The sequence below is a fragment of the Ignavibacteriota bacterium genome, from assembly GCA_016708125.1.
Classification (GTDB): Bacteria; Bacteroidota; Ignavibacteria; order Ignavibacteriales; family Melioribacteraceae.
On record JADJGF010000001.1, the window covers coordinates 1,387,401 to 1,502,743 of the forward strand.

Annotated in this window: 99 protein-coding genes (2 of these 99 cut by a window edge); 52 read left to right on the plus strand and 47 right to left on the minus strand. The window is 30.7% G+C overall.

Annotated elements, in window-relative coordinates:
* On the plus strand, positions 1-73 hold the 3' portion of the coding sequence (locus IPH62_06265) for a PAS domain S-box protein (GenBank protein ID MBK7104869.1). The gene continues 1,676 nt to the left of window position 1, outside the view; only the last 73 of its 1,749 coding nucleotides appear in the window; its start codon lies off the left edge, out of view; its stop codon occupies positions 71-73.
* A gap of 39 nt (positions 74-112) precedes the next feature.
* On the opposite strand, the gene IPH62_06270 is transcribed toward IPH62_06265, so the two are convergent.
* Positions 113-769: an HAD family hydrolase gene (locus IPH62_06270; protein MBK7104870.1), complete on the minus strand. Its 657-nt coding sequence runs from the start codon at positions 767-769 to the stop codon at positions 113-115.
* A gap of 187 nt (positions 770-956) precedes the next feature.
* On the opposite strand from IPH62_06270, the gene IPH62_06275 reads away from it, so the two are divergent.
* The 7 genes from IPH62_06275 (at position 957) to IPH62_06305 (ending at position 11,528) form a co-directional block, all read left to right on the plus strand.
* Positions 957-3,566, plus strand: a complete 2,610-nt coding sequence (locus IPH62_06275) for a PAS domain S-box protein (protein ID MBK7104871.1) — start codon at positions 957-959, stop codon at positions 3,564-3,566.
* Positions 3,567-3,664: 98 nt separating this feature from the next.
* Entirely contained in the window at positions 3,665-5,062 is a 1,398-nt protein-coding gene (locus tag IPH62_06280) for a TolC family protein (protein ID MBK7104872.1), read from the plus strand.
* Between the two features lie 5 nt (positions 5,063-5,067).
* Complete coding sequence (locus tag IPH62_06285) at positions 5,068-5,973, plus strand: PhnD/SsuA/transferrin family substrate-binding protein (protein ID MBK7104873.1); 906 nt, start codon at positions 5,068-5,070, stop codon at positions 5,971-5,973.
* Positions 5,974-5,997: 24 nt separating this feature from the next.
* Positions 5,998-6,906 (plus strand): PhnD/SsuA/transferrin family substrate-binding protein, encoded by a 909-nt coding sequence (locus IPH62_06290; GenBank protein MBK7104874.1) that lies wholly within the window; start codon positions 5,998-6,000, stop codon positions 6,904-6,906.
* Between the two features lies 1 nt (position 6,907).
* On the plus strand, positions 6,908-7,819 hold the full coding sequence (locus IPH62_06295; GenBank protein MBK7104875.1) for a PhnD/SsuA/transferrin family substrate-binding protein: 912 nt from the start codon (positions 6,908-6,910) through the stop codon (positions 7,817-7,819).
* Positions 7,816-9,297 carry a HAMP domain-containing protein gene (locus tag IPH62_06300; GenBank protein MBK7104876.1) on the plus strand — a complete coding sequence of 494 codons (1,482 nt, stop codon included), beginning with the start codon at positions 7,816-7,818 and terminating at the stop codon, positions 9,295-9,297. Before IPH62_06295 ends, IPH62_06300 begins: the two co-directional genes overlap by 4 nt.
* Complete coding sequence (locus IPH62_06305) at positions 9,294-11,528, plus strand: PAS domain S-box protein (protein MBK7104877.1); 2,235 nt, start codon at positions 9,294-9,296, stop codon at positions 11,526-11,528. The genes IPH62_06300 and IPH62_06305 overlap by 4 nt, the downstream gene beginning before the upstream one ends.
* Here IPH62_06305 and IPH62_06310 read toward each other — a convergent pair.
* Entirely contained in the window at positions 11,525-12,493 is a 969-nt protein-coding gene (locus tag IPH62_06310; protein MBK7104878.1) for a DUF1684 domain-containing protein, read from the minus strand. The genes IPH62_06305 and IPH62_06310 overlap by 4 nt on opposite strands.
* 220 nt (positions 12,494-12,713) lie before the next feature.
* Between IPH62_06310 and IPH62_06315 the strand changes: the two genes are divergently transcribed.
* The gene (locus tag IPH62_06315) at positions 12,714-13,652 is read left to right on the plus strand and encodes a glycoside hydrolase family 5 protein (GenBank protein ID MBK7104879.1); all 939 of its coding nucleotides are present in this window, start codon (positions 12,714-12,716) and stop codon (positions 13,650-13,652) included.
* A 14-nt stretch (positions 13,653-13,666) separates the two neighbouring features.
* Here the strand turns inward: IPH62_06315 and IPH62_06320 are convergent, their stop codons facing one another.
* From IPH62_06320 to IPH62_06360, 9 genes are all read right to left on the minus strand, one after another.
* Positions 13,667-14,500: an aldo/keto reductase gene (locus IPH62_06320; GenBank protein MBK7104880.1), complete on the minus strand. Its 834-nt coding sequence runs from the start codon at positions 14,498-14,500 to the stop codon at positions 13,667-13,669.
* 2 nt (positions 14,501-14,502) lie between these two features.
* Positions 14,503-14,946, minus strand: coding sequence for a hypothetical protein (locus tag IPH62_06325; protein ID MBK7104881.1), 444 nt, complete (start codon positions 14,944-14,946; stop codon positions 14,503-14,505).
* A 4-nt stretch (positions 14,947-14,950) separates the two neighbouring features.
* Positions 14,951-15,139, minus strand: coding sequence for a CDGSH iron-sulfur domain-containing protein (locus IPH62_06330; GenBank protein MBK7104882.1), 189 nt, complete (start codon positions 15,137-15,139; stop codon positions 14,951-14,953).
* 1 nt (position 15,140) lies between these two features.
* On the minus strand, positions 15,141-15,590 hold the full coding sequence (locus IPH62_06335) for a MarR family transcriptional regulator (protein ID MBK7104883.1): 450 nt from the start codon (positions 15,588-15,590) through the stop codon (positions 15,141-15,143).
* 6 nt (positions 15,591-15,596) lie between these two features.
* Entirely contained in the window at positions 15,597-16,178 is a 582-nt protein-coding gene (locus tag IPH62_06340; GenBank protein MBK7104884.1) for a YceI family protein, read from the minus strand.
* Between the two features lie 426 nt (positions 16,179-16,604).
* Entirely contained in the window at positions 16,605-17,237 is a 633-nt protein-coding gene (locus IPH62_06345; GenBank protein MBK7104885.1) for a cation transporter, read from the minus strand.
* Positions 17,238-18,527 carry a TolC family protein gene (locus IPH62_06350; protein MBK7104886.1) on the minus strand — a complete coding sequence of 430 codons (1,290 nt, stop codon included), beginning with the start codon at positions 18,525-18,527 and terminating at the stop codon, positions 17,238-17,240. It abuts the gene before it with no gap.
* Positions 18,528-18,545: 18 nt separating this feature from the next.
* Complete coding sequence (locus tag IPH62_06355) at positions 18,546-21,701, minus strand: efflux RND transporter permease subunit (protein ID MBK7104887.1); 3,156 nt, start codon at positions 21,699-21,701, stop codon at positions 18,546-18,548.
* 34 nt (positions 21,702-21,735) lie between these two features.
* Positions 21,736-22,860: an efflux RND transporter periplasmic adaptor subunit gene (locus IPH62_06360; protein ID MBK7104888.1), complete on the minus strand. Its 1,125-nt coding sequence runs from the start codon at positions 22,858-22,860 to the stop codon at positions 21,736-21,738.
* Positions 22,861-23,290: 430 nt separating this feature from the next.
* Between IPH62_06360 and IPH62_06365 the strand changes: the two genes are divergently transcribed.
* Entirely contained in the window at positions 23,291-24,040 is a 750-nt protein-coding gene (locus IPH62_06365) for a hypothetical protein (GenBank protein ID MBK7104889.1), read from the plus strand.
* Positions 24,037-26,445, plus strand: a complete 2,409-nt coding sequence (locus tag IPH62_06370) for a glycoside hydrolase family 95 protein (protein MBK7104890.1) — start codon at positions 24,037-24,039, stop codon at positions 26,443-26,445. The genes IPH62_06365 and IPH62_06370 overlap by 4 nt, the downstream gene beginning before the upstream one ends.
* A gap of 31 nt (positions 26,446-26,476) precedes the next feature.
* On the opposite strand, the gene trxB is transcribed toward IPH62_06370, so the two are convergent.
* The 4 genes from trxB to IPH62_06390 all read right to left on the minus strand — a co-directional run bounded on the left by trxB (position 26,477) and on the right by IPH62_06390 (position 29,531).
* Positions 26,477-27,418: a thioredoxin-disulfide reductase gene (gene trxB, locus IPH62_06375; protein ID MBK7104891.1), complete on the minus strand. Its 942-nt coding sequence runs from the start codon at positions 27,416-27,418 to the stop codon at positions 26,477-26,479.
* Positions 27,419-27,766: a thioredoxin gene (locus tag IPH62_06380; protein ID MBK7104892.1), complete on the minus strand. Its 348-nt coding sequence runs from the start codon at positions 27,764-27,766 to the stop codon at positions 27,419-27,421.
* Between the two features lie 230 nt (positions 27,767-27,996).
* Positions 27,997-28,242, minus strand: coding sequence for a hypothetical protein (locus tag IPH62_06385; protein ID MBK7104893.1), 246 nt, complete (start codon positions 28,240-28,242; stop codon positions 27,997-27,999).
* 185 nt (positions 28,243-28,427) lie between these two features.
* Complete coding sequence (locus tag IPH62_06390) at positions 28,428-29,531, minus strand: aminopeptidase (GenBank protein MBK7104894.1); 1,104 nt, start codon at positions 29,529-29,531, stop codon at positions 28,428-28,430.
* A gap of 96 nt (positions 29,532-29,627) precedes the next feature.
* Between IPH62_06390 and IPH62_06395 the strand changes: the two genes are divergently transcribed.
* A complete protein-coding gene (locus tag IPH62_06395; protein MBK7104895.1) occupies positions 29,628-30,626 on the plus strand; it encodes an isoaspartyl peptidase/L-asparaginase in 999 nt (332 codons plus the stop codon).
* A 355-nt stretch (positions 30,627-30,981) separates the two neighbouring features.
* Positions 30,982-32,124: a CoA transferase gene (locus IPH62_06400; GenBank protein ID MBK7104896.1), complete on the plus strand. Its 1,143-nt coding sequence runs from the start codon at positions 30,982-30,984 to the stop codon at positions 32,122-32,124.
* Between the two features lie 103 nt (positions 32,125-32,227).
* Here the strand turns inward: IPH62_06400 and clpB are convergent, their stop codons facing one another.
* Positions 32,228-34,849, minus strand: coding sequence for an ATP-dependent chaperone ClpB (gene clpB, locus IPH62_06405; protein ID MBK7104897.1), 2,622 nt, complete (start codon positions 34,847-34,849; stop codon positions 32,228-32,230).
* 224 nt (positions 34,850-35,073) lie between these two features.
* On the opposite strand from clpB, the gene mnmE reads away from it, so the two are divergent.
* The 4 genes from mnmE (at position 35,074) to murQ (ending at position 40,070) form a co-directional block, all read left to right on the plus strand.
* On the plus strand, positions 35,074-36,432 hold the full coding sequence (gene mnmE, locus IPH62_06410) for a tRNA uridine-5-carboxymethylaminomethyl(34) synthesis GTPase MnmE (GenBank protein ID MBK7104898.1): 1,359 nt from the start codon (positions 35,074-35,076) through the stop codon (positions 36,430-36,432).
* Between the two features lie 139 nt (positions 36,433-36,571).
* Positions 36,572-38,449 (plus strand): tRNA uridine-5-carboxymethylaminomethyl(34) synthesis enzyme MnmG, encoded by a 1,878-nt coding sequence (gene mnmG / locus IPH62_06415; GenBank protein ID MBK7104899.1) that lies wholly within the window; start codon positions 36,572-36,574, stop codon positions 38,447-38,449.
* A gap of 14 nt (positions 38,450-38,463) precedes the next feature.
* Entirely contained in the window at positions 38,464-39,144 is a 681-nt protein-coding gene (rsmG, locus tag IPH62_06420) for a 16S rRNA (guanine(527)-N(7))-methyltransferase RsmG (protein ID MBK7104900.1), read from the plus strand.
* Positions 39,141-40,070, plus strand: a complete 930-nt coding sequence (murQ, locus tag IPH62_06425; protein MBK7104901.1) for an N-acetylmuramic acid 6-phosphate etherase — start codon at positions 39,141-39,143, stop codon at positions 40,068-40,070. The genes rsmG and murQ overlap by 4 nt, the downstream gene beginning before the upstream one ends.
* Positions 40,071-40,104: 34 nt before the next feature.
* On the opposite strand, the gene IPH62_06430 is transcribed toward murQ, so the two are convergent.
* Positions 40,105-41,520 carry a T9SS type A sorting domain-containing protein gene (locus tag IPH62_06430; GenBank protein MBK7104902.1) on the minus strand — a complete coding sequence of 472 codons (1,416 nt, stop codon included), beginning with the start codon at positions 41,518-41,520 and terminating at the stop codon, positions 40,105-40,107.
* A gap of 165 nt (positions 41,521-41,685) precedes the next feature.
* On the opposite strand from IPH62_06430, the gene IPH62_06435 reads away from it, so the two are divergent.
* Entirely contained in the window at positions 41,686-44,940 is a 3,255-nt protein-coding gene (locus tag IPH62_06435) for a glycosyl hydrolase (GenBank protein MBK7104903.1), read from the plus strand.
* 52 nt (positions 44,941-44,992) lie between these two features.
* Here IPH62_06435 and IPH62_06440 read toward each other — a convergent pair whose 3' ends face one another.
* The 3 genes from IPH62_06440 to IPH62_06450 form a co-directional block, all read right to left on the minus strand.
* Entirely contained in the window at positions 44,993-45,451 is a 459-nt protein-coding gene (locus IPH62_06440) for a DUF1569 domain-containing protein (GenBank protein ID MBK7104904.1), read from the minus strand.
* 76 nt (positions 45,452-45,527) lie between these two features.
* Positions 45,528-45,692, minus strand: coding sequence for an Arc family DNA binding domain-containing protein (locus IPH62_06445; GenBank protein ID MBK7104905.1), 165 nt, complete (start codon positions 45,690-45,692; stop codon positions 45,528-45,530).
* 63 nt (positions 45,693-45,755) lie between these two features.
* Positions 45,756-46,643 (minus strand): SPFH domain-containing protein, encoded by an 888-nt coding sequence (locus IPH62_06450; protein MBK7104906.1) that lies wholly within the window; start codon positions 46,641-46,643, stop codon positions 45,756-45,758.
* Between the two features lie 191 nt (positions 46,644-46,834).
* Between IPH62_06450 and IPH62_06455 the strand changes: the two genes are divergently transcribed.
* The 10 genes from IPH62_06455 to IPH62_06500 all read left to right on the plus strand — a co-directional run bounded on the left by IPH62_06455 (position 46,835) and on the right by IPH62_06500 (position 58,000).
* Positions 46,835-47,812: a 6-bladed beta-propeller gene (locus IPH62_06455; GenBank protein MBK7104907.1), complete on the plus strand. Its 978-nt coding sequence runs from the start codon at positions 46,835-46,837 to the stop codon at positions 47,810-47,812.
* A 2-nt stretch (positions 47,813-47,814) separates the two neighbouring features.
* Positions 47,815-49,497: a hypothetical protein gene (locus IPH62_06460; GenBank protein MBK7104908.1), complete on the plus strand. Its 1,683-nt coding sequence runs from the start codon at positions 47,815-47,817 to the stop codon at positions 49,495-49,497.
* A complete protein-coding gene (locus IPH62_06465) occupies positions 49,478-50,821 on the plus strand; it encodes a sensor histidine kinase (protein ID MBK7104909.1) in 1,344 nt (447 codons plus the stop codon). Before IPH62_06460 ends, IPH62_06465 begins: the two co-directional genes overlap by 20 nt.
* A complete protein-coding gene (locus IPH62_06470) occupies positions 50,808-51,458 on the plus strand; it encodes a response regulator transcription factor (GenBank protein ID MBK7104910.1) in 651 nt (216 codons plus the stop codon). Before IPH62_06465 ends, IPH62_06470 begins: the two co-directional genes overlap by 14 nt.
* A 172-nt stretch (positions 51,459-51,630) precedes the next feature.
* Positions 51,631-52,239 carry a cytochrome c3 family protein gene (locus IPH62_06475; protein MBK7104911.1) on the plus strand — a complete coding sequence of 203 codons (609 nt, stop codon included), beginning with the start codon at positions 51,631-51,633 and terminating at the stop codon, positions 52,237-52,239.
* Positions 52,240-52,335: 96 nt separating this feature from the next.
* Entirely contained in the window at positions 52,336-53,403 is a 1,068-nt protein-coding gene (locus tag IPH62_06480; protein ID MBK7104912.1) for a hypothetical protein, read from the plus strand.
* Between the two features lie 23 nt (positions 53,404-53,426).
* Complete coding sequence (locus IPH62_06485) at positions 53,427-54,002, plus strand: hypothetical protein (protein ID MBK7104913.1); 576 nt, start codon at positions 53,427-53,429, stop codon at positions 54,000-54,002.
* 3 nt (positions 54,003-54,005) lie between these two features.
* Positions 54,006-55,970 carry a hypothetical protein gene (locus tag IPH62_06490; protein ID MBK7104914.1) on the plus strand — a complete coding sequence of 655 codons (1,965 nt, stop codon included), beginning with the start codon at positions 54,006-54,008 and terminating at the stop codon, positions 55,968-55,970.
* An 11-nt stretch (positions 55,971-55,981) separates the two neighbouring features.
* A complete protein-coding gene (locus IPH62_06495; protein ID MBK7104915.1) occupies positions 55,982-57,286 on the plus strand; it encodes a hypothetical protein in 1,305 nt (434 codons plus the stop codon).
* Positions 57,287-57,424: 138 nt separating this feature from the next.
* Positions 57,425-58,000: a cytochrome c3 family protein gene (locus IPH62_06500; protein MBK7104916.1), complete on the plus strand. Its 576-nt coding sequence runs from the start codon at positions 57,425-57,427 to the stop codon at positions 57,998-58,000.
* A gap of 39 nt (positions 58,001-58,039) precedes the next feature.
* Here IPH62_06500 and IPH62_06505 read toward each other — a convergent pair whose 3' ends face one another.
* From IPH62_06505 to IPH62_06530, 6 genes are all read right to left on the minus strand, one after another.
* The gene (locus tag IPH62_06505; GenBank protein MBK7104917.1) at positions 58,040-59,347 is read right to left on the minus strand and encodes a metallophosphoesterase family protein; all 1,308 of its coding nucleotides are present in this window, start codon (positions 59,345-59,347) and stop codon (positions 58,040-58,042) included.
* Positions 59,348-59,467: 120 nt separating this feature from the next.
* On the minus strand, positions 59,468-60,241 hold the full coding sequence (locus IPH62_06510; GenBank protein MBK7104918.1) for a creatininase family protein: 774 nt from the start codon (positions 60,239-60,241) through the stop codon (positions 59,468-59,470).
* A gap of 21 nt (positions 60,242-60,262) precedes the next feature.
* Positions 60,263-61,762, minus strand: coding sequence for a TolB family protein (locus tag IPH62_06515; GenBank protein MBK7104919.1), 1,500 nt, complete (start codon positions 61,760-61,762; stop codon positions 60,263-60,265).
* A 48-nt stretch (positions 61,763-61,810) separates the two neighbouring features.
* Positions 61,811-62,317 carry a PaaI family thioesterase gene (locus tag IPH62_06520; protein MBK7104920.1) on the minus strand — a complete coding sequence of 169 codons (507 nt, stop codon included), beginning with the start codon at positions 62,315-62,317 and terminating at the stop codon, positions 61,811-61,813.
* A 94-nt stretch (positions 62,318-62,411) separates the two neighbouring features.
* Positions 62,412-62,639 (minus strand): ferredoxin, encoded by a 228-nt coding sequence (locus IPH62_06525; protein MBK7104921.1) that lies wholly within the window; start codon positions 62,637-62,639, stop codon positions 62,412-62,414.
* A gap of 123 nt (positions 62,640-62,762) precedes the next feature.
* On the minus strand, positions 62,763-64,004 hold the full coding sequence (locus IPH62_06530; protein MBK7104922.1) for a U32 family peptidase: 1,242 nt from the start codon (positions 64,002-64,004) through the stop codon (positions 62,763-62,765).
* A gap of 213 nt (positions 64,005-64,217) precedes the next feature.
* Here IPH62_06530 and IPH62_06535 point away from each other — a divergent pair, with 213 nt between their 5' ends.
* The 3 genes from IPH62_06535 (at position 64,218) to IPH62_06545 (ending at position 66,348) form a co-directional block, all read left to right on the plus strand.
* Positions 64,218-64,394 carry a hypothetical protein gene (locus IPH62_06535; protein MBK7104923.1) on the plus strand — a complete coding sequence of 59 codons (177 nt, stop codon included), beginning with the start codon at positions 64,218-64,220 and terminating at the stop codon, positions 64,392-64,394.
* Between the two features lie 61 nt (positions 64,395-64,455).
* Positions 64,456-65,175, plus strand: a complete 720-nt coding sequence (locus tag IPH62_06540; protein ID MBK7104924.1) for a MerR family transcriptional regulator — start codon at positions 64,456-64,458, stop codon at positions 65,173-65,175.
* Positions 65,176-66,348, plus strand: a complete 1,173-nt coding sequence (locus tag IPH62_06545; GenBank protein ID MBK7104925.1) for a hypothetical protein — start codon at positions 65,176-65,178, stop codon at positions 66,346-66,348. It begins immediately after the preceding gene.
* A 7-nt stretch (positions 66,349-66,355) separates the two neighbouring features.
* On the opposite strand, the gene xth is transcribed toward IPH62_06545, so the two are convergent.
* From xth to IPH62_06575, 6 genes are all read right to left on the minus strand, one after another.
* Positions 66,356-67,129, minus strand: coding sequence for an exodeoxyribonuclease III (gene xth, locus IPH62_06550; protein MBK7104926.1), 774 nt, complete (start codon positions 67,127-67,129; stop codon positions 66,356-66,358).
* A 74-nt stretch (positions 67,130-67,203) separates the two neighbouring features.
* A complete protein-coding gene (locus IPH62_06555; protein MBK7104927.1) occupies positions 67,204-68,160 on the minus strand; it encodes a prolyl oligopeptidase family serine peptidase in 957 nt (318 codons plus the stop codon).
* A 28-nt stretch (positions 68,161-68,188) separates the two neighbouring features.
* Entirely contained in the window at positions 68,189-69,226 is a 1,038-nt protein-coding gene (locus tag IPH62_06560) for an alcohol dehydrogenase catalytic domain-containing protein (protein MBK7104928.1), read from the minus strand.
* A 166-nt stretch (positions 69,227-69,392) separates the two neighbouring features.
* On the minus strand, positions 69,393-69,746 hold the full coding sequence (locus IPH62_06565) for a hypothetical protein (protein ID MBK7104929.1): 354 nt from the start codon (positions 69,744-69,746) through the stop codon (positions 69,393-69,395).
* Between the two features lie 101 nt (positions 69,747-69,847).
* Complete coding sequence (locus IPH62_06570) at positions 69,848-71,554, minus strand: DUF2326 domain-containing protein (GenBank protein MBK7104930.1); 1,707 nt, start codon at positions 71,552-71,554, stop codon at positions 69,848-69,850.
* Between the two features lie 204 nt (positions 71,555-71,758).
* On the minus strand, positions 71,759-72,727 hold the full coding sequence (locus IPH62_06575; protein ID MBK7104931.1) for an SMEK domain-containing protein: 969 nt from the start codon (positions 72,725-72,727) through the stop codon (positions 71,759-71,761).
* Between the two features lie 876 nt (positions 72,728-73,603).
* Here IPH62_06575 and IPH62_06580 point away from each other — a divergent pair.
* Positions 73,604-75,235 (plus strand): ATP-binding cassette domain-containing protein, encoded by a 1,632-nt coding sequence (locus tag IPH62_06580; GenBank protein MBK7104932.1) that lies wholly within the window; start codon positions 73,604-73,606, stop codon positions 75,233-75,235.
* 14 nt (positions 75,236-75,249) lie between these two features.
* Here the strand turns inward: IPH62_06580 and IPH62_06585 are convergent, their stop codons facing one another.
* Positions 75,250-75,444, minus strand: a complete 195-nt coding sequence (locus IPH62_06585; GenBank protein ID MBK7104933.1) for a YwbE family protein — start codon at positions 75,442-75,444, stop codon at positions 75,250-75,252.
* A gap of 3 nt (positions 75,445-75,447) precedes the next feature.
* Positions 75,448-76,734, minus strand: a complete 1,287-nt coding sequence (locus IPH62_06590; protein MBK7104934.1) for a DEAD/DEAH box helicase — start codon at positions 76,732-76,734, stop codon at positions 75,448-75,450.
* A 270-nt stretch (positions 76,735-77,004) separates the two neighbouring features.
* On the opposite strand from IPH62_06590, the gene IPH62_06595 reads away from it, so the two are divergent.
* Together IPH62_06595 and IPH62_06600 are read left to right on the plus strand one after the other, a co-directional pair.
* Positions 77,005-78,114: a helix-turn-helix transcriptional regulator gene (locus IPH62_06595; protein ID MBK7104935.1), complete on the plus strand. Its 1,110-nt coding sequence runs from the start codon at positions 77,005-77,007 to the stop codon at positions 78,112-78,114.
* Between the two features lie 160 nt (positions 78,115-78,274).
* Complete coding sequence (locus IPH62_06600) at positions 78,275-79,282, plus strand: AraC family transcriptional regulator (protein MBK7104936.1); 1,008 nt, start codon at positions 78,275-78,277, stop codon at positions 79,280-79,282.
* Between the two features lie 31 nt (positions 79,283-79,313).
* Here the strand turns inward: IPH62_06600 and IPH62_06605 are convergent, their stop codons facing one another.
* From IPH62_06605 to IPH62_06620, 4 genes are all read right to left on the minus strand, one after another.
* Entirely contained in the window at positions 79,314-81,596 is a 2,283-nt protein-coding gene (locus tag IPH62_06605; GenBank protein MBK7104937.1) for a TonB-dependent receptor, read from the minus strand.
* 131 nt (positions 81,597-81,727) lie between these two features.
* Entirely contained in the window at positions 81,728-82,258 is a 531-nt protein-coding gene (locus IPH62_06610; protein MBK7104938.1) for a transposase, read from the minus strand.
* 14 nt (positions 82,259-82,272) lie between these two features.
* The gene (locus IPH62_06615; protein MBK7104939.1) at positions 82,273-82,764 is read right to left on the minus strand and encodes a hypothetical protein; all 492 of its coding nucleotides are present in this window, start codon (positions 82,762-82,764) and stop codon (positions 82,273-82,275) included.
* Positions 82,754-83,620 carry an SMP-30/gluconolactonase/LRE family protein gene (locus IPH62_06620; GenBank protein MBK7104940.1) on the minus strand — a complete coding sequence of 289 codons (867 nt, stop codon included), beginning with the start codon at positions 83,618-83,620 and terminating at the stop codon, positions 82,754-82,756. The genes IPH62_06615 and IPH62_06620 overlap by 11 nt, the downstream gene beginning before the upstream one ends.
* Before the next feature lie 115 nt (positions 83,621-83,735).
* Between IPH62_06620 and IPH62_06625 the strand changes: the two genes are divergently transcribed.
* Positions 83,736-84,086, plus strand: a complete 351-nt coding sequence (locus IPH62_06625; GenBank protein MBK7104941.1) for a hypothetical protein — start codon at positions 83,736-83,738, stop codon at positions 84,084-84,086.
* A 40-nt stretch (positions 84,087-84,126) separates the two neighbouring features.
* On the opposite strand, the gene IPH62_06630 is transcribed toward IPH62_06625, so the two are convergent.
* The 4 genes from IPH62_06630 to IPH62_06645 all read right to left on the minus strand — a co-directional run bounded on the left by IPH62_06630 (position 84,127) and on the right by IPH62_06645 (position 89,653).
* Complete coding sequence (locus tag IPH62_06630) at positions 84,127-86,478, minus strand: carboxypeptidase-like regulatory domain-containing protein (GenBank protein MBK7104942.1); 2,352 nt, start codon at positions 86,476-86,478, stop codon at positions 84,127-84,129.
* Positions 86,479-86,567: 89 nt separating this feature from the next.
* Positions 86,568-87,533 (minus strand): hypothetical protein, encoded by a 966-nt coding sequence (locus IPH62_06635; GenBank protein MBK7104943.1) that lies wholly within the window; start codon positions 87,531-87,533, stop codon positions 86,568-86,570.
* 161 nt (positions 87,534-87,694) lie between these two features.
* On the minus strand, positions 87,695-88,768 hold the full coding sequence (locus tag IPH62_06640; protein ID MBK7104944.1) for a DUF1611 domain-containing protein: 1,074 nt from the start codon (positions 88,766-88,768) through the stop codon (positions 87,695-87,697).
* 141 nt (positions 88,769-88,909) lie between these two features.
* The gene (locus IPH62_06645; protein MBK7104945.1) at positions 88,910-89,653 is read right to left on the minus strand and encodes a glycerophosphodiester phosphodiesterase; all 744 of its coding nucleotides are present in this window, start codon (positions 89,651-89,653) and stop codon (positions 88,910-88,912) included.
* A 136-nt stretch (positions 89,654-89,789) separates the two neighbouring features.
* Between IPH62_06645 and IPH62_06650 the strand changes: the two genes are divergently transcribed.
* The 3 genes from IPH62_06650 to IPH62_06660 all read left to right on the plus strand — a co-directional run bounded on the left by IPH62_06650 (position 89,790) and on the right by IPH62_06660 (position 93,502).
* Complete coding sequence (locus IPH62_06650; GenBank protein MBK7104946.1) at positions 89,790-91,574, plus strand: VCBS repeat-containing protein; 1,785 nt, start codon at positions 89,790-89,792, stop codon at positions 91,572-91,574.
* A 141-nt stretch (positions 91,575-91,715) separates the two neighbouring features.
* Positions 91,716-92,837, plus strand: coding sequence for an SIR2 family protein (locus IPH62_06655; protein MBK7104947.1), 1,122 nt, complete (start codon positions 91,716-91,718; stop codon positions 92,835-92,837).
* A gap of 86 nt (positions 92,838-92,923) precedes the next feature.
* On the plus strand, positions 92,924-93,502 hold the full coding sequence (locus tag IPH62_06660; GenBank protein MBK7104948.1) for a PadR family transcriptional regulator: 579 nt from the start codon (positions 92,924-92,926) through the stop codon (positions 93,500-93,502).
* Positions 93,503-93,674: 172 nt separating this feature from the next.
* Here IPH62_06660 and IPH62_06665 read toward each other — a convergent pair whose 3' ends face one another.
* A complete protein-coding gene (locus IPH62_06665) occupies positions 93,675-94,343 on the minus strand; it encodes a DUF4395 domain-containing protein (protein ID MBK7104949.1) in 669 nt (222 codons plus the stop codon).
* Positions 94,344-94,466: 123 nt separating this feature from the next.
* The gene (fbaA, locus tag IPH62_06670; GenBank protein ID MBK7104950.1) at positions 94,467-95,498 is read right to left on the minus strand and encodes a class II fructose-bisphosphate aldolase; all 1,032 of its coding nucleotides are present in this window, start codon (positions 95,496-95,498) and stop codon (positions 94,467-94,469) included.
* Between the two features lie 142 nt (positions 95,499-95,640).
* Here fbaA and IPH62_06675 point away from each other — a divergent pair, with 142 nt between their 5' ends.
* The 14 genes from IPH62_06675 to IPH62_06740 all read left to right on the plus strand — a co-directional run bounded on the left by IPH62_06675 (position 95,641) and on the right by IPH62_06740 (position 109,974).
* Positions 95,641-96,405: an SDR family oxidoreductase gene (locus IPH62_06675; GenBank protein ID MBK7104951.1), complete on the plus strand. Its 765-nt coding sequence runs from the start codon at positions 95,641-95,643 to the stop codon at positions 96,403-96,405.
* 348 nt (positions 96,406-96,753) lie between these two features.
* A complete protein-coding gene (locus IPH62_06680; GenBank protein ID MBK7104952.1) occupies positions 96,754-97,389 on the plus strand; it encodes an HAD family hydrolase in 636 nt (211 codons plus the stop codon).
* Between the two features lie 88 nt (positions 97,390-97,477).
* Complete coding sequence (locus IPH62_06685) at positions 97,478-98,242, plus strand: enoyl-CoA hydratase/isomerase family protein (GenBank protein ID MBK7104953.1); 765 nt, start codon at positions 97,478-97,480, stop codon at positions 98,240-98,242.
* A gap of 8 nt (positions 98,243-98,250) precedes the next feature.
* Positions 98,251-99,489 carry a metallophosphoesterase gene (locus IPH62_06690; GenBank protein ID MBK7104954.1) on the plus strand — a complete coding sequence of 413 codons (1,239 nt, stop codon included), beginning with the start codon at positions 98,251-98,253 and terminating at the stop codon, positions 99,487-99,489.
* A 100-nt stretch (positions 99,490-99,589) separates the two neighbouring features.
* A complete protein-coding gene (locus tag IPH62_06695; protein MBK7104955.1) occupies positions 99,590-100,522 on the plus strand; it encodes a T9SS type A sorting domain-containing protein in 933 nt (310 codons plus the stop codon).
* Positions 100,523-100,608: 86 nt separating this feature from the next.
* On the plus strand, positions 100,609-102,957 hold the full coding sequence (locus tag IPH62_06700; GenBank protein MBK7104956.1) for a hypothetical protein: 2,349 nt from the start codon (positions 100,609-100,611) through the stop codon (positions 102,955-102,957).
* 84 nt (positions 102,958-103,041) lie between these two features.
* Positions 103,042-103,497, plus strand: coding sequence for a DUF2147 domain-containing protein (locus IPH62_06705; GenBank protein ID MBK7104957.1), 456 nt, complete (start codon positions 103,042-103,044; stop codon positions 103,495-103,497).
* 76 nt (positions 103,498-103,573) lie between these two features.
* Positions 103,574-104,020 (plus strand): DinB family protein, encoded by a 447-nt coding sequence (locus IPH62_06710; protein MBK7104958.1) that lies wholly within the window; start codon positions 103,574-103,576, stop codon positions 104,018-104,020.
* Positions 104,021-104,176: 156 nt separating this feature from the next.
* Positions 104,177-104,980 carry an MOSC domain-containing protein gene (locus tag IPH62_06715; GenBank protein MBK7104959.1) on the plus strand — a complete coding sequence of 268 codons (804 nt, stop codon included), beginning with the start codon at positions 104,177-104,179 and terminating at the stop codon, positions 104,978-104,980.
* Between the two features lie 175 nt (positions 104,981-105,155).
* Entirely contained in the window at positions 105,156-106,523 is a 1,368-nt protein-coding gene (locus IPH62_06720; GenBank protein ID MBK7104960.1) for a TrpB-like pyridoxal phosphate-dependent enzyme, read from the plus strand.
* Between the two features lie 15 nt (positions 106,524-106,538).
* Entirely contained in the window at positions 106,539-107,069 is a 531-nt protein-coding gene (locus tag IPH62_06725) for an SRPBCC family protein (GenBank protein MBK7104961.1), read from the plus strand.
* 263 nt (positions 107,070-107,332) lie between these two features.
* Entirely contained in the window at positions 107,333-108,466 is a 1,134-nt protein-coding gene (locus IPH62_06730; GenBank protein MBK7104962.1) for a beta-lactamase family protein, read from the plus strand.
* A gap of 4 nt (positions 108,467-108,470) precedes the next feature.
* Entirely contained in the window at positions 108,471-109,043 is a 573-nt protein-coding gene (locus IPH62_06735) for a DUF4126 domain-containing protein (protein ID MBK7104963.1), read from the plus strand.
* A gap of 43 nt (positions 109,044-109,086) precedes the next feature.
* A complete protein-coding gene (locus tag IPH62_06740) occupies positions 109,087-109,974 on the plus strand; it encodes a hypothetical protein (GenBank protein ID MBK7104964.1) in 888 nt (295 codons plus the stop codon).
* Between the two features lie 69 nt (positions 109,975-110,043).
* On the opposite strand, the gene IPH62_06745 is transcribed toward IPH62_06740, so the two are convergent.
* The 3 genes from IPH62_06745 to IPH62_06755 form a co-directional block, all read right to left on the minus strand.
* Positions 110,044-111,780 carry a hypothetical protein gene (locus IPH62_06745; GenBank protein ID MBK7104965.1) on the minus strand — a complete coding sequence of 579 codons (1,737 nt, stop codon included), beginning with the start codon at positions 111,778-111,780 and terminating at the stop codon, positions 110,044-110,046.
* Positions 111,781-111,973: 193 nt separating this feature from the next.
* Positions 111,974-114,226 carry an NADP-dependent malic enzyme gene (locus IPH62_06750; GenBank protein ID MBK7104966.1) on the minus strand — a complete coding sequence of 751 codons (2,253 nt, stop codon included), beginning with the start codon at positions 114,224-114,226 and terminating at the stop codon, positions 111,974-111,976.
* Positions 114,227-114,837: 611 nt separating this feature from the next.
* Positions 114,838-115,343 carry the 3' portion of a PAS domain S-box protein gene (locus IPH62_06755; GenBank protein ID MBK7104967.1) on the minus strand. It continues 2,473 nt past the right edge of the window, so the window shows 506 of its 2,979 coding nt (coding positions 2,474-2,979); its start codon lies beyond the right edge, outside the window; it ends in the stop codon at positions 114,838-114,840.

A 115,343-nucleotide genomic window follows, 5' to 3' on the forward strand; every position in this document is an offset into this window, starting at 1 on the left:
CATTATTATTTCTGTTGAGAGTAAAAAGGGATTAGGAACTACATTTATTCTTGATTTTAATAAAGTCTGTTAATTATTTTCTTGTGATTACAATTATAATAACTTGCACTATTCAATAATTTTGAAATGAAATATTTTCCAATAATTTTTCTAGGTTTTCAAATATTATTGTTCCGGTTTTTTTTAATATTTCTACATTTTGGTGCCCGTTAGCAATTAAAATACAATCGGCGCCAATTTCCTGCGAAACTTCAAAATCATGAATTGTATCTCCAATCATCAAAGTTTCACCGTGACCGTTTCCAATAATTTTCATTAAATTAATTCCGAGTTCCAACTTTCCGGCTGCGTAAATATTATCTAATCCAACAATATGTGAAAAATATTTCTTTAAGTTAAATTTTTCTGTCATTTCAACTAATTTATCTTGTTTATATGCAGAAAGTAAAGACTGCTCAATTCCTAAACTTTTAATTTTTTCTATTGTTTCAATCAATCCATCGTGAAGTGAACATTCATATTTTCTCTCTTCATATTCATCCATCCATTCTTTTCCCACAATTTCATAAGATTCCTTTTCAAAATCAAAACCGGCAGCTATATAGTAATTTATAACAGGAATTGTAAAAATAGATTTATACTTTTCCACCGTTAATGTTGGAAGATTTTTTTTCCTAAATAAATTATTTCCAACATCTACGCAAAGATTTAGATCATTTAAAATTGTTCCGTTCCAATCCCAAATTATATGTTTATATTTTTTTATCATCTTGTTTTTTTTTGTTTAAAAATTACAGTTCAAAGTTAATCAATTTATCAATTTGATTTACGCATCTGTAAAAACTTTTTAAGCTTAAAATCAATTTGCTCTAATTAACAAATTTTCTTACTCGCCGATTATTTAAAATGTTAGCTAAACAATTGTGCATTTTTCATTTTTTTAAAATTTAGAATTCTTGAATATTATAATTAAAATATTAGATAAACTTTTTAATTGGGGAACAATTACTTTTTACGATAAAGATTCAGATAGAAATAATGAGCTTAGTGTTCGACTTAACCCAATAAAATTAAGCTTTCCAGCAGTATTAGAAAAAGAATATTTAAACTACTTCCATAAAAATGCCGAATTACAAATTAAAATTTCTTCAATTATAGGTTCCGTTTTCTTCATTGCTTTTTTCCCTTTTGATTTGTATTTGGTTCCGCAATTATTCAATGAATTTTTTACGCTTCGGCTGGTTGTTTCAATATTTATTGTTGGAATTGCATTTACAGCAAGCAATCTAAAAAATTCAACTCTTGCGCAAATTCTTTTAAGTACAGCATCAATTATAGTTGGCGCTGTTGATATTTCATTTATTGTAATCGCATTTCCAAAACTCAACGATTCATATTATGTTGGCATAATACTAATTTATTTTTGGAGTTACGTTTTTTTAAAACTCAAATATTTTTGGGCAGCAGTTGCTGGTTTTTCAATATTTTTTATTTACGAAATTGTTATAAACTTTATCATAAATCTTGAGCCGCAAATTTATTTTATAAGCACATTTTATTTGTTTGCGGCAAATATTGCCGGAATTGGAATTGCATATGCATTAGAATATTATTCGCGACGTGAATACTTTCAACAATTAATGATTAAAAATACTCATGAATTGAATTTTGATTTAAGTGAAAAAATTAGCGAAAGTAAAAAAGTAATATATCAAGCGCAAGAAAAATTAATGCTGCAAAGTAAAGCAATTGAATCTGCCGCAAACAGTATTTTGATTATAAATAGAGCTGGAAATATTATTTTTTGTAATTCTGCAACTTCCGATGTAACCGGTTTTCACCACGACGAAATAATTGGAAAAAATCCGAGAATTCTTAAATCCGGAAAACACGATGATTTGTTTTATAGAAACATGTGGAATACGGTTTTAAGCGGCAAAGTTTGGTCTGGTGAAATTATAAACAAAAAGAAAAATGGTGAATTTTATTACGAAGAAATGGTGATAACTCCGGTAAACGGAAACGGTTCAAATAAAACAACTCACTTTATAGCAATAAAACAAGATATAACATTGCGAAAAAATATGGAGAAAGATTTGTTTGAAAGTGAGAAACGGTTCAGAGGATTATTTGAAAATGCAACCTTGGGTCTTTATAGAACCACAGAAAGTGGAAAAGTTTTAATGATGAACAATGCATTATTTAAAATGCTTGGATATAGTTCAATTGAAGAAATGCAAAATGCAGATTTAAATTCAAACGGTTATGTAAATCCCAAAAGAAGAAAAGAGTTTATTGAAAATGTAAAATCTAACGGAATTATAATTGGATTTGAATCTGAGTGGCTTAAAAAAAATGGATCAAAAATATATATTTCAGAAAGTGCAAGAAAGGATTTTGACGAAAACGGAAATCTATTTTTTGAAGGAACTGTAGAAGATATTACAAAAAGAAAATTAGCGGAATTGGAATTGCAACAATCGAAAGAATTGCTTCAAAAAGTTTTTGATAATGTGTATAATGCAATTTTTATTCATGATGTTGATGGAAAAGTTTTGAACGTAAACAACAAGGTTTTAAGTCTATACGGGGTCTCTTTATCACAAGCGTTGGAATTAAGTATTCCGGATTTTTCAGATATCAATAATCCATTTGAAAAAGTTAAAGAAATGTGGAGTAATGTTATAAAGGGAGAAAAATTCTTGTTTGAATGGAAGGCAAAAAGACCTTTTGAAAATTTTACTTTTGATGTTGAAGTGTTTCTCTCAAAAATTTCAATAAATCAAAATGATTATATTCTTGCAAATGTTAGAGATATAACAAATCAGAAAAATTCTGAAATTGCGCTGATTTTAGCTAAGGAAAAAGCCGAAAAATCAGAGAAAATTAAATCCGATTTTCTTGCCGGAATGTCTCACGAAATCAGAACTCCAATAAATACTATTCTAAACTTCATTTCTCTTATTAAATCTGATTTGGGCGAAAACGTAAACGAAGACATCGTCTCTTCTTTTGAAATGATAGACAGCGGAAGCAGAAGATTAATTAGAACAATAGATTCAATAATTAATATGTCGCAATTACAAGCCGGGTCTTATGATTTGAAAATTGAATTAATTTCTCTTGAGGAAATTATCAAACCTCTTTATCAAGAGTTTACACATGTTGCAGAGTTGAAAAATTTAAATTTCGAGTTAATTTTAAATTCGGAAAACACAAAAGTTTACGCCGATTCATACACTTTAACTCAACTTTTCATAAATCTGATTGATAATTCTATAAAATATACGAAAAAAGGAAAAATACAAATTACAATTTATGATGAAGGTGAATACGTAACTACAAAAATTTCCGATACGGGAATCGGCATTTCTGAGGAATTTTTACCAACACTTTTTGAACCTTTTTTTCAGGAAGAAATGGGTTATACCAGAACTTTTGAAGGAAACGGATTGGGTCTTGCTTTGGTAAAAAAATATTTGGAATTGAATAACGGAATAATTTCCGTTGAAAGTAAAAAAGGTGTTGGAAGTACGTTTATCGTAAAACTGGCACGGGCAAAATAAAACTTTTCTAATCTGACTTTTCTTAACAAAATTCTATTTTTCAATTTTCTATTAATTCTTTCGATAGTCGGGTATTATTTAAATTACTCGGAAAAGCTATGAAAAGGGTTATCAATAAATTAAAAGTTACCGTTCTGTTTGTTTTAGTTTTTGTAGGTTGTTTAACTGCTCAAGAAAATATTTTTGATAAAGAATTAGATTTAGAAACTTGCATTTCTCACGCATTAAAAAATCATCCTATGAATTCTGTAAACAAAAATTCAATCGGAATTTCTGAATCTCAACTTAACCAAGCAAACTCGGCATACTTTCCGCAAATAAATTTAACGGCTTCAATTTCCACAATGGATGAATCTCCCAATTTTATTTTTCCAGCATCAACTTTTGATATTCCTTTAGAAATTCCCGGTTTAGAATTTGGCGGAATTGAAATTCCCGAACAAAACATTAAACTGTTTGATAAAACAATGATTATGGGTTCTCTTGATTTGGTATATCCGCTTTATACCGGCGGATATGTTTCTTCGTTAATAGGACAAGCGGAAAGTGCTTTGCTGCTTGCTCAAGAAGAAGCAAGAAAAAATGAGCTTCAAATAATTTCCGATGTTAAGAAAAGATTTTATGCGGTTTACCTCCTTCAGCAGTTAACTGAAATTGGTGAAGAATCTTTAGCCAGATTAGAAACTACTTTAGAATTAACCGAAAATTTATATTTGAATGGTTCCGGCACAGTATCAAAAACAGACTTTCTTAAAAATAAAATTTTAGTTGATAATGTTAGATCAATAAATTTTTCCTTTAAACACAATTTGGAACTGGCAAAATCTGCGCTGTTAAATTCAATGGGAGAAAATTTAAAATATAATGTTTCCGTTACAAAAGATTCACTTCAAAATAAAAATATGATTTTAGATTTTGATGAATTGTTAAGTACGGCATATCAAAATAATCCAACTTGGAAAACTTTGGAAATTGCACAATTAATTTTTGAGAATAAAGTTGATGAAGCTTACAGCGGACATTTGCCAAAAGTTGGTTTAATGGGTTCGTTAAGTGTAATAGAAAATTCATATAAATACGGATTGGTTAGCAACAGAAATAAATTTAATTGGACGGTTGGAGTTGGAGTTCAGCTTCCTATCTTCAATGGATTTAGAACTTCTTCCGAAGTTGATGAAGCAAATTATAAATTGGAAAAAATAAAGAGTCAAAAAAAATTATTGGAAAACGGTTTGGAAATTTTGGTTAAGAAAAATTTAGTTGAATTTACATCGGCTTCGGATCAATTATTATCATTAAAATCTGCAATGATTTCTGCAACGGAAAATTGTGAATTAAATGATAGAGCTTATCAAAGTGAACTTGTGGAATTAAAAGATTTATTAGAAGCGCAGTTGTTTGAAGCAATAATGAAAGTGCAATTTTATAAAGCTCAATTTACATATTATGAATCTTTGGCAGAATTAGAGTTTACAATTGGAAAAAATATAAATTAATTCTTATGGAAAATTCAATATTGAAACTTTTGATTGCTTTTTTACTTTTTGCAGAAATAATTTTTTCTCAGCCTAAAAAAGAAAATAAAAATTTTAAACCAATTTTCGTGGGTTTTTCAATTTCACTTTTTAATGATGTTGATATAAGAGATGCAGAAGCAGCAATAAAAATGTGGGGAAATGAATTATTAAAAAACATGCATTCAACAATTACACCGGAAACTCAAATTTTTGAAAATAGTGCTGATCTGGTTTCTGCAATTAATAAAAATCAAGTTGATTTAATTGCTTTGCCAACACTTGATTTTTTAGAAATTAGAAACAAGGCTAATATTGAACCAAATTTAATTACTTCTATAAACGGAAAACATGGTTACGATTTTATAGTAGTTGTAAGAAAAGATAAAAATATTAAGAAACTTCAAGATTTGAAAAATGCCATAGTAAATATCCCAACTAAAATAACCGGCAATTTAACAAAAATGTGGCTTACGGTTTTTCTACATGAAAAGAAAATTAACATTGATAATTTTTTTAAAGAAATAAAAGAATATGATAAACCATCGCAAGCTTTGCTACCGGTGTTTTTCAATCAAGCGGATGTTTGCGTAATTCCATCAATGTCATATAACACAATGCTGGAACTGAATCCACAGCTAAAAAAAGAACTTGTGATAATTGAAACAAGTCCCATTTTAGTAAATGGATTAATGTGTTTGAATAAAAGTATTGAACCGGATTTGAAAAAATCTCTGCTCCAAGCAGCCTCAAAACTTGGGAAAACTCCATCCGGAAAACAAATTTTAAATTTATTTAAATCTGAAGACGTAATAATTTTTGAAGAAAAGCATATTAAAGAAATTCAAATATTAAATGAAAAATATTCTAAAATAATAAAGGCGAAAAAGTAATTTATAATAGTATGATTTAGTTTTATGGAAAAATTTTTTTCTAAAAATATTTTAGCAATAACCTTAACGTTTTTCATAAATAATAGTTTACTTTTTACACAGGTTGTTGAATTAAAACCCGAATCAAATATGGGGATTACAAAGGAAATGTTTTCCGATGTTAATATTAGAGATGCAAAAGCAATAATAGAAATTTGGACCAAAATGATTCACGAAAAAATTTCAAATGATGTAAAGACAACTACGTTCATTTATGATGATATTCAAAAATTAATCAAAGATATTAATGACGAAAAAGTTGACTATGTTTTTCTAAATGTTCCCCAATATTTAAAATATAAATCGTCTCTAAAACTAAAACCTTACTATGGAACTTTGGTTAATAAGAAAAAATATTTCGACCTTTACTTAATAATTGGGATAGATAAAAACATTAAAAGTTTTAGTGAATTAAAAAATTCCACAATTGCAATCCAATGTGGAAGATTTGAAACGATGGGGAATTTATTCCTTGATTATTTATGCTTGAAAAATGGTGTGCAAGAAAAAGAAAAATTCTTTAAGAAAATTCTGTATGAAGATAATGCATCAAAAACAATTTTAGGTACATTTTTTGGAAAAACCGATGCGTGCATAGTTACAAGCAGCACTTTTGAGATTACGTCCGAAATGAATCCACAAGTGAAAAATTCACTAAGAATTTTAAATAAAAAAGAAAATTTAACCAATGATCTATTTTGTTTCCGAAATAATCTGCCCGAAAACGAAAAGGAAAAAGCGGTTGGTTTTGGAAATCAAGTAGATGCAGATCCAAAAACTTCTCAAGTTTACAAAATATTTAAAATTGATGGATCATATCTAATAAATAAGTCTGATCTTGCGCCAACCGTAGAACTTTGGGAAAGTTACAATAATCTAAAAAATAAAAAGTAAGATGAACAATTTTTTCAAAATATTACAAAATAGATTTCTTTTATTGTTTTTTATATCAATTATTCCTCTGAAGGATAGCTTAACTCAATTAAAGAAACATTATACTTTGGGAATGTCTAAAGAATTGCTGGAAGGTGTAAATGTTAAGGATGCACGTGCTGTTTTAGAAATTTGGACAGAAATGTTGAGACAAAATTTTAAAGACGTTGAAAAAATTGATGTAATGCTGTTTAGCAAATCTTCTGATTTGGTTGATGCAATTGCGAAAAAAGATGTAGATATTATTTATACAAGCAGCGTGGTTTTTAAAGCAAATAATTTGGACGAAAAATATGGATTGGAGCCTCTTGTAATTTTAAATACCGGTAGCAACAAAAATTTTGATTTATATTTATTTACTAACTCTAAAAATAAATTTACAAATTTTAAAAACTTTAAAGACAAAATCATAATGGTTCAGGGTGGAAAATTCAAAGTAATTAATGAACTTTGGCTTGATTTGTTATGTTTGCAAAACGGAGAAATGGATAAATATAAGTTTTTCAAAAAGGTTGAGTTTACTGAAAAACCAATGCAGGGTGTCCTACCTGTTTTTTTTGGTAAAGCGGATGTTTGTGTTATTAGCAGTGGTTCTTATGCTTCTATTCAAGAAATGAATCCGCAGATTTCCAAATCGTTAACAAAAATTTACGAAAGGAAAAACTTAGTTAATGAAATGATTTGTCTTCCAAAAGATTTCTCTAAATCAGAAAAAGAAATAATTCTTAATGCTTCAATAAACTACGAGAAATTACCAAACATAAATCAGTTAGGAAAAATTCTTAAATCGCTTGGCTCATATACTTACAGCGATTCTGCATTTGCCGGAATAAATAATCTTTTTAATGATTATCAAAAATTGAAAGGTAAATGAAAACAAGAAAAACCATATTTTTTAGAATTGCTCTTCTTTCTTGGTTACTAATTATTGTAACTCTTGCAATTTTTATTTTCTCTACAATTCCGTTTCAAAAGCAAATGCTAATTGAACGAATGAATTCCGAAGCGCGCGATATTGCTTCTTCGATTAGTCAAGTTACAGCTACGGCTATTATTTCAGAGGATTACAGTTTTGCTTTGGAACATTGTTTAAATGTTGTACAAGAAAGTAAATCAATTAAGTTTACGATAATTACAAAGAGAGATGGCTTTTCTCTCATAATTCTTGATAACGGCTGGAGTCTTGATACTTTAAACGGAAAATGGATTGAGCAGAATGTAGATAGCTTAAAAGGATTATTTATTTTTGAACCGTTAATAAATGAAGAAATATTTTATTACAAATATCCGTTTAGTTATTCGGGAATTGATTGGGGCTGGATACATATTGGTTTGAGTTTAAAAAACTATAATGATGGAATCAAACAAATTTATTTAAGAACTTTAACTTCGTCTATTGTGTCTATTTTAATTGGTTTAATTGCTTCTATTTTAATTGCGCGAAAAATTAGTAAACCGATTCATCATCTTAATGAAGTTACAAAAAAAGTTACGCAAGGAAATTTATCCGTTCGTTCTGAAATAAAATCCGGCGATGAACTTGAGGGTCTTTCCGAATCCTTTAACACAATGACGGAAGCTTTGGGCGAGGCGCAAATCAATTTGGAAAAAAAGGTTCTTGAACGAACAGCGGAGCTTGCAGAATCCAACACTGCACTTGAAAAAGAAATCTCCGTAAGAAAAAAGGGGGAGCAGCTTTTACAATCTTCACTAAGCGAAAAAGAAGTTTTGCTTAAAGAAATTCATCACAGAGTAAAAAATAATTTGCAGATTATTTCCAGCCTGCTTTATCTTCAAAGTAAAAAATTTAACAATGAAGAAATTCAAAATATATTTAAAGACAGTCAAACCCGCGTAAAATCAATGTCGTTGGTTCACGAAAAGCTTTATCAATCAAAAACCCTTTCCCACATTGACTTTCGGGAATATATTCAAAACTTAACAAATTATATTTTCAATTCTTATAAAAACAATGCGCATATAAGAACTGTTGTGGATTCTGAAGATGTTAAGTTAAATATTGATACGGCTATTCCCTGCGGATTAATTATTAACGAGGTTGTATCAAACTCAATGAAATATGCTTTTCCGGAAAATCACAATATTGAAAAACCAAAAATATGCGTTGTGCTTAAAAAACTTGATGAGTTGAAATATAATTTAATAATATCCGATAATGGAATTGGGCTGCCTGCTGATTTTGAAAAACGCACTTCAAAATCGTTGGGCTTTCAACTTATAAATAGTTTGGTAAATCAAATTGAAGGTTCAATTCAGATAAATAACAAAGTGGGAACCGAATATGTTATTAATTTTATTGATAGAAATAAAGTAAGAACAAAAGAAACATGAGTCAGCCAAAAATATTAATTGTCGAAGATGAAAGTATTGTTTCGTTGGAAATCCAAAGCCGGCTTGAGGATTTGGGATATTCTGTTTCCGATGCTGTTTATAGCGGGGAAGAAGCTCTTCTTTCGGTTGAAAAATCTTTTCCGGATTTGATTTTAATGGACATAAATTTGCGCGGTGAAATTGATGGAATTGACGCCGCTAATCAAATTAGAGAAAAATTTAATATTCCAATTATTTATATGACGGCTTATGCCGATGACGAAACTCTGCAACGGGCTAAAGTTTCCTCACCTTACGCATATATAATTAAACCAATTGAAGTAAGAGAATTACACACTTCTTTAGAAATTGCGCTGTTTAAATCTTCAATGGAAAAAAAATTAATTGAAAGTGAAAAAAGATTTAGAAGTTTGTTTGAAAATGCAACGCTTGGGCTTTACAGATCTTCGCTTTCCGGCGCAATTTTATTGGCAAACAATGCTCTAATAAAAATGCTTGGATTTGATTCTTTTGAAGATTTGTTATCGAGAAATATAGCTGTCTCGGGTTATGTAAGTCCAAAAAGACGAGATGATTTTATTGAATTGTTGAATGCTAACGGAAATATTGTAGGATTTGAATCAGAGTGGAGGAAAAAAGACGGATCAATAATTTACATATCGGAAAGTGCAAGAAAGGATTTTGATGAAAACGGAAATCTAATTTTTGAGGGAACTGTTGAAGATATTACAAAACGAAAATTGGCTGAAATTAATTTGAAGGATTCCGAGGAAATTTTGAGAACCGTTTTTAACAGCGGTTATAATGGAATTATAATTCATGATATTAACGGAAAAATTATAAAAATTAATCAGCGTGTTTTAAGTTTTCATAATATTACCAGCGAATATGCGCTTACGCTAAATATTTCTGATATTGTGAAAGATCCAAATAATTTAAAAAAATTAAAATCCGAATGGAAAGATGTTTTAAACGGTGCAAATAAAGTAATAGAAATTAAAACAAATTCTTTAAATGATAACCAGCTTTATGATATTGAAATTTACTTAACAAAATTAACAATCAAGGAAAGTGATTTCATTCTTGCAAATCTTAGAGATATTACCGAGCAAAAAAGATCAAACAATACTTTAATACGAACTAAGGAAATTTTAAGAAAAGTTTTTGATAATGTATACAACCCAATTTTTATTCATGATGTTAATGGAGACATAATTGATGTAAATGATAAAGTTTTAAGTATGTATAAACTCAGCAAGAATGAGGCTTTATCAATGAACATAAGTCAAATCTCAAGTGATGATAGTCCGATGGATAAGGCTTTAGAATATTGGAAAAGTGTTGTTGCCGGAGAAAATCAATTGTTTGAATGGAAAGCGAAAAGACCAAAAGATAACTTTGTTTTTCCGGTTGAAGTTTTTCTAACAAAAATTTCTATTGATAAAAGTGATTTTATTCTTGCGAATGTTAGAGACATAACTGAGCAAAAGAATTTTAAAGAAGATTTAATAAACGCAAAAGAAAACGCAGAAAAATCAAACCGGTTAAAAACAGAATTTCTTGCAAGCATGTCGCACGAAATTAGAACACCTGTTAATACAATTTTAAGTTACAGCTCGTTGCTGAAAGATGAGTTGTATGATTTAAAGTTATTTCAGTTTGAAGACATTTTCCGTTCAATTTCAATTGGCGGACAAAGATTAATTAGAACCGTTGATTCAATCTTAAATATGTCGCAAATTCAAACCGGAACTTATGAAGTTATAATTCAAGAATTAAATTTGGTAGAAGACATTTTATCAAAACTTTTTGATGAATTTAAAATTGATGCGGCAAATAAAGGTTTACAATTTCAATTGGAAAAAAATTGTTCTAATCCGTATGTTCTTGGCGATTCGTATTCTATTGGGCAATTGTTTACCAACTTAATTGATAATGCAATTAAATACACACAAAGCGGAAGTATAATTATAAAATCATATAATATTGAAAAAGCTAAATTATGCATTGATGTTACTGATACGGGAATTGGAATTTCCGATGAATTTTTGACACAAATTTTTAACCCTTTTACCCAAGAAACACAAGGTTATTCAAGAAAGTTTGAGGGAAACGGACTTGGTCTTGCTCTTGTTAAAAAATACTGTTCAATGAACAACGCAGAAATATTTATTAAAAGTAAAAAGGGAAGCGGAAGTACTTTTACCGTTAAATTTAATAATATTTCTTAATGAGTCTTGCCATAATTTTTTTCGCCCGCGGTAATTCTCACTCTTAATTTATTTTCATCCGTTGGCAAAGGACAAGTAGCATATTTTGTAAACGCACACGGCGGATTATATGATTTGTTAAAATCTATAATTACATTATTATTTGAATCGGGTTTATCAACGTATAAAAATCTTCCGGCACCGTAAGTTTCTTCGCCGCTTGTTAAATCTGCAAAAACTAAAAATAATTTTTCTCCGGCTGAAGTTGGCTCAAGGGCAAATTCTTTATTATCAATTTTAAATATTAATTTGCCGGGTGAAAATTCTTTTTCAATTGTTCCAATAATTGTAGGAATTTCAACTACTTTTTGTTTTTCGTAAGGAATAAACTTTGTATTAACTTTCCAATTTTCATCAATCGGAAATCTTTCTATTCCTATAAAATTTTTTACTAATTCCGATTCTAAATCACGTAATCTAATTCCATATTTTTCATCGCGCTTAATTATAAACCATTTTAAAGAACCAACTTCTAATATTGTTGGATTTCCGGTTAAGTCAATTTTCATTTCAATATTATTGATTTTAATTCCATTTGAAAAAACATTTACATTCGGATTGCTTTCAAATAAAATTATTGAATCGTTTTTAATAAATTTTCCAATTTCATCCGGAGCATTTTCCGGAAAAATTATTTTGTTTTTTTCACTTGAGCCAAAAGTGTTTTCTCCATCTTCCAGCCAGAAAAGTCCAACTAAATTAAGCCAGCCGTTTTCTTTCTTTAAACTCTCAATTCTTTTTTTGTGCCATTCTTCAACTTCTTTTTTATATTCCGGCGAAGCTGGTTTAATGTTGTTTTCCGTTTTACACGCGCAAAATAAAATTATTGAAAGAAAAATTGTCGTTATAACTGATTTCACAAAATCCTCAATTTTATATGTTGAATAATAATAAAGAAATTTTTGCAAAAGTAAAATTATTGTCATGCTGTCTGTTAGCTAACGGATTATATCAGTATCAAAATATGAGATTTCGTACTATTACTTCGTATTTTTCGGAATGACAAACTTTTATGTTTGCGTTTCTTCTTCTTCACGTTGCTACGTTTTTCGTCTTTACGTTTCTCGTTTCACATGTACACTATTTAACATTTTCTCAAGTTTCAAAAACTTAATTTGTAATTTTAGCGAGTTGGAAAAATAAATTATGCAAAAATCTTTCGAAATAAATAAAAAAATTGGGCGCGGCGTAAGTTTGGGAAATGCGCTTGAAGCTCCCAACGAAGGCGAATGGGGCTTAAAAATTCTTCCGGAATATTTTAAAATTATTAAGGATGCCGGCTTTTCTTCGGTACGAATTCCGATTCGCTGGTCTTCGCATATTTCCAATAAAAATAATTTTACAATTGATGAAAATTTTTTCTTACGAATTGATTCTATCGTTCAGCAAGCTCTTGAAAATGATTTAATTGTAATTATTAATGTTCATCATTTTAGGGAGCTTTATTTTCATCCATACAAATATGAAAGAATGTTTTATGTTTTGTGGGAGCAAATAAGTAATCGATACAAAAATTATTCGCAGTATTTACTTTTTGAAGTTTTAAATGAACCGCATTATTTTCTTTCAAAAAAAATTTGGAATCGCATTTTAAAAAATGTAATTCCTTTAATTAGATTAGACAACAAAGAGCGTGTGCTGTTGGTTGGTCCCGCAAAATGGAATAATATTGAAGGACTTAATAAATTAGAAATTCCAAAAGAGTTTGAAAATATTATTATCACTTTTCATTATTACAAGCCTTTTATATTTACGCATCAAGGCGCCGAGTGGGTTAAGTTTAGTAATTTATTTTTGGGAAGAACTTGGAGTGGCTCGAATTCCGAAATACAAAAAATTGAAAAACACTTTTCCAAAGTAAAAGAGTGGGGAATTAAAAATAATTTACCAATAAATTTGGGTGAGTTTGGCGCATATTATAAAGCTGATTTTAATTCAAGAATTCTGTGGACGAAAGCCGTTTCTGAAATTGCAATAAAAAATGAGTTTGGCTTAATTTATTGGGAGTTTGGCGCCGGTTTTGGAATTTATGATATTCTAAAAAACGAATGGAAAAAAGATTTGTTAAGTTCAATTATTCATTAAAAAAAATTTGTTTTCTAAAAATCAATTTCATTTGGATCGGGACCCAATCTATAATTTTTATTTAAAGAATCTAAAATCTTAATATCTTCGGGCAATAATTCAAAATCAAAAATTTGCGCGTTTTCAAAAATCCGTTCTTTTCTTGATGATTTTGGAATTGATACAATTTCTTTTTGAAGATTCCATCTTAAAACAATTTGCGCCGGCGTTTTATTATATTTTTCAGAAAGTTTTTTTACCTCAGAAATATCGTTAACTTTTCCTTTCATAATCGGAGCCCAAGCTTCAACAACAATTTTATTTTCATTACAAAATTTAACAAGTTCCGGCTGCGTTAAATATGGATGATATTCAAATTGGTTGATTGCGGGAATTGTATTAGAAACTTTAAATAATTCTTTAAGATGATTAATTGCAAAATTGCTTACTCCGATTGCCTTAACTAATTTTTCATCATAAAGTTTCTCAAGAGCTTTCCACGTTGATTGTAATTTTTCGGCAATTGGCCAATGAATTAAGTACAGATCTACATAATCGGTTTGTAATTTTTTCATACTTTCCGAAAATGCTTTTAACGTTTTGTCATATCCTTGGTCCGAGTTCCATACTTTTGTCGTAATGAAAATATCGTCTCTTTTTATCCCACTTGATATTACTGCATTTCCCACGCCTTTTTCATTTCCATAAAGTGCGGCGGTATCTATACTTCTGTAGCCAATTTCTAAAGCATAACGAACGGAGTTTTCAACTTCTTTTCCATCGTTCATTTGCCAAACACCTAAACCGAAAATTGGCATTTTAACGTTGTTATTTAAAATTACGTGTTTTTCCGATATATCATTTTTCATAATTAAATTAAACCAAATTGCGTAAAGTGATGTGTAAAATGTTTTGTATGAAATATTTTCCACTCATCAAAATTTAACGGACCAAATGTTGCGTTCATCGGTTGTGCGCTTGGGTTTTCTTTGAAGTAATTATAAAACTCTTCGATTTGTAATTTCAATTCATCTTTGGCAGAATCTAAATCACTATAAATTAACGGCTGTAATCCTTCGCCCAAAACCGGATTTACAAAATCTTTTGGTAACGGTTTAGAACTTTGTAGAAATCTTTTTAAAATTGGATATTTATCGGGAGGACTTAAACATTTATCTATCGAAAATTTTCCATTACTTGTTTTAACTGCAAGAATAAGATGCTCAATCATATGCTGCGCAGTCATTATTCCCCAATTGGGTTTTGTTTCAGTTGTTAGTTTTTCTAAAAGCGAAAAATCTATTTCAATATCCATTTTACTACTCTGCTATAAAAACTATTTTTTTATGTGTTCCGTCACAAAATGGTTTGTTTGATGATTGTCCGCATCGGCAAAGAAAAATCTTCTCTGCTTCCTTTATTGTTTCGCCGGTACTTTTATTTACGCTTAAATTTCCCTCGATCATTACTGGACCGTTTGGCATAATTGTAATTTTAGTTTTTTCCAATTTATCCTCTCATTTTATCTAACAATGTATTTAAAGTATCAATTTCGTTTTCTGATAAAGTATTGAAAAGTTTAATAAATTCATCATCAATTGTATCAAGTTCGCTTAAAACTTGCAATCCTTTTTCGGTAATATTTATATCTGATTTTCTTCTATCATTCTTGCAAATATTTCGAATTAATAATTTTTTAATTCGTAATCTTTCAACAAGTCTTGATGCATCAGACATTTTATCGAGCATTCTATCTCTTAAAATATTTACCGAAACTGGTTTCGGATGCTGTCCCCGAAGAATTCTTAAAATATTAAATTGATTTCCGGTGATATCATATTTATCAAAAAATTTTTTCTGATAATTCATTAACCAGCCGTGAGTAAAAATAATATTCACGGCTAGCTTTTGATAATCTGATTTAAACTTTTTCTGCTTAATTTCTTCTTCTAATTTCATTATAAATTATAGTTTGTTAAGTTCTAGATTTATGTTTAAAGTTACGTCTTCGCTAACAACAAGACCGCCGGTTTCTAAAGCTGCGTTCCACTTTAAGCCAAAATCAAATCTGTTAATTTCCCCGGAAACTTTAAATCCGGCTTTTGTATTTCCCCAAGGATCTTTTACTGTTCCGTTATATTTAACATCTAAAGTAACTTCTTTGGTTACGTCTCTGATTGTTAAATTACCAACTAACTTATAATTTTTATCGCTTACTTTCTTAAATGATTTTCCGACAAAAGTCATTTTGGGAAATTTTTCTGCGCTGAAAAAATCATCACCTTTTAAATGTGCATCTCTTTTTTCATTGTCCGTATCAATACTGTTTACGTCTGCAGAAAAATCGATTTGCGCATCTTCAAAATTATCATTTTTTGAAACGACTTTTACGTCAAAAGAATTAAACTGTCCTTCGGTTTCGGTAATTATCATGTGCGTTACGCTAAAACCAATTTTTGAGTGAGATTTATCTAATCCCCAATTTGTTTGTGCAAAGCTAATTCCGGCAAGTAGAAAAACCATTACTGCTATTTTTATTGTTTTCATTTTGTACCCTTTCTTTTATGTTTAAGATAATTTGTCTTGTTTGTAATTCAAATATACGTTATAACATTTAATGTTGCAACATATATTTTCAGAAAAGTGAAAATATATTTAATTATATAATGGATTTGTTTTGATTTTAGATGTTGTCAATGGTGGAATGATTTGTTTTAGAGATACTTTTTAAGTCGAAAGGACAAGGCTTGTCATCTCGAAGGAAGGTAATGATCGAGAGATCTCTTTCTATCTTGAAATTTTCCAATCCGTTGGTTAACGGATGTATTTTATTTTTGAGCTTTCTCACCCGAAAAAATCATCGGGATTCGAAATGACAAAAATTGGCTTGTGTCTTTTCGATTTGTTTTCTGATATTACGTTTTGTTTTAATGTTAAATCTACAAATAAAAACTTTGGAGTCTGAAATTTCTATTAATTATGACATCCGCAAGAACAAGAAAGGTTTTGTGATTTAGATTTTTCTATCGCTTCTTTTCCTTCTTTAAAAGAAAAGTAGGCAATTCCCAAAGAACCCAAAATGTCTAAATATCCAATTTGAAAAATCTCATAAAATGCGCTTGAGAAAAGAAGAATGAATGAAAGATAAAAACATGTTTTTGTGCAATTCGCATCGGCAATTATTGCATCTGAGTTTAATTCTTTCCCGATTTTTAATTTTGCGTTCATCAAAAAATACATTGTGAAAATCGAAATCACGGAAATAATTATTCCAGCAATTGTTGTTTCCGGTTTGTGCTGATAAATTAAATTTAAAATTGCGCCAACTATTAATCCCACCGATAAAACATAAAATGAAATTCCCGTAATTTTTAAAGAGGTTCGTTCAAAATTATCTCTTTGATTAACTTCACTTTTTTGCATTCGTAAAATCATGTGAAGAATTCCAATGCCGGAAATTACTTCCACAAAACTATCCAAACCAAATCCGAACAGAGTTAAAGTTTCTTCGTTCGCTCCGAAAAACACAGAGACAATTCCTTCGGCAATATTATAAACAATTGTAAAAATGCTTAAGTATTTGGCTGTCTTTAATAATTTGTTCATTTAATTTTCCGAAATTATTGATCCGGTAATTCTTGCTAATTCCGTGTCGGTTTCTTTTAAATTATAAATTGCGTTTAGTTTTTGAACAGATGCATTTAGAAAAATAATTTGTATGTCTCTAAAATTGAATGAGCTTATTGAACCATTTTTAAATTTTTCTTGAGATATTTCCAAATTTAATTTTGCGGCTTCCAAATTTTCATCCGCAACAATTAAAAGTTCTTTTCTAATATTGTATAATTCAAAAAGCTGCGAAAGTGTGTTTGTCAAAGAATGTTCAATTTGCTCGGTTTCAATTTTACTAATTTCGTTTTCAATCTTCGCAATTTCCAATGCCCGCTTGGTGTTCGTGCCGTTAAACAAATTCCAGCCTAAAACTAAATTTGCGTAATAATCATATCCTTTTGTATTTACTTTGGGAAGATTATTAATTGTCTGATTCGAATTTTCATAATCGTAGCCGGCGTTTAATCGCAGTGTTGGATAAAAATCATCGCGCACAATATCTATATTTTTTTCGGAAATCATTTGATTTATATATTGATTTTTAAGAGTTCTGTTGTTCGCCAACATTTTGTTTTTTAAATCATCAAACAAATATTGATTTTCTAAAACCGAAAAATCATCAATAAAATCATATGTTTTATCGTTCTTCTCACCAATAAGTAAATTCAAAGAACGAACAGAATTATCTAAAATTAATTTTTGAGATAGAAAATTTGATCTATCTTCCAGCCAAGAATTTTTTGCTTGAAGAACTTCATAACTTACTGAGCTGCCAATTTCTTTGCTTAATTGTGCTCGGTCATACCTATCTTTTGATAATTTTTCCACCTCCTCAAAAACATTTAATTTTTCTTTTTGCAGAAGTACGTTGTAATAACCAAGAATAATTGATTGGATTCTGTTCTCAACAAGAAAAGCTACGTTGCCTTCGGTAAGATTATAAATATTTTCTAATCTGTCTTTTGTGTTATAAATTTTGAAGCCGTTAAACAACGTCCAATTTAATGTTGCCGATGGAACCAAGCTGTTTGTCGATACTTCATTTGTTCCGGTATCGTCAAATCTATTAACCGAAGTTAGGCTAACATCAATTGTTGGATATCTTCCGGCGGTTCCCCACGAATTGTTTTCATCGGCAATTTGCAAATCTTTTTTTGCAATTCTAACATCGTAATTATTTTCGAGCCCTAGTTTTATTGCATTTGAAAGAGTAAGTTTTTCTTGAGCAAAATAATTAATTGACGAAAATAAAATTATTACATAAATATATTTTTGAAATTTCATTAAACTTTTTCCTAAAAATTAATCTACAGAAATTTTGCTATTGATTATAACCGGTTCAACATCTTCCGGTGTTAGATTTCCTCTTCCTAACAATTTTGCTTTAAAAACTCTTATATCATTTAGTGTATAAATTAAAACCGGAAAGAACAACAATGTAAATGCGGTTCCAATTAAAACGCCGTAAGCCAATGAAATAGCCATCGGAATTAAAAATTGCGCTTGAAAGCTGTTTTCTAAAATTATTGGAAATAAACCCGCAACGGTTGTGATTGATGTTAACATTATTGCGCGAAACCTTGATTTTCCGGCATCAAACACCGCATCGTGAACATTCATTCCTTCCAAAAGATTTTGATTATATTTTGAAAGAAAGACAACGGCATCATTAATTATAACTCCGGAAAGCGCAACCATTCCCCACGCGCTTAAAATTGAAATTGGTTGCCCGTGAATTCCATGTCCCCAAACAGCTCCAAGAAAGGAAAGCGGAATCATCATTAAAATAATTCCCGCGTGCGACATTGATCTAAAGTGTAATATTAAAATAAGAACTATTCCGGCAAACGCTATCGCAAATAATCTTTGTAAATCTACAACGGCTTCGTCGCTATTTTTTTGCTGACCTTGATACTCAACATCAATTCCGGGAAACTGCGCTTTCATCTGTGGAATTACTTGTGTGGCAACCCTTTCTAATATAGGAGGAACCGATGCGTATGGATCTATTAAATCAGCCTCAACCCTTACTTCTTTTTCTGCATTATATCTTTTAATGCTAACGGGACCACGTTCGATATTATATGAAACCAATTCTGAAAGCGGATATTCTCCGAGAGCTGTTTTAATTTTGGTTTTTTCCATTTGTCCGATTGTTAATCTATCACTTTGCGGATAACGAACCCAAACTCTAATTTCATCTTTGCCTTGCTGCAATCTTTGAACTTGTCCGCCGTAAAATCCTTGCCTAATTTGATTTGTAATATCGTTTAGTGTTAAACCCAAAAAATATGCTTGCGGTTTTAATTTTAATTTTACTTCTTGTTTTCCTTCGGCATTATTGTTTGTAATATTTTGAAGTTCCGTGAATTCTCTAAGTTTTGCTTCCAAATATTTTTTTGCGTTTTCCAATTCGGAAATTTCTTTTCCTAATAAACTTATTGAAACCGGCGCTCCCCAACGATTTATTGAACCAACCGTAAACTTTTCCGCTTCGGGTATTTCACCGATTGCTTGTCTTACGCGTTCAGCAACTTCGTAAGTTGTAATTGGTGCGCCTTCCATATCTCGCATCATAACGTTTATGTTTCCGGCGTGGGAGCCTATTTCTTGTCCTTGAAACGCAGACCCGATTGATCTAAAAGTATATGTAATAAATTTATTTGTATCGGCAAATTCTTTTTCAAGTTGAAGTTCAACTTCTTGAATTTTTTTATCAAACTTTTCTAAGTATTCTGTGGTTTGTTTTTCGCCGGCGCCGGGTGTAAATGCAATGTTTACCGAGAACATATCAAAAGCAACCGAGGGGAAGAAGGTTGTTTTAATTACTGTTCCTTGAATTAAACCAATAGTAACTAAAATTAACGCAACCGGAATTGTAACCACAATCCATCGCCATTTTAAAATTATAACTAACAATTTTGCATAAGTTTTGTTTCTTATTTTATCAATGATGTTTTCTATTGCATTTTTAAATTTGCTGTGTTTTTCGTTTCGCTTTAAAACATGTGGGTTAGCTAAATGTGCGGGCAAAACAAAAATGGCTTCTATTAATGAAACCCCTAAACTTACTACAACAATAAATGCCATTTCGTACATCATTTCCATTTGTCCGACTAAAAACAAAAGCGGAGAAAAGGCAACCATTGTTGTTGTTACAGAAGTAATAATAGATGGAATTACTTCTATCGTTCCATCAATTGCGGCACGGCGAGGACTTTTTCCCAATTCAAAATGTGTGAAAATATTTTCGCCAATTACAATTCCATCATCAACCAGAATTCCTATTACTAAAATCATTCCGAATAAAGAAATCATATTGATTGTAATTCCGGAAAGATTTGCGATTACAAACATTCCTAAAAACGCCGAAGGAATTCCCCACGCAACCCAAAGCGAAACACGCAAGCTTAAAAATAATGCAAGTGAAATTACTACAAGAATTAAACCGGAGCCGCCATTGTTGATAAGCAAATTTAATCTACTGTTGAGCATGTTTAGAAAATCATAAGTGATTTCTAATTTTACATTATTATGTTTTGCGTTAAATTCATCAACATAATTATTTACAAATTTTGAAATTTCACCCAAATCTTCCGTATCTAATTTTGAGATGTTAAAGAAAATTCCGCGTTTTCCGTTTATGTAACCTTTGTTAACAACTTCGGAAAATTTTCTTTTTAAGGTTGCAATATCTCTAATTCGCAAATAACTTCCGTCCGTGTTTGCGCGAAGAATAATATCTCCAATTATACTTGGATCAACAGAACGATTACGCGCACGAATTAATATTTCCTCATCTTCCGATTTTATTTCTCCCGCGGAAATATCTCTGTTATTGTTTGCAATTGCTGCTGCAATTTGATCGAAAGTTAAATTATATCTAAGCAAAACATTTTCGGGAACTTCAACCGAAATTTCCAAATCCGGAAAACCGCTGATTGATATTTGAGAAATTAATCCGGAGTTAAGAAAATCATCTTCAATATCGTAAGCATAATTTTTTAATGTTTCTAAATCTACTTCGCCGGAAAGTCCTAAATTTGCTGCGTTTGTTGTTTCTCTTTGTTTAAAAACAATCGGTCGTTCTGCATCAACCGGAAACGAGCTGATTCCATCAACAGCGTTTTTAATTTCCATTAAAGCTTCGTCAATATCGTATCCCGTAATTATTTCTATTTGAACGCGAGCAAAATTTTCCGAGGATGTTGATGTAAATTCTTTAATTCCAACAATTCCTCTAATCGCTTGCTCAACACGCGAAGTAACGCCTTCTTCCATTTCTTTTGGCGATGCGCCGGGATATGCAACCGTAATATTTATGAATCGCGATGATCTTTCCGGGAAGAAAGATTTTTTCATTGAAAGCAAACTTAACGTTCCGGCAATTACAATTGCGGCAATAATTATGTTTGCATAAAACGGATATTTTACGAAAGTTGTTAAAAGTTTTTTCATTAATTTTTCTCCAAAAGTTCCTTTTCAAAAATTGTTATTCTATAATTTTAACTTTGGTTCCTTCTGCAGCGTTAATTAATGGCTCAACAACAACATTTGTGTTTTCGTTTAATCCGTTGAAGAAAAGAGTTTTATCATTGGTTTTTACAACATTAATTTTTGTTTTTACAAGAGCATTATTTTCAATTGTGAAAACTTCGTTTGAATTGAAAACAGAGTTTCTCGGAATTTCCATAACGTTATTTAAAGGAATGTTTGAGAAAGTTGCTTTCAAATATTGCCCGCGATAAACCGGCTTGTGATTATTGTTTGCAAGCTGAACGTAAACGCTAATTGATTGCGTTTGCTGATTTAAGTCGCCGGCTTTTCTAATCACATTTCCAAACCATTTATATTCGTTTAGTTCATCGGTTAAAGAAACTTTATCGCCAACGTTTATCCATTTTGCATTTTCAATTTCCAATGGAATTTCAACTTCCAAAATATTTGTGTTTATAATTTTTGCAAGAGCTGCTCCGGCATTTGCAATTGCACCAACTTCCAAATTTACTTGAGAAATTGCTCCGTTAAACGGTGCATAAATTGCATACTTTTTAAATTTTGATTCGTTGCTTTTTAAAGTATAATATTTACTTAAAATACTTTTGCTTGAAAGAAAAACTTTTTCTTGGGTAGATTTTATTTCCGGCAAATTTGGCAAGTCTTTATCAATTTCAATTTGCTCAAAAAACTTATACCAAGTTGGATATGTTTCGGGAAAATCAATTTTCATATCCGGTAAAATTCCCGCAAGTTGAGTTAAAAAAGAACTTACTTCTGCTTTTAAATTTAGCGCGGCTTCGTTATCATAAATTCTTAAAAGTAAATCACCCTTCTTAAATATTTGTCCTTCTTTAAACGCAACATTTCCTTCAAGAATTTTTCCGGTAACTTCGGCGCTTAGTGTAATTTCGGATTGCGAATAAACTCTGCCGTTTGTAATATGATTTGCGGAAACATCAGAATATTTAACCGGTTCCGCTTTTACAAATCTTACAATATCTTCCGCCGGTTTTAATTTTGGCTCTTCTTTAAATCCGCTAATCATTTTCATTGAGAAAAATGAAAAAATAATTATAGCCGCTCCGACTAATATTATCGTTAATTTTTGCTTGTTCATTTTTTACCTAACTTAACTTTATTTATAAATTTTCTTGTATAAAAATCTTTGTGAAATCTTTCTTTTTTTTGAAATTATTTCAGAAAAAAATAATCTGTTTTGATATGCAAAATAATTTTATGGTAATAAATTTCTTGATGTGATTTTTGCAGATTTTTAAAATCAAACATTTACACAATCTTTCTTTTTTGTTCTTTGTTTTTTTTCCATTATAAATTTACTAAATATGGCGGCAAATATTTGATAAATTTACGTACATATTAGATGCTTGTGTTTAATGTTTGTTCTATAATTTATAAGAAATCTTTAAATGAAAACTCTTTTGCTTCTCTCCGTAATTTTATTGGGAATTATTTTTCCATTCACCCATTCTTTTTCCTTTTTAATAAAATACCTTTTGATGATAATGTTATTTTTTTCTTTTTTAAAAATGGAAGTCAGAAAGGAGGATTTTCAAAAAAATCATATTCTTTTGGTTTTGGTAAATCTAATAATTCCGTTTGTTTTTTACACAACACTTTATTTTTCCGGAAATAAACTTCTTGCCCAGATTGCATTTATAACCGGAATTGCGCCAACGGCAATTGCTTCTCCTATAATTATAAACTTGCTTAAAGGAAAAATTGAATACGTTGTAATTTCTATTTTGTTAACAAACTTTGTAATTGCGTTTCTTTTACCGTTTCTAATTCCGGAAATTTTAAACAGTTCTTCGTCTATTACATTTACAGATGTACTTTTTCCCGTTGCCGAAATTTTTCTAATTCCTTACTTTTTTTCTCTTCTTCTTAAAAAGTATTTTCTCCCGCTAAAAAGTTTTTTTGAAAAATTTAATAAGTACGTTTTTTACATATTAATCTTAAACATCAATCTGGGAACCGCAAAAGCAAGTAATTATATTCGTGAAGAAATGAATTTTGGAGATTTAATTATTTATCAAATCGCTGGTGTTTCGCTGCTGATTTGCATTTTATCTTTTTTTGTTGGCTGGCTTATTTCTCCAAAGAATTTAAAAGTTGAAGGTTCTCAATCATTGGGACAAAAAAATAATGGATTTACTGTTTGGGTTGCACTTACTTTTATAAGTCCGCTTGCTGTTTTGGGACCCGTGTTTTACATACTTTTTCAGAATATTTATATATCTTTTCAATTACACAAAAACAATAAAACAACGCCATGAAAAAATTAATAATCTTAATATTATGTATCGGTTTTTTATTGCACGCTCAAAATAATAATCAAATTGATTCTTCAAATTATAAGTTGTGGTATAACAAACCGGCAAGCTGTTTTGAAGATGCGCTTGTTTTAGGAAACGGAACGGTTGGTGCAACTGTGTTTGGTGGAACCAAAACGGATACAATTTTTTTAAATGATGCAACTCTTTGGTCGGGTGAGCCGGTTGATCCAAATATGAATCCCAATGCTTATAAATACATTCCCGAAATTAGAAGGGCGTTGTTTGAAGAAAATTACAAAGTGGCAGACTCGTTAAATAAATTTGTTCAAGGTTCTTTTTCTCAATCATTTGCTCCCTTGGGAAACTTATTTATTAAACATAAATACCAAGAGAACGTTACCAATTATTACCGAGAGCTTAATATTAGCAATGCCGTAGCAAAAATTAATTATCTTGTAAATAATATTTCAGTAAACAAAGAATATTTTGTTTCTAATCCGGATAAGGTTTTTGCAATACGTTTGGATGCTTCCCATAAAAAATCAATGGATTTTGCTCTTTTCTTCAATAGTCTGCTTAAGTATGATCTCAAAACCGGCAATAACTCCATAACTGTAAACGGATATGCTCCTTACCTTGCCAAACCAAATTATCAAGGTGATATTAAAGATGCTGTGTTGTTTGATAAAAACAGAGGCACAAGATTTACTACTATTATTAAACTAATTTCGTGTGATGGAAAAGTGATTGAAACCGATTCGACATTAGAAGTTTCTGGTGCTTCAAGTGCGGAGATTTTGGTTTCCATTGCTACAAGTTTTAATGGTTATGATAAAAATCCCGCCACAGAAGGACTTGACAATTTTAAAATTGCAAGCGAACAACTTAAAAATGCAAGCTTAAAATCTATTTCAGAATTGAAGGAAAATCATTTAAAAGATTATCACAAGTTTTTTAATAGATTAACTTTTCAACTGCAAACATCTGATAGTTGCTCTTTACCAACAGATGAAAGATTAAAAAAATATTTTATCGATAGAAAAACAGATCTGGGTTTAGAAGAACTTTATTTTCACTTTGGAAGATATTTACTTATCTCTAGCTCAAGAACGCCGGGCGTTCCGGCCAATTTACAAGGCATTTGGAATCCATATTTACGTCCGCCGTGGAGCAGCAATTATACTGTAAATATTAATGTTGAAGAAAATTATTGGCTGGCAGAAACAGCAAATCTTTCGGAATTGCACAAACCGTTGTTGGAATTTATTAAAAACGTATCTAATACCGGTAAGATCACCGCTAAAAACTTTTACGGTGTTAATTCCGGCTGGTGTGCGGCACATAATTCAGATATTTGGGCAATGAGCAACCCGGTTGGTGATTTTGGAACTGGGCATCCCGTTTGGGCAAATTGGAATATGGGCGGTGCTTGGCTAAGCACACATTTATGGGAACATTATCTTTTCACAAAAGATGAAACGTTTTTAACAGATTATGGTTATCCGTTGCTAAAGGGGGCTTCTGATTTTTGTAAAAACTGGCTTGTTGAAGACAAGAACGGAAATTTAATTACGGCTCCTTCAACCTCACCGGAAAATATATATTTATATAAAAATTACAACGGCGCAACTTTGTATGGCGCAACGGCAGATTTGGCAATTATTCGCGAGTTGTTTAATGGTACAATTCGCGCTTCTGAAATATTAAATATTGATAAACCTTTTTCTGATTCGTTAAAAAACGCAATAGAAAAACTTTATCCATATCAAGTTGGGAAGAAAGGAAATTTACAAGAGTGGTATTATGATTGGGAAGATGCTGAGCCTAAACATCGACACCAATCGCACCTATTTGGTTTGCACCCGGGACATCATATTTCACCTGAAAAAACTCCGGAATTGGCGGAAGCTTGTAAAACTACTTTAAATATTAAAGGAGATAAAAGCACCGGGTGGTCACAAGGCTGGAGAATTAATTTGTGGGCCAGATTAAAAGACGGAAACAGAGCATATAAATTATATCAAGAACTTTTATCCTTTGTTGATCCATCGGGCGTAAGCACTAATTATAGTAACGGTGGCGGAACTTATCCAAATATGTTGGACGCTCATCCGCCGTTTCAAATTGATGGAAATTTTGGCGGTGCTGCCGGTGTTTTAGAAATGCTAATTCAGTCTGATGAAAACAACATAGAACTTTTACCCGCGTTGCCCACTGTGTGGAGTTCGGGTAAACTGTTTGGTGTAAAAGCCCGTGGTGGTTTCGAAATTTCTTTCGTGTGGAAAAACTATAGCATTACTTATTGTAAAATATTTTCTCAAACCGGCGGTGAAACAACCATTAAAATAAATGGCGTTTTAAAGAAAATTAAGTTGAATCACGGAGAGAGTTTAGTAATAATTTAGTAGAAAGCCCGATGTTAAAAGCGGGTTTTTTCTATAATGCCATCTCGTGTTTTAATTTTTCAACATATTCTGCAGCACTAAGTGCGGCAATTGTTCCATCGCTTACCGATGTTGTAATTTGGCGAAATCTTTTTGCTCTAGAATCTCCGGCTGCAAAAACTCCCGAAATATTTGTTTCCATCAAATCGTTGGTAATAATTTCGTTTCGATTATTTAACTCTATTATTCCTTTTAACGATTCAGTGTTTGGAACATATCCGATTAAAATAAATACGCCGTCAATTTCTTTTTCGAAAATCTCATTCGTTCGCATATTTTTAATTATAACTTTCTCAAGCTTATCGTTTCCTATAAACTCTTGAATTTCGGATTCCATAATAAAATTAATTTTGGGATTTTCTTTCGCTTCGTGCACGGCGCTTTCAAATGCTTGGAAATGATCAAACTGATGTACAACGGTTACAGAGTTTGCGTACTTCGTTAAAGAAACAGCTTCTTCAAGTGCTGAGTTTCCTCCGCCGACAACAATTATATTTTTATCTTGAAAAAAATCTCCATCGCAAGTTGCACAATATGAAATTCCTTTACCTTTAAAAACGTCTTCGCCTTTTGCGCCGATAGTTCTTGATTTTCCACCGGTTGCAAGAATTATAGATTTTGCAAAATATGTTTCGACGTTGTTTATTTCAACAGATTTTAAATCGCTTTGCAAATTTAAATTTGTAACTTTTATATTTGATTTAACGTTACATCCAAATTTTTCTGCTTGTTTGCGCATGTTTCGGGAAAGTTGATATCCGCTTATACTTTCTATTCCGGGATAATTTGCAACTTCGTGAGTTAAAACCATTTGTCCGCCAGCTGCGCCTTCATTTAAAATTAATGTTGACTGTTTTGCTCTCGATAAATAAATTCCGGCTGTTAATCCAGCCGGACCGCCGCCTATAACAATTACATCAAAATTGTTTTCCATTTAGCTTTTAAATTCCTTATCTAAAATACTTGTAACTTGATCCATATTTTGAATACTTGTTGTAGCTTTTGCAACTTTTCCATTTTTGTAATAAACTGTAAACGGTAATCCGGCAAAGCTTCTGCACTCGGGAAGATTTCTAATTATTCCGGCTTCGGGACTATCAAAAGCCATATCAAAAAATTTTACGTGTGAATATTGGTCTTGGATTTCTTCCATAACTTCGTAAACTGGAACGCACATTGGTCCCATTCTTCCGCAGCAAACCATAACGTTATCGTTTTCATTTATAATTTTTGTTAACTCATTTGCTGTTGCAATGTGATTTAATCCGGTTTGTAGTGTCATTTTGTATCCTTCTAAATTATATATTTGAAATTTTTTAAGATTTGATGCACAAATTTTATTTTAGATTCTAAAATATCTTTTCTGTGTTTTTTATGATTTGCTTGGATTTAAAAATATTTTCTTAACTCTTTGAAATGAATTACTTTGGTAAATGTTTTATCAAAAACTTTTATTTAAAATAAAAAGGCAGAGTTGCCTCTGCCGGAGAATCTATCTAATTTAGGTTAGAGTTATGCTTGCGGTTTGTTGTAAATTATTTTTCTAATCGAATCAAATTGAAGATATGGATAATCTTCTTGAATTTTTTCTATTGCATCGCCGGCGCTTATTTCTTTTTCTCTAAGATTATCAAATCTTTTTCTAATTAGATAATCTCGAACGGATTTCTGATTAATTAATCCGCGGCTTTCTAAAACAGAATAAACCTCGTCGCTAATTAATTCTGATAATGGATTTTCTATGTTTGTTGTATTCATAGTAAAACCTTTCTTAGTTTTGTTAATTATATAACATATAGACTTTCGAAAGAGCAAAATTGTTCCCTTTAAACTGTATCTTTTTGATATTTAGACAACGCCGATTTGTAAAAAGTTTAATTTTTGGGGTGTTTACGCGCTTTTTATATGATTATTTTTTTGATTTGTTTTTTCTTTTATCTAATTCAAATTCCCATTTTTTCTCTAATGTTTTTAGGAATTGAATCTTTGTGCACAATTATCGCAACGGTTTTTAGTCTAATATAATTTTCCGATATATACCAAAATCCATCAAATTTTCTTTTTTCCGTTCCCCAAGAATTTTTAGTGTAATAAAATCTTTTTCCGTTTTGATTTTCTGCTGTTCCAACAATATGCATTAAATGATCATCCGTTACATCAAAATTTTCAAATGCTGTTTGTCGCATTTCTTGGGTTATAACTTTTTCAACTTCGGGAGTTAGAGAATCTGTTTTAATTTTTTCATCCGGAATTACTGCATAACATTCTTCTCTATAAAAATTATCTCTTCCGCTGTCTCCATCCCAGCAAACAGAATAACCTTTCTTAATTGCATTTTCAATAGTTTCAATAATTTCATCTATTGGAATATTATAATATTCTGAGTGTGTCCAATTATCCGGCAAAGGCAAAATAATTTTTTCATAAAACGGCGCATCTGTGTAGGATGTAATTTCAACATAATCCTCCGGATTAAATTTTGTTAATTCGGCAAAAGTTTTTGGTGAATATTCTTTTCCATTAAACTTAAAAGTTTCCGGGGTTTTTCCTAAATAAGTATCAATTACTGATTCTACGGCTTCTTTCCATTTTGAAGTTAATTTTGCATTTTCGTTTTTTAAAATTCCGTCTAACATTCCTTGCAAAACGTTTGTCATTTCAGAATGATTATGATTTTCCAATCCAATATTTTTTCCCGAATAAATATTTTCCGGAACCATTCCATATTTTTTTACGGCATTTAGTAAATCGTGAGCTTGTCCACCCTCGCCAAAATTAGCTTTCCCGTGATATCTTACATAATTTTCTGCCATTGATAAAAGTTTATGATTTACCGTAAACATTTCCGATAAATCTGTTTCCTCAAAACCTAATCTTAATAATTCTGTTTCAACAAAAGAAGTTGTTGCAAAAACCCAGCAAGTTCCCGAGTTTCCTTGACTTTTAACCGGCGTGGTTTTTAAAATTTCTAAATTCTTAAATTGTTGTTTTTCTTGTGCAAATATTAATGTAAAGGATAGAAGAATTATAAAAATTATTTTTTTCAAGTTTGCCTCATTTAAAATTTATTTTCAACTTATGATAAAATAAAAATATTTATTTTCACATATTCAATTTTGCATTAATTTTTTGGGAACAAACCTATGAATTATAAAATATTATTCGTTTTTGTCTTTTCGCTTCTCTGGGTTTCTTGCGTAAAAGAAATTAAAAATAATGATGTTGAAGAATCTGAAAAAAGTAAAACAGACTTTGCCTTGGTTATTCACGGCGGAGCCGGTTACATTTATAAAGGAAGATATACTCCGGAGCAAGAAAAAGAATACATTTTAAAATTAGAAGAGGCGTTAAACGAAGGTTATAAAATTTTGGAAAAGAATGGTAGCTCGGTTGATGCCTTAGAAACCGCTATAAGAATTTTGGAAGATTCTCCGTTATTTAATGCCGGCAAGGGTGCAGTTTTAAATAATGAAGGAAATGTAGAATTAGATGCTTCAATTATGAGTGGTGAAAACATTGGCGCCGGCGGTGTTGCGGGAATTAAGCATATTAAAAATCCAATTACTTTAGCACGTTTTGTAATGGAACACTCGCCGCATGTTTTAATGTTTGGTGATGGAGCAGAAAAATTTGCTGATGAATTTGGTTTAGAAAAAGTTGAAAATTCTTATTTCAAAACTCAAGAAAATGTTGATGAATATAATAAAAGTAAGGAAACTGAAAAATCAAAACACGGAACTGTTGGTTGTGTAGCAATTGATAAAAAAGGAAATTTAGCTGCGGGAACATCAACCGGTGGATTAAGTGGAAAAAAATTCGGTCGCGTTGGCGATTCTCCAATTATCGGAGCCGGAACTTACGCAAACAATAAAACTTGCGCAATTTCATCAACCGGACAAGGAGAATATTTTATTAAAAATGTTGTGGCTTATGATATTTCCGCATTAATGGAATATCAAAAACTTTCACTTTCCGAATCTGCAGAATATGTAATTAATGATAAGTTAAAAAAACAAAATGCTCTTGGCGGAATTATCGGAATTGACAATAAAGGAAATATTGTAATGTCGTTTAATACAGATGGAATGTTTAGAGGTTATAGAAAAAGCGGTGAAAGTTCGGTTGTTGAGTTATATAAATAATTTTTTATCTTAATCTTGCTCTTAATCCTAATCTTACTCAGTTTTTATTTCTTTTAAAAAAAGCAAAGTAAGATTAAGAGAAAGATTATGATTAAGAAGAAGAAAAACATAAAATTATCAACACACTATATTATTAATTCCTTTAATTAATTTTAAACAATAATAAATAATAAGTCTGTTAATATGTGGATAACCCCAAATTCATTAGAAAACATTATAAAAACAAAAGAAATTTAACAACCATATTGTTAATAAATTACAGATAAGAATAGTATTTCAACAAACGTTAGAATAAGTCAAACTTACTAACAAAATACTCTCAAGTTATCAACACTTTAAAACAACATATTAACACATGAAAATTTTTAAAGGATTACGAGTTTTAGAAATTTCCTCAGTTTTAGCCGGACCATCAGTGGGAATGTTTTTTGCAGAACTTGGCGCAAATGTTATTAAAGTAGAAAATCCTAAAACAAACGGCGATGTAACGCGAAGTTGGAAACTCCCGCAAGAAAATCAGCAAAGTGATTTATCAAGTTACTTTTGCTCCGTTAATTGGGGAAAAAAATCCATTTCTCTTGGTTTAGAAAACAAAGAAGATTATAAAATATTTATTGAGCTTGTAAATATTTCTGATATAATTACGGTAAGTTTTAAATTTGGTGATGACAAAAAACTTAAGGCAGATTACAAATCGATTAAGAAAATAAATCCCAAAATAATATATGCGCAAATTACCGGATTTGGATTAAACGACGAACGAACAGCGTTTGATGCTGTAATTCAAGCATATTCCGGATTTATGTATATGAATGGCTTACGCGAAACCGAGCCGCTAAAAATGCCCGTTGCGCTAATTGATATTTTAGCTGCACATCAAATTAAAGAAGCAATTCTTTTGGCGATGATTGAAAAACAAAAAACCGGAAAAGGAAGTTTTGTTCACGTTTCACTTTTGGATGCGGGAATTTCTTCATTAGCAAACCAAGCATCAAACTTTTTAAATGTTGGAATTATTCCAGAAAGAGTTGGCTCAAACCATCCAAATATTTTTCCATATGGAACAATATTTTTAACAAAGGATAAAAAACACATTCTGCTTGCAATTGGAAACGACATGCAGTTTAAAACATTTTGCGAAAAGTTTGATAAAAATTATAAAATCAATTTAGATAAATTCTCAACAAATTTTAAGAGAGTTAAATTTAGAGAGGAATTATCAAAAATAATTTCTGAAATTATATGCCAAGTTGATTCAAAAAAAACAATAAAAATTTTAGATAAAAATAAAATTCCCGCAGCAATAATAAAAAACATGAAAGAAGTTTTTGAGCAAAAACAAGCGAAGGAATTAATTTTAAGTGATAAAAAAAATGGTAAAATTTATTTTGGAGTAAGAACCAACGCATCAAAAATCGATAACAAAAAATACTTTAAACTTTCTCCACCGCCGCACTTAGATGAAAACAGAAAAGAAATTTTAAGGTTAATAAAGTAAGATTGGTCAGAGTTTAAAAGTTGCCATCTTTGATATATAAAAAATAGGGAGTGAAAATATTCATTCCCTACAAAAAAGTTTCTACGTTTCAACGTCTTTACAATTACTCATCCTTTACAAAACTAATTTTTCCATCGCCAAAATAATTCACAAAAACCGTATCTCCGGAAGAAAATTTATTCATTAATAATTCAGTAGAAAGTGGATTTATCAAGTGACGTTGGATTGTTCTTTTAAGTGGTCGTGCTCCGTAGGTTATATCAGAACCAATAGAAAGCAGAAAATCTTTTACCTCGTCTTTTATAACCAAGCTTATATTCTTTTCCGCAAGCAATATTACCACTTTTTGAAGTTGAATATCAATAATATTTTTAAGTTCGCTTTTTAATAATGGTTTGAACAAAACAATTTCATCAATACGATTTAAAAATTCCGGTCGAATAGTTCTTCTTAAAAGTTCACTTAGTTTTAATCTCAAGTCGCTTAAAATATCCTCATAATTTTCTTCGTTAAATTCGTGAAGTTTTTCTTGAAACAAATGAGAACCCAAGTTGGAGGTCATAATAATTATTGTATTTTTAAAATCAACAGTTCTTCCTTGGTTATCTGTTAATCTTCCATCATCTAAAACTTGGAGCAAAATATTAAAAACATCGGGATGTGCTTTTTCAATTTCATCCAAAAGCACAACGGAATATGGTCTTCTTCGCACCGCTTCGGTTAATTGTCCCCCATCTTCATATCCAACGTATCCGGGAGGCGCACCAACTAATCGGGAAACGGAATGTTTTTCCATATATTCCGACATATCAATTCTTATCATTGAGTGTTCATCATTAAAAAGAAACTCTGCTAAGGCACGGGCAAGTTCTGTTTTTCCAACACCGGTTGTACCAATAAAAATAAAAGAGCCAATTGGTTTTGTTGAATCTTGTAAACCGGCACGAGATCGTCTTATCGCATTTGCCACAGCATAAACAGCCTCGTTTTGTCCAACAACTTTTTTGTGAAGTTCATCTTCCATTCTGATCAGTTTACTTCTTTCGCTTTCCAACATTCTGCTAACGGGAATTCTCGTCCACTTTGCAACAACTTCAGCAACGTCTTCGGCATCTACTTCTTCCTTTAACATTTTACTCGACTTTTGAATTTTAGAAAGTTCCTCGGATTCTATTTTTAATTTCTTTTCTAAATCAGCAATTACTCCATATCTAATTTCTGCTACTTTCCCCAAATTTCCATCGCGCTCATATTTATCAGAAAGAATCTTGTAATTTTCAACCTCACTTTTTAAAGTTTGAATAATTTTAATTTTATTCTTTTCTAAATTCCAATGTGATCGCAATAAATTTCTTTCTTCTTGAAGATTACTTAATTCTGCAGATAGTTCTTCCAATCGTTGAATAGACTCTTGATCTTTTTCTCTTTTTAAAGCTTCTCGCTCAATTTCAATTTGTTTAACTTTTCTTTCAAGCACGTCTAATTCTTCCGGCATTGAATCAATTTCTATTCTTAATTTTGATGCTGCTTCATCAATAAGATCAATTGCTTTATCCGGTAAAAATCTATCAGTAATATATCTGTTTGAAAGTTGAACCGCGGCTATAATTGCTCCGTCTGTAATTCTTACACCATGATGAACTTCATATCGTTCTTTTAATCCGCGTAAAATAGAAACAGTATCTTCCTCGGTTGGCTCGGAAACAATCACGGGTTGAAACCTTCTTTCAAGCGCAGCATCTTTTTCAATATGTTTTCTATATTCATCAAGCGTAGTTGCGCCAATTGCATGAAGCTCGCCGCGAGCCAACGCCGGCTTAAGAATATTTGCCGCATCCATTGCACCATCTGTTTTTCCCGCGCCAACCAACTGATGTATTTCATCAATAAATAAAATTATTTCTCCGTTTGAATTTTGAACTTCCTTAATTATTGCTTTTAAACGTTCTTCAAACTGCCCGCGGTATTGAGTTCCAGCAACAAGCGCCCCTAAATCCAACGCAACTATATTTTTAGTTTTAAGATTTTCGGGTACATCACCGGAAATTATTCTGTGCGCAAGACCTTCTGCAATTGCAGTTTTTCCAACCCCGGGTTCGCCGATTAAAACGGGATTGTTTTTTGTTCTTCGTGATAAAACTTGAAGAACTCTTCTAATTTCTTCATCACGACCAATAACCGGATCAAGCTTACCGGAGCGAGCCAAATCATTTAAATTTCTGCCGAATTTTTTTAGCGATTCGTAAGTATCTTCCGCATTTTGAGATGTTACTCTTTGAGTTCCCCTAATATCTTTTAACGCCGATAGAATTACATTTTTTGTGATATTATTTTTCTTTAACAAATCACCGACTTTTCCCGAATCTTCCGCAAGAGCCAAAAGCAAGTGTTCGGTTGAAACAAATTCATCTTTTAAATTATTTGCCTCGGTTACAGCACGATCAAAAAGCCGAGCAGTATTTTGTGATAATTGCTGATTTCCAATTCCCGCTCCGGTTACTTTGGGCAAAGTTTCCAAAAACTCACCAATTTTAATTTTCATTTGAGAAACATTCGAACCGGTTTTTTGAATCATAGATTCCGCAACGCCGCCGTTTTCTTGCAGCATCGAAGCCAAAATATGTTCCGGCTCAACAATTTGGTTATTATAATTTTGTGCAATTTCAACGGCATTTTGCACAACCTCTTGAGCCTTAATAGTTAGTTTATTTAAATTAAAAGACATTTTTTCCTCACAATTTCATTTTTTCATCTAACAAAAATATTAAATAAAAAGTTTCAGCAAACTTAATTTAAGCTTAAACGAAAGGTTTTTTCAGACAACAACATCTGTAACTCACTTAAATATAATAAGTTAGAAGGCGTATGCAATTGTTATTCTAAATTATTAATGTTAAATTTACTGCCTTGTTTAAATAAATTTTGTAAAATATTAAACAGCATGAAAATATGTTAATTTCTAATGAAGAGACAATAGCCGCAATTGCAACACCGATTGGAATAGGAGCGATTTCGGTTATTCGTGTAAGCGGCCCGGAAAGCATCGTTTCGGTTTCAAAAATTTTTAAGGGAAAAACAGATTTAAATAGTGCAAAATCACACACAATTCATTACGGAAATGTTGTTGATAATAACTACGAAGAAATAGATGATGTTTTGGTTTCGGTGTTTATAAATCCGCACTCCTACACCGGAGAAAATTCTGTTGAAATTAGCACGCACGGAAGTCCGCTAGTAACAAACAAAATTTTGGAAAGACTGATTAAAGAAAACGTAAGACTTGCAGAACCCGGTGAATTTACAAAGCGAGCTTTTTTGAATGGAAGAATAGATTTATCCCAAGCGGAAGCTGTAATTGATATTATAAATTCGAGAACAAACGCATCTTTAAAAGGCGCGCGCAATCAATTTGATGGATTACTTTCGCAGAAAATAGATAGTTTACGACAAAGTTTGGTTAACACATCTTCGTTAATTGAACTTGAGTTAGATTTTGCGGAAGAAGATATTGAGTTTGTTTCGTTTGATAATGTTAAGAAAGAAATAAAAAACATTGTTTATGAAATTGAAAAACTTATTGATAGTTATAAATTCGGAAAGATTTTGGTTGATGGAATAAACGTTGTTTTTGTTGGAAAGCCAAATGTTGGAAAGTCCTCTTTGTTAAATTATCTTGTTAAAGAATCGCGAGCAATTGTAAGTCACATTCCGGGAACAACGAGAGACGTAATTCGCGAAGAGGTTTCGATTGACGGAATTTTATTTAGGCTTTTCGATACGGCCGGTATAAGAATTTCTGAAGATGAAATCGAGAAGGAAGGAGTTTCGCGTAGCAGAAATGCTGTTTCGAACGCGGACATAGTTGTATTAATTTCCGATGTTAATTCTCAGTTTCCAAAGGATTTGTATAACGAGCTTTTATTAATTACCACAGAAGAAAAAATAATTTTTGTGTTAAACAAAATTGATCTAAATGAAAAAGTTGAAGACAACGAACAAATAGGAATTTCTGCAAAGACGGGCGAAGGAATAGAAAAATTTTTGTCAACACTAAAAGAAAAAAGTTTTGGATCCGAAACCTTTAGCGAGAAAAGCGCAATTGTTTCAAATCTCCGACACAAAACTGCTTTAGAAAAAACAAAAGAGCATTTGCTTAAATCTATTGATTCCATAGATGAAAAATTAAGCGGAGAGTTTATTTCGGTTGACTTAAGAAACGCAGAAAGCGCACTTGGTGAAATAATTGGAAAAGTCACATCAGAAGACATTTTGAATAACATATTTTCAAAATTTTGTATTGGAAAATAATTTTTTGAAAAAACGTTCCACGTGAAACCAAAACAATAAATTTTAGAAAATTGTTTCACGTGAAACGCTTGAAAAGATTAAAATGGTATACAACTCTAAAGTCTGGTGTCAAAAATCAGAATTATTATGAAAGAAATATATGAAAGAATTTGATATAATTGTTGTTGGTGGTGGACACGCCGGAATTGAAGCTGCAATCGCTCCAGCCAAAACGGGAAGTTCTGTTGCTTTAATAACAATGGAAAAAAATGCGTTAGGAAGAATGTCGTGTAATCCTGCAATCGGCGGAAGCGCAAAAGGACATCTCGTTCATGAAATAGATGCTCTTGGGGGTGTTATGGGAATTATTGCCGATAGATCCGGAATTCAATTCAGAACTTTGAATAAATCAAAAGGTCCTGCAATTTGGGCGGGACGTTGTCAATCCGATAGAAAATTATATTCCGAAGAAGCGGTAAAGATTGTTGATTCAGTGGGGAATTTGGAAATTATTGAGGATTCCGTTGTTGAAGTTTTGGTTGAAAATAAAAAAGTTGTTGGTGTTAAAACTTTAATAGGAATAGAAATAAAATGTAAAGCGGTTGTTGTTTCCGCTGGGACCTTTTTAAATGGTAAAATGCATACCGGTTTTAACTCAACAATTGGCGGAAGATTTGGTGAAAACGCGTCAACGGGATTAACAGAAAATTTAAATTCTTTAGGATTTAAATCAGATCGTTTAAAAACCGGAACACCGCCAAGAATTTTAGCAAGTTCGATTAATTTTGGAATTCTCGAAGAACAACCGGGAGACGAAAATCCCGAACCATTTTCTATGAGAACAGATAGAAAAACCTTTCCCACACTTCCTCAAGTTAGTTGTCATATTACATACACAGATGAAAAAGTTCATAAAATTTTAGAAAAAGGATTTGATAGATCTCCGCTTTTTACCGGACTTATAAGCGGGGTTGGTCCTCGATATTGTCCATCAATTGAAGATAAAATTGTACGCTTTGCAGACAAACCTCGACATCAACTATTTATTGAGCCGGAAGGATTAAACGATCCGCTTGTTTACTTAAATGGTTTTTCATCATCACTTCCGGAAGAAATTCAGTTAGAGGCGTTACATTCAATTGTGGGATTAGAAAACGCCGAAATGGTTAGACCAGCATATGCAGTTGAATATGATTATTTTCCACCGTATCAAATTGATTTAACTCTTGAGACAAAATTAATTGAAGGTTTATATTTTGCCGGACAAGTAAACGGAACATCCGGATATGAGGAAGCTGCGGCACAAGGATTATTAGCAGGAATCAACGCAGCTTTAAAAATTCAGAAAAGGGAAGAATTAATTCTAAAAAGAAGTGAATCATATATTGGTGTTTTAATTGATGATTTAGTTGGAAAATCAACAAATGAGCCGTACCGAATGTTTACTTCCAGAGCCGAACACAGATTGCTGTTACGTCAAGACAATTCGGATAGAAGACTTTTAAGATATGGGCATAAAATTGGTTTGGTTGAAGATGCATTTCTTAAGGAATTAGAGAGAAAAGAAATCTTAATTTCTAAAACAATTGAAACGGCATCCGAAATTAAATTTACACCAAGTTCGGTAAATGAACTTTTGAAAAATAAAAATTCAACATTATTGGAAAACGGAGAAACATTAAACAAACTTGTTAAGCGGCCAGAATTGAATTTAAAAGATTTGCTTCTTTTTGCCGATTCTGAAAAACATCCAATTATCAAATCAATTTTGGGAAACGATGAGATTTTAAATCAAATTGAAACTGAGTTAAAATATGAAGGATATATTCAGAGACAACATGACTTAATATCAAAAATGGAAAAGTTGGAGAATTTGAAAATTCCCATAGAATTTGATTACTTAAAACTTAAAACAATTTCAACCGAAGGAAAAGAAAAATTACACAAAATAAAACCAAGGTCTTTGGGGCAGGCATCAAGAATTTCGGGTGTCTCGCCTTCTGATATTTCTGTTTTATTAGTATATTTAAAAAGTTAAAATTTAGGTGTTGCTTGAAAACAAGAAAGGATTACACAAAAGAATTAAAAACTCTTTTTTGGGAAAACCAGCTTAGTATAAGCGATTATCAAATTGAAAGACTTGCTCACTTTGCAGAGCAGGTGGTAAAGAAAAACCAAGAATTAAATTTGGTTTCTAGAAAAGATGAAGAAAATATAATCGAAAACCATATTTTTATTTCGTGGTTTGTAACAGAATATCTTCCGGAAAACGTAAGTAATTTTTTAGATATTGGAACCGGCGGCGGATTTCCGGGAATTCCACTTGCGATTGCAAAGCCAATGTTAAAGGGAGTTTTAGCTGATTCGACGGGAAAAAAAATAGACGCAGTAAAAGAATTTATCAACAAATTAAAACTCAGTAACGTTATTGCGGAAAATGCGCGTGTTGAAGACGAGGAATTTAAAAAGCAGTATAATAATAAATTCGATTTAATAATTAGCAGGGGAACGGTTCCACTAATTATTTTATTCAGATACTCTATTCCATTAATAAAAGAAAAAGCATACATTTTTGCGATTAAAGGCGGAGATATCGAAGAAGAATTTAACACGGCAATTCTTAAGTATAAACCTCATGTTAAAAAATCAACGGTTTTTGAACTTGCATATAAACCATCAAATTTGCGAAACGTAAAAGGAAAAAAGCTTGTTTTACTGGAAATTACAAAATGAGTTTAGACAATTCCAAACTTTTCCAAGAAATAAGTAATTTAGCAACCGAACAACGCAATCCAAAATCAACAAACATTGATTTTTTATCAACCCAAGAAATTTTAAAAATTATAAACGAAGAAGATAAATTAGTTCCGCAAGCTGTGGAAAAGGAACTTCCGTATATTGAAAAAGCAGTTGAAAAAATAGTCGAAGCATTAAAAAACGAGGGCAGACTTTTGTATTTTGGCGCAGGTACAAGCGGAAGATTGGGAGTTGTTGATGCTTCAGAATGTCCGCCAACTTTTGGAACCGATCCGGAATTAATTAAAGGATTTATTGCTGGTGGAAAGGAAGCAATGTTTGTGGCGCAAGAAGGCGCGGAAGATTTAGAAGAAAACGGAGCAAAAGATATTTTATTTGCACAAGTTACAAAAAAAGACATCGTATGCGGAATTGCGGCAAGCAGGCGAACGCCGTATGTAATTGGCGCTGTTAAAAAAGCAAAAGAATTGGGAGCAACTACGCTTTATATTACTTGTACACCAAGAGAAACTTTTAATATTGAAGAAGTTGACATTGCAATTTGTCCGTATGTTGGTCCCGAAGTTGTTATGGGATCTACAAGAATGAAAAGTGGAACAGCTCAAAAATTAGTTTTAAATATGCTTACAACAACATCAATGATTAGACTTGGAAAAACATACGAAAATATGATGATTGATTTGCAAATGACCAATAAGAAGTTGATTGAGCGGGCAAAACGAATTGTTATGACAATTACCGGCTTGAATTATGAAGAATCAACAAAACATTTAGAAGCCTCAAATTATCATGTTAAATCTGCGTTGGTTATGATTTTAGCAAATGTAAGTTTTGAAGAAGCAAAATCAAGATTAGAAAAAACGGATGGCTTCGTAAGAAAAGCAGTAAATCTAAATAAATAAAAACTTAAAATTTACAGCTTATAAAATATACAAGTCATTTAAGTAAAACCATACTTTTTGTGATAGAAAAATCCTCAGAAAATAATTTATAAAAATAAATTCCGCTGGACAAACTACTTGCATCAAAAACAGTTTCATAGTTTCCGGGAAGCAATTTTTGATTTACCAATGTTGAAATTTCTTTTCCCAAGGCATCATAAATCTTTATTTGTAGTGAACGAAAATTTTCGTTCACTACGGAATTAAGAGGTATTTCATATTTAATTTTAGTAACCGGATTAAACGGATTTGGATAATTTTGGTAAAGTATAAATTTTTCCGGATTTGTCGGATTTTCATTTAACCCAATGTTTACCGGCTCTTCGTCGTCCCAATTCATTTTTAGTTTAATAAATTTTGATAAACTATCTGCCATTTCTTGGTGGTGCCGAACGCGCGGATGCTTCTGCCAATTTTCATCAAAAGGAAAAAAGAACGTTTCCAAATTTAAATCATTTTCAGAGCGAAGATTTTCTACCGCTTGCTGAATATATCCGGGCCAAGGAGAACCGATTTTTGTTGCATCCATACTTCCTAAAGCGCAAATAATTAAAGATGTTGGATGCGCCGTTCTAATTTGTTTAACAAAATTTTCATAGGCTTCAACAATTTGAGAAGAATCCGGAATGGGGTTTAAATTCTTAATTAACCAACTATCATTTTGAAATAAATTAATAACCACAACATCGGGAATATATTTTTCAAAATCCCAATGAATGTTTGGGTCATCCGGATTTAATCGGTAATAATAATCCGGCATAATCAAATCAAACCAGCTGATCATTATTCCAATTCCACTTTTTGCAGTACACATATAATCTGCATTTAATATTCTAGAAGTAATTGCGCCGTATGCTGTAAAATTATTTTCATCTTTCATTTTATCATCGTCGGCATTGTCGGCAGCTTCGTTTCCCATTCCGCACGTTATTGAGTTTCCATAAAATGCAATTTTTCGTTTTGGTTTTTCGGCTGGCGGAAAAATATTTTTATTATCTAAAATTTGAATTCCCAAAAATTTTGTTGGACCGGTTGATGCTTCTGTTCTTCGGAAAATTAATAAACTGTGAACCGTATCTTTTAAAGTTGCGTAAACCAAATAACTTTTTTGTCCGGGGTCACAATCAATAATTATGGGAATATCATAATTTTCATCAACGAAAACATTATAAAAAGATTCACCGGTTTGATCATCCAAAATCACCATTAAATATTTTCCTTCAAACTTTGTACGGATATAAGTTCCGGGCCAATACATAATTGGTTTTGTGGAATCGGAAAAATCCATTCTTCCGGTAAATTGAAAATTTGGATTATCTGCAGAAATTGTATTTAATGCAAACGAATCACATCGTAAGAAAACAACCAGTGTAAACAAGGATAAAACAATTGCAAGTTTTTTATGAATCATAATTCACCATTAAAATTTTTATGTTTTCAAATTAAACATTTAGAAGAAACACAAACTAAAAAATTACATAATCTTAAGTATGATTTTTTTATAAACATTTTTATTTTTAATACATCTAAAGGTTAAAAATAATTAACCATTTTTCTAACTTATTTTGAATACATCATGAATAAAAAAACATCAACAATTATAATTTTATTAATTTTTTCAATAACATTTTTTGCACAAGAAAGTGAAAAAAGCAAAGACACAAACAAAGTAAATTTTGACGGATTAAAATGGAGAAGTATAGGTCCTGCGTTTACGTCGGGAAGAATTGCGGATATTAAAGTTAATCCTAAAAATAAAAACGAATATTATGTTGCAGTAGCAAGCGGAAACATTTGGAAAACATCAAATTGGGGAACAACGTTTGAACCAATTTTTGATAAATACGGAGCATATTCAATTGGATGTTTGGCAATCAATCCTGAAAACCCAAATGTAGTTTGGGCGGGAACGGGAGAGAACAATCACCAGCGTGCGCTTGGTTATGGCGATGGAGTTTATAAAACCATTGATGGCGGTAAATCTTGGAAAAATATGGGATTGAAAGATTCTCGCCAAATAGGACAAATTGCAATTGATCCAAGAAATACAAATATTGTTTTTGTTGCGGCGGAAGGCTCTGTTTGGGGACCGGGCGGAGACAGAGGTTTATACAAAACTTCTGATGGCGGAAAAACTTGGAAAAAAGTTTTGGATATCAGCAAACACACCGGAGTAAATAATGTAATAATGGATTTGAAGAATCCCGATATAATGTATGCAACATCGGAACAGAGAAGGAGACACGCATTTACAAAAATTGGGGGCGGACCAGAATCGGCAGTTTATAAATCTGTTGATGCCGGTGAAACTTGGGAAAAAATTATGGAAGGTTTACCCAAGGTAGATATAGGCGGAATGGGAATTGATATTTCTCCAGCAAATCCGGAATACATTTACTTAAGTGTTGAAGCCGCAGATGATAAAGGCGGATTTTTTAGATCAACAAATCGCGGAGCAACTTGGGAAAAAATGAGTGATCAATTTTCTTCGGGACAATATTTTAATGAAATTTATTGCGATCCGATAAATCCCGAAAAAGTTTATTTAATGGATGTTTATTCAAAAGTTACGGTTGACGGAGGAAAAACATGGACGAACATTGGAATTGAAAACAGACACGTTGATGATCATGCGATGTGGATTGATCCAAATGATAATTCACATTTTATGATTGGCGGAGACGGCGGAATTTACGAATCTTTTGATAATGGAAAAACTTTTGACTTCAAAGAAAATTTACCAATCACACAATTTTACAGAGTGAACGTTGATAATGATTATCCGTTTTACAATGTTTTTGGCGGAACTCAAGATAATAACAGTATGGGCGGACCATCAAGAACAATTAGCAGCGATGGAATTATTAATGACGATTGGTTTATTACAAACGGCGGCGATGGATTTTGGACTGCTGTTGATCCAAATGATCCAAACACAGTATATGCCGAAGCACAATATGGAAACATGGTTCGTTATAATAAAATTACAAAAGAAGCTGTTGATATTAGACCGGAACCCGGAAAGGATGAATTAACTTATAAGTGGAATTGGGATACGCCGCTATTTATAAGTCCGCACAAATCAACAAGAATTTACTGTGCAGCAAATAAAGTTTTTAAAAGTGAAGACAGAGGAAATAGCTGGGAAACAATTAGTGATGATTTAACAACCCAAACCGATAGAAATTCTTGGCAAGTTATGGATAAATTTTGGAGCGTGGATGGCGTTGCAAAAGATAAATCAACATCGCTTTGGGGAACAATAATTTCTCTCAGCGAATCACCAATAAAAGAAAATTTGCTTTACGCCGGAACGGATGACGGATTAATTCAAATTACGGAAGATGCAAAAACTTGGCGAAAATCTTCTCAAGTTTCAGGAGTTCCGGAATTTACTTATGTGAGCGATATTCTTCCATCAAAATTTGATGAGAATATTGTCTTTGCATCATTTAATAATACTAAACGAGATGATTTTAAACCATACATTTTTAAAAGTTTGGATAAAGGAAAAACTTGGAAATCAATAATCAGCAATCTTCCCCAAAATGGAGCCGTTCAAACAATTGAGCAAGATTTTGTAAATCCAGAGTTGTTATTTGTCGGAACCGAATTTGGATTCTTTTTCACAAACGACGGTGGAAAAAGTTGGAATCAATTAAAAGGAGATTTGCCAACAATTTCTGTAAAAGATGTTGCAATTCAAAAAAGAGAAAATGATTTGGTTATCGCAACATTCGGAAGAGGATTTTATATTCTTGATAATTATTCCGTTTTAAGAAATGTTGATGAAAACACACTTAAAAATGAAGCAAAATTATTTCCGGTAAAAGATGCTTTGTGGTTTATAGAAGGAAGCGGAAGATACGGACAAGGAACCACATATTTCAAAGCTAAAAATCCGGAGATTGGTGCAACTTTTACTTATTACTTAAAAGAAGTTCCAAAAACTTTAAAAGAAATTCGTAAGGAAAAAGAGAAAGAATTATTTAAAGACGGAAAGAAAATCCCTCAGCCGACAAATGACGAACTGCTGATTGAGAAAAATGAAATTTCACCGTATTTAATTTTTACAATTTCTGATGAAAACAAAAACGTAATTAGAAAAATTTCTAAATCTGCAAAAAAAGGAATTAACAGAGAAGTTTGGAATTTGAGATATGAAAGTCCAAATCCCTTAACCGAAAAAGATAAATTTGATCCAAATGCAAAACCAAGAAGCAGTACTTTGGTTCTGCCAGGAAAATATAAAGCTACGCTTTCGATTATATCAAGAGAAGGAGAGAAAATTCTTTCCGAGCCGATGGAATTTAACATTGTTCCAATTGATAAAAATCAAGCTTCTGCGGAAAAAAAAGAACTGGTTTCGTTTCAGAAAAAAGTAAACGAACTTTCTAGAACAATTACGGGAACAGAAAACTTTTTGAAAGAAATGATTTCAAAAGTTGATAAAATGAAACAAGTAATTTTATTAACTCCTGGAACATCATACGAATTACTTAATGAAGTCGATAAAATAAAAAATGAGTTAAATGATATTTCTCTAAAATTTAGTCGTCAAACTAATTTCCCAAGCACTGAAGAAAATCCGCCGTCTCCGGTTACAATAAATGAAAGACTCGATGTTTTAAGATATACGCATTATAGATCAACGGAGCCAATTACAAAAAAAGAAAAAGTTGCTTACGATGTTTTGGCAGAAGAATTTCCGCAAGTTTATGAAAAAATAAAAAATATTTCCAAGGTTGATATTTTTAATTTGGAAATGAAATTGGAAAATCTAGATACTCCAGCAATTCCGGGAAAACTACCAGAGTTGAAATTAAAGTAAAATAACTTATAAGATCCGATCTTTTCAAAAGATCGGATCTCTAGAACAGAGATTAAACGCCAAACTGCCTCAAGTGATGATCCAAGTGAATATAGATTAATCTTCCCCATTGTTTTTTGTTCATCTTTCCAAAAGTTGAATGAGTTAATAATAAATTCTCAGGATAACATTGGTTAAAATTTTGAATTGTATTAATCAAAAACTCCTTATCTTTTTCAAAATCGGTTGGCTTTGTTCCATTAAAATTTTGATCAAGCTCTTTATATGTTTGAACCCTTCCTTTTGGTGCAGGCAATCCTAAAAGAATTAAGTGTTTTAAAATTCTCCTTTGTAAAAAATTTCCAGTAGAAGAAATTTTTATTTTTCCACAAGCCATTTTTATCTGATCCGAGCAATGACATAACATTTGATTAACCGTCATCTTGCCCCAAAGTCTTTGGGTGTCATTGGATAAAGAATTAATTCTATTAATAATAAAATTTATATTGTCTAAATCTAATATATTTTTCATAATCGGTCAGACCTTGTTCTGTTTGAGAAAATTTTTCAAAAATAAGAAAGATTAGATGTTTTAAAAAGTGCATCTTTTATAAACCATCACTTTCCTTTTCGCCTTTTCGTTTTTTAACGGCTTCGCGCAGAACGTATTCAATTTGTGCATTAAGACTTCTAATTTCATCTTTTGCCCAAATATTTAAATCGTTCCAAAGTTTTGGATCAATTCTTAATATTACTGCTTTTTTTTGTGCCATTATAAAATTCGATCAACTTTTTTGTGAATAGCCACTTTTCTGTGTTATCAGTGTTCTATTATTTTAGTACAAAGATCCGGTATTAATTACGGGCTGAGTTGCTCTATCAGAACACAAAACAACCATTAAATTGCTCACCATATTAGCTTTTCTTTCTTCATCCAACTCAATTACATTTTGTTTTTTCAATCTTTCCAAAGCCATTTCAACCATACTTACTGCGCCCTCAACAATTTTTTGTCGTGCAGCAATAATTGCCTCTGCTTGTTGTCTTTGCAGCATTGCTTGTGCAATTTCCGGAGAATATGCCAAATGATTAATTCTTGCTTCCAAAACAGTAACGCCGGCGGCACTTACTCTTTCATGAATTTCTTTTTGCAGATGTTCTGATACAATATCGATTGAAGAACGCAAACTAAGTTCATTACCTTCAGAATTATCATACGGATATGATGTTGCCAAATGCCTAATTGCAGATTCGGATTGAACGTGAACATAATTTAAATAATCATCGACTTCAAAAACAGCTTCTGCCGTATCGTCAACTTTCCAAACTACAACAGCAGAAATTTCAATGGGATTGCCTTTTTGATCATTCACTTTTAATTTTTCGCTGTCAAAATTCCTCACGCGCAGTGAAATTTTCTTTTTTGTGTAAAATGGATTTGCCCAGCGGAAACCAACAGTTTTTTCGGTTCCGACATATTTCCCAAAGAGTATTAAAACAATAGCTTCATTTGGTTCAACAGTAAAAAATCCAAAGTAAAGTAAAAAGGAAAGTAGAAAAAGAAAAATTCCTAAAGCCAAAACAAATCCGCCACCATCGGTGTGCCAACGCGATAACATAACAATTCCATAAATAAAAAGTGCAATTGAAATAAGCGAAAGTATAATATTTGAAAATAAAACTGTCCAGCCGCTCATTTCAGATTTTGTAATTTCCTTGCTCATTTTTCCTCCAAAGAAAAATAATTGTGATATTAAAGTGATATCATATTGCTATATAATAAAAAAAGTACTTTTTGTCAAGACTGTAAATATTTTAAATAAAAAAACTATACAAAGCATATGGATATAGTTTTTATTAATTGAATTCACTAAATTAAATGTGGACAAACAAATCGTTTTAAAATTTTAACGATATGAAATCTTTAATTATATTTATTTTAGTTTTCACTTACTTTTCTTTTAAAACGCATTCGCAAGAAAAAGGGACACCGAACCCAAATTTTAAAATAAAATTTGTCACAACTGTCTCAAGCAAATCTGATTTATTCAAAACCGACATAATGGACGTCGTGTCCGATTTCGTTTTTGGACAAAGTGAACAAAATTTAATTAAACCGGTAAATACCACAGTAATTGATTCAAACAATTATTGGATTTTAGATCAACAATTGAAAACGATAATAACCGTAGATATAAAAAATAAAATTTTTGAAAAAATAATTTTTACTGAGGAACTGAACTCTTTAGTTGGGCTGTGTAGAATAAACAATTCAAGTTTGTTATTTTCCGATTCAAAAAAAAATGCAATCTATTTTTATGAAATAGAAGCAGAAAAAATGAAAATATTTAACAATTCTCCCAGAATAAACAGACCGACCGGTATTGCATATTCCGAAATTAAAAAGGAAGTTTGGTGTGTTCAAACAGGAGATCACACAATTTTGATTTTAGATGAAAATGGAAATATTAAGAAAAGTTTAGGGTTACGAGGAACAGGAGACGGGGAGTTTAATTTTCCTACCCATATTTGGATAGACTCAAATGGATATGTTTACATTGTAGATTCAATGAATTATCGAGTTCAGGTTTTTGATTTGGACGGAAATTTTATAAAAATGTTTGGAGAACAAGGCGATGCAACCGGTTATCTTGCAAGCCCTAAAGGCATTGCTGTTGATTCATTTGGAAATATTTATATTGTTGATGCACTGTTTCATTCGGTACAAATTTTTGATATTAATGGAAACTATTTAAATTCATTTGGAAGCCAAGGAAAAAGTGAAAACAAATTTTGGCTGCCACAAGGAATTTTTATTGATGAAAATAATAAAATTTATGTTTCAGATAGTTATAACTCAAGAATCCAAATCTTTCAATTAGTGTTTGAATAGAAATGTATAAGAAAATACTTTTATTAATTTTTATTTTCTCATTCCTCAATTTGAATTTTGCTCAATCAATTTCAAGTACGGCACATAATCTTTCTGTTTCGGGAACAGGAACTATTAAAGCATCAACAGAAAGTGAAATATGTGTTTTTTGCCATACGCCACATAAAAGCACTCCAAGAAAACCGCTGTGGAATAAATATGATACCGGATTTAATTATACATTATATAACAGTTCAACAATTCACGCAAGTCCGGGTCAACCCGATGGATCATCAATCTTGTGTTTATCTTGTCACGATGGAACAATTGCTCTTGGACTTCTCTGGAGCAGACAAAGTGTTATTAATTTTACAGGCAATGTGATTACTTTAACAAACGAAAGTACGAATTTAGAAACAGATTTATCTGATGATCATATAATTTCTTTAATTTACAGCTCACATCTTTCTGATTTGAATGATGAGTTAAAAAATCCAAATTCCTTAGTTAATAATGTAAGGTTAGAAAACTCAAAACTACAATGCACTTCTTGTCACGATCCGCATTTAAATTTAACAGAAAAGTTTTTAGTCGAAACGAGAGAGTACTCTCAATTATGTATAAATTGTCATGATAAAAACGGATGGAACTCATCAACACACAGCTCGGCAATCAAAAGTTGGAACGGGATAGGTACCGACCCATGGCCAAACAGTGCCCTCAACACCGTTGCACAAAATGGTTGTGAAAACTGCCACACTCCACATAATGCAGAAGGAAAAGAAAGACTGATGAAGTTTCAAAATGAAGAAATAAATTGTCTTTCTTGTCACAATGGTAATGTTGCCGATAGCGACATATTATCCCAAATGAATAAACCATATAAACATGATGTTTTTAATTACACACAAATTCATGATCCAATAGAACCAAGTGAAATAATTCAAGCGCACGTTGAATGCGCGGACTGTCACAATCCACATAAATTAAATAGCAGTACAGCAAATGCACCATTTGCAAACGGATTTATTTCAGGTGTGAAAGGAATAGATACCGAAGGGATTTCAAAATTACAAATTGATTATGAGTATGAGTTATGTTATAGATGTCACGCAGACAGTCCAAACAAACCGGGTAGTATTACAATTAGACAAATTGAGCAGAACAACACAAGATTGGAATTTGATATAAATAATCCATCATTTCATCCAATAGAAGGAACGGGTAAGAATAGCAGCGTTCCAAGTTTAGTATCTCCTTTAACGGAAACAAGTTTAATTTATTGCACAAATTGTCATTCAAGCGATGACAGCAATTCTCCGAAAGGACCGCACGGCTCTTCAAATCCGCAAATTTTAAAATATAATTATTCAAAAATTTATGGTACGGCAGAGTCATACTTAAGTTACGAGCTATGCTATCAATGCCACAACAGAGATGAAATTATAAATGGTGTCGGCAGATTTCAAAACAGAGTTCATAGAAGGCATATTGTTATTGCAAATATTCCATGTAATTTTTGTCATGATCCGCATGGAATTGATGCATCACAAGGGAATTTAGTTAATAATTCTAACTTGATAAATTTTGATTTGTCTGAAGCTGAGCCGCATAATGGAATACTTGAATTTGTAGATAATGGTAATTTTACAGGAAGTTGTTATTTAACTTGTCACGGAAGAGTTCATGCACCAAAAACTTACTGAGCTGTTAGAAACAATAAAAAAACGTCCGTTTTCCATCGTAATCATTTCCATTGCGTTCGGAATAGTTGGTGCGTTTATAGATGCCGTAATTGATTATTTGTTTTTCTATGAAGAAGAACTACTGGAAGTTTTTATTCCCAACATTTCCTCGCATGAATTTTATATGAGAGTTATGTTGATTTTCACGCTTACTTCATTCAGTTTTTTAATTGTCTTTTTATTAAAGAGAATTAATAAGTATGAAAATCAACTTAAAACCATAAATGAACACTTAGAAGAAATGGTTATTCAACGCACAAAGGAATTTGGCGATTTATTTTCACAATCACCCTTTGCCAAAGCATTGTTGAACAAGAATTTTGAAATTAGTGAAACCAATCTTTCGTGGAACAAATACTTCAATTTTGATAAATCAATAATGACCGGATCAAATTTATTTGATAACAAGTACTTTGCAAATTTAGGTTTAGAAAACAATTTTCTTTCGGTAAGAAACGAAATTAAACCTTTTGAAAGCGAATCAATTTATATTGAAGAATTAGATAAAATTTTAACGTTAAATATATATCCAATTACAAATAACCAAAACGATGTTGAAAAAATAGTTTGCAATCTTGAAGATATTACAGATAGAATAAAAAGATATGAATCAGACAAAGAACTTGAAATCAATAAAATTTCAATGAAAACAATTTTTGATATTCTTGAAACCGAAAGAGCAAGATTAGCAAATGAACTTCATGATGAAATTGGGCAAAAACTTATGATTTCAAAACTACATCTTGAATTATTAAAAAAAGAATGCAATATAATTCCAGAAAAATTTGATGAAATAATTAAATATCTGCAAAATACAAATGCCGATATAAAAAATATTGTTTATGCACTTTATCCGCCAGAATTAAAAAAGTATGGATTAGTTGAAGCAATTAGATCGAGAATTAATAATTGCAGCAAAATAGGAAATTATAATTTAGATTTTAGAATCAACGGAAATTACACACAGCTTAAGAAAGAAATAGAATTGGGAATTTATAGGATTTTCCAAGAAGCGTTTAGTAATATTACAAAACACGCAAAAGCCAATTCTGTTAAAAGCAGTATTACTTTTTTCGAAAAACAAATTCTGTGCGTTATTCAAGATGATGGAATAGGATTTAATTTAGAACAAACTTTTGGCGAATCAAAAAAATATGGTTTAATTTCAATGAGCGAAAGAGCAAAAATATTAGGAGGGAATTTGGAAATTGAAACATCACTTCATAACGGAACAAAAATATTTATTGAATTACCAAGGATTGAAAAAAGCAATGAACAAAATTAAAATATTTCTTGTTGATGATCATGTTATAGTGAGGGACAGTTTAAAGCTGGCATTAAATTCAGAAGAAAATATGTTTGTTATTGGAGAAGCTGGAAATAGTGTTGATGCAATTGAGCAAATTTTATATAAAAATCCCGATGTTGTTTTAATGGACATAAATTTACCGGGAAAGGACGGTTTAAGTACTGCCAAGGAAATTAAAAAGATAAAAAATTCAATAAAAATTCTAATACTTACAATGCTTGATAACGAATTATATGTTTTTGATGCTTTTAAAAGTAACATTAACGGATTTGTTTATAAAGATTCAAGCATTAGGGAATTATTAAAAGCCATTGAAATAGTATATTCTGGTGAAAGATACTTTAATGAGCAAATTAAAAACAAAATATTAAATCATATTGCAGCCAAAGGAAAACTTGATGAGGAAAACAGCATCAAAGAATTAATTCTAACCAAAAGACAGATTGAAATAATCAAATTAGCTGCTACCGGCTTAACAAGTAAAGAAATAGCAGCAAAATTATATTTAAGCGAACTTACTGTAATTAAACATAGAAAAAACATAATTCATAAATTAGAATTAAAAAATTTTACCGAAGTAGTAAGTTATGCATATACACATCAAATAATTTAACCGACATACTCCTTTTGGGGTATTTAAAATTATACCCTTTGGGTTATTCCGCCAGCACAGTTAATTCATTAATATTACACTAATAATTAAATACTAAGTTTTATTGTTGTTATAGAAAAACTTAATCTCTTATTATCCAAATTTATTTAAATAATTTTTCAGCGGGGGAAAAATGAAAACCCGAAACACAGTTTTATTTATCGTATTTTTTATAGTATGTAACTTAAATTATGGACAAATTACCGGATCTGTTCATGATTTTTCAGATGAAGGATGGAGCAATGGTCAAATATGTTTGCCTTGCCACGCTCCTCACAATAACAAAGCGGGCATGACTCCACTGTGGAATCATGAGTTATCTGCCACCCCATATACGATTTATACAAACACAAATTCAATGGATGCCACAGTAGGTCAACCAGACGGTTCATCAAAATTATGCTTAAGCTGCCACGATGGAACCATTGCCGTTGATAATTATGGAGGACACACCAGCACAGAAACGCCTTTGGGCGGGAGTGATAATTTAGGTAATAATCTTAGTAACGATCATCCAATTTCCTTTGTTTATGATGCGAATCTTGCTACTAATGATGGCGATTTATTTAGTCCAACTTCCACAAGTTCCGGTTTGGGCGGAACTATTCATGCAGATATGCTTGAAAATAGTAAAATGCAATGCAGCAGTTGTCATGATGTACACAATGGTTCGGGAATATCAAAATTATTGTTAAAAGGAAATGACGGAAGCGCTCTTTGTTTAACGTGCCACGATAAATAATATTTAAATTTAGGATAAATTAAAAGAAGGCGATTTTTAGGTCGCCTTCTTTTTTTTGTTAAAAAAAGGGTATCTCAATTTATAATACGATTAGTTATGAAAACAATTCCGTTAATCAGCCGTTTATGTATTCTGTTATTGATAAGTTTAAGCTGTTCAACAACAAAGGAAATTACACAACAAAAAACTTTGGTTTTGTATCCACCACCACCGGAAAAGACAAGAATTCAATATTTAACTTCTATTAGTACCTCAAATGATATTGAAACCGGGCAATCTGAATTCTTAGAATCAATTATTGGAAAAAAAGAAGAACGAACCATTATTAAACCATATGGCATATCAATTCGAAAAGGAATTATTTATATCTGTGATACTATGCTTGGCGGACTTGTAATTGTTGATTTAAAGAATTCAACATTTGAATACTTTATTCCCAAAGGATTTGGAGAACTTAAAAAACCAATTAACTGTTTTGTGGATGGAGAGGGATCTATTTATGTAGCCGATTCGGAAAGACAGCAAATAGTTGTGTTTGATGAAAACAGAAATTATTTGAATTGTTTTGGATTAGAAGAACAAATAAAGCCGACGGATATATTTGTAAAAGAGAATATAATTTGGGTTACCGATTTGATGAATAACAAAGTTGTATTATATAACAAAAATGATTTCACATATAAAAATTCATTTCCTAAAACAACTACTGATTCACTTTCAAAATTACTTTCACCAACAAATTTATTTGTAACAGATAAAGAAGTTTATGTTAGTGATTTTGGCGACTTTAACATTAAAGTCTATGATACAAACGGAAATTATCTAAGAACAATAGGCAGTTATGGAAGAAACTTGGGGCAATTTGTAAGACAGAAAGGAATCGCGGTTGATAAAGAAAACAATTTATATGTAGTAGATGCCGGATTTGAAAACGTTCAAATATTTAATAAGGAAGGGAAATTATTAATGTTTTTTGGGGGAAGTTACAAGGAGGCTGGAGATATGTGGCTTCCGGCAAAAGTAATAATAGATTATGAAAATTTGGAATACTTCCAAAAATACGTACACAATGAATTCAAGTTAAAATACTTAATACTTGTAACAAATCAATATGGTCCTAATAAAATAAATATTTATGGATTTGTAGAAACCAAAAAAAAATAGAGCTTAGGCACAGCAATAATAGAATGGCAGCAGAAAAAAAAAATAGAAAAAAACTTATAATACTATTTTTAATAATTCTACTTTCGTATTCTTGTTCGTCAAGCACAAATTATCAAATACTTTCTACATTCTTTGATGGAGTAAATGATCCTAATGAAAAACCAAAAGAAAAAACTGACTCATTAAAAGTAAAACAAACCGTTGAATTTAAAACTCAAAAAAACAATGTTATAGAAAAAACATACATCTATCATCCGCCATTTAAAAATAGATTGTGCAAAGATTGTCATAATTTAGAATTAAGTAATCAGTTGGTGTTGGCGGTTCCAACTTTATGTTATAAGTGCCATGAAAATTATTCACAAAAAAATCCTTCTCTACACGGTCCGGTTGCAATGGGAAACTGTAAAGTTTGTCATAGTCCTCATTTTGCAGAGAACAAATTTCTGCTTATAAGAACCGGCAGGAATCTTTGTCTGCATTGTCATGAATCAACATACGTTTATGAAAACAAGCACCATTTTGCTACAGATGAATATCAGTGCTTAGATTGCCACGATCCGCATAGTGGAAAGGATAGATTTTTACTTACTAAATGATTAATGAATTACAAACATCAAATATTGTTAATTACTACTTTATATTTAATTGCGGCAGTCAATGCAAACAGCCAGCAGAATAATTATCCAATTAGATTTTGGGATATACAAATGATAAATGGTTTAATTGGAACAGAAGGCGAATATAAATATCAAAATATTTTTTTAAGAAATTCTTACAAAGATAAATTAAAAAACTCAACCATTACGGGACAATTAATATTAAACACACAAAGTTATTTTTATCACCCAAATCTTCTAACATTAGAAACAAACTTTCAATTTAATCCCGGAACGAGAAAAAATATTTACTTAGTAATTCCGGACCGTACAGATATTGTAATTGGAGAAAGTGTAAGAGGAAACGTTAGATTTTTACAATCACTGCCAATAAATCTCTCGGCCTTTTCTCAGTATAGCCACATTTTTACAAACCGTGAATATACCACGGATTTAGAATCCAACAATTTTTCCTATGGTGGAATTTTTAATTATAGAAACAAAGTTGCTCCAATAAACTTGAGTTTTCAAGATAATAAAATGAGTCAAACTGAATTAAGAACAAATAGAAAATACTTAAACGATAGAACCAACATTAAACTTAACTCAAGTTTTGAATTTTCTAAAATGGATGAAAATAAATTATCCGCTTCATTTGATAGTTATAAAAACGAATACTCGAATTTACATAAGATTAGCAGTAACATTTCCACTTTTACATTTAACACAGTGCTTAAATTAGATTCTTCGGCCCAAAATAAAATATTTTCAAACATTCTTTATTCACAAAATCAAGGATATATCGACTATGAAAAATATCAATTGGCGGAAAGCTTTTTATACTTTTTAGAAAAAAAATTAAAGCTTTTGGGAAATTTTAATTATAATAAAATGGTTGGTACAGAGTTTATAAATTCACAGCAAAACATAAATTTTCGTTTAGAACACGAGCTTTTTAAAAGTGTTAAGTCACATATCTTTTTTGAAAATATACGAAACAATCAATCGTTTTCTAATGAACAATTAAATAATTATGGTAGCGGAGTTTTATATAGCAAAAAAATTCCTAAAGGAATTTTAACGCTCTCGTACAATTATAGTAAGCAAAACGTTGAAAAGAAAAATTTTGAGAATAATTTATTAATATTAAACGAAAAAATAGTTTTAACGAATACGGAAATTACAATACTTTCAAATCCATTTATAGACGTTTATAGTATAATTATCAAAAGTTTAACTAACGATATAATCTATAGAGAAAATATTGATTACATATTAATTAGAAGAGATAATTTTCTGGAAGTTCAAAGACTGCCAGGGGGTTTAATAGAAGACGGATCTGAAGTTTTTGTAGATTATCGAGCAGAAACACAACCATCATACAAGTATGATTCATATTCAAGTACGTTTTATTCAAGTATAAGTTTATTAGAAAATTTGTTTGAGTTTTACTTTCGTCTATTAAGTAATAATTATTATAACATTAATACCACTTATGCAAACATTTTAAAAATCACTTCGCAAAAAGTTTTTGGAATTAAAATAAACTACAAATTTATAACTGCCGGATTTGAATTGGATAATTACGAAAGCAATATAGTTCCTTTAAAATCCAAAAGATATTACTTAAGAGCAGGTTCAAAGTTATTCGATAATTTAAGTTTAAGCATAACGGGAAATTTAAAATTTGTCGAATTATTAGAAGATAAAAATGAACAGGAATTTCACGATATAAACAGTATGATAAATTATAGACTGACATCAAATTTAGATCTGAAATTAGAGACAAACCATAGAGTACAAAAAGGCATGGGAATGAATTTAGATTTGGGAATTTTTAGAGGAGAATTAAGATTCAATTATAGAGAGTTTTATTTTTCATTTGGTGCAGAAAGCTATAATCGAAACTTCATAGAAGAAAAAATAAACTATATCGGCGGATTTATAAGATTACAACGCAAATTTTAAGGAGATTAAAAGTGAAAAAACAAAACACTGAATTATTAATAGTAATATTTTTCTTGATCACACAAATAATATTTTCGCAAGAAAAGTCAAACGTTACAAATTGTACAAATGCAGAATGCCACAACAATTTTTTAACAAAGCAATATGTTCATTCACCAATTAAAGAAGGATGTTTAACTTGTCATGAAAAAGTAAAAGGGGATCATCCAAACCAAATTGGAAACGAATTTGTTTTAGTTGAAGAAAATGAAAATCTATGTAAAATGTGCCATAATATAGAAATAATAAAAAAAACAGTTCATACTCCGTTTAACGAAGGAAAATGTCTTTCTTGCCACTCGCCGCATAGCTCAGAACAAAAAGGAATTCTAATAGGAAACACGCAGCAAGAAACATGCAGCAAATGTCACAAATTAGAAAACAAAGATCATAAGTTTGTGCATGGTCCGTTTGTAAGTCATCAATGTTCAAGCTGTCACATATCTCACCAATCGGATTTTAAAAATCTGTTAGTTAAAGAAGATCCCGGATTATGTTTTCAATGTCATCAAGAAAAAGAGGAGTTTTTAAAATCTACAAACGTACATCCGGTCTATGAAGAAGGATGTTTAGATTGTCACTTACCGCATTCATCTTCCTCAAATTACTTGTTAGTTAGCGGAAAAAATGATTTATGTTTTGGCTGTCATAAAAATGTTGAAGTGGAAATTTCCACAGCAAAAATTATTCACGATCCTTTGAAACAAGATGGACAATGTATATCATGTCATACACCACACGCTGGTGAAATTAGTAAACTTTTACTTGAAGAGCAGCCAGCGTTATGTTTTAGATGCCATAGTGAGAATACAAAAAACAAGGAAAAATATATTGATATTCTAGGAACGATGAGCAAAAAATATTTACACAAACCATTAATTAACGGTAAGTGTGATGATTGCCACTTACACCATGTTTCACCAAACACAAGTTTGCTATCTGCAAAATTTCCCAAGGGAAATTATACTGTTCCTAAAAAAGAATCTTTTGAGCTGTGTTTTAATTGTCACGATTCAAAAATGCTAAACAGTCAAACAATTACTAACGAAACTAATTTTCGTAATGGGACTCAAAATTTGCATTACGTTCATGTAATGAAGAAAAAGTCAATTAGTTGCCAAAGCTGTCACGATATGCATGGAGCAGATAATCAGCATATTCTTGGCAATTTTGTTTACTTTGGAAATTGGCAAATGCCTATAAATTATAAAGTTTCCGAAATTGGCGGATCATGTCTTCCTGGTTGCCACGCACAGTTCTCATACTCACGAAAGTAAATATTAATTTTAGTCAGTAAGTTTAAAAAGCACCGACCACACTTGGTGCTTTTTGTTTTAAAAATTTATTTCAGCAAATTATCTAAAACAAAAGGAGGTTCTATGCGATAATATTTAAAAACAGAAAATAGTTCATCAATGAGTAATTTTAGAATTTTAATTACAATTATTTTTATAATTTTCACAACGCAAAAATATTTTACAGAAAATAATTTTCATTCCAATCTCAAAAACAACTGCCAAATATGTCACGTAAATCAAAATAATATAAGTGAAGACGCATTTAAACCTTTGTGGACAAATAATTTAATTGAGGAATATTATATTCCATATGAAAGCAGCTCGTTAGATGCAAATGTGGGCCAGCCAAGCAACATTTCAAAAATGTGTTTAAGTTGTCACGATGGAACAATTGCATCCGATGATAATAGCGGAATAACCAATGAAACTTATAATATTGTTAGATCCGGAATGAATTACAATCATCCAATTTCGTTTACTTATGATTTTTTACTAGCCCAAAAAGATAGAGAACTTTATATTCCCGAAACCACACCATCCGGATTAGGAAATACAATTAGGAACGATTTGCTGATTGATGGAAAAATGGAATGTACCTCTTGTCATAATCCACACGAAACAAGGTCTGATACAAAAATGTTAATCATTTCAAATGAAAAAAGTAAATTATGCCTTACTTGCCATATTAAATAATCACGATTGTTAATTAAATTATTTTAGATTGTGCATTATTTAATCCCTAGAATTAAAATCTCTTTCGGGCGGACCGGGATTTTTATCAATTAATAAATTCGGTTTGTTTTTTTGTTTCACCAAATCAAATTCATCATAGACTTTTCCGGTAACGGTAATTGCTTTATAATTTAATGTGTCGCCATCAACGTTAATTATTTGAAAAAGTTGAGTATTTTGAGCCGCGCGATCCATCCATCTTTCTTCATTAATTTTGTACATTTTTGGTCCGCTAACGGAAACTACATACATTGTTCCGCCAGATTCATCTTTAACATTTACGCCGCTTAATAAATTTCTTCCGCGCGCGTAAGTATGATCGTGACCTTGTAGAGCAATATCAACATTATGTTTATCGAAAATAGGTTTCCACAAATCGCGAAGTTCTTTGTTGTCTCTTCCGCTGCCGCCGGAATATAACGGATGATGATAAGTTATAACTGTCCATTTTTGCGGATTATTTTTTAAAATATTTTCCAACCAAGCAACTTGTTCCTCATGTTTTTCATTAGAATTTAAACTTATGATTCTCACATTTTGGTAATCAATATAATAGTTGGATTCTTCCAAACCGGCAACACCATTTTCCGGAAGTGTAAATTGCGGTTTCCAAAATTTACTTAAATATCTATTTCCCAAATCATCTTTTGCATATTCATGATTTCCGGGAGAAGGAATTGATGGAACCATTGCATGAATCCAATCGCCAGCATCAAACCATTCACGCCATTCACGATCTTCGTTTGCTCTGTTTATTAAATCCCCAGCATGAATCATGAACTTTGCTTTTGGCGCTTCTGAATATGCGGATCGAATTGCTCTTGACCAAAGCGAGAGAATATTATTTTGTGCATCTCCAAAATAAATAAAGCTGAAAGGCTCATTTTTATCTGAAGCAGTTTTGAAGTGAAACCATTCGCTCCAATGTTCACTTTTTCCAACTCTGTAAGCATACAAAGTATTTGGATTCAAATTTTCAAAATTTACCGAGTGATAATATTTCAATCCATTTTCGGTTGTGAGTGAATCTGTAATTGCAAAATATTTTATTGCAGATTGAAGAAAATCGGGAGACGCATCTGCCAGAGCAATTTCTGCAAATCCGGAATCTATGCTTGAATCAGTTCTCCAAGTTACGGCTTGAGAAGTTGAAGTATTTCCTTTCCAGGTTAGAATTATATTTTCTGGAGCTCCGTTATTTGCAAATGAAACCAAGGCATCTGTTCTTGCTGGTTTTTGAGCAAAAACATTTAAGCTTAATAAAATAAAACAAATTATTAAAATTTTAGATTTAGATAAAATGCTCATCGATTGTCCGAACTAAATTTAATAGATTGTGAAATTATAAATTGAAGTTACAAAATTATCATTAATGAATTGTTAAGGAATTAAAAATTTTGCTGAAAACTTAAAAAAACAAACAAGGGATTAATGGTTTTCATATAGGTTATTAATAGAAACTTCAGAAAGATCAATCAAAAATTTTGCAATTATATTTGTAACATCATTTAAATATTTTTTTCCTTTTTCGGCAGTTGCTAATTTTGGATTTCCAATTCCGGTATCATTTGTAGCTTTGTGCCAAAGTCTTGGAGCCCAAACCCAGCCTTCATTAAAACCGTTAATTGTAAATTTATTTAACTTTCCATCACCGGCTTCATCAAGTGGTAAAACTAATTCCGGTTTAATTGCGAGCATATTGCTGGTTTCCATTTCGTCTGCATGTTCACCGGAAACTTCAAAATAATTTGAATGATTTAAAATTTGAAACCAATTTATTTGTGCAATAAAAACATTTGGAAAAACATTCTGTAATTCTCTAATTGCCGGTTTAAAATCATTTCCGCCGTGTCCGTTTAAAATTACCAACTTTTCAATATTGTGTTTTACTAAAGAATCAACAATGTCTTTCAGCAAAAATATTTGTGTTGATGGATTCATATTTATAGTTAGCTTAATTCCAAGCTGCGAAGTATTTACTCCAAATGGAATATTTGGAAGCACAATTACACTCGCTCCTTTTTCGGAAGCAATTTTTGCAGATTCAATTGCAATATATTCACTTTGATATGAATCTGTTGAATAAGGAAGATGATAATTGTGGGCTTCGGTTGCGCCCCACGGCAGAATAGCAACTTTGTATTCTGATTCTTTAACAGTTTTCCAATTAAGTTCTGATAAAACATATGGTCTGATTGACATTTTATACCAATTTTAAAATTGTTAATACCAAGTTATTCTATAACTCACAAAAGCAATATTCTTACTATCGGGCGACCAAGACGGAACATTTATAGTTCCTTGTCCGCCAAATAATTTTGTAAGAATTTGAATTTCTCCGGTTTCAAGAGACATTAGTCTTAACATAACATCTTTATTTGTCGGATGTCCATCAACATCTTTTTCATAAGTTAAAAAAACAATCCATTTTCCATCTGGCGAAGGATGGGGAAACCAATTGTTGAATTCATCATTTGTAATTTGAGTTTGTTCGTTTCCATCGGAATTCATTCGCCAAATTTGCATTTTGCCGGTTCTTACAGAATTAAAATAAATAAATTTTCCATCCGGTGAATATTCCGGACCGTCATCCAATCCCTTTGCATAAGTAAGTCGGGTTTCGTCTCCGCCATTTATCGAAACTGAATAAACATCATACTCTCCATTTCTTTCTGCACAATAAACTAAAGTGTTTCCATCTGGAGACCAGCCATGCCAATAACTCGGTGCATTTTTTGTAATTAATTTCGGAGTTCCTCCGATTACGGGTAAAGTATAAATTCTTGATTTTCCATCTTGTTCGGACTGATCACTAATTACTATTTGACTATTATCCGGTGAAAGACCATGATCGTTATTACATCGAATTGCAAAGTCTGTATTTATTTTTTCCGGAGTTCCGCCGATTGCCGAAAGTTTGTACAACAATCCATTACTATTGAAAATAAAATATTTTCCATCCAAAGACCAATTAGGCGCTTCAATATGATTTTTTGTATGATAAATTACTTTTCTATCTTTCGACTCAATATTGATAGTTTCTAAAGAGCTTTCTAACATTTCTTCTCCATCGGCAATTTGATTAAATGTTTTGAGTTCAACATTTGAGAATATTGCAGTCTCAAGAATATTTTTATCATGCGAACAAACGCCAATTCCAACATAAAAAGGCTCATCGAAATTAATTTTGAAACTACACCCGGAATATTGAAAATCTTTATCATTTTCTGAAGTTGATAAGTGTACATCATTTCCAATTTTTTCAAGGTTAATTTTATTTGGCGATTTTATATTTGATTGGATTTCTCGAGTTGTTCCGGTTTCTGTTTCACGATATTGAAGGGAGGTTAATCCGTCGCCGTGAATTACAGCGTCAATGTATGCAGAACCGGCATTTAAATTTTGTCTAATTATTATTCCAGCTTTTCTATGCGGATTTGTGCCGGTACCAATCCAATTTATTTCTGAAGAAAGCGAAAAATCACCGGAGATTGTTTTCCAAACATAGTGAAATGCGTCTTTATCAAACCACATATTTTCACCGCTTCCGCTAATTTTGTAAGAATTTTTATTTGAATTAAAAACCGCAGAACCAGCTACTAAAACATTTCCAACATCGACGCTGTTTTCAAAAATTCCGATAGAATCATTTTTAACTTGGGCAGAAGCAAAATATAATGGGAATAAAAAAAGGATCATCACATGCGCAAAGGGATGTTTCATTCTTACACCTTCTGGTAAAATTAAAAACAAAAATGCCACAAAAAATTTTTAAATTATTTCAATTTCCTTTGGATCTTTTTCATCTTTTACATTAAACCACTGATCGGCAGTAAAATCTACATCAGTAATTTTATTGACATGCATTTTAAAATATTTTCCTTGTGCAACAACCGCAACTTCACCATTTGGCAAAACAATTCTTCCTTCGCCTTCAAAAGTACGGGAAGTTTCATTTGTTATTTTGCAGATTACTTTTAGTTCTTCATTATAAGGAACGGGTTTTTTGAATTTGACATTAAGCTCTAAAGTAACACCCCACATGTTTTCATCTTTCATTAGTATTGCACGACCAATTGCTTCATCCAAAATTGTTGATGCAATTCCACCATGAAGTCTTCCGGGGTAACTTTGATGAATTTCTTTAGGTGTAAATGTGGCAACCAATTCTTCATTTTCCATCTCATAAAATGAAGCTTTTAAACCAAGCTTATTTTCCATTCCGCAGACAAAACACATTTTAGAATTATTTTGTTTATTGATTACTTTTTGTTTCATATAATTTTAAGTTTGTCATTCGCTCGAAAGTGGGAATCAAGTTGATAAATAATAGATTCCCGATTAAAACATTCGGGAATGACTGTATGATTAATTATTTAATTGTAAACTTAATAATTTTTGCCGGACAATTTTTTGAAGCTGCTTTAATAGAATCAATTTCTTCGTTGCCAACATGAATTAAATAAATTCCCTTTTTCTCTTTGCTGCCAATTAAATTACATTTACCGTCTTTCTTAGATACACGCCATCGATTTGGATCTGCTTCAACACAAGCATTGCAGCCAATACATTTATTTCTGAAATATGAAATTGAAATCATTTTTTATTTTTTCTTAAGCTTGCTCTTAATCATAATCTTACTCTAATTTACACAATTTTTTAAATTAAGATTAAGAGCATGATTAAGATTAAGAATTACAAGGAAATTTGGCTGAAAAAGTAATTAATTATTTTCAACAACTTTATACAACTTATCAGATGGTCTAATTAATTCATCAATTTGTATTGAGAAATTCTCTCCTTGTGTAACCTCATCAACATTTTTATCATCAACTCTAATTTCATTAACGATTGTTTCAACTACTCCGGTAGTTGGTCCCGTAATTAAAATTTTATCGCCTTTTTTTAAATTATGCGCCTCCAACAAAAATTCACCGACCTTAATTTTAGAAAAATATTTTATTCCCTTTGCAACATAAATTTTCTTTGTTGTAGCTTTGGATCCATAAGCATCGCTCCATTCACCAGTTTTTCTGCCAAGATAATAACCATCCCAGAAGCCGCGATTATAAACAGTTGCCAATCTAGTTTTCCAATCTTCAATTTTTTCTTTTGTGTAAGTTCCTTCTAAAATTGAATCAACAGCTTCGCGGTAACATTTAACGGTTGTGTAAACATAATCTGCTGATCTTCCACGACCTTCAATTTTTAAAACTTTAACTCCGGCATTTAAAACTTTATCAAGAAAATCAATTGTTGCCAAATCTTTTGCACTCATTATGTATTCGTTATCAATATTGAGTTCAATTCCTTCTTCTTTATCAATAACTGTATATTCTCTTCTGCAATTTTGAATGCAAGCTCCGCGATTTGCCGATGAATTATGAGAGTGCAGACTTAAATAACATTTTCCGGAAACAGCCATACAAAGCGCACCATGGGCAAAAACTTCTACTTCAATTAAATTTCCGGATGGACCAATTATATTTCTTCTTTCAATTTCGTTTGCAATGCTTGCTACTTGCTGTAAGCTTAACTCGCGAGCCATTACAATAACATCTGCATAATCTGCATAGAATTCTACCGTTTCAATATTACTTACATTTGATTGAGTAGAAATATGAACCGGATAATTTATTTTTTTTGCATAACTCATTGCCGCATGATCTGAAACAATTACGGCATCAATTCCATTTTGTTTTGCGGCATCCATTATATTTTTCATTAATGTAATGTCATGATCATACAAAGTTGTGTTTAGCGTGATATATGATTTAATTTTATTTTCTTTACAGATTTCCGCAACTTTTGTTAAATCTTCAACTGTAAAATTTATTGATGAGCGTGCGCGCATATTTAATTGCTCAACACCAAAATAAATTGAGTTGCACCCTGCTTTTATTGCGGCACTTAACGCTTCCCATGAACCAACGGGAGCCATAACTTCTATATTTTTTTGTAACATAAAAATTTCTTTCTATAAAATTGTTATTATAAAAATAGTGATTTGTATAAACAAAAAACCGGTTCCTTTTTTGAAACCGGGCATGTAAAATAGAAATTTATTTTTACTAAACAACCACCATAAAAATAAATTCATTCTTAAAGGTAATAAACACATAGGTTTATTAGAAAGGTTATAAATGAACACAATCTCTATCAAAAAAAACAGCCAAGCATGGAAGAAAAATTAAATTTCGTCGGACAGCAAATTGGCAATTACAAATTAATTAAAGAAATTGCCAGCGGCGGAATGGGAATCGTTATTTTTGCTGAAAGATGTGGTGGAATTTTTGAACAAGAGTTGTATAATAAAATATCTCACACATTAAAATATTTATTGCAAGGATTATAATTTTCAATTATATTCATATACGTAAACGTATAGGTTATAGTAAAATAAACGTAAAGGTATAATGAATAATATATTTCTAAGAGAAGACTTTCTTAAAGAAGTCGCAATATCAGAAAAAATCCTTCATGAGTTTGAAACCAATAATTTATTAAAACCAGCAGGAATTACAGAAGATAAAACAGTTTTCTATACAAAAGGTTCTGTTGAACAAGCATTAATGCTTAAATCATTATTGGATATGGGCTATGCTATTCCGGAATTGCAAAAAATTGTTAAAAAAATTGGGCTCCCCAACAACTCTAAAATTCTGCATGATGAAAAAAACATAGAAAAGTTTATAACTATTAGTGGTCTTGCAGATCAAGCCGGCGTTAGTCCAAGAACAATTAAACACTGGGAAGAAAAAGGAATTATTGAATCAGAAATGAGAAGTTCGGGTGGATTTAGACTTTACTCGCAAACTTATGTTTACATGTGCAAACTTATAAAAGATCTTCAGTTGTTTAATTATTCACTCGAAGAAATTAAAACAATATCCGATTATTTTAGAGATTTTTTACTAATTAGCAACGACTTGAATCATTACCAGCAATTAGAAACAAAAGAGCGGCTTGATGCAATGAGCAGCGCTATTGTACAGCTTTTCTCAAAAATGAATTTACTTAAAGAAGGAATTGCACGATGGGAAAATCTTCTTAAAACAAAGCAAAAAGAAATACAGACAATTAAAAATAAAAATTCTAAAAGAAAAAATTTAACCGCAAATGAAAAGGATGAATAGTTGGATTACTTTGATCAAAATATATATTTGAAAAATCATTTTGATATCAATAATCCCAAAATTGATTTAAGTGTTTTTAACGCAGTAATTTACAACCATCCGTTTTATTCAAAAGGAATTGATGAATTTAAAATAGATTTTCCAAATAATTATTATGTATCGGAATTTGAAAACTCAATTTTTTCAAATACAGACGACGTAACAATTGAAGAAAATAATAAATTTAATTACATCATTGTAAAAAGTGATTCTCTAAAAAGAGCAAAAGATGTGATTTTTTTATTTCATGGATTAAACGAAAGAATATGGGATAAGTATCTTCCTTGGGCAATTAAATTAAACAAATTAACCGGAAAAGCAATTATACTTTTTCCAATTGCATTTCATATGAACAGGGCTCCGGAAACATGGAGCAATCCGCGCTTAATGAAAAAAATGTCGGAATACAGAATTAATATGTACAATGGAATTCAGAATTCGACATTTGCAAATGCAGCATTGAGTATGAGATTACACAGCAAACCATCCCGATTTTTTACATCGGGATTTCAAACATTTACTGACGTGACAAAGCTTATTAGTGAAATTAGAGACGGAGAAAATAAATTTATTTATGATGACTGCTCAATTGATTTTTTTGGATATTCAATTGGAGCTTTATTGGCAGAAGTTTTATTAATGGCAAATCCTAAAAATTATTTTGAGAAATCTAAATTATTTATTTTCTGCGGCGGACCAACATTTGATATAATGTTTCCTGTTGCCAGAGCAATTTTAGATAGTAAAGCTTACGAATCAATGAGTAAATTTTTTAAACTATTTGATGATTATTTAAATAAAGGAAAGATTGATAGAAATTCACTTCCCGAAATAAAATATTTTAAAAGTCTCTTATCTCAATATGGATTAAGAAACATACGGGAAGAAAGATTGCTTGAGTTGAAAAATAGAATTTTTGCAATTTCATTAATTAAAGACAAAGTTATTCCTCCGGAATCGGTAATAAATACTCTAAATGGGGCACAGAGAAAAATTCCAATTAGAACAATGATTACGGATTTTCCATATAATTATTCACATGAAACACCTTTTCCGGCAGATAAAAATCAAAGAGAAATTGTTAATGTAAATTTTGAAAATATTTTTGAACTTGCGTCAAATTTCCTCAATTAATTTTTATCTAAAATTTCATCTCAATTCCTATGGGACAATGATCAGAACCCATAATTTCCGGTAGAACAAAAGCATTGGTAATATTATTTTTTAAATTTTCGCTTATGAAAAAATAATCAATTCTCCAGCCCACATTTCTTTCTCGTGCGCGAGTAACTTGATCCCACCAAGTATAAACTTCCGGCTTATCATTAAACATTCGCAAAGTATCAATAAATCCATCTGCTAAAAATTTATCAATCCATTCTCTTTCTTCCGGTAAAAATCCGGATACTTTAGAATTTTCTTTCGGTCTCGCCAAATCAATTTCTTTATGCGCGGTATTTACATCGCCGCAAATTATTAATTTCTTACCTTTGTTTATTAAACCAAGTGCATGATTTTGAAAAGCACTATAAAAATCCATTTTATATTTTAAACGAATTGCATCTTTCTTTCCGTTTGGATAATAAATATTATACAAAACAAAATCTTTAAATTCTGCAATTACAAATCTACCTTCGCTGTCAAACTCAGTAATCCCGATTCCTTTTTGCACATTTAAAGGTTTTTCCTTGGTATAAACCGCCGTTCCGCTGTAACCCTTTTTTTCCGCTTGAGAAAAATAAGAATTGTAACCATCTATTTTTGTAAGTGAATCATCTAATTGTTCTTCCCACGCCTTTGTTTCCTGGATGCAAAGAATATCGGGATTTTCAGATTTGAGCCAATCGTGAAATCCTTTTTTCGCAACGGCACGGATTCCGTTTACATTCCATGAAATTAATTTATAAGTTTTCATAAACTTCCTTTCTACAAAACATTTTTAAGTTATAAATAAGATATAAAATTGTATGAAATAATTTTGAATAAAAATTATGCGAATAAAGTAGGATAAATATTCAGTTCAATTTTTTCAGATTCCTTGAAAAAATAATTTACCGCAATTATTGAATAATTTAAAATTTCTGAGTTGTATTCAACAATAATAGATTGAATATTGTTGTCAACTTCGGCAATCAGCTTGTTATTACTAAAAATTTTATAATACCAAATATTTTTACTTTTAGAAGAATTCCAAGTCAGGTTTATTTTTCCTTTTTCAATAAATTCATATCTGAAATTTTCCGGAGGTTTTGGTGAACGTGAAGAATAATTTTTTCTTTGCGAAAGAAACCAATACAAAATTGTCGATTCATTCCAAGCATTAACCCACGAATCGTGTCCAATGTTTGAATATTCCGTATATCTAACTTTTATTCCACCCTCGAGCAAAATTGCTTTATATAATTTTCTTGATTGCTCAACGGAAATTATTGGATCAGCATTACCGTGAAAAATCCACAAAGGAATTTCCTTTAAAATATTTGCCGTAGATGGCGAACCACCGCCGCAAATAGCAATTGCTGCCGCAAACATTTTTGGTTCTTTCGCAAGCAAATTAAAAACTCCAAATCCGCCCATAGATGCGCCGTGAACATAAAATCTATTTTCATCTAAATTAAATTCTTTCTTTAATAAATTTAGAATTTCTAAAACGGTTAACATTTCCGGAGTATGATTTTCATTATTGCTGTTTCCCCAAGCCAGATTTGGATTTGAAGTCTTTGGTGTAACAACAACACATGGATCTTTAGAAACAATCGTTTCATTGTACCAAGGTAAATTCCATGAGGTTAAATCCAGTTTACCATGCAAAGCTAATATAAGTGGATACTTTTTTCCCTCATTATAATTTGGCGGAACGAACAATCCAAACCGCATTTCGTTGTGTTCCCGTTCTTCATATCCGCTTGGAAGATTTGTTGTATTTTGAAAGTTTATTTTCTGCATTAAAAGTATTAATCAAAATTTGTTAAGATTATTCAATAGTAATCATAGCTTTCATTACGCCATCTCTGTAATTTGAAACCAACTCAAATGCTTCGTTAATTTCTTCCATTTTAAAATGATGAGTTACCAGCTTATCCATATTTATTTTTCCGCTTGATAAATAATTTAAAGCTTTTTGTGTGCTGTTTGATTGTCGGCGAATATTTAAAATTGTAATTTCCTTTCTTCTTAATTCGTGAATAGGAAACGCAATTTCATCAACTTCCGGAATTCCCACGATTACAAAAAGTCCGCCGGGTTTTAGTAATTCGATTGCATGTTTATAAGCATCGGGATCGCCGCTGCATTCATAAACAATATCCATTTCCAGAGGCTCAATTTTTTTTATTTCTTCCACCACATTTGTTTTGTTTGGGTTTCCCACATACTTTGGATTTAATTGTTTTGCAAAATCTAAACGATAATCAATTCTATCTGTAACAAAAACATTACCAACATGAATTGTTTGAAGTGCATGAAATACAGAAATTCCAATTGGTCCAACGCCAAGTATTGCAACATTTGAATTTGGTTTAGGATTAGATTGATCAACGGAATAAACTCCAATTGCCAAAGGTTCGGAAAGCACAGCTTGTTCAAAAGTCATTTCATCATTTATCGGAAAACAATTATGCTCTTTTAAAATTACGTAATTGCACATTGCTCCTTCTTTCTGTTTTGGAGCGCCCATAAAAACCAATTTTCTACAAGTATTTTCTCTTCCGGATAAACACTGATCGCATTTGCCGCAAGACACGGCTGGATCGATAGCAATTCTTTGTCCCGGTTTTAATTTTGTAATTTTGCTCCCAACCTTTTCAACAATTCCGGCAGCTTCATGTCCGGTGATAAATGGAAACTTTACAATTTGTGATCCTATTCTTCCGGTTGTGAAATAATGAATATCCGAACCGCAAACACCAACCATTTTAATGTTTACTAAAACATCGTCATCGTTAATCAATTCCGGCACGGGAATTTCTTGAACATCAAATTTTCTAATATCTTGAAGTAAAACGGCTTTCATAAATTGATTCCAATTTTATTAAAATAAAACCTTAATATATTGAATATTTTTAAACGGTATTTTCAATAAAAGTAAGTTTTGTATATATCTTCAAAAACAGTTTTTTCTTTATAATATGTTTGTTGATAAATCTTTCACCTCTGATAATATTTTTAACCGCGTTTATTTAAACTATTGCTAAATCTGTAAAACCCAAGACAGCCGGTGTAATTATCAATATCCAGGAAATACAATCTTTAAATTCATTTTTCGGATGGCACAAATACAGAAGATGCAAAATTAAATGAGCAATAAAGAAAATTTCTAAATAATAAATTAGAGAATCTATATTATTAGAGTTGAGTAAATAAAATGCAAGCAACCCAAAAAGAGGAATATGTGCAAGTGAAAATATTGTGAAACCTAATTTATCGGTTAGTAAAGATAAGACTGGAAAAATTCTCCATTCTTTACATCTAACAGCGTCCATTTCGTGAGTGATTAAAAAGACCAAAGAGATGTTGAATAGTAGTATAGACATTTTATTTTAAGTAAAATTTTTACAGGCGTTTAATTATTCCTTTAGTTGAACTTTGTTAAGTGTTGGACTCACATAATGACTTGTAAAAAATATTACAGATATCATTCAATTCTGAATAATTTATCTTCTTGAGAAAGCATAACGATAAAATACTCTTCGTTGTTTAGTTCTGCAGGAAGTTTATCTTTCAAAATTGAAGCTACAAACTGTATATTATTCTTGTTCACAAGTTCAGCGATTTTCACCAATTGGTTATCGTGCATGAGTTCCTTTTTGTCATTTAAAAGAAAATGTAAACAGGGAATATTTTCCTCGTCTGCGAATAATGTATATGCTATGTCGAAACAAGATATTTCACCTTGTTTTTTACCGGAACTGAGATTGGTATTAAATGCACTGAATTTGTAGATGCGTTGATTTTTTCTATTTGTAATAATATCATGTTTCAGTGCATATTTTTCATCGTATAATATTGTTGATATAGAAGAAAAATGTTTGTTAAACTTATTAAGTTGATTCTTTACAGACTGTTCAAAGTTATCTGAAAACAACTCATTATCAATTTCATTCAGCTGTTTGGTATATTCTTTTATATTACCCTCAACTTCTTCTAATTGTTGAATAATATTCTCGTACTCACCCTTATTTCTAAATCTGTCATTCAATTCTTTAATTAAATATTCTAACTCTTCAAATGTATCGGTTTTTGATATGACTGATGATAACTCAAATTCCTCCTTTAATAATGAGTTTAGATATTCCTTTTTGACTTTAATGTTACTTTCTAAACTTGGTAGCTCTCTTGATATAAATTTTACCTTCTCAGATATCATTGTATTATGATATTGAACCAATTCCTCAAATGTTTTTTGAATACTACTTAGCATAGAAGTAGCTTGTTGGTATATCATATTAAGTTGATCCAAGTCAATAATTGATTTGTCTAATTTTAGATCATTTTCAGTTTCTCTAATAATTTCTTTCCGGATATTAAGCTTGCTTATTTCTGAACTCGTTCGATTTATTTTATATTTTAAATCGTTTAATCTATCTAAATCTGCCTCGTAATTTTCATTTAAATTCAATTTGGCTTTTTTTTCATAGAGTTCAGTAATTTCATCATTAATAATTGCTAAAGCGGCTTCATAGGCAGTTTTGGTCTGTTTATTTTCTAGTCTATTTCTATAATTTTCTTCTTGACGTAGATTTAATAATATTTCTTGCTTGGTATTTCCTTTTGTAAATTCACAACCAAATAGGAACAAATACAATGTCTCATATTCTGCATCTGATGTATATTTATCAAGGGTTTTTAATGTATTGCTAATACTTTCGTCTTTGTATCGAATGTTGTGTGAAATGATTTGTCTAAACGTTGGTTTTTCAGCAAAATGATCTGGAAAAATAAGATATAACAATTTTCTTTCAAATTCTTCCTCTGTAAAATTATCACCATTAATTCTTCTTATAATTTTTGAGCGAGATAAGAAGTTTCTTTCAATTAATATTTGATTTGCACCATTATCATCTAAATTATCTGTCAACAATAATTTAATTATAACTTCGTTTTGAATTAAAAACTCCTTAACCAAAGTATATTCATCACGCTTTGATTCAGGATCGACGTATATATTCCTTTGATTAGCCCCTAAACAGAAGTCAACAAGTTTTAAAACTGTTGTCTTGCCAACATTATTTCCGGTTATTTGATCTAGGCTTTCATCAACAATTAGATTGATTCCTTTTCTGAAAAATATTTCTCGGATGATTCCATTATCACTAAGAATGGTTAATGATTTTATGAACATAATTCGATATTACCATTGTTGTTAAGGATAGCGATATCAATTAAAAATAACCAGTCTAAGCATAATATAAAAACTGGGAAAGAAATATTTGTAATTTGTTTAACATTTTGATACAAGTCCAACATATTTTGATTATTCTGCTTTTGTAGACATTGTAGCACTTTAGCACCATTATAATAAACGCTATTTTCTGGATGTATGTTATCAGGAAGTAACATAATTATAATTCTCTGGATTCTTAAATATTTTACACCGAATAAACGCATCAACCACTAAGATATTGATGCACTGATCTAATTCATCAGATGGAATTGAAATATAATTCGCACTTTGAGTGACCAAATTCAGAACATTATCTATAACTTTAAAAAACAATTCATCGTCATTGTCCATTTTTATATTTTTAATATACTCACCTCTAATGCTTGCCAATACAGAATTACTTTTATTCTTACCTAGCTTGTCAAATTCTTCATATTTCTTATTGACACGATTGTAATGTACTTTGTAATCCTCTATTATAATTTTACATATGTCAAGGTTATTGAATTCAATTTTTCTATCAATTTCGAAACTGTTGAGTTTCAAATCCGTATCAAATTTATTCAAATCTTCCTCTGATAATATATTGATTATTGTGGCAAGATTTGAATCCAATTTTATTATATCAATTTCGGCCCCTAATTCATCTTTAATAAAGGAATATATAATTCTTTGAAAGGGGATTTCTTTAGATTTTATTTCATCAAGTATAGAAGATGGATCCATTATATCATTTGCTGGTTCGAATTTTATTCCACTTGAATTCTCATAAACTAATTTGCGTAGTTTGCTAGAATCGTTCGAAATTGAAACAAACTTGAATGTATAACCAGTTAGAGACTGCATTATATTCTTTTTCAATGCAGACTCAATTTTCGATTTAGTACTGGTTGCAGAAACTTGAATTATTATCTTGTTATTATCATCAATTAGATCAATAGCTTCTACATTTTGAAGTTTTTTATTCATATTTATAAGTTCCCAACAATATAACTTATTTAAGAAATGGAGATAAAAATCTTCTGAATGCATATGTAAGTCTAAGATATTTAATTTGCCCTTGATGTTTATTCTATAAGCAAGGACACTCAGTTTCTCTTCAATATAATTAAAGTATCGAGATCGATTCATCGGATAAAATTTGTTGATTTATTAGCCGTCAATATATTAAGAATATATGTAGAAATTTTAGTAAATATAATTCCCACAGATATTAATTTTGTATATTTAAATAAAATATTTTCATAACAATTATAAATCTAAACAGTTCAAATATCAATAAAAATATTTCTAATCTCTTAATAATATCACCACCCCATTTTGTCTTTTATTATTGGCAATATTATATCAGCAGTTTTTTGTTGTCCGTTAATATTTGGATGCCAATCAGAACCCCAGTCTGACATACTTAGTTTGCTTACATCAACGTTAATATAATAAACTTTATTATTAGTATTATTTTGTTGAGACCATTCTACTACTTCAATTATATAACTATCACATTGTTCGTCAATTATTGAACCACAAACACAAAAGATGGTTACATCATGTTATTGTGACTTTACTCGGTTGAGTAAGAGTATGATTGTAAAGTGAATAGAAGTACAAAATTTGGTATTATAATTTTTTTACGTTCATTATGTTTCCATAAAAGCGAATTTGGTGTTCTGGTTTTTGGTGTTTAAAATTTTACGAGATCAAATTACTTAGATGTTATATTTAATCAAAACATGTAGAAAACATTCAAGAATTTTTGGCTGCAGAATTTATAAATCAACACAAACCCAATTGTTACAGATTAAAATAATTCGTATTTTTACGTCAAAGTTTTGAATTAGAGCACTCGTAAGCGAAAAAGTAGTATTTCCCTCTTAGTTTTCAAAATTGACCAAGCCTAACCAATCTTATTCTCTTTGCGATAATTTATTTGCAAAAAGTTTCAATGGTATTTATGGCTTTAAATTATGCAGTAAATTGTAATTTTTCAAAAAAAATAAAATGGAATAAATGATAAGTACAAGCAATTTAGCATTAAGATTTGGCAAACGAACATTGTTCGAAAATGTAAATTTAAAATTCACACTCGGAAACTGTTACGGAATAATTGGCGCAAACGGTTCCGGTAAGTCAACTTTTATAAAAATTCTTTCCGGCGAAATTGAACAAAGCTCAGGTAACGTAATTGTAACACCGGGAAACCGACTTGCAACTTTAAAACAAAATCATTTTGAGTATGATGAATTTCAAGTTTTGCAAACGGTTATGATGGGACATCAAAAACTTTTTGCAATTATGGAAGAGCGGGATATTCTTTACTCAAAACCCGATTTTAATGAGCAAGACGGAATTAATGCCGCCAAACTTGAAGGAGAATTTGCAGAACTTTTTGGTTATGAAGCAGAATCCGAAGCCGCCGAACTTTTAAATGGTTTGGGAATTAATGATGAAGATCAAACAAAATTGATGAAAGATTTGACCGGAAACGAAAAAGTAAAAGTTTTGTTGGCTCAAGCTTTATTTGGAAACCCAGATATTTTACTTCTGGATGAACCGACCAACCACCTTGATATTATTTCCATTGGATGGCTGGAAGATTTTCTCGAGAAATTTAAAAATATAGTTATTGTAATTTCGCATGATAGACATTTTCTAAACAAAGTGTGTACACACATTGCCGATATTGATTATAGTAAAGTTACAATGTACACGGGCAATTATGATTTTTGGCTGGAAAGCAGTCAGTTAGCTTCAAAACAAGCAAAGGATTCAAATAAAAAAATAGAAGCAAAAAGAGCAGAGCTTCAGGAATTTATTGCACGGTTTAGCGCAAATGCATCAAAATCAAAACAAGCAACATCAAGAAAAAAACAGTTGGAAAATCTTACTTTGGAAGATATAAAACCTTCCTCGCGAAGAATGCCTTATATTGCTTTTAAATCTGAGCGTGAAGCAGGAAACAATCTGCTTGAAATAAATAATCTTACAAAAAATTCAGAAGAAGAAAATCTTCTAAACGATCTAACTTTTAGAGTTGAAAAAGGCGATAAGGTTGCACTTGTTGGACCTAATGATTTAGTAAAAACCACTTTGTTTAATATTCTTGATGGAAAAGAGAAAGCAGATAGCGGAAATTTTGTTTGGGGAGTTACAACAAAAGTTGCATATTTTCCAAAAGACAGTGCCGAGTATTTTAATGTTGACCTAAATTTAATTGATTGGCTGCGTCAATTTTCCAAAGAAAAAGAAGAAACATATATTCGTGGTTTTTTGGGAAGAATGCTTTTTAGCGGCGAAGAAACCTTGAAGAAAGCAAGTGTACTTTCCGGCGGCGAAAGAGTGCGTTGCATGTTTGCGAAAATGATGTTGATAAATCCCAATGTACTTTTGCTGGATGGTCCGACTAATCATCTTGATCTGGAAGCAATTTCTGCATTAAATAATAGTTTGATTGATTTTCCCGGAACAATAATATTTAGTTCGCACGATCATCAATTTATTCATACAATTGCAAATAGAATTATTGAAATTATTCCAACCGGAATTATTGATAAACGTATGACTTTTGACGAATACTTGAACGATGAAGAAATAAAAAAGATTCATTTAAAAGTTTATCATGCACAAGCTATAAATATTTAAAAGCGAATTGAAATTTATTCGAGAATTTTTTTAACTCGACCCACTTCGCCGGTTTCTAATCTCACTTTTATTCCGTGAGGATGATTTGGTGATTTTGTTAAAATGTCTTTTACGTAACCTTCTGTAAAATTATTTGTTCGTTGATTTTCTTTTTCAACAATTTCAACATGCAAACCTTGTGTTATATTTTTTCTAATGTTTGATTCCACGAATTAATCTTTTCCTTTTTTCATCGAAACTTTTTTTCTATCACTTTTCCAATATCTTGGTTTTGGACTTTTTGAATTTGCGGGTTTTTTATGAGATGTTTTTTCATTTATTGTTTTTTGTAAAATCTCTTTGGGTTTATCAGATATTTTGCCGGTAGATATAAAAGGATGATTTTCAATAACAGGAATTGGTATTGAAATAAGTTTGTTTATATCCTTAAGAAAAAATTTTTCTTCATTATCACAAAGCGAAAGTGCAACCCCGCTTAATCCGGCACGACCTGTTCTTCCGATTCTGTGCACGTAAGTTTCTGGAATATTTGGAAGCTCAAAATTTATTACATGTGAAAGTTCGTCAATATCAATTCCCCGTGCAGCAATATCAGTCGCTACCAAAACTCGAGTTTGTCTGGTTTTAAAATTGTTTAATGCACGCTGTCTTGCATTTTGCGATTTGTTGCCGTGAATTGCATCGGAATTTATTTTCGCTTTATTTAAGAATTGTGTCACTTTGTCGGCGCCGTGTTTTGTTCTTGTAAAAATAAGTGCGGAAATAATTTTTGGATCTTTCAATAAATGAATTAGAAGATCTTTCTTATCGGATTTATCAACATAATACACACTTTGCTTAATAGTTTCAACCGTTGATGATTTTGGAGTTATTTCTATTTTAATTGGTTTTTCTAAAATTGTTCGGGCAAGTTTTACAATTTCATCCGGCATTGTTGCAGAGAAAAACAATGATTGTCTCTTAGATGGTAATTTTGCAATTATTTTTTTTACATCATTTATAAAACCCATATCAAGCATTCGGTCGGCTTCATCAAGCACAAATATTTCAATACGGTTAAGATAAATATAACCTTGGTTCATTAAATCTAATAATCTTCCCGGAGTAGCAATTAATATATCAACACCGGATAACAATTTATCTGTCTGAGCTTTTTGGTTTACTCCGCCATAAACAACGGCATTTTTGAGTCCGGAATATTTTCCGTATGCAGAGAAACTATCTCCAATTTGAATTGCAAGTTCTCTTGTTGGAGTTACAATAAGAGAACGAATTCTTCTTCTCTTAAAACCAATTTCTTGGTTATTATAAAGCAATTGTAAAATCGGTACTGCAAAAGCAGCGGTTTTGCCGGTTCCGGTTTGCGCACATCCTAGCAAATCTTTTTTAGTAAGTATAACCGGAATAGCCTGTTTCTGAATAGGAGTTGGAATTTTATATCCTTCTTCGGCTAAAGCTTTTTGAATTGGTTTAATAAGATTAATTTTTGCGAATGACATCAGTTTGTATTTCCTTTAAAATCGTGTTTCTAAAATTTATTGTGTTCTGGATCAGTTGAGGATGAATGAATATCTTATTAAGAATTACAAACAAAGGTATGTGACTGAAGCATTACAAATAATTACAATTCAAATTTAGCTTTATTATAGGTCATCTCAAAGTTTAATTCTGAAATAGCGTTATGGTAAAAAATAAAATTATTCTTATTGTAAACTTATTTTTGAGAACTTCTCAGTTTGTTTTATCTTTAATTAACAAAAGATTATTTCATGTTAGAATTTAAAAATATAATTACTTACATTTTTGCAATTGGTGCCGCACAAGCAGTTTTCTTGTTTTTCATTTTATGGAAGAAAAAAGAAAACAACTTTGCAAATAAATTTTTAGCAATCACAATGATTGTTTTTGCCGTTGATCTTTCGGGAGGCGTTTTATTTCTGAGCGGTTATATAAAATATTTTCCATGGTTTTTGGGATTAAACAATTCACTTCCTTATTTATACGGACCATTAATTTATCTTTACATAATTTTTCTAATTCACAAACAAGAAAAAATAGAAACAAATAATTTTCTTCATTTTATTCCATTTCTCATTGTTCAGGTTTACGGAATATTTTTCTTTTATTTTGAAGGTTCGGAATATCAACTGAGTTTGATAGATTTTTCAAAAGAACCGCCTTGGCACATTGTTTTAGTTGGTACATTAATTCCATTCGTTGGATTGCTTTATTTGATTTTAACAGTAATTATAACACTAAAATATAACAGAGTAATAAAAAACAAATTTTCCAACATTGAAAAAATTGATCTCAATTGGCTTTTATTTTTGGTTTATGGAACAGTTATAATTTGGCTTATTGTTTTTCTTTCATATTTGTTGGATGTAATTTATGGACAAGGATTTCAAGCAAATTTATTGATTTATATATCCATTTCAATTTTCTTATATACACTAGCCATAAAAAGTTATAAACAACCAGAAATTGAAACGATAAATTATGAAACAGAAACATATAAAAAATCCGGATTAACCGAAGACAAAGCCGATGAATATTTGAAGAATTTATTAGAAATTATGAAAGATGATAAACCACACCTAGATACAAAACTAAGTCTTAATAATCTTGCTGATAAAGTTGGAATTTCTTCACACAATCTTTCTGAAATTATAAATACAAAATTAGAACAGAATTTTTATGATTTTATAAATAGTTACAGAGTTGAAGAAGTGAAAAAATTAATTACTGAAGATAAAGAAGGAAAATATAACTTGCTTGCACACGGATTTGAAGCGGGATTTTCATCTAAATCAGCATATTATTCTGCATTTAAAAAATTTACCGGAAAAACTCCTGCACAATTTAGAAATAATTTATAGAAATTGAATTTATTTTAAACTTACATTAATTATTGAAATAAATTTGAACACATTTTTTACATACGCATTTATTATAGGTTCCGCACAAGGGTTTCTGCTCGCTTTTTTTTTGATAAGAAAAAAAGAGAATAAAACCGCTAATAGAATTTTGGCAGTAACAATGATAATCTTTTCATTGGATTTAATTTTAAACTCTCTTGCTGTAACTGGTGAGATCAGAAAAACTCCAATTCTGATTGGGTTAATGCAGACATTTCCATATTTATATGGACCAGCACTTTATTTGTATGTTTGTTTTATTACACATGGAATTAAAAAGTTCAGCATAAAATATTTAATTCATTTTCTTCCGTTTTTATTAGTACAAATTTATGCAATATTCTTTTTCTATTTTGAACCGACATCATATCAACTGAATTTAGTTTATGTAGAAAATAAATTGCCTTGGCACGTTTTATTTATTTCATATTTAACCCCAATATATGGAGCGTATTATTTGGTTCGTGCAATTTATGAAGTTTATAAATTCAATAAAAAACTGAAAGAAAACTTTTCAAGTATTGATAAAAATAATTTATCTTGGATAAATTTTTTAATAACCGGTGCAGTTATTTTGTGGATTACAGCAATAAGTTTAACCACAATTCAATTAATATTTGATAATGAGTTTAAACCTGAGCTGGGAAGTTATTTAGCAATTTCAATTTTTATTTATGCAATTGCATATAAAAGTCTGCAGCAGCCCGAACTGAAAAACGAGACCCTCCAAAATGAATTTACAAAATCTGAAAATAGTGAGCCATACAGAAAAAGTGGATTAAAAGAAGACGAAGCGAATAAATATTTAAAACAGCTTTTAACAATTATGGATGAGCAGAAACCATTTAAAAATGAAAAACTAAGTTTACTTGATTTAGCGAGTTTGGTTGGAGTTTCAACACACAATCTTTCAGAAATTATTAATACAAAATTAGAACAAAATTTTTATGACTTCGTAAATAGTTATAGAGTTGAAGAAGTAAAGAAATTAATTTCTAATGATAAAGAAGGAAAATACAATTTACTTGCTCACGGATTTGAAGCGGGATTTTCATCTAAATCAGCATATTATTCAGCTTTTAAAAAATTTACTAATATGACTCCATCTCAGTTTCGCAGTAAATTGTAGAGACGGGATATATCCCGTCTCTACGGTTGAACTAAAATTTATAGTCTATTCCCAAAACAGGCATAGTGCTCCATTGATTTTGCGCAGTAACTTTTTTTGTTTGTTCATTCCAATCATAAAACGCAATATTTTCTCTGCCGTATGCATTCCAAACACTAAGATAAATTATTAAACTTGAACCGGAAAAATAAAATCTTTTATCAACTCTAATATTTAACGAATGATAATCCGGTAATCTTTTTTCATTAATATTTTCCGTATCCCAAATTCCTCTGTTTAATTCTGCAGATTTTTCAATATCAAAAGGAGTATAAGGTGCACCGCCAGCGTAAATCCAGCGAAGTTTAAATTCCCATTCATCATTCGGAATGTAACCGCCTTCAATATTAAAATTAAAAACATTATCGTAAATTCTATCGCGCCAAGTATTTTCTAAATCTTTATATCTTGTTTTGGAATATGAAATACTTGTCATTCCGTAAAAATCCGAAGCTAATTTTTTCTGCATCATTATTTCAATTCCGCGCGAAAAAGCTTCTCCTTTATCAACCAAATTTTCATGATTTAAAAATATTCCGTCAATCATTGATTGATCAAACAAAAACATATTCGGCTGAGTTGGATCAATTGGAAAATTTTTATAAGATTTGTAATAAGCTTCAACACTTAATTTTGTTGATTCGCCAAGCATTTTACTAATTCCAAATATTAGATGATTTGAAATCGGCGTTTTTAAATTTATAAATTCATCATTTTGAATGAGAAAATTTTCCGGAATTTCTTGAGTAAAAATTCCCGCACTTGCAGAAAGATTTATTCCATTATTTAAATTATATGAAATTGATAACCGCGGAGAAAAATTTAAATGATCGTTATACTCAAAAAAATCTGCTCTTACTCCGTATTCAAAATTTAAATTTTCAGAAAATTTTAATTGATGCTGTGCAAAAATTGCGAATTTGGTTGTTCCAAACTTTTTATTAATATACAACCGTGGAGTTGGGTTTCCGTAATTGTCTTCCCAAGCTTCGTAAAGAACATCAAACTTGCTGAAATTATATTTTCCTTCAAAACCAAATTCGAATTTGTTAAAATTATTCTGCTTGAAATAATTAACATTTCTTATGCGAATATTATTTTCCGCAGAATTATTTGTGAATAAATGATTTTTAGATTTTGTTTCCGAATAATCTCTTTTGTAACCAAAATAAGTGTGCGAAATAGAAGTATTTGAATAACCGCTTTTTCCCCAAACAAATTGCCAGTTCAATCCGGCTGAGTTTGTAACTCCATCCGTTTTTCCGTAAACGTTTGTTAAATCTGTGCCGAGCGCATTTTCATATTCCAAATTAATTTGATCCCAAGAAAAAACATCAAGCAAAGTGAGCTTATTTTTTTCATTTAAATTATAAACAATTTTTGTCTGCGCATCTCCGTAATGGGGAATTGCTCCGCCGGTTTCACTTTCATCAATTATCAAATCCAAATAAGAAATGCTTCCGGAAAACAAGTAAGAGCCTTTATCAAAAATAGGTCCTTCAATTCCTCCGCCAATTCCTTGCATACTTAAATTTAATTGCGATTGAATTTTATCCTTTGCGCCTTCGCGAAATCTGATTTCCATAATTGAAGAAAGTTTATCTCCGTAAATTGGAGAAAATCCACCCGAGTAAAAATTTACATCTTCAATAAAATCAACATTTAAAATTCCTATTGGTCCATCGGAAGAACCTTCAACGGGAAAATGATTTATGTTGGGAATTTCAATATTATCTATAAAAAAACTATTTTCTATTGGACTTCCGCCGCGGACAATTAAGCTGTTTCGCGAATCGTTAACTTTTGCAAGTGATGGTAAACCATAAATTATTCTGCTTACATCTCCGGCAGAACCGGGCGCACGTCGAATTTCTTCCGAAGAAAAATTTACAGTTCCGATTGGTTTATTTTCAACTTCTGTAAAAAACCCGCTTTCCACAACAACATTTTCCAATTCAATAGTTGAAGAAAACATTTCTATATTTAAATAAGTTGTCCTATCGGAACGAATTATGACATCGGTTTTTGTAATTTTTTTGTAACCAACGTAAGTGAAATTAATTGTATAAGTTCCAACGGGAAGATTAGAGATTTTATATTTTCCATCAATATTTGTTATGGTACCAATTTCATTTTCTTGTATAAAAATATTTACACCAATTAATTTGGATTTGTTGCTTTGATCAAGAACAGTTCCTTCCAAATTTCCGGTAGGTTTATTTTGTGCCGAGATTGAAATTGAAATAAAAAAAATCAGAAAAAGTAATTTGTACATTTTTGCCTCAGAATTATTGAAAAATTTTTTGAAGCAAACTTATAATTTGTGAAAAACAAAATCGGCTTTTTCAAAGGGATAGGACGTGAAATTACTAATTTTTAAGTTCTGATTGATGGGAAAGGACGAAACTAATTAAAATTTGGAATTTTCCATTTTAGCGTATTGTATTTTATATATTTTCTAATATTATATAATTCATTTTCGTTACGAATTATTCTATCGTAAAATGATTTTTGCCATTTAAAATTCTTTAAATTGGTTTTACGAATTTCAATTGTGCAAACTCTTTTAAATTGTTGAATTACTTTTGAAAGAAGCATTTTTGTTCGGTCATCACTATTTGTAGGGAACGCAAATTTTGCGTTCCCGTTAATAATATTTTGGGATGCAAGATTTGCATCCCCTACGTTAATGATTATTATTCCATGAATATGATTGGGCATAATTATAAATTCATCAATTTCTATTAAGCCATAAATTTTAGGTATATTTTTCCAGAACCGTTCAACTAAATCACCTAATAAATTTAAAATTACTTTTTCATTTTCAACTTTTTCCAAAACACAATTCATGTTTTCAACACAAATCGTAACAAAATAATAACCCGGAGTAGAATAATCATAAAGTTTATATCGATTAGCTTTTCTACTTTTTATCATAAAATAAATATTTTTTACGTTAACTTTATCAAATTCCTCAACTGAAATTCATGTCGAATTGGATGCATAACTGCGTGTTCAAGCATTGCATCAATACAATATTCAACTCCCCAGCGTGATTTAAATGTCGGGGAGTGAAAGTTTTCTTCTTCAATTTCAATTAATGGCAAACGCCATCTTCCAAATAAATTTAATAAATATTGTTCTGCATTTTTTTCAATATTATTTATTTCCGGTGGATTGTTTATTTCCGGATCAGGTAAATTTAATTTTTCACAAATCCACGTCATATAACCACGCGCAGAACGCAAAACATGAAACAATAAAGTTTCCAACGATTGATAATCCGGATCATCGGTTTTTGGTAATTCTACATTTAATTTTTTTGCTTCTTGCCAAGTTTTTAGAAAATTTGTTAAATGTTTTTCGTGCAATAAAACAAGTGAACGCGCACCGTTGTATTTATATTTTGGAATTTCATTATGATTCATTTTTTTACTTTTCATAAGTTGTTAATTTTGAGCGATATTTATAAACGGCGTTTCCCGAAGTGATGTATAAAGTTTTTCCGTCTTCATCACCAAAAGCGCAGTTTGTGGTTTGTCCGGGAACTTCAAAAGATTCTAATAAAGTTCCGTTACTTTCGTAAATCCAAATTCCTTTTGTTGCGGCAATAAACAATCTTCCGTTTTTATCAACCTTCATTCCATCGCCAAATCCATCCGGCTGCATATTTGCAAAAAGTCTTTTATTTGTAATTGTTGAATCTTTTACATCCCAAACGTAAACTTCATTACTTCCCGAGTTTGTAACGTATAAAAGTTTTTCATCGGGCGAAAACGCAATACCATTCGGGCGATGAAGCGAATTATCCAATAATTTTAATTTTCCGTTTTTTGATAATCTAAATATTCCATAATAACCCAATTCTTCTTCTTCGGATTTAATTCCATAAGGAGGATCGGTAAAGAAAATAGAACCATCGGATTTTACGGCGAGATCATTTGGTGAATTTAATTTGTTTCCGTAAAAATTATCTGCGAGAGAAATTTCTTTTCCATCGTTTAATAATTTTGCCATTCTTCTTTTTCCATGCTGAGCTAAAATTAAATTTCCATCTTTGCAAATAGCTAATCCGTTTGAATTTCCCGAAGGATCAAGAAAAGTTGAAAGTCCGTCTTTCTCATTCCATTTATAAATTTTGTTTGCCGGAATATCACTAAATAGAATTGCGCCGTCTTTCCAAACGGGACCTTCGGTAAATTGAAATCCTTCCGCAACTTTTTCAATTTGAGAAAATAATAATTGAGATGAAACGAGAATTAATATTGCAATTAAAAAAGAAAATTTTTGATTATTCATTGTTAATTTTCCCTTATTATTTTTATAAATTCAATTTGTGATATTAATAAATTTTTATCGCGCATAAGTAAATTTATTATTTCAAACTTGTTTACTAATATAAATTAAAATATATATGAAGAAAATACAAAAACTTGTTTTGCCCCTTCTGGTAATTATAATAATTGCAATTTTATATTTCAGTTATTTTGCTTCAAGCGATGAACTTGGGGATTTTACCAGATTTGAACCAAACAGTAATGCATCGCTTCCAATAATTGTAAAACTTGTAAAAGAAAAAGGCGTTCAAAGAACACAAGACGGGACTTATGTTTTTTATGTAGTTGATAAAAACAATAAAGAAGTTTTTGTGAGCGGATTAGAAAATCTTCCGCCGGGAATGGACGACTCGAAAACAATGGTAATTACCGGACATATGTCGGGGAAAGATGGATTTCACGCACATGGAATTGAGTTAAGAAATTAAGTATAAAATAGATTTACCAATTATGTATTAAAAATAATAATTAAAATTTTGGATTTAGAAATTTACTCAATCCAAGACGAAAAACAGTCTCGTTATATTTGTTATAAGCAATATTGAAATTTAGAACTCCCAAAATACCCGAAATTCCAGCATAAATTTCCCAGTAAAATTTATTTGTATTTTTATTCCATAGATTTAATGCACTTACTCCATTTACAAACTCAAAATTCCATGCTACCGGGAAATAAATTCCCAGCATATCAAAAAACGTTTTTCTCCAATTGTGTTCTAAATGAATTGCCAAACTTTTATCACCGGTTAATTGATAAGGCATAAGACTTTTAAAAGTTCCAAAAGGAGATAAAAAAGCTATTGAAGTCTGTGGAGTATATAAATGTTGAATATCATACTTTCCCAAAATTGCAGAGCCTTCTATAAAAACGCCAAGATAGGGAGAGAAGAACAATTCATCAAAAAAAGTATCAAAATAAAATTGATAAGCAGTAAAAAGACTGAGATAATTAAAACTACTTCCAAAATATTTATTGGAAAATTCGAATTCAGAGATAAACCCATCTTCTGCTATAAAACTAATTTCAAAAGGAGATTTTTTACTTTGAAGATTAAGGAAGATTCTACTATCTATTCCATCTTTAATTTCTGGATTAATTCTATTGATAGTTCTTAAATTAAACAAACTGTAATATTTTTTATATTCAAGCGATTTTTGGTTTTCGTAAGTATAACCAAATTGTAAGTTAATATTTTTATTGATTTTTTTATCAAATCCAAATTTGCCAGAAATTGAATGGAAATAGTTAAATTGATCTTCAAATCCAATTGAAACGCCTATGCTATTCCATAAATCAGAGTAAAAACGAAACTTACTAAATGGAACGGAACCATAATTTCCTGTAAGCTCAATACCGTCTAAAAAATTATTTTTTAATGGGAAATATGATGAAATGTGTGTGTCAACTGCTTTTCTGGCAAATGAGTATAAGATATTTCCGGACAAGCTAATTAAGGTACCAGAACTTTTAGTTGAATACTTTAATCCCAGAGCAATGCCATCAACCCTGTTATTTTTAAAGTTAATGTATTTGAAAATTTTCCCAAAATTGAAACCATTGTCTTGGGAATTATTTTCTTTAAAATCAACATTTTTAAAATATTCTCCGCCAATACCGCCTAATTTGAGAGACGAAACAATTTCTTTATTACTATCAATATTTTTAATAGCTTCTTTTTCAATATTAGAAACCGGGAATAGTCTGATAGAATCCATAATATCAAAATTGATTACTGTTGGTGTTTTGTTAAATGAAGTGTCGTCAAGTCGATTTATATTCGTTAAATAAGGATCACTATTTTCTAAATTTATTTTGTGGTTATTCATTACTTTCACAAAAGATGTAATTGCACTATCAAGAATGAACAAATAATTATAATTGAAATTAGTTTCCATTGTTGAACTATAAAATATAGGCAACCAATAATTATCAATTTTTTCAATATTTTGTATTACTGAGAGTTTAACATTTGTATAAGGTATAAAATTTCTATTTTCAAGTGTAAGATTTAACCCAGCCAACGCATAACTGGAATCATCAATTAGAAGTTCACCGCTAAAAGTTGGTCTAATTTTAGAATAAGGAATAACTTTTATTTGATAAAAAGTTCTTGATTTATTTTGCTTAATTCCCAATAGTTCGTAATCATAATAGTCAAAGGCAAATTGAGAGATAGGAAGGTGAAAAACAAACTTGCCAAGAATTAATGAATCGTTAGAAAAGTCAATTATTTTATTTTCAAAAAAATCCAGATCAAAAGTTTTAAAAGTTGTTTTGGAAATATTTTCCGTACTTGTAATTTTCGTTTTGTATTCTTTTATCTCACTACGAATCGCATTAAATCCTTCTCCAACATCTTCCTCTAAGAAAACAATATCGTTTCCCGAAAGCAATTTATTTTTTGAGTAAAAATTATAAAAGTAATTCTTCAATCCCTTTTTATTTTTTGCTTTGTTTTCAATTGCTTTTCTAATAATGGAATATGCAGGATTTTCATCAGCATTTACCAAAACTTCCGGTAAATTAATTACACTTGGAGTCAATTCTATATTTAATGAATTTTCATAAGGTATTGATACTTTAATTTGTTTTGAATTGTAACCAATACAACTTATTTGAAGAACGTGAATTCCCTTCTGTAAAACAATTTTAAATTCTCCAACTTCATCAGAACTTGTTCCATATTTCGTTCCGAGCAGCCCAATGTTTACATAAGGAATTTTTTTGCTTGTTTTAATATCAGTAATTATTCCGGAAAGATTAAAAGATTGAGCTTGAATAACTGAAAATATCAACAAAAAAATAATGGCAAGTTTCATAAATAAAGGTTCCAATTTTATTTATTTAAAAGACGAAATAAAATAACGAAATGTTACAAAGCTAAGCCATTTAATTTAAATTTTCTTAATTAAGTAAATATTTTATTTTCACCTTTCAAACGTAATAATTGATTTTTGAATTTTTCCAATTGCTTTTGAAACCAGCTTTTTTCTTTTTGAGATAAAAACTTATAAATTATTTCTGAAAATTTTGCTGCGCGCAAATATCCGTAAACTTTGTGCGGATTTCTTTGATTATTAATTTCATAATCATTTGTAATAAAATAATTTTGTGGAACAACTCCGCAAATATTCGTATTATAATATTCTGAAAAAACTGAGTTCCCGGCAATTTTATCTTCTTCATCCGCAAAATTTATCCATTCGTTTACACCATCCGGAGTTTTTGGATTTTCGGAAATGTTTAAGTTCGATTTAATCTTTTCTAAAATTACCGGAAGTCCAAGCGGAGAGCCAATGGTAAGAAATTTTTCTACTTTAAAATTTGGAGTAAATAAAGTTAAAATATCATAAATTATTATTGAGCCCATTGAATGAGCAATTAATAAAATTTCTTTATTTTCATGTTTTTTTAGTTCAGCCAAAATTCTGTAAATAATAATATTTCTGTAATCTTTAAATTCATTTTCGGATGAATAATAAATCCCCAGCTCTCTAAAATATTTTTTTACAATAAATTCGGAAATCAACTCGTGATTTTTTACAAAATCCGGATTGAGAAATATTTTATCAAATTGGTTATATAAGAATTGATCAACCAAAGAGTTTAATTCAATTTTTTTTGGAACGAAATTTTTATCAGAGGGTAAATATTTTTCAGCGATATAGTATTTGCTGTTTTTATCTTTCTCATTTTCATCAAGAGGTTTTTCATTTAAAATATCTGCCCAGTAAATTAATTCAAATTCATATTGAAGATTTGGTTTCCCAATATTTTTCAATCCTTCATCAATAGATTCTTTCCACCATTTAGATAAAATATCTTTCTTGGGTTTATTTCCGAGTCCGTGAATTCCAATAATTATTTTAGACATTTTTAGGTAAAAGTTAAAAGAGTAAGATTATGATTAAGAAAAAAAACGCTTAAGTAAAATTTACGGAAAGTAAATGTTGTTTCAATATGAATGATGGTGAATTGAATATTAATCTTTGCGGAAAGATTATTTTCCAACCACAAAGATTTTTTAAATAAATTTTATTTTTTATGCTTTAAAATTGTTTTAACTAATTTATCGGCGCCGTGAGTTAAAACATCGTAAGTGGGAATGTCATATAGTTTTGAATATTCGCCGCAAACTTTATCAATTTCCTTTCCATTCAAATTTTCATGATTAATTGTAATTGCGGCAATTTGTTTACCGGAAATAACTTCTATTGCTTTCATTTGTTTTGATAGCGGATGAATTGAATAATCCGGAAATCCAATATATTCTTTTCTTGTTGGCGAGTGCTGAAGTACAATTACGGCCGGTCTTCCGCAAGTTAAAATTTCAAATCCGCTTGGGTTTGCGGGATTTAATAATCCGCCTTGACCTTCAATAACAATAAAGTTCGGCTTTTCATTTTTCCACGCTTTGTAAATTACATTTTCAAGTTCACCGTTTACAAAATTATTTACAATCGAGTCTAAAATAATTCCATATTTTGCGCCTTGCATCCAAGCCGTTTGTCCGGTTCCAATAAATTCGGCTTTATATCCGGCCGTTCTTAAAGCATGAACCAAAAGCCATGCGGTTGTTCTTTTTCCAACCGTAGAATCCGTTCCGAGAACCGCAATTATGAAAGAGTCAACTTCTTCAATTTTTCCCGCAAAAGAGTGAAGTTCGCTTCTGGGAGCCGGTTTTCTAATATCTCTAATTGAAACTTCATTTTGTGTTGCCAAAGTTTTCAATTCTTTATCTTCCGATAAAAAATCGTTCAATCCGGAATCAACATTTAATCCCTTTTTCAACGCACTTTTTACAACGTCTCTTGTTGCGTCATCAAGTTTTCCATCTTTGGGATTTGTACCAACAATAAAATGAGTAGGTTTTAATTTGGAGTTTGCAGATTCCGAAAGAGCATCTTTTAATGATGCAAATATTGGAATATTATTTTCTTTATTATTTAAAACCATTCCGGAATCTTGTCCAGCGTAATTAGAATCAATTACCGAAATAATTTTATATCTTTCTGTAAATCTTACAAGACCGTTAGCTGTTTTGCCAGCCGGAGTATTGAATACTTTTTCGGAATAAATTATTGCATTACCTTCTGGTAATAAACTCATTGTTTCCTCCCCAAAAACTATAAGCTATGCGATGAAGATAAAATTTGATTAATATCTTAAAGAAAAAAAACGAACAGTAAATTTATATGAAATATTTTAGATTATATAAGAAAAGTAATTTGATGACATATTATTTTTTTGTTAAATAATACTTTTTATCCAAGAAGCTTTGTTTGAGGTAATTCCATCAATTCCAAAAGAATTTAACTTTTTTGCATATTCCGGATCATCAACCGTCCAAACATACAAAAGTAAATTTGCTGATTTAATCTTTTTAACAAAATCCGGAGTTAAAATTTTTCCGGCACACACATTAAAACCATCCAGATTTGCCTTTTTCACTTTCGAAATTAACTTTTTGTGAAAAATTCCCAATAATCTTGTGTATAAGTTGTAATCAAAATTAACAAGATACAAAATCTTATAATGTGACATTATTTTTTTAGCTTTTTTAAGAACGCGAAATTTAAAAGAAATAATTTCTACTTGTGAAGTTGAAACATTTGAAGATTCGAGGTCTTTCTTTAAATGTGGAAGAATTTTCGAATCACATTTTATTTCAATAATTAATTTTCCGTTATTTGGAATTGTATATAAAACTTCTTTTAAAGTTGGAATTTTCTCATTCTCAAATTGAATACTTTTCCACAAACCAACATCAAAATTTTTTAATTCAGACAAAGTAAGATTCTTAACTTTTTTATTTATTCCGCAGAATCTTTTTAAAGTTGAATCGTGAATTACAACAACATGATTGTCTTTACTTAAATGAACATCAATTTCAACGGCATCTGCGCCTTTTTTCCAAGCTAAATTAATTGAAGCTAAAGTATTTTCCGGAGCTTTAAAAGATTCACCGCGATGTGCAATAATCAAAGGTTTCATAATTTCTAATATTTATTCACTTTGTAATAAAATTATTTTACAGAGTATAACAATTTGTTGATTGAAGAAAAATAAAATAATAAATTGTTATTATCTTCAATAAATAAGATAGTTTGAAATCCTTTAAGGAGGCAAAATGAAAATATTTTTAACAATTATAATTTTATTTACTTTTTCGATTAATCTATTTTCTCAAACAGAATGGAATAAAGTTTGGACAATGCAGCAAATGCCGTTTCAGCCGGAAGACATAACTTCGGAACTGACCAAAGTAATTGCCGGTTTTGATACAGACGGCGACGGCTGGGGAGAATTTATTTGCGGAAATTCCGATCTTGAAAAAAATCATGCATTAATGTATGAAGCCACCGGCGATAATACTTATGAGTTGGTTTGGTCTTTTGAATTTCCTGTTGCCGGAACGGGCTGGTTTGGTGTTGCCGTTGGCGATGTTGATAATAACGGAAAAGTTGATATTGTTCTCGGATGGCCCTCTGATGTTAACGCCGGCGATGTTAATCCCCCAAGAATTTTTACTTTTGAATGGAGCGGTGTGACCGGAGAAAATATTTACGGTAGAAAAAATACTGATGGGACTTTTAGACCAACTCACCAAACAAATTTTGATTTGCCGGATAACACCGAGTGGAATCCGTTTAGTATGTTAATTGCAGATATTGATAAAGATAATGTAAATGAATTGATTATCGGAATTAGATCCGGCGGAAGAGAAAAAGAAGTTGTTGTTGCTTCGGTTACGGGCGGAACACTTTCCGGTTTTGGTAAATATGTAATTGAATATAATTATCAAAATTTAGAAGGCGGTTCAAATTACTGCACGGCAATTGGTGATTTAGATAACGACGGCAATACGGAAATTTTTGAAATGGTTTGGAATATGTTCACTTTAAGAATGTTTGAAGTTACCGGCCCGAACCAATATGAACATGTAAACGATTTGGAACAAATTTATGCAGATGAAGAAATTGATTACGGTGCTTTGGATGGATTAAAAATTGATGATATAAACGGTGATGGAAAAAATGAATTATTTATTGCCGGAACAGAAGATGCAAATACTGTATTTATAATTCAAAATATTTCAGACATATCTCAAATTACGGAAAGTGATATAGTTGAATTAACTCACATCCCGACAAAAATAAAACCGGATGGAGGTTTAACGTTGGGACAATTTAGAAATATGGTAATTGGAGATCCAGATAAAGACGGTTTGAAAAGTCTAATAATTGCCGGCGAGCAAAACGGACAAATTTTTGATTTGGAATATAAAGGAAGCGGAGATTTGGCTGATGAAAACAATTGGAATTTAACAGTTGCTTATGATGTTTTTGAAGACGCGCTTACAGAAGTTGTTGATACGGTTGCCGCAAAATTAACTCCCCGACTTTATTACGGCGCACTTGCAAACGATATGGATGGAGACGGATTGAGTGAATACGTTTTTACAAATTATTCAAATGATAGAAGTCTTTGGGCTAATGATCCTTATGTAACAATTCTTGAATCAGCAAAAGCAACGGGAATAGTTTTGGAAAATAATTTTGTTCCGGAGAAATTTGAATTAAGTCAGAATTATCCCAATCCGTTTAATCCAATAACAACTATAAAATATTCTGTTTCATCTGCTTCTGTCATTTCGAACGAAGTGAGAAATCTCAGAGATATCTCGTCGCAAGTTTACCAGACGCGGCTGGCTCCTCGAAATGACAATGTGCAAATAACTTTAAAGGTTTATGATATTTTGGGAAAAGAAATTGCAACATTAGTAAATCAAAAACAAAATCCGGGAAATTATGAAGTAACATTTGATGCAAGCGAATTAAACAGCGGAATATATTTTTATAAATTAATTTCCGGAAATTTTATTGAAACGAAAAAAATGATTTTAATGAAATAATTTTAATTGTAGAGACGCAATATATTGCGTCTCTACACAAATTTTAAATTCACTCAAAACTTTAAACAAACAAAAATTTTTCATCATATAAATTCCTTTATAAAAATTCCGTATTTTTACGCATAATTATCATTTCAAAAAATGAAAGACTGCGAACAAAAATATCTAAATTATTTACCGCAAAGAGACGTAATTTTTGTATTGGGAGCCGGAGCTTCTCAGCCGGACGGAGTTCCGTTACAGAAAGATATTCTTCCAATGATACTTTCCGAAAAACAAAAAGAAATTCAAGATTCTAAAATCGGAAGTTCTGTTATAGAATTTATAAATGATAATTTTAAGTATGATCATAAAACCAAGCAGTATCCGCAGCTCGAAGCTGTGTTTGGATTTCTAGATTATTTCATTCAGCAAAATGAAAGTCTGAATGCAAAATACACACACAATAAAATTGTTGAATTAAAAGAATATCTCATCAAGCTCATTCATTACATTGTAAATTTACGAACGCACAAACAAAGTAAATATTATAATTTATTTTGGGAAGCTGTTGATAAATTCAACAAAAATATTTCCATCATAACATTAAATTATGATACGCTTCTTGAGCAATCTTTCGATTTTCTCTTCAAAAAATCCGGCTATATTGATTATTGTCTCCATTTAATGAATTATGATAAATTAGCCGAATTAAAGAATTTTAATTTTTGGATAAATCCTCGCGAACCGGTTTTAGCTAATGAAAATGAAAATCCGTTTGCAATAAAAATTTTAAAACTTCACGGAAGTTTAAATTGGAAATACTGCAATTGCTGTAATCAAACTTTACTTACTCCTTGGGATAGAACAATTGATTTGCAAGGCGGAAAATTTTTGGGATTCAAATATCCCGATAACGAAAAATATGAGTATTTATGTCCGCTTGATTCTACAGAATTTCAAACATTAATAATGCCGCCCTCGTATCTTAAATCATTAAATCAGCCGGTAATTTCACAGCTTTTCAGCGAAGCTTCGCGTGAAATAAGAGATGCAAAAAAAATAATTTTTGTCGGATATTCTTTATCGGATGCGGATATTCACATAAAAGCACTTTTCAAAAAACAATTAAGAAAAACCACGGAAGTTATTGTTGTAAATAGTAAAAAAGCCGCAGTTTTAGAGAACAAATATTCGGCAATTGCAGAGAAAATTAGATTTGTAAATCTTGCCTTTGAAGATTTTGTTTCCGAAGAAAATTTACTTAAAGAGATAATATCCTAATTTGTTCTATTGTTTTAGAGTAATTCAAAAAAGTACTATTAGAAAAGCAATTTATTTCTTAATTTTGAGCAATTAGGAGAGAAAGAATGTTATCAAAAATTTCCACATTAATTTTAGGAGTTCTTTACGAAAAGGAAAGAAATCCCTACGAAATTACAAAAATGTTGAACAATCTTAATTTAAGAAAATGGTTTAACATTGCAGATTCTACAGTTTACGCAACAATAAACACATTAAAAAGACAAGGTCTTATTAAAGGCGAAACACACCGCGAGGGAAGTTTTCCCGAAAAAACTATTTATGCTATTACTGCAGAAGGCGAGTTTGAACTTCACAATACAATTTCAAATTATTTGGAAGAAAATGATCCGGACGGATCAAAATTTGATATTGCGCTGGTTTTACTACATCACTTAAGTAAAGATGAAATTCTTCAAAAATTGAAAATTAAATTGGAAAATTTGGAGATTTCTACTTACGAAATTAAAACTCAAATTATTCATTTGGAAAGAGAAAGATCGGTTGCGTTTACCGGTTTACTTTTGCTTAAACACAGATTATATATGGCCGAAACTGAAATCAGAACAATTAAAGAAATTATCCGTGAATTTAATATTAAAGAAGAAATTAAAGGCGCGTCGGTTTTTGATGTAAGCTTGGTATAAAAAAGTTAAAATCCGTTAGCTAACGGAAAAAATGAAAAGTCAAAGGTAAAAACAAAAGACGTATAAACGTGACAAGAAAAAATTGAAAAAAAATGATAGTTGTCATTCCGGAAATTACGTAGTAATTATCCGGAATCTCAGTTGCCGATCTTCATCAACATGAAAAACAAATTTAATTTTTTACAACTTCCGTTCTGTTATCAATTCCAAATAAATCATACGGTTTTTTGCTGAAATTTTCATCGAACAGAAAAACTGTAATTATGATAAATGCTACAAATCCCAATAAAATTGCAAAATGCACAAAATTTGTTTTTTGAATTTCATGACGATCTTTAATTTCGCAAACTTCTCCGGGGCAATATTGAACTTTATCTTTAAAAAATATTGGGTACACTTTACATCCTAAACAAATTCCAAACGCAGATTCGAAAAAAAGAAAAATTAAACAAATAAGGCAAATCATTCCGGTAATTGGACTATATGAGTTTACTATAACTTGCAAAGCTAACATTATAATTCCGAGAGCAATTCCAATATACCAAGCAAATTTTTTCTGAACCGCACCAACGTATTCCGGAGTTTGATTATTTACAACCCATCTTGCAATAATTAATGTTGGTGAATATTTGGGATTTATAAAAACGCGAATTAGCATATCAGTAAGGAAAATTACAATTGCATATTTTAGCAATGTAAAATCAGCCGTAAAAATTACTTTTAAAATTGCAATAAACATTAGTACGAAAAGCATTCCAGCCGCAGCTCTAATTTCTCTCTCATTTAAAACGCGGATATTGTAACCTTTTACATCTTCACCAAATTGAATAATTTTGCTCATAAATTTTCTTTCATAATAATTAAAGGATATAATGTTTCTTTTGACGTTAATATTACGTAAAAGTTGTGGTATAAAAAAACCCAATTTCTTTTGAAAATTGGGTTTGTGAAAATTAAACTAAAATTATTTTCCTAAAGTTGTTCCTTCCGCACGCAAATCTTTGACGGCAACCACAACTCTATTTTTCATCGATTCTTCGGCTTTCTTCATATAACTTCTTGGATCATAATGTTTTTTGTTGCCAACTTCGCCATCAACTTTTAAAACACCGTCATAATTTTTCAACATATGATCAGCAATTGGTCGAGTAAAAGCAAATTGTGTATCTGTATCAACATTCATTTTTACAACGCCGTATTCAAGAGTTTCTCTAATTTCTTCCAAACTTGAACCGCTTCCGCCATGGAAAACCAAATCAAATGAAGCAGCTTCGCCATATTTTGCAACAACTGCATCTTGACCTTGTTTCAAAATAATTGGTTTTAATTTTACGTTGCCGGGTTTATAAACACCGTGAACATTTCCAAAAGTTGCGGCAAACATATAACGCGCATCTTTTACTTGGGATAATCTCTCGTAAACGTATAACATATCTGCCGGAGTTGTATAAAGTTTTTCTGCCGGAGCGCCTTCGTTATTAACACCGTCTTCTTCACCGCCAACAACGCCAGCTTCAACTTCTAAAATAATTCCTAATTCTTGGCATTGTTTTAGTAAATCTACAGCAATATCCATATTTTCTTTTAGCGGAAGTTCTGAACCATCAAACATATGTGAATTGAATAAAGGTTTTTCTCCTTTTGCAACTCTTTTTCTTGATTCTTCAATTAACGGTTTTAAAAATGAATCAACCTTTTTAGCTTGGCAATGATCGGTATGAAGAGCAACATTTATATCATATTGTTCGGCAATAAAATGAACGTGCTGCGCAATTGAAATTGCTCCTAAAGCCGCATTTTTAATGGCTAAACCCGAAGCAAACTCGCCGCCGCCCGTGCTCACTTGAATAATTCCATCAGATTTTGTTTCAGCCAAAGCTTGTAAAACTGCGTTTGCGGAAGATTCGGAAACAACATTAATAGCCGGATATGCAAATTTATTTTTCTTAGCGTTATCAAGCATTTGGCAATATTTCTTATAATCAACAACTGGCATTTCTGATCTCCAAATAATTATTATATAAAATTTTTTTACAATCGTAAACTTAAATAAAAATTTGTTCAACTTTTTGTTTCATTTTAAATAAAAGTTTAATTGTGTTATCTTTTGCTGGATAATTATTTACTAAGGTGAATAAATGAGCGAATGGAACTTACAAGGTAAAAAAGCCTTAATTACCGGCGGAACAAAAGGAATTGGTTTGGCAATTGCCGAAGAATTTTTAAAACTTGGTGCAGATATTTTTATTGTAGCACGCACAAAAAATTTGCTTAAAGAAAAATTATCTCAATGGAGCAAACACGGTTACGTAGTTTTAAGTTCATCAAAAGATTTAAGTGCGGCGGAAGAAAGAATTGAATTAGTAAATGAAGTTAAAAATCATTGGGAAAATTTAGATTTTTTAATCAACAATGTTGGAACAAACATTCGCAAAAAAACTATTGATTTTACAATTGAAGAATATGAAAAAGTAATTAACACAAATTTAATTTCCACTTTTGAATTATCGAGATTATTCTATCCAATGTTGAAAAAGTCGGAGAATTCAAGCGTTGTAAACATTACATCGGTTGCGGGATTAACCCATCTGCGAACCGGCTCACCGTATGCAATGACAAAAGCCGCAATGGTTCAATTAACAAAAAATTTAGCTGTTGAATGGGCAGAAGAAAACATTCGCGTAAACGCAATTGCGCCTTGGTATATTGATACTCCGCTTGTTGAAAATTTAATGAAAGATGAAGAATATTTGAAAGCTGTAATTGAAAGAACTCCGATGAAAAGAATTGGTAAACCGGAAGAAGTTGCATCGCTTGCGGCATTCTTGTGTATGGATAAAGCTTCTTATATAACGGGACAAACAATTGCTGTGGATGGCGGTTTTACAATTTATGGATTTTGATTTCTTATTTTAGTTAGAAAACATTTTTTGTTTTTAATCATAATCTTTTTCTTACTCTGCTTTTAAGAATGCAGAACAAAAAGATTAGGATTAAGAACAAGAGTAAGATTAAGAAGATTTTATAAGACTTAAAGAATAACGTTAGTAAATAAATTGTCATTCCAGTTTTCGCAGTTTTTTGCGGAATACCGGAATCTTTCGTAAAACAAAGTTTTTATGAAATAAATAATTATTCGGAAAACTCTTAATCATAATCTTACTCTTTTTCTTACTCTGCTTTTAAGAGTGCAGAACAAAAAGATTAGGATTAAGAACAAGAGTAAGATTAAGAAAAGGAAAAAAGTTACAATGATAGAATGTGTTGTATTTGATTTAGACGGAACTCTTGTAAATTCACATGAAAATATTTACAAAGCTGCCGTAAAAACTTTGGAAAAATTAAATTTACAAACCAATGTTGATAGAGAAATATTTTACAATTTATTGGGACATCATTTTAAAGATATTTTTGAAGGATGCAATATTCATGTTCCCGAAATTGAGCATTTTATTAACGAATATAAAAAAGTTTACTTTGATTTTATTGATGATTCGCACCTTTATAATAACGTTGAATTTTTACTCCAAAATTTAAAATCACAAAATATTAAAACCGGATTGCTAACAACAAAAGCTCAAGATCAAGCAGAAAATATTTCTATTCATTTTGATTTAACAAAATATTTAGATGTAATTGAGGGACGAAAAATTGGAATTCCAATTAAACCGGCGCCGCACCAGCTCATTAAAATTTGTAATAAATTAAATGTTAATCCGGAAAATACTTTAATGATTGGAGATACGGAATTAGATATTCTTTGCGGAAAAAATGCCGGGGCAAAAACCGCAGTTGTTGCTTACGGTTATAGAAAATTAGAAGAATTAAAAACTTACAATCCGGATTATTTTATAAATGATTTGATAGAAGTTATTGATTTAATCTAAATTTTGATGTCATTCCGGTTTTTGTGTTTTTTACAAAAGACCGGAATCTCATACAATAATAATCAACAAAATAATTATAATAACAATTATGAAAACACGAAACGGATTTGTAAAACACGAAACACAAAATAAAATTGCAACAATTACTTTCTATCATCCTAAAAGCAATTCTCTTCCCTCTGGATTACTTAAAGAAATGATAAAAATATTTACTCAACTTTCTGTTGATGAAAATATTAATGTAATAATTTTGCAAAGTGAAGGTGATAAAACTTTTTGTTCCGGCGCATCTTTCGATGAATTAATTGAAATAAATAATTTTGAAGACGGTAAAAAATTCTTCATGAATTTTGCAAACCTTATTAATTCAATTAGAAAATGTAAAAAAATTGTCGTCGGAAAAATTATTGGAAAAGTTGTAGGCGGCGGAGTTGGATTAGTTTCAGTCTGCGATTATACTTTTGCAACAAAAGAATCTTCATTAAAATTAAGTGAATTGGCTTTGGGTTTGGGTCCGTTTGTTGTTGGTCCACCGATTGAAAGAAAAATTGGAAAAGAAGCTTTTATAGAAATGTCTTTGGATTGTGAATGGCGTTCTGCTGATTGGGCAAAGCAACATGGCTTTTACAACGAAGTTTTTGATTTGGAAAATTTACTTGATGAAAAATTAAAAAGTTTTGTTCAACAATTAAGCGAAAGAAGTCCCGAAGCATTAGCTCAGTTAAAACAAATTTTTTGGGAAGGAACAGATCATTGGGATAAATTGTTAGAGCAAAGAGCAGAAAATAGCGGTAAGTTAGTTCTATCGGATTTCACAAAAAAATTTATTCAAAACTTCAAAAAGGAAACATAATAAAATATATGTCATTTGCCATTAAAGTAATTCTTGTACTTCTTTCAGTTTTCGTTCTTGAATTTTATTTTGTAAAAAAAGTAATTGCTTCAATCAAAAATCTCTTTCCTAAAATTTCTAAAAAGAAATTAAAAATTGGCAAATGGATAATTTTAACAATTGTAAATATTTATCCAATAATTGCAATTTTTGCATGGGTTTATGTTTTCATCAATAAAATAGGGTACTTTCAGCCGCCGGAAAATATTTTCTTTGACTATTTTGTTCTTTATCCTTTTTGGGTTGGAACAATGATTATTGTTCAATCAACATTATTTTTTCTAATTATAGAAATTTTAAGTTTAATAATTGCTCTGTTTTTAAAAAATTATAATGAGAAAATTAAACGAACGAAAACATTTTTGTTCTTCATAATATTTGTCGTTGCGGTAATTTACGTTCCTTCAAGAATTATTTATGATTACAACACAGTTGAAATAAATGAAATCAAATTCACAAAAGAAAATTTACCTAAAAGTTTAGAGGGATTTAAAATTGTTTTTATTTCGGATATTCAAGCAGATAGATATACCGATGAAAAAAGATTATCAAATTATATTGAAAAAGTAAATTCAACCAATCCCGATTTAATTTTAATGGCTGGTGATATGATTACCAGCACGCCGGATTTTATTGAACTTTCTGCAAATCAATTAAGTAAACTGAAATCAAAATATGGAATTTACACTTGCGTTGGCGATCATGATAATTGGGCATACCGAGGCGATAATGAAAGAAGCTTGAACGAAGTTACAAATGCATTATCGAAAGTTAACATTCCAATGATCAATAACAACAAACTTTACTTGGGAGTTGGAGAAGCAAATATTGAAGTTACATTTGTTACAAATACTTATGTTGAAACCATAAGCGATAAAGTTTTGGATTCACTTTCAACCAGTAACGGAAAATCTGACTTAAGGATTTTTCTTACTCATCAACCAAGAGAATTTCTGCTGGAAAAAGCAATTGAAAAAAAATATGATTTATTTTTAGCCGGGCACACTCACGGCGGACAAATAACATTTCTGTTTCCGTTTTATAATCTTTCACCAACAATGATTGAAACTCCATATATGCGCGGTGAATTTAATTTTGGAAAAACATTAATGATTGTAACAAAAGGATTAGGAATGTCGCTTGCGCCGGTTAGGTATAACGCAACTCCGGAAATTTCGGTTATTAAACTTTCTAAAAACTATGAATAAAAATTAATTAAAATATGACCTATTAAGTTGATATAAAGAATGATTAATTATATTTTTAAAAAGTCTTAAAAAATATTAAGATGATTTATTGGGAGGAACAATGAAAAAATTTTTTACAGCAACTCTTATAGTTCTTTTTCTTAGTACACTATCTTTTGCTACGGTTGAAATAAAAAGCCATACACAAGTAATTGCTGGAACTGTAACTCTCCATGTTTACGCTAATACAATTTCGGGTCAAGGAGTTCAAGCACAAGCAAGATATGGTTCTCCTTATACATATACTGGATTTGTTTCAGGTGTTTGGTATGAAAGAGGAAATGGAGATAGTTATACAAATTTTGATGTAGTAGTTTCAGGATTGCCCAGTAACGGACAAGTTGATTTCGAAGCAAGTAAATTAAACGTTTATGGAGATGTTTCTCAAGGGGGATTTGAGTATACGGGTTTTGTATACACAATTTCTGATGTTTTACCTGTAGAACTCACAACCTTCACAGCATTTGCTAATCAAAAAGAAATTAAATTAAACTGGCAAACAGCAACAGAAGTTAATAATTACGGATTTGATGTTGAAAGAAAACCGGAAACTGGAGATTGGAAGAAAATTGGTTTTGTTGAAGGTCATGGAAATAGTAATTCACCAAAAAATTATGCTTTTTCTGATAACACGGCTTTTAGCGGAAAATATTTTTATCGCTTAAAACAAATTGATATTGATGGAAAATTTGAATATTCAAAAACCGAAGAAGTAACTTTAGAAACCCAACTAATTTTTGAATTAAAACAAAATTATCCAAACCCTTTTAACCCCAAAACGAACATCCAATTTTCAATTCCAGAAATAAGTAATATCTCAATTTCTGTATATAATATTATTGGTGAAAAAGTTGAAACTTTGTTAAATAAAAAGTTAGAAGCAGGATTATATTCCATAATTTTTGATGCTTCGGAATTAAATAGCGGAATTTATTTTTATACAATTAAAACGGAAAATTTTATTCAAACAAAGAAAATGATTGTTGCAAAATAAAATTTTATTAAAATTTATTTGTGATATAAAAGAGCGATTTTTAATCGCTCTTTTTTTATATTGGCTAAAATTATATTTGGTTTTCTATGAAAAATGTTATTATTGCAATTTATTTTATGTCTGCAGGCTTACTTTTTTCTCAAGATTTTTTAATGCAAACATGGTATTGGGATTATCCAAAAACAATCAATGGATATAACTGGGCTGATACCTTAACAAATAAAGCACAAGAATTATCCAATGCCGGTTTTACATATTTATGGCTTCCTCCGCTTTCACGTGCAAGTTTTGGTAATGGTAGTAATGGTTATGATCCAAAGGATTTATATGATTTGGGGGAATTTGAATTAGGCGCAACGGGATTTGGGACAAGGCAAAATGTTGATGATTTAATTTTGGAATTTAACAATGTGGGAATTAATGCCATTGCTGATGTTGTTTTTAATCATAGAGATGGAGGAGAAGCCGAGGATAATCTTGCAGTTGAAGAATATATCGAAACTTATTATAATTCAAAAGTAAATGAAGGTTATAATCCTTTCCCATATGATAGATTTAGATGTTACATTCTTCTTGGAGGGACATCGGGAAATGGAGCGGGAGATTATTATTTTAAAGTAAGTTCAGCTTCAGGACATTCTAAGTTTAATAATTATGAATACAATATTTATATTCAAACAACAACAATTAATTGGCAAAATTTACCCGATGAAATAGAATCTGAACCTAATGGAGGAGGAGATTGCGGACAGAGTAATAATAACATTCATTTAGGTGTTAACATGAATGCCGAGGTTGATGATCCGATAACGTGTAGAACTGACGAATTTCACCTGAATTTAACCTCAGCTGATTTTGATGCCGAAGGGGACACTCTATTTATCTATTTTGGTAAAAGAGCCAGTGATTATTCAGATATGAGAATCTATGGAATTTGGTCAGGACCGAGAAATTCTGATATCGTAGATGAATTAAAATATCAAACATATACGGATTTTTCAAATTTGCCGAGCGGCCAAGGACTAATGAATTATTCAAATTTTAAGCCCAATTCTACAAATGCAACAAAACTGGATGGTGATTGGGATTGGCCTTGGTTCTTCTATGATTATGATCAAAATGTTCTATCTACAAAAAACGTATTATTTTCTTGGACAAAATGGCTTTGGGAAGATGTAGGAATTGGCGGATTAAGAATGGATGCTGTAAAACATTTTCCACCCGAATTTGTTGGAGATTTGTTTGATTATCTTCACGATGAAAACATTAATCCGCAACTTACAGTTGGAGAGTTTTATGAAGCGAATCCACATATTCTAAAACAATGGATTGAAAACGTTTATTTAAATATGGATGAAGATACAAAACAAAATATTATCCCGCGCATTTTTGATTTCTCATTAAGGCAATCATTAAAAGATGCTTGTGACTGGAGTAGTGATGTTAGAAATATTTTTAATTCAAGTATTGTTGATGCTACTGGATTAAGCGGATTTAATGTCGTAACATTTGTCGGTAATCATGATTTTAGGGATGAAGGTCAATATATACAAAACAATTCAATTTTGGCATATGCATATATTTTAACAAACAATCAAATTGGGTTGCCTTGCGTGTTTTATCCGGATTATTATACCGTAGAAGGTTTTCCAACAATCGGTAATCAAAATGAAATTGATAAGCTTATTAGTGTTCATAAAAAATATATTACAGGGTTATCAAATAAAGAATATCTTTCAAATTTCAATTCAATAAGAAACCCCTATTCTGTTCCGGGAACTGCCGAAACCGATGAAGCTTTAGTTTATCAATTAATGGATGAAGCAACGGGAAGTGATGTAATTGTTGCAATAAATTTTTCTGATTTACCAATGGATATGTGGATTGGCGTAAATGAAGATGGAAATCGTTTAGGAACCGATAGTCACTTGTTTGATGTAGTTGGAAATGGAATATTAAAAAATTTAACCGTTACCGTAGATGGAAGAATAAATATTAAACTGCCTCCTAAAAGTTATTCGGTTTGGGTAGAAGGTGTTACGGTTCAAACAAAAGTATTTTTGGAAGGAGCATATAATACATCATTACATTTAATGAATACAACATTAAATGATAGTGAGGAATTACTTCTTACTTCTCCATTTGCTGAAGATTTAATAACAGTTACTAATATTGATGCATCAATTACAGATTGGATTTTAATTGAGCTTTATGAAGATTTAAATAACGAACCAATAATTTCCAAAAGTGTTTTTGTTAAAAATGATGGATGGCTTGCCCTTGAAGATGGAAGTACAACAATTCCTTTAAATGCTCCGGCGGGAAATTACTACATCGTTATTAAACATAGAAATCATTTAACAATTGCAAGTGCAGAAAAAATTTCCCTCTCTGGAACGATACCATTAAATGATTTTACAACAAATAAAAAATAAGGTTATTAAATTTTGATAAATATTTAATTGCATTGTAGTAAGAATTGAATTAATTTTTGATAACCATACTTGTAGGAGAATTAAATGAAGAAAATTATTTATGCATTTGTAGTTATTGCGGCATTTTTATTTAGCGCAAATATTTATGCTCAAAATGAAAAAGTTGAAGGCCTTTGGAAAACAATTGATGACGAAACCGGTCAGCCCAAATCTATTGTTAAAGTTTATGTAAAAGATGGAAAAGTTTTCGGAGATATTGTTAAACTATTTAGAAAACAAGGAGAAGATCCAGATCCGGTTTGTGATAAATGCGATGACGATGATTCGAGAAAAAATAAAAAAATATTGGGAATGACAATCATAACCGATATGGAAAAAGGTGATGACGGAGTTTGGGAAGATGGAGAAATTCTTGATCCTAAAAAAGGTAAAGTTTACGATTGCAAACTTTGGGTTGAAAACGGAAAATTGCAAGTTCGCGGATACGTATTGTTTTTCCACAGAACACAAGAATGGCTTAAATACGAAGGTGAAATATAAATTTATAATTTAATAGAACGGTGATTATTTAGAAAAAAATAATCTTCGTTCTATTTAGTATGAAAGAAATTAAAAAATGTTAAAAGAATCTTTAATAAAAATCTTTGATAGAGATTTAGAAAAATTAATTTCAGAAATTCAACTTTTTGAAAATGAAGAAAATTTATGGATTGTTAAAGGCGATATTAAAAACTCAGCCGGAAATTTAGCGCTTCATTTATGCGGAAATCTAAAACATTTTATTGGACATAATCTTGGCGGAACAAACTATATAAGAGAAAGGGACAAAGAATTTTCACTTAAAAACATTTCTAAATTGGAATTGATAAAAAATATTGAAGAAACAAAAGATATTGTTATTTCAACATTAACCAATTTTGATGAATCAAGATTTTCCGAAATTTATAAAGAAAAAATTTCTCTCGGCGATGTTGAGGTTGGATATTTTTTACTTCATCTAATCACACATCTTAATTATCATTTAGGACAAATAAATTATCTCCGAAGATTTCAAATAAACTAAGAATGATAATTATGATAGTGAATTTTAATTAAAATTATGTGAAGATCACATCTCTTGCTTTTTAAAATGGGATCTTTTTAATTAGGGAAGCTAAACGTTTGTTAAATTTTATAAAGATGTCATCTCACAGAAAGAGAAGCCATCTTACACGTAAATATGAATGAATACACTTTAACACAAATAAACATTTTCCCGGTAAAATCTTTATCGGGAATTTCATTGCAAGAATGGTTAGTAGAAGAAAGAGGATTGCAATTTGATAGAAGATGGATGCTTGTAGATTCTGAAAATATGTTTATCACTCAACGACTTTTCCCCAAAATGATTTTCATAGATGTAAAAATTGAAAACGACAATTTGGTATTTCATCACAAAAGAAAAAATATAGAACCGCTCAAAATTTCTCTAAAAGTTTTTCCGGATAAAAAAATAAAAGTTCAAGTTTGGGAAGATTTTTGTAATTCATTAGAATATGAAAAAATTATAAACGATTGGTTTAGCGAAGCGTTAGATATTAATTGTAAATTAGTTTACATGCCAAATTCTGCAGAAAGAAAAACATCAACAAAATATTATCCGGAAAGTAAAAATGTAAGTTTTGCAGATGGTTATCCGTTTTTAATGATTGGAGAAGAATCTTTAAAATTTTTAAATGAAAAATTATCAAATCCAATTTCCATGAATCAATTTAGAACCAATTTTGTTTTTTCCGGTGGAAATCCTCACGATGAAGATAGTTGGAAAAATATTAAAATTGGAAATCTAAATTTCACAGTTGTTAAACCCTGTGCAAGATGCGTTATTACAACAATCGATCAGCAAAGCGGAAATAAAAGTAAAGAACCGCTTGCAACATTAAATACGTACAGAAATTTTGATAACAAAATTATGTTCGGACAAAATGTAATTTGTCACAATGAGGGAATTATAAAAGTCGGTGAAACGATTTCATTCGAATAAAATTGACAATTTTATATAATGAATATTTTCTCAGTAAAATAGATAAACACATCTAGATTTTAATAAAAAATGTAAAAATTTTACTTTCACATTGCATCAATTAAATTATAGTAATATTTTCTATTCCAATTATTCTTTCAGTTAATAACTAAAATAATATCAAAATAGGATAACTATGGATAATCAGAAAAAATATTTACTTGATGAAAAAGAAATTCCCACACATTGGTATAATATCCAAGCGGATATGCCGAATCCAATGCTTCCGCCGCTGCACCCGGGAACAATGCAGCCGGTTGGGCCTCAAGATTTAGCTCCGTTATTTCCAATGGAATTAATAAAACAAGAAGTTACAAAAGAAAGATGGATTGAAATTCCCGAAGAAGTAAGAAATGTTTATAAGGAATGGCGTGTTACACCTTTGGTACGTGCTTATGGATTGGAAAAATTGTTAGATACTCCGGCAAAAATTTACTATAAATATGAAGGTGTTAGTCCGGCTGGTTCCCACAAACCAAATACTGCTGTGGCTCAAGCATATTATAATAAAATGGAAGGCGTGAAAAAAATTACGACAGAAACCGGTGCGGGTCAATGGGGAAGCGCATTAGCTTATGCATGTCAAAAATTTGGAATTGATTTAGAAGTTTACATGGTTAGAATTAGTTATGAACAAAAACCATACAGAAAATTATTGATGAATACTTGGGGAGCAAAAGTTTTTGCTTCACCCACAAATTTAACAGATTCCGGAAAGAAAATTTTAGCAGAAGATCCAAATTCCCCGGGAAGTTTAGGAATTGCAATTTCCGAAGCTGTAGAAAGAGCCGCAAAAGATCCCGAAACAAAATATTCTTTAGGCAGCGTTTTAAACCATGTTCTTTTACATCAAACCGTAATTGGATTGGAAGCTTTAAAGCAAATGGAATTAGCAAATGATTATCCGGATATTGTTATTGCACCATTAGGCGGCGGATCAAATTTTGCCGGAATTTCTTTTCCGTTTGTTCATCATAATATTATTGATGGTAAAAAAACAAGATGCATCGCAGTGGAACCGGCTTCTTGTCCTAAATTAACAAAAGGTGAGTTCCGTTACGATTTTGGAGATTCAGTTGGATTAACTCCGCTAATTCCAATGTATACATTAGGACATAATTTTGTTCCGGCGCCAATTCATGCGGGTGGATTAAGATATCACGGAGCAAGTGCTTTGGCAAGTCAACTTCTTAAGGATAAATTAATTGAAGCAGTTGCTGTTCAACAATTGGAATGTTTTGAAGCTGGAGTAAAATTTGCAAATGCTGAAGGAATTATTCCCGCACCGGAATCAACTCACGGAATTGCAGCAGTTATACGCGAAGCAAATAAAGCTAAAGTTGAAGGAAAATCAAAAACAATATTGTTTAATTTAAGCGGACACGGACATTTTGATATGGGCGCTTATCAAGATTATTTTGATGGTAAATTAAAAGATCATTTTTTTTCAGATGAAGAAATACATTCCGGATTGAAAAATTTAACCACACCAAAAATACAATAAACATAGAGAGGCAATATGAAAATATTAAAAATCATTTTCAAAATTGTGATTGCTATAATAGTTCTCTTTTTTGTAATAGCATTATTTCTTCCTTCCGAATATAAAGTTGAACGCAGCATAGAAATAAATAAATCGGCAAATGTTGTTTTTAATTATGTTTCAGATTTTAGAAATTTTAAGGATTGGAATCCGTGGAGCCCGTTTGAACCCGGACATAAGGTTGAAGTAACCGGAGATTCTGCAACTGTCGGACAAAAATATTATTGGGAAGGAGAAATTATTGGTTCCGGGCAAATGGTATTTACCGAATTACATCCTTATGATTTGATAAAAGCCGATATAGAATTTTTAACACCACAGCAAGGAAAAGGAATTGTTGATTTTGTATTTGAAGCAAACGGAAATTCCACAAAATTTAGCTGGGCAATTACCGGTGAAGCTGATTTTCCGGTTGGAAGATACATGGGTTTAATGATGGATAGTTTTCTTGGTAAAAATTTTGAAGACGGAGCAAAAACATTAAAAGTAAAATGTGAAGCTTTGTAATTTATTTAATCCAGTCTTTGCCGCCACTATCCAAACAGTGGCGTATTTACAACTGTCATCGATTGGTCGATGACAGCAAATGATAGTGGTTTAAAAAGATGATATCTTTTCAAAAGATAGCATCTTTGAAATCTGTTATTAAATAAACAGTAATAAAAATATTTTTATATTTCAAAACCCAGTTACAAAATAAACTGGGTTTTTTATTTAATAAAAATTTATTTTCAGAAATCATTTTATAAAAAATATGACTCTATTTATTCATGCTTAATAAATATATTTTTCCCTCTGTTATTTTAGTTGTAATTATAATTTTGCTATTCATTTTTAAAAGTACGGTTTTCAACAAAGATAGAATTTCAGATTCTGATTTAGTAAAAGTTGAATTAACAAACGAACAAATTTTAAAATCAAAAGAAATTCATAAATATTTTTCACATAAAAATAAAGTTAACGGATTTAACGGAAATGTTCTTTTTGCCGAAAATGGAAATATCATTTATGAAAATTCTTTCGGTTATGCAGATTTAAATTCCGAAAAGAAAAATTATATAGATACAAAATTCCAAATTGCTTCAGTTTCAAAACCATTTACGGCTTATGCAATAATGCTTCTTAAGCAAAAAAATGAACTAAGTTTAGAGGATTCGATCCAGCAATATTTTCCGGAATTTCCTTATAAAGGAATTACTGTAAAATTATTATTAATTCATAAATCGGGTTTGCCGGAATATTTTTATTTTGCGGAAAAATTGTGGGAAGATAAAAAAACGCCAATCACAAATACAGACGTAATCAATCTTATGATTGAAAAATTTCCCAACAGATATTATTTGCCGGATAAAAAGTACAATTACATAAATACAAATTATTGTATTCTTGCTGCAATTATTGAAAAAATTACCGGAGATGATTTTGAAGAATTTATGAATGAAGAAATTTTTCAGCCTTTGGAAATGCACAATACGTTTATTTATAATCCTTCCAGCTTTGAAGAATTTAAAAATACAGCAACCGGTTACGAAAGAGAAAAAATAAAAGCGCAGGATACATTTCTTAATGGTGTTGTTGGTGACAAAGGAGTTTATACAACCGTGGAAGATTTGTTAAAGTTTGATAAAGCTTTGTATAAAGGTAATCCGGTAGAAGTGGAAATTATCAACGAAGCGTTTCAACCCGCACACGAAAAACTTTTTATAAATGATAATTACGGTTACGGCTGGAGAATTAATGCAGAAGATTCTGCAAATAAAATTGTTTATCATGCCGGCTGGTGGAAAGGATTCCGTTCTTATTTTATTAGAGAATTGGGAAAAAAGAAAACAATTATTATTTTAAGCAATCTTTCTAACAAAGCAAAATTTGGAACAAAAGAGTTAATAGAATTATTTAATTGACATGATAAATTTTGAAACCGTAATTAGTATATTTTTAGGAATAAGTCTGGCATCTGCAGTTGGATTTAGAGTCTTTGTTCCATTACTCGTAATGAGCATTGCTTCTTTATTTGGTTATTTAAATCTTTCATCCGGATTTGAATGGATTGGAACAATTCCGGCGCTGGTAATTTTTGGCGCCGCAACACTTTTTGAAATTGCCGGATATTACATTCCATTTGTAGATAATTTTTTAGATACAATTTCTTCACCAACCGCAGTAATTGCCGGAACAGTTGTAATGGCTTCTTCAATAGTTGAGTTGGATCCTTTAATAAAATGGGCGCTCGCAATTATTGCCGGAGGCGGCGCTGCCGGAATAGTTCAAGGTTTAACATCAATAACGCGCGGAGCTTCAACCGCAACAACCGGCGGAGTTGGAAACCATGTTGTTTCTACCACAGAAGCCGGAGCTTCACTTGGTATTTCTATTCTTGCAATTTTATTCCCAATTTTTATTGGAATTCTTATAATTCTATTTCTCACGTGGGCTGTAAAAAAAGTCTATAACAAATTACTTAAACCCAATTCAAAATAATTTCAGAAAGATTTCTAATTAGTTAAGTTCCCAAAGGTAAATTATGAAGAAAATTTTATTCGTCATTTTTTTAAATTTTTTTGTGGTTCAAAGTTTAATTTCTCAAACAATTTCTGGAAAATTTACAGATTCAATTTTGGGATTTTCACTTAAAGTTCCAGAAAATTGGAAAGGTGAAAAAATTCCTCAAGGATATATTTTTGTATCTGATGTTGATAAAGGATTTGTTTTAATCACTCCTCACAATTTTAATAGTGTTGATGAAATTGTTGAAAATGCAAAAATGGGAATTACCGAAAACAATGGAACATATTTAACGCTTACGGATAATTTAGAAATAAATGAAAATAGCGTTTCCGGAATATTTAAAGGATTTTTAGAAGGACAAGCCGCAACAGCATTTGCTAAAAGTTTATTATCACCGTTTGGCGGGGGAATTTCTGTATTTGCTTTTGTTGAATCCGAAAGTTTTTCTGAAAATTATAAAATTATTGTTAATCAAATTTGCGAAAGTGTAAACTTTTCCGAACGAGTTAAATCATCATTGGTAGATGAATGGAAACAAGCTTTATATAATTGCAGATTAACTTATATGAATAGTTATAACAGCGGTTTTGGCGGCGGCGGAATTCAAGATAAAATAATGATTGATTTATGCGCTCAAGGATATTTTAATTATTATGATGAAAGTCAGGTTGTTATGAGCACAGACGATGTAAGCGGATATTCTGCCGGTGAAAAAAATGGTTCGGGAAATTGGGATGTTGTTCAAAATGGAGAGCAGATAATTTTAAAACTAAATTTTTCCGATGGAAACGTGCATGATTATGTTTTAACATTTGAGGGAGAAAAAACTTTTCTAAACGGAAATAGATATTTTAGAACTTATAAAGACAGCACTGTTGATGGAACGCAGCCAAACTGTTTATAGAAATTTTCAATAAAAGATTATTAGAAACAACAGTAACCCAAATCTAATATGAGTTACTGTTGTTTAAATTTATAATTTTTTTTGAAAATAATATTTTGAGTTTGTTGACTTAAATAGAGCTTGGGTTTGAATTAGTTCAGAAATACCGTATTCGACTACTAAATATTTATTTTTATTATTCTTTAAGATAACCTTTATAATATCATTATTATTAAAAACAAATAATGGAACCATATTGGGAAAGGTAATTATGCTCTTTATTTCAAAAAAATCTAGAGTGTAAATTATTAATTTAGAAATGGGATCATTATAATTATTGCTGTTGTCAGTAACCGAAATAAAGTATGAATTATCATTGCTAAATACAGCGGATGCAAATTTTTGGTTTAGCGAACCCACATGTACTAAATCTGAATTTATATCTTGAGTTGACCGAAAAATTGCTCCGTTTCCACAAATAAATTTATCTTTTTCAGGGAATAGAATTACTGGTAAAGTTAAGTAGTCATAATTTAGATACTTTGAATTCATTTCAGTTATTTCTCCAGTTGATAATTCAATTGTCATTCTAAGCACATTTGAGTAGCTTCCCATGTATCCATATACAACATTTATTTCCGGATTGAAGATTATTTTACTAACACTACCATAATAGCTATAATAACTCTTAATTACTTTTTTACTGATTGTATTAATTACGTATAAACTCTCTTGTGCTGCAGCGATAAAAAAGTTACTATTTAAACTTAACAAAGATGAAATTGGGCGATTAAGTGAATACTCTAAATTTAATTGATTAGACAAAACATTATATGAATATATTTTACCATCCCTATGTCCGATATAAAACGACTGTTTTGATTCATCATATTCAAAACATGTTGGCTCAAAATATATTTTTGATTCTTGCTCGATTTCAAAACTATTAAAATCTGCAATTTTAATGTTTCGGTTTGTTTTATCTAAAAATGCTATTTTGTTAGAAGTTTTGATATGATACGAATCATCAATAAAATCAAAAGTATTTAGGTATTTTACATAATTTTCAAACCTATTTTGAATCATATAAATTTCTGAGAAATCTTTTCGCGATACGTAATTATAAATTTCATGCCTATATATAAAAAACTTTACGGCATTTTCCGGCACATTATTTATTGAAATTTCTGAATTGATAAACATACTTTTCTCAATTCCAACTGATCCAATATTATTTCCTAAATTATCTAACCAAACGAGTTTTGTTTCATCTGGGAAATAAGTTAAATAATAGGGAGAAGTTGTTATTTTTAAAATTTCCTTTGTCTCCCAATAGTTTGATAAATTTATTGGGCTAAAAAATTCCTTTTTAACCACAGACTCTAATTCATTCGATTCAGAAAAATCTTTCCCAATTAATTTTAAATTAAAAAATAAATCTGTTTGATTAGAATAATTTGATTCTAGTTTTAAAATCAAATTATCCAATTTATAGCCACCAAGAGAATCTGAATAAAATTGTTCTAAATCTTCTTGATAAAATTCCCAACCAGTATTTTGTGTACTTTTTATTATAAGTTTACTTATTTTATTTCTGTTTTCCGGCTTGTCTATTTTAATTTCAAACGAAATAGTATTATAGTATTGTGAATAATTTAAGGTATCAATATGACTTGAGTGAATAGTTTTTAATTCATACTTTGCAGAAATAATATTAACATCTAATTTTTCTTCATTTTCATTTGTGTAAATATTATTTGTTATATCATCTTTACATGAAGCGAATAAAAACCCCAAAAATATCAATATAAATAAAAAGTGTTTCATATTTCCTCAAGATTTTATATTAAAATAAAAAGATAAAAGCGTGTTATTAACTTAAAATAAATTTGAAATTAAAACAAATTCACCCTTACAATTAAATTACTTATAATTTTATTTTGTGATATGAAACAAAAAAGTCCCAATTCTAAAATTATCTTATCAGAATTGGGACATGAATAATAGAAATATTTATTTGCTATTTATTATTCATCGCTTCAACGGCAGCAATTGCTGATAAATTAATTATATCATCAACAGAAACATCTCTCTGTAATACGTGAACTGGTTTTTTCATTCCCATTAAAATTGGACCAATTACGGTTGATTCTGTTAATCTATCTAAAAGTTTATATGCAATATTGCCCGAATCAAGATTTGGGAAAATTAAAACATTTGCTCCGCCTTTAATTTTTGCAAACGGAAATTCGTTTTCTAATATTTCCGGAACCACTGCCGTATCTGCCTGCATTTCGCCATCGATTATTATATCCGGTCGTAATTCATTTACAATTTTTACGGCATCTCTTACTTTTGTGGATTCTGGATAATGTGTACTTCCGAAATTACTAAACGAAAGCATTGCAACAATTGGTTGAATATCAAATTGTTTTGCTGTATCTGCGGCGCTGATTGCAATTTCCGCAAGCTGTTCAGCATTCGGATTAACATTAACGGTTGTATCAGCTAAGAAATATACTTTTCGTTTTATAATTATAATATAAAGTCCCGAAACAACTTTCATTCCTTTTTTAACGCCTATTGTTTCTAAAGCTGGTTTTATTGTTGTGGGATAACTGTGTCCCAATCCGCCTATTAATGCATGAGCATCGCCCATCAACACTAACATGGAACCCAAATAATTTGGTTGTTTAATTAAATCTTTTGCTTCATTTAATGTTAACCCTTTTCGTTGCCTTAATTTGTAAAACTCATTTGCATATTCATCATGTTTGGCAAAATTATTTGGATCAACTATTTCAAATTTATTTTTATTGTATCCAAGCTCATCTAATTTTTGTTCAATAATTTGTTTGTTCCCAATTAAAATTGGAATGCTGATATTATCATTAAGCGCAGAATTTGCAGCGCGGATAATTTTTTCTTCTTCGCCTTCCGCATAAACAATTTTTCTTGGATTTTTTTGTGCTTTGTGAATCATCATTCTAATTATTTCTGTTGAGTATCCAAGTCGTTCTTTCAATTGTTCTTCATATTTTACCCAATCTTCAATTTGGATGCGGGCAATGCCGGTTTCCATTGCTGCTCTTGCAACAGCCGGAGCAACTTTCCATAGAACTCTTGCATCAAAAGGTTTTGGAATAATATAATTTCTGCCGAATTCAAAATCGGTTCCACCGTAAGCGCGAATTACAGCATCCGGAACTTTTTCTTTTGCGAGACTTGCCAATGCTTTTGTTGCCGCCATTTTCATTTCTTCATTAATTGCGCTCGCTCTTACATCCAAAGCTCCTCTGAAGATAAACGGAAATCCCAAAACATTATTTACTTGGTTTGGATAATCACTTCTTCCCGTTGCCATGATAATATCTGTTCTTACTGAAACTGCATCTTCATATGTAATTTCCGGATCTGGATTTGCCATTGCAAACACAATTGGATTTGGCGCCATTGATTTTATCATTTCCTTAGAAACTACATTTGCTTTTGACAAACCAATAAACACATTAGCATTTTTCATTCCGTCTTCTAACGTTGCATAATGAATATCTTGTGCAAATTCCTTTTTCTGCGAATTTAAATCGGTTCTGCCTTTATGAATATGACCTTTAGAATCGAACATTGCAATATTTTCAACTTTTACTCCGGCTCTAATGTAAAGTTTACAGCATGAAACTGCTGCGGCTCCGGCACCGGAGACAACTAATCTCAAATCCTCAAGTTTTTTATTTGCTAATTCTGCGGCATTAATTAACGCAGCACAAGAAATAATTGCGGTTCCGTGTTGATCATCATGAAAAACGGGAATGTTCATTGTGCGTTTTAATTCTTCTTCAATTTCAAAACACTCGGGAGCTTTGATATCTTCTAAATTTATTCCACCAAATGTCGGTTCCAATAATTGAACTGCTCTAATTACTTCTTTAGGATCTTTTGTTTTTAATTCAATATCAAAAACATCAATATCAGCAAATCTTTTGAACAAAACTCCTTTTCCTTCCATAACCGGTTTTCCGGCTTCCGGACCAATATCGCCCAAGCCCAGAACGGCTGTTCCGTTACTTACAACAGCAACTAAATTTCCTTTTGCCGTATATTTATAAACATCATCCGGATTTTTTTCAATTTCCCAACAAGGTTCTGCAACGCCGGGTGTGTATGCCAATGATAAATCTCTTGCGGTAAAGCAAGGTTTAGAAGCAATAACTTCAATTTTTCCTTTTCGTCCCTCAGAATGATACTTAAGTGCTTCTTCTTTTGTAACGCTCATGGTTAATACTCCTTTTTTACATCCTAAATAAAATTATATTTACATAAATTTTAGTGGTTTAAAATAATTACGATATCCAAGTCATATTTTTTTGAGACAGAAATATAAGTTATAAATTTTGATTTATGGTATAAAATTTTTTTGTAATTAACTCGGATTTGGTATTTATCTTCTAAGTTATTTTGAGGATAAATATTTAATATGATTGGAATATTATTCGTAACTGCTCTTAGAAATGAATATCTAAATATTCATAGCTAAAATACGGACTTTTTTTACTCATTACTATTAAATTTTGCAAAATATTTTTTATCCGCAAACAAAAGATTTTTTCAGTAAATAAAACAAGCAATTTTAAAATTATATCCGCCGTTGAAAAAAAACAAATAACTTGAACTGTGTTTGATGAAAATAGCAGTTTATTTAAAATCCAGATTATAATTTTAACCGAAATATCATTTCTAAAATATATTATTCATTGTACTTTTTATTAAAAAGATCCCATCTCAAAATAAGAGATGTGATCTTGATTTATCAAAAGTTGGAATTTTTTGGGAAGGTCAATTTATCTTAATTTGTGTAAAATGATTGGTTCTAAAAAATAATTGAGGTTACTTTTTAAATTTTATTGTAAATGTTGAGCCTTCATTTTTTCTACTTTGAACGATAATTTCGGCATTATTCAATTCGCAATATTTTCTAACTAATGTTAATCCCAATCCGGTTCCTTCAAACTTTCTTGTATAACCGGTTTCTTCTTGCGAAAACGGATCAAATAATTCGGTTAAATATTTTTCACTCATTCCTACGCCGGAATCTATAACTTCAACAATAATTTCTTTTTGATCTGTTTTAACAGCAACCAATCTTACGGAACCATTATTTGTGTATTTTATTGCGTTGTGAATTAAATTTGCAAATATTTGCGTTAAAGTATAAAGATCGGCATAAAGATTTAATTTTGGATGACTGCTTTCTAAAATAAGTTCCAGATTTTTTTTAATTGCAGATTGTTTAAACTCAGCAATTAAATCTTCAAGTATTGTAACCAAATTTAGTTTTGTTGGAGTTAGAATTAAACTTCCGGATTGAATTTGGGAAACGTTTAATATTAAAT

Coding starts and splice junctions, on each gene's coding strand:
- IPH62_06565 (MBK7104929.1), bottom strand. CDS start 69,746: ATGTCTATACTACTATTCAACATCTCTTTGGTCTTTTTAATCACTCAC.
- IPH62_06665 (MBK7104949.1), bottom strand. CDS start 94,343: ATGAGCAAAATTATTCAATTTGGTGAAGATGTAAAAGGTTACAATATC.
- IPH62_06580 (MBK7104932.1), top strand. CDS start 73,604: ATGATAAGTACAAGCAATTTAGCATTAAGATTTGGCAAACGAACATTG.
- IPH62_06285 (MBK7104873.1), top strand. CDS start 5,068: ATGGAAAATTCAATATTGAAACTTTTGATTGCTTTTTTACTTTTTGCA.
- IPH62_06560 (MBK7104928.1), bottom strand. CDS start 69,226: ATGAAAGCCGTTTTACTTCAAGATATTAGAAAATTTGATGTTCAAGAA.
- IPH62_06450 (MBK7104906.1), bottom strand. CDS start 46,643: ATGAGCAAGGAAATTACAAAATCTGAAATGAGCGGCTGGACAGTTTTA.
- IPH62_06295 (MBK7104875.1), top strand. CDS start 6,908: ATGAACAATTTTTTCAAAATATTACAAAATAGATTTCTTTTATTGTTT.
- IPH62_06435 (MBK7104903.1), top strand. CDS start 41,686: ATGAATAAAAAAACATCAACAATTATAATTTTATTAATTTTTTCAATA.
- IPH62_06725 (MBK7104961.1), top strand. CDS start 106,539: ATGAAAATATTAAAAATCATTTTCAAAATTGTGATTGCTATAATAGTT.
- IPH62_06395 (MBK7104895.1), top strand. CDS start 29,628: ATGAATTATAAAATATTATTCGTTTTTGTCTTTTCGCTTCTCTGGGTT.
- IPH62_06360 (MBK7104888.1), bottom strand. CDS start 22,860: ATGAACAAGCAAAAATTAACGATAATATTAGTCGGAGCGGCTATAATT.
- IPH62_06685 (MBK7104953.1), top strand. CDS start 97,478: ATGAAAACACGAAACGGATTTGTAAAACACGAAACACAAAATAAAATT.
- IPH62_06640 (MBK7104944.1), bottom strand. CDS start 88,768: ATGAGTTTATTACCAGAAGGTAATGCAATAATTTATTCCGAAAAAGTA.
- IPH62_06480 (MBK7104912.1), top strand. CDS start 52,336: ATGAAAACAATTCCGTTAATCAGCCGTTTATGTATTCTGTTATTGATA.
- IPH62_06335 (MBK7104883.1), bottom strand. CDS start 15,590: ATGAAATTAGAAGAAGAAATTAAGCAGAAAAAGTTTAAATCAGATTAT.
- IPH62_06590 (MBK7104934.1), bottom strand. CDS start 76,734: ATGTCATTCGCAAAAATTAATCTTATTAAACCAATTCAAAAAGCTTTA.
- IPH62_06720 (MBK7104960.1), top strand. CDS start 105,156: ATGGATAATCAGAAAAAATATTTACTTGATGAAAAAGAAATTCCCACA.
- IPH62_06570 (MBK7104930.1), bottom strand. CDS start 71,554: ATGTTCATAAAATCATTAACCATTCTTAGTGATAATGGAATCATCCGA.
- mnmG (MBK7104899.1), top strand. CDS start 36,572: ATGAAAGAATTTGATATAATTGTTGTTGGTGGTGGACACGCCGGAATT.
- IPH62_06715 (MBK7104959.1), top strand. CDS start 104,177: ATGAATGAATACACTTTAACACAAATAAACATTTTCCCGGTAAAATCT.
- IPH62_06350 (MBK7104886.1), bottom strand. CDS start 18,527: ATGAAATTTCAAAAATATATTTATGTAATAATTTTATTTTCGTCAATT.
- IPH62_06655 (MBK7104947.1), top strand. CDS start 91,716: ATGAAAGACTGCGAACAAAAATATCTAAATTATTTACCGCAAAGAGAC.
- IPH62_06535 (MBK7104923.1), top strand. CDS start 64,218: ATGGAAGAAAAATTAAATTTCGTCGGACAGCAAATTGGCAATTACAAA.
- IPH62_06355 (MBK7104887.1), bottom strand. CDS start 21,701: ATGAAAAAACTTTTAACAACTTTCGTAAAATATCCGTTTTATGCAAAC.
- IPH62_06750 (MBK7104966.1), bottom strand. CDS start 114,226: ATGAGCGTTACAAAAGAAGAAGCACTTAAGTATCATTCTGAGGGACGA.
- IPH62_06460 (MBK7104908.1), top strand. CDS start 47,815: ATGTATAAGAAAATACTTTTATTAATTTTTATTTTCTCATTCCTCAAT.
- IPH62_06280 (MBK7104872.1), top strand. CDS start 3,665: ATGAAAAGGGTTATCAATAAATTAAAAGTTACCGTTCTGTTTGTTTTA.
- IPH62_06500 (MBK7104916.1), top strand. CDS start 57,425: ATGAGTAATTTTAGAATTTTAATTACAATTATTTTTATAATTTTCACA.
- IPH62_06730 (MBK7104962.1), top strand. CDS start 107,333: ATGCTTAATAAATATATTTTTCCCTCTGTTATTTTAGTTGTAATTATA.
- IPH62_06475 (MBK7104911.1), top strand. CDS start 51,631: ATGAAAACCCGAAACACAGTTTTATTTATCGTATTTTTTATAGTATGT.
- IPH62_06370 (MBK7104890.1), top strand. CDS start 24,037: ATGAAAAAATTAATAATCTTAATATTATGTATCGGTTTTTTATTGCAC.
- IPH62_06710 (MBK7104958.1), top strand. CDS start 103,574: ATGTTAAAAGAATCTTTAATAAAAATCTTTGATAGAGATTTAGAAAAA.
- IPH62_06595 (MBK7104935.1), top strand. CDS start 77,005: ATGTTAGAATTTAAAAATATAATTACTTACATTTTTGCAATTGGTGCC.
- IPH62_06600 (MBK7104936.1), top strand. CDS start 78,275: ATGATAATCTTTTCATTGGATTTAATTTTAAACTCTCTTGCTGTAACT.
- clpB (MBK7104897.1), bottom strand. CDS start 34,849: ATGTCTTTTAATTTAAATAAACTAACTATTAAGGCTCAAGAGGTTGTG.
- IPH62_06660 (MBK7104948.1), top strand. CDS start 92,924: ATGTTATCAAAAATTTCCACATTAATTTTAGGAGTTCTTTACGAAAAG.
- trxB (MBK7104891.1), bottom strand. CDS start 27,418: ATGGAAAACAATTTTGATGTAATTGTTATAGGCGGCGGTCCGGCTGGA.
- IPH62_06430 (MBK7104902.1), bottom strand. CDS start 41,520: ATGATTCATAAAAAACTTGCAATTGTTTTATCCTTGTTTACACTGGTT.
- IPH62_06290 (MBK7104874.1), top strand. CDS start 5,998: ATGGAAAAATTTTTTTCTAAAAATATTTTAGCAATAACCTTAACGTTT.
- mnmE (MBK7104898.1), top strand. CDS start 35,074: ATGTTAATTTCTAATGAAGAGACAATAGCCGCAATTGCAACACCGATT.
- IPH62_06745 (MBK7104965.1), bottom strand. CDS start 111,780: ATGAAACACTTTTTATTTATATTGATATTTTTGGGGTTTTTATTCGCT.
- IPH62_06555 (MBK7104927.1), bottom strand. CDS start 68,160: ATGCAGAAAATAAACTTTCAAAATACAACAAATCTTCCAAGCGGATAT.
- murQ (MBK7104901.1), top strand. CDS start 39,141: ATGAGTTTAGACAATTCCAAACTTTTCCAAGAAATAAGTAATTTAGCA.
- IPH62_06630 (MBK7104942.1), bottom strand. CDS start 86,478: ATGAAACTTGCCATTATTTTTTTGTTGATATTTTCAGTTATTCAAGCT.
- IPH62_06465 (MBK7104909.1), top strand. CDS start 49,478: ATGCACCAAAAACTTACTGAGCTGTTAGAAACAATAAAAAAACGTCCG.
- fbaA (MBK7104950.1), bottom strand. CDS start 95,498: ATGCCAGTTGTTGATTATAAGAAATATTGCCAAATGCTTGATAACGCT.
- IPH62_06690 (MBK7104954.1), top strand. CDS start 98,251: ATGTCATTTGCCATTAAAGTAATTCTTGTACTTCTTTCAGTTTTCGTT.
- IPH62_06385 (MBK7104893.1), bottom strand. CDS start 28,242: ATGAATACAACAAACATAGAAAATCCATTATCAGAATTAATTAGCGAC.
- IPH62_06485 (MBK7104913.1), top strand. CDS start 53,427: ATGGCAGCAGAAAAAAAAAATAGAAAAAAACTTATAATACTATTTTTA.
- IPH62_06615 (MBK7104939.1), bottom strand. CDS start 82,764: ATGAAAAGTAAAAAAATGAATCATAATGAAATTCCAAAATATAAATAC.
- IPH62_06505 (MBK7104917.1), bottom strand. CDS start 59,347: ATGAGCATTTTATCTAAATCTAAAATTTTAATAATTTGTTTTATTTTA.
- IPH62_06705 (MBK7104957.1), top strand. CDS start 103,042: ATGAAGAAAATTATTTATGCATTTGTAGTTATTGCGGCATTTTTATTT.
- IPH62_06650 (MBK7104946.1), top strand. CDS start 89,790: ATGAAAATATTTTTAACAATTATAATTTTATTTACTTTTTCGATTAAT.
- IPH62_06305 (MBK7104877.1), top strand. CDS start 9,294: ATGAGTCAGCCAAAAATATTAATTGTCGAAGATGAAAGTATTGTTTCG.
- IPH62_06380 (MBK7104892.1), bottom strand. CDS start 27,766: ATGACACTACAAACCGGATTAAATCACATTGCAACAGCAAATGAGTTA.
- IPH62_06270 (MBK7104870.1), bottom strand. CDS start 769: ATGATAAAAAAATATAAACATATAATTTGGGATTGGAACGGAACAATT.
- IPH62_06740 (MBK7104964.1), top strand. CDS start 109,087: ATGAAGAAAATTTTATTCGTCATTTTTTTAAATTTTTTTGTGGTTCAA.
- IPH62_06620 (MBK7104940.1), bottom strand. CDS start 83,620: ATGAATAATCAAAAATTTTCTTTTTTAATTGCAATATTAATTCTCGTT.
- IPH62_06635 (MBK7104943.1), bottom strand. CDS start 87,533: ATGTCTAAAATAATTATTGGAATTCACGGACTCGGAAATAAACCCAAG.
- IPH62_06695 (MBK7104955.1), top strand. CDS start 99,590: ATGAAAAAATTTTTTACAGCAACTCTTATAGTTCTTTTTCTTAGTACA.
- IPH62_06340 (MBK7104884.1), bottom strand. CDS start 16,178: ATGAAAACAATAAAAATAGCAGTAATGGTTTTTCTACTTGCCGGAATT.
- IPH62_06445 (MBK7104905.1), bottom strand. CDS start 45,692: ATGGCACAAAAAAAAGCAGTAATATTAAGAATTGATCCAAAACTTTGG.
- IPH62_06320 (MBK7104880.1), bottom strand. CDS start 14,500: ATGAAAAATGATATATCGGAAAAACACGTAATTTTAAATAACAACGTT.
- IPH62_06525 (MBK7104921.1), bottom strand. CDS start 62,639: ATGATTTCAATTTCATATTTCAGAAATAAATGTATTGGCTGCAATGCT.
- IPH62_06680 (MBK7104952.1), top strand. CDS start 96,754: ATGATAGAATGTGTTGTATTTGATTTAGACGGAACTCTTGTAAATTCA.
- IPH62_06440 (MBK7104904.1), bottom strand. CDS start 45,451: ATGAAAAATATATTAGATTTAGACAATATAAATTTTATTATTAATAGA.
- IPH62_06300 (MBK7104876.1), top strand. CDS start 7,816: ATGAAAACAAGAAAAACCATATTTTTTAGAATTGCTCTTCTTTCTTGG.
- IPH62_06700 (MBK7104956.1), top strand. CDS start 100,609: ATGAAAAATGTTATTATTGCAATTTATTTTATGTCTGCAGGCTTACTT.
- IPH62_06515 (MBK7104919.1), bottom strand. CDS start 61,762: ATGAAACATCCCTTTGCGCATGTGATGATCCTTTTTTTATTCCCATTA.
- IPH62_06400 (MBK7104896.1), top strand. CDS start 30,982: ATGAAAATTTTTAAAGGATTACGAGTTTTAGAAATTTCCTCAGTTTTA.
- IPH62_06520 (MBK7104920.1), bottom strand. CDS start 62,317: ATGAAACAAAAAGTAATCAATAAACAAAATAATTCTAAAATGTGTTTT.
- IPH62_06610 (MBK7104938.1), bottom strand. CDS start 82,258: ATGATAAAAAGTAGAAAAGCTAATCGATATAAACTTTATGATTATTCT.
- IPH62_06315 (MBK7104879.1), top strand. CDS start 12,714: ATGCAAAAATCTTTCGAAATAAATAAAAAAATTGGGCGCGGCGTAAGT.
- IPH62_06365 (MBK7104889.1), top strand. CDS start 23,291: ATGGAAGTCAGAAAGGAGGATTTTCAAAAAAATCATATTCTTTTGGTT.
- IPH62_06325 (MBK7104881.1), bottom strand. CDS start 14,946: ATGGATATTGAAATAGATTTTTCGCTTTTAGAAAAACTAACAACTGAA.
- IPH62_06490 (MBK7104914.1), top strand. CDS start 54,006: ATGAATTACAAACATCAAATATTGTTAATTACTACTTTATATTTAATT.
- IPH62_06510 (MBK7104918.1), bottom strand. CDS start 60,241: ATGTCAATCAGACCATATGTTTTATCAGAACTTAATTGGAAAACTGTT.
- IPH62_06455 (MBK7104907.1), top strand. CDS start 46,835: ATGAAATCTTTAATTATATTTATTTTAGTTTTCACTTACTTTTCTTTT.
- IPH62_06675 (MBK7104951.1), top strand. CDS start 95,641: ATGAGCGAATGGAACTTACAAGGTAAAAAAGCCTTAATTACCGGCGGA.
- IPH62_06345 (MBK7104885.1), bottom strand. CDS start 17,237: ATGAACAAATTATTAAAGACAGCCAAATACTTAAGCATTTTTACAATT.
- IPH62_06540 (MBK7104924.1), top strand. CDS start 64,456: ATGAATAATATATTTCTAAGAGAAGACTTTCTTAAAGAAGTCGCAATA.
- xth (MBK7104926.1), bottom strand. CDS start 67,129: ATGAAAACTTATAAATTAATTTCATGGAATGTAAACGGAATCCGTGCC.
- IPH62_06470 (MBK7104910.1), top strand. CDS start 50,808: ATGAACAAAATTAAAATATTTCTTGTTGATGATCATGTTATAGTGAGG.
- IPH62_06575 (MBK7104931.1), bottom strand. CDS start 72,727: ATGAATCGATCTCGATACTTTAATTATATTGAAGAGAAACTGAGTGTC.
- IPH62_06645 (MBK7104945.1), bottom strand. CDS start 89,653: ATGAAACCTTTGATTATTGCACATCGCGGTGAATCTTTTAAAGCTCCG.
- IPH62_06310 (MBK7104878.1), bottom strand. CDS start 12,493: ATGACAATAATTTTACTTTTGCAAAAATTTCTTTATTATTATTCAACA.
- IPH62_06605 (MBK7104937.1), bottom strand. CDS start 81,596: ATGTACAAATTACTTTTTCTGATTTTTTTTATTTCAATTTCAATCTCG.
- IPH62_06625 (MBK7104941.1), top strand. CDS start 83,736: ATGAAGAAAATACAAAAACTTGTTTTGCCCCTTCTGGTAATTATAATA.
- IPH62_06530 (MBK7104922.1), bottom strand. CDS start 64,004: ATGTTACAAAAAAATATAGAAGTTATGGCTCCCGTTGGTTCATGGGAA.